The organism is Microbacterium shimangi (assembly GCF_043556445.1).
Taxonomy (GTDB): domain Bacteria; phylum Actinomycetota; class Actinomycetes; order Actinomycetales; family Microbacteriaceae; genus Microbacterium.
Genome location: NZ_JBIGII010000003.1, coordinates 904,087 through 1,015,417, shown reverse-complemented (window position 1 = coordinate 1,015,417; position 111,331 = coordinate 904,087). Strand labels below are relative to the sequence as shown.

The 111,331-nt window shown below is 68.8% G+C and carries 113 protein-coding genes and 1 pseudogene (2 of these 114 running past the window's edge); 46 read left to right on the top strand and 68 right to left on the bottom strand.

Annotated elements, in window-relative coordinates; genetic code table 11:
* The 4 genes in view from cofG to cofC are tightly spaced (at most 56 nt apart) and all read left to right on the top strand, a layout consistent with a single transcriptional unit that may run on beyond the window.
* Positions 1–2,516, top strand: the 3' portion of a protein-coding gene (cofG, locus tag ACFXQA_RS06550; protein WP_394518992.1) for a 7,8-didemethyl-8-hydroxy-5-deazariboflavin synthase CofG. 97 nt of this gene lie to the left of the window's left edge; only the last 2,516 of its 2,613 coding nucleotides appear in the window; the start codon falls outside the window, past its left edge; its stop codon occupies positions 2,514–2,516.
* Positions 2,513–4,006 (top strand): flavin-containing monooxygenase, encoded by a 1,494-nt coding sequence (locus ACFXQA_RS06545; RefSeq protein ID WP_394518991.1) that lies wholly within the window; start codon positions 2,513–2,515, stop codon positions 4,004–4,006. The genes cofG and ACFXQA_RS06545 overlap by 4 nt, the downstream gene beginning before the upstream one ends.
* Positions 4,003–5,022 carry a glucose-6-phosphate dehydrogenase (coenzyme-F420) gene (gene fgd / locus ACFXQA_RS06540; protein ID WP_394518990.1) on the top strand — a complete coding sequence of 340 codons (1,020 nt, stop codon included), beginning with the start codon at positions 4,003–4,005 and terminating at the stop codon, positions 5,020–5,022. The genes ACFXQA_RS06545 and fgd overlap by 4 nt, the downstream gene beginning before the upstream one ends.
* A gap of 56 nt (positions 5,023–5,078) precedes the next feature.
* Complete coding sequence (gene cofC, locus ACFXQA_RS06535; RefSeq protein ID WP_394518989.1) at positions 5,079–5,756, top strand: 2-phospho-L-lactate guanylyltransferase; 678 nt, start codon at positions 5,079–5,081, stop codon at positions 5,754–5,756.
* Positions 5,757–5,889: 133 nt separating this feature from the next.
* Here cofC and cofD read toward each other — a convergent pair whose 3' ends face one another.
* From cofD to hemE, 11 genes are all read right to left on the bottom strand, one after another.
* Positions 5,890–6,843: a 2-phospho-L-lactate transferase gene (gene cofD, locus ACFXQA_RS06530; protein WP_394518988.1), complete on the bottom strand. Its 954-nt coding sequence runs from the start codon at positions 6,841–6,843 to the stop codon at positions 5,890–5,892.
* Positions 6,840–8,177: a glutamate-1-semialdehyde 2,1-aminomutase gene (hemL, locus tag ACFXQA_RS06525; RefSeq protein ID WP_394518987.1), complete on the bottom strand. Its 1,338-nt coding sequence runs from the start codon at positions 8,175–8,177 to the stop codon at positions 6,840–6,842. Before hemL ends, cofD begins: the two co-directional genes overlap by 4 nt.
* A gap of 117 nt (positions 8,178–8,294) precedes the next feature.
* Complete coding sequence (hemB, locus tag ACFXQA_RS06520; RefSeq protein WP_394518986.1) at positions 8,295–9,278, bottom strand: porphobilinogen synthase; 984 nt, start codon at positions 9,276–9,278, stop codon at positions 8,295–8,297.
* On the bottom strand, positions 9,275–10,081 hold the full coding sequence (locus tag ACFXQA_RS06515) for a uroporphyrinogen-III synthase (RefSeq protein WP_394518985.1): 807 nt from the start codon (positions 10,079–10,081) through the stop codon (positions 9,275–9,277). The genes hemB and ACFXQA_RS06515 overlap by 4 nt, the downstream gene beginning before the upstream one ends.
* Positions 10,078–11,076, bottom strand: coding sequence for a hydroxymethylbilane synthase (gene hemC, locus ACFXQA_RS06510; protein ID WP_394518984.1), 999 nt, complete (start codon positions 11,074–11,076; stop codon positions 10,078–10,080). The genes ACFXQA_RS06515 and hemC overlap by 4 nt, the downstream gene beginning before the upstream one ends.
* 10 nt (positions 11,077–11,086) lie before the next feature.
* Positions 11,087–11,761 carry a hydrogen peroxide-dependent heme synthase gene (hemQ, locus tag ACFXQA_RS06505; protein ID WP_394518983.1) on the bottom strand — a complete coding sequence of 225 codons (675 nt, stop codon included), beginning with the start codon at positions 11,759–11,761 and terminating at the stop codon, positions 11,087–11,089.
* A gap of 157 nt (positions 11,762–11,918) precedes the next feature.
* Entirely contained in the window at positions 11,919–12,197 is a 279-nt protein-coding gene (locus tag ACFXQA_RS06500) for a hypothetical protein (protein ID WP_394518982.1), read from the bottom strand.
* Positions 12,187–12,597 (bottom strand): phage holin family protein, encoded by a 411-nt coding sequence (locus ACFXQA_RS06495; protein WP_394518981.1) that lies wholly within the window; start codon positions 12,595–12,597, stop codon positions 12,187–12,189. Before ACFXQA_RS06495 ends, ACFXQA_RS06500 begins: the two co-directional genes overlap by 11 nt.
* A gap of 1 nt (position 12,598) precedes the next feature.
* Positions 12,599–13,000 (bottom strand): hypothetical protein, encoded by a 402-nt coding sequence (locus tag ACFXQA_RS06490; RefSeq protein ID WP_394518980.1) that lies wholly within the window; start codon positions 12,998–13,000, stop codon positions 12,599–12,601.
* Positions 13,001–13,111: 111 nt separating this feature from the next.
* Positions 13,112–14,608: a protoporphyrinogen/coproporphyrinogen oxidase gene (locus ACFXQA_RS06485; protein WP_394518979.1), complete on the bottom strand. Its 1,497-nt coding sequence runs from the start codon at positions 14,606–14,608 to the stop codon at positions 13,112–13,114.
* The gene (hemE, locus tag ACFXQA_RS06480) at positions 14,605–15,639 is read right to left on the bottom strand and encodes a uroporphyrinogen decarboxylase (RefSeq protein WP_394518978.1); all 1,035 of its coding nucleotides are present in this window, start codon (positions 15,637–15,639) and stop codon (positions 14,605–14,607) included. The genes ACFXQA_RS06485 and hemE overlap by 4 nt, the downstream gene beginning before the upstream one ends.
* Positions 15,640–15,755: 116 nt before the next feature.
* Here hemE and ACFXQA_RS06475 point away from each other — a divergent pair, with 116 nt between their 5' ends.
* The 5 genes from ACFXQA_RS06475 (at position 15,756) to ACFXQA_RS06455 (ending at position 20,867) form a co-directional block, all read left to right on the top strand.
* Complete coding sequence (locus tag ACFXQA_RS06475) at positions 15,756–17,084, top strand: glutamyl-tRNA reductase (RefSeq protein ID WP_394518977.1); 1,329 nt, start codon at positions 15,756–15,758, stop codon at positions 17,082–17,084.
* A gap of 639 nt (positions 17,085–17,723) precedes the next feature.
* Positions 17,724–18,527, top strand: a complete 804-nt coding sequence (locus ACFXQA_RS06470; protein ID WP_394518976.1) for a TIGR04255 family protein — start codon at positions 17,724–17,726, stop codon at positions 18,525–18,527.
* Positions 18,528–18,706: 179 nt separating this feature from the next.
* Entirely contained in the window at positions 18,707–19,249 is a 543-nt protein-coding gene (locus tag ACFXQA_RS06465) for a helix-turn-helix domain-containing protein (RefSeq protein ID WP_394518975.1), read from the top strand.
* Positions 19,246–20,034 carry a hypothetical protein gene (locus ACFXQA_RS06460; protein WP_394518974.1) on the top strand — a complete coding sequence of 263 codons (789 nt, stop codon included), beginning with the start codon at positions 19,246–19,248 and terminating at the stop codon, positions 20,032–20,034. Before ACFXQA_RS06465 ends, ACFXQA_RS06460 begins: the two co-directional genes overlap by 4 nt.
* 230 nt (positions 20,035–20,264) lie before the next feature.
* Positions 20,265–20,867 carry a hypothetical protein gene (locus tag ACFXQA_RS06455; protein ID WP_394518973.1) on the top strand — a complete coding sequence of 201 codons (603 nt, stop codon included), beginning with the start codon at positions 20,265–20,267 and terminating at the stop codon, positions 20,865–20,867.
* A gap of 227 nt (positions 20,868–21,094) precedes the next feature.
* On the opposite strand, the gene ACFXQA_RS06450 is transcribed toward ACFXQA_RS06455, so the two are convergent.
* Genes ACFXQA_RS06450 through ACFXQA_RS06440 form a run of 3 tightly spaced genes read right to left on the bottom strand, consistent with a single transcriptional unit; the run spans position 21,095 to position 23,005 of the window.
* On the bottom strand, positions 21,095–21,691 hold the full coding sequence (locus tag ACFXQA_RS06450; protein WP_394518972.1) for a hypothetical protein: 597 nt from the start codon (positions 21,689–21,691) through the stop codon (positions 21,095–21,097).
* 29 nt (positions 21,692–21,720) lie between these two features.
* Entirely contained in the window at positions 21,721–22,488 is a 768-nt protein-coding gene (locus ACFXQA_RS06445; RefSeq protein ID WP_394518971.1) for a hypothetical protein, read from the bottom strand.
* Positions 22,478–23,005, bottom strand: coding sequence for a hypothetical protein (locus tag ACFXQA_RS06440; RefSeq protein ID WP_394518970.1), 528 nt, complete (start codon positions 23,003–23,005; stop codon positions 22,478–22,480). Before ACFXQA_RS06440 ends, ACFXQA_RS06445 begins: the two co-directional genes overlap by 11 nt.
* Positions 23,006–23,597: 592 nt before the next feature.
* Between ACFXQA_RS06440 and ACFXQA_RS06435 the strand changes: the two are divergent.
* Positions 23,598–23,768 (top strand): annotated as a pseudogene (locus ACFXQA_RS06435) (HhH-GPD-type base excision DNA repair protein); the annotation flags it as partial.
* Between the two features lie 95 nt (positions 23,769–23,863).
* Here the strand turns inward: ACFXQA_RS06435 and ACFXQA_RS06430 are convergent.
* Entirely contained in the window at positions 23,864–24,415 is a 552-nt protein-coding gene (locus ACFXQA_RS06430; RefSeq protein WP_394518969.1) for a hypothetical protein, read from the bottom strand.
* 164 nt (positions 24,416–24,579) lie between these two features.
* Between ACFXQA_RS06430 and ACFXQA_RS06425 the strand changes: the two genes are divergently transcribed.
* Together ACFXQA_RS06425 and ACFXQA_RS06420 are read left to right on the top strand one after the other, a co-directional pair.
* Positions 24,580–25,875: a hypothetical protein gene (locus ACFXQA_RS06425; RefSeq protein ID WP_394518968.1), complete on the top strand. Its 1,296-nt coding sequence runs from the start codon at positions 24,580–24,582 to the stop codon at positions 25,873–25,875.
* 40 nt (positions 25,876–25,915) lie between these two features.
* Positions 25,916–26,386 (top strand): hypothetical protein, encoded by a 471-nt coding sequence (locus tag ACFXQA_RS06420; protein ID WP_394518967.1) that lies wholly within the window; start codon positions 25,916–25,918, stop codon positions 26,384–26,386.
* Positions 26,387–26,416: 30 nt separating this feature from the next.
* Here ACFXQA_RS06420 and ACFXQA_RS06415 read toward each other — a convergent pair whose 3' ends face one another.
* The 5 genes from ACFXQA_RS06415 to ACFXQA_RS06395 form a co-directional block, all read right to left on the bottom strand.
* A complete protein-coding gene (locus tag ACFXQA_RS06415) occupies positions 26,417–27,541 on the bottom strand; it encodes a hypothetical protein (protein ID WP_394518966.1) in 1,125 nt (374 codons plus the stop codon).
* On the bottom strand, positions 27,538–28,923 hold the full coding sequence (locus tag ACFXQA_RS06410) for a glycine--tRNA ligase (protein ID WP_394518965.1): 1,386 nt from the start codon (positions 28,921–28,923) through the stop codon (positions 27,538–27,540). The genes ACFXQA_RS06415 and ACFXQA_RS06410 overlap by 4 nt, the downstream gene beginning before the upstream one ends.
* A gap of 84 nt (positions 28,924–29,007) precedes the next feature.
* The gene (locus ACFXQA_RS06405; RefSeq protein ID WP_394518964.1) at positions 29,008–29,907 is read right to left on the bottom strand and encodes a hypothetical protein; all 900 of its coding nucleotides are present in this window, start codon (positions 29,905–29,907) and stop codon (positions 29,008–29,010) included.
* Complete coding sequence (gene menC / locus ACFXQA_RS06400) at positions 29,904–31,037, bottom strand: o-succinylbenzoate synthase (protein WP_394518963.1); 1,134 nt, start codon at positions 31,035–31,037, stop codon at positions 29,904–29,906. The genes ACFXQA_RS06405 and menC overlap by 4 nt, the downstream gene beginning before the upstream one ends.
* Positions 31,038–31,127: 90 nt before the next feature.
* The gene (locus ACFXQA_RS06395) at positions 31,128–31,349 is read right to left on the bottom strand and encodes a hypothetical protein (protein WP_394518962.1); all 222 of its coding nucleotides are present in this window, start codon (positions 31,347–31,349) and stop codon (positions 31,128–31,130) included.
* A gap of 134 nt (positions 31,350–31,483) precedes the next feature.
* On the opposite strand from ACFXQA_RS06395, the gene ACFXQA_RS06390 reads away from it, so the two are divergent.
* Positions 31,484–32,296, top strand: coding sequence for an SDR family oxidoreductase (locus ACFXQA_RS06390; protein WP_394518961.1), 813 nt, complete (start codon positions 31,484–31,486; stop codon positions 32,294–32,296).
* A 25-nt stretch (positions 32,297–32,321) separates the two neighbouring features.
* Positions 32,322–32,543: a multidrug transporter gene (locus ACFXQA_RS06385; protein ID WP_394518960.1), complete on the top strand. Its 222-nt coding sequence runs from the start codon at positions 32,322–32,324 to the stop codon at positions 32,541–32,543.
* Between the two features lie 15 nt (positions 32,544–32,558).
* On the opposite strand, the gene ACFXQA_RS06380 is transcribed toward ACFXQA_RS06385, so the two are convergent.
* On the bottom strand, positions 32,559–33,251 hold the full coding sequence (locus ACFXQA_RS06380; protein WP_394518959.1) for a GNAT family N-acetyltransferase: 693 nt from the start codon (positions 33,249–33,251) through the stop codon (positions 32,559–32,561).
* Between the two features lie 87 nt (positions 33,252–33,338).
* Here ACFXQA_RS06380 and ACFXQA_RS06375 point away from each other — a divergent pair, with 87 nt between their 5' ends.
* Positions 33,339–34,745, top strand: a complete 1,407-nt coding sequence (locus ACFXQA_RS06375) for an MFS transporter (protein ID WP_394518958.1) — start codon at positions 33,339–33,341, stop codon at positions 34,743–34,745.
* Positions 34,746–34,778: 33 nt separating this feature from the next.
* Here ACFXQA_RS06375 and ACFXQA_RS06370 read toward each other — a convergent pair whose 3' ends face one another.
* Positions 34,779–35,570, bottom strand: coding sequence for an alpha/beta fold hydrolase (locus tag ACFXQA_RS06370; RefSeq protein ID WP_394518957.1), 792 nt, complete (start codon positions 35,568–35,570; stop codon positions 34,779–34,781).
* Between the two features lie 75 nt (positions 35,571–35,645).
* Between ACFXQA_RS06370 and ACFXQA_RS06365 the strand changes: the two genes are divergently transcribed.
* Complete coding sequence (locus ACFXQA_RS06365) at positions 35,646–36,905, top strand: condensation domain-containing protein (RefSeq protein ID WP_394518956.1); 1,260 nt, start codon at positions 35,646–35,648, stop codon at positions 36,903–36,905.
* A gap of 178 nt (positions 36,906–37,083) precedes the next feature.
* Here ACFXQA_RS06365 and ACFXQA_RS06360 read toward each other — a convergent pair whose 3' ends face one another.
* The gene (locus tag ACFXQA_RS06360; RefSeq protein ID WP_394518955.1) at positions 37,084–38,394 is read right to left on the bottom strand and encodes an ABC transporter permease; all 1,311 of its coding nucleotides are present in this window, start codon (positions 38,392–38,394) and stop codon (positions 37,084–37,086) included.
* On the bottom strand, positions 38,391–39,086 hold the full coding sequence (locus tag ACFXQA_RS06355; protein WP_394518954.1) for an ABC transporter ATP-binding protein: 696 nt from the start codon (positions 39,084–39,086) through the stop codon (positions 38,391–38,393). Before ACFXQA_RS06355 ends, ACFXQA_RS06360 begins: the two co-directional genes overlap by 4 nt.
* A gap of 169 nt (positions 39,087–39,255) precedes the next feature.
* On the opposite strand from ACFXQA_RS06355, the gene ACFXQA_RS06350 reads away from it, so the two are divergent.
* Together ACFXQA_RS06350 and ACFXQA_RS06345 are read left to right on the top strand one after the other, a co-directional pair.
* Positions 39,256–40,449 (top strand): sensor histidine kinase, encoded by a 1,194-nt coding sequence (locus ACFXQA_RS06350; RefSeq protein ID WP_394518953.1) that lies wholly within the window; start codon positions 39,256–39,258, stop codon positions 40,447–40,449.
* Entirely contained in the window at positions 40,446–41,126 is a 681-nt protein-coding gene (locus tag ACFXQA_RS06345) for a response regulator (RefSeq protein WP_394518952.1), read from the top strand. The genes ACFXQA_RS06350 and ACFXQA_RS06345 overlap by 4 nt, the downstream gene beginning before the upstream one ends.
* 10 nt (positions 41,127–41,136) lie before the next feature.
* Here ACFXQA_RS06345 and ACFXQA_RS06340 read toward each other — a convergent pair whose 3' ends face one another.
* Positions 41,137–43,143, bottom strand: coding sequence for an ABC1 kinase family protein (locus ACFXQA_RS06340; protein WP_394518951.1), 2,007 nt, complete (start codon positions 43,141–43,143; stop codon positions 41,137–41,139).
* Between the two features lie 228 nt (positions 43,144–43,371).
* Here ACFXQA_RS06340 and ACFXQA_RS06335 point away from each other — a divergent pair, with 228 nt between their 5' ends.
* Positions 43,372–43,938 carry a GNAT family N-acetyltransferase gene (locus ACFXQA_RS06335; RefSeq protein WP_394518950.1) on the top strand — a complete coding sequence of 189 codons (567 nt, stop codon included), beginning with the start codon at positions 43,372–43,374 and terminating at the stop codon, positions 43,936–43,938.
* Here ACFXQA_RS06335 and ACFXQA_RS06330 read toward each other — a convergent pair.
* Positions 43,918–44,442 carry a hypothetical protein gene (locus tag ACFXQA_RS06330; RefSeq protein WP_394518949.1) on the bottom strand — a complete coding sequence of 175 codons (525 nt, stop codon included), beginning with the start codon at positions 44,440–44,442 and terminating at the stop codon, positions 43,918–43,920. The genes ACFXQA_RS06335 and ACFXQA_RS06330 overlap by 21 nt on opposite strands.
* Positions 44,443–44,541: 99 nt before the next feature.
* Between ACFXQA_RS06330 and ACFXQA_RS06325 the strand changes: the two genes are divergently transcribed.
* The gene (locus tag ACFXQA_RS06325; RefSeq protein ID WP_394518948.1) at positions 44,542–45,087 is read left to right on the top strand and encodes a dihydrofolate reductase family protein; all 546 of its coding nucleotides are present in this window, start codon (positions 44,542–44,544) and stop codon (positions 45,085–45,087) included.
* A complete protein-coding gene (locus ACFXQA_RS06320; RefSeq protein WP_394518947.1) occupies positions 45,084–45,224 on the top strand; it encodes a hypothetical protein in 141 nt (46 codons plus the stop codon). Before ACFXQA_RS06325 ends, ACFXQA_RS06320 begins: the two co-directional genes overlap by 4 nt.
* A gap of 25 nt (positions 45,225–45,249) precedes the next feature.
* Here the strand turns inward: ACFXQA_RS06320 and ACFXQA_RS06315 are convergent, their stop codons facing one another.
* A complete protein-coding gene (locus ACFXQA_RS06315; RefSeq protein ID WP_394518946.1) occupies positions 45,250–45,654 on the bottom strand; it encodes a winged helix-turn-helix transcriptional regulator in 405 nt (134 codons plus the stop codon).
* A gap of 90 nt (positions 45,655–45,744) precedes the next feature.
* On the opposite strand from ACFXQA_RS06315, the gene ACFXQA_RS06310 reads away from it, so the two are divergent.
* From ACFXQA_RS06310 to ACFXQA_RS06300, 3 genes are all read left to right on the top strand, one after another.
* Positions 45,745–46,395 carry an NAD(P)-dependent oxidoreductase gene (locus ACFXQA_RS06310; RefSeq protein WP_394518945.1) on the top strand — a complete coding sequence of 217 codons (651 nt, stop codon included), beginning with the start codon at positions 45,745–45,747 and terminating at the stop codon, positions 46,393–46,395.
* 253 nt (positions 46,396–46,648) lie between these two features.
* Positions 46,649–47,029 (top strand): hypothetical protein, encoded by a 381-nt coding sequence (locus tag ACFXQA_RS06305; RefSeq protein WP_394518944.1) that lies wholly within the window; start codon positions 46,649–46,651, stop codon positions 47,027–47,029.
* A 145-nt stretch (positions 47,030–47,174) separates the two neighbouring features.
* On the top strand, positions 47,175–48,248 hold the full coding sequence (locus tag ACFXQA_RS06300) for an alkene reductase (protein ID WP_394518943.1): 1,074 nt from the start codon (positions 47,175–47,177) through the stop codon (positions 48,246–48,248).
* Between the two features lie 114 nt (positions 48,249–48,362).
* Here the strand turns inward: ACFXQA_RS06300 and ACFXQA_RS06295 are convergent, their stop codons facing one another.
* From ACFXQA_RS06295 to ACFXQA_RS06240, 12 genes are all read right to left on the bottom strand, one after another.
* Entirely contained in the window at positions 48,363–49,646 is a 1,284-nt protein-coding gene (locus ACFXQA_RS06295) for an MFS transporter (RefSeq protein ID WP_394519086.1), read from the bottom strand.
* Positions 49,647–49,819: 173 nt separating this feature from the next.
* Positions 49,820–50,989, bottom strand: coding sequence for a thiolase family protein (locus ACFXQA_RS06290; protein ID WP_394518942.1), 1,170 nt, complete (start codon positions 50,987–50,989; stop codon positions 49,820–49,822).
* A 2-nt stretch (positions 50,990–50,991) separates the two neighbouring features.
* Positions 50,992–51,642, bottom strand: a complete 651-nt coding sequence (locus ACFXQA_RS06285; protein WP_394518941.1) for a 3-oxoacid CoA-transferase subunit B — start codon at positions 51,640–51,642, stop codon at positions 50,992–50,994.
* On the bottom strand, positions 51,639–52,388 hold the full coding sequence (locus ACFXQA_RS06280) for a 3-oxoacid CoA-transferase subunit A (RefSeq protein WP_394518940.1): 750 nt from the start codon (positions 52,386–52,388) through the stop codon (positions 51,639–51,641). The genes ACFXQA_RS06285 and ACFXQA_RS06280 overlap by 4 nt, the downstream gene beginning before the upstream one ends.
* Positions 52,385–52,786, bottom strand: coding sequence for a 4-carboxymuconolactone decarboxylase (gene pcaC / locus ACFXQA_RS06275; RefSeq protein ID WP_394518939.1), 402 nt, complete (start codon positions 52,784–52,786; stop codon positions 52,385–52,387). The genes ACFXQA_RS06280 and pcaC overlap by 4 nt, the downstream gene beginning before the upstream one ends.
* Complete coding sequence (locus ACFXQA_RS06270; protein ID WP_394518938.1) at positions 52,783–53,568, bottom strand: alpha/beta fold hydrolase; 786 nt, start codon at positions 53,566–53,568, stop codon at positions 52,783–52,785. Before ACFXQA_RS06270 ends, pcaC begins: the two co-directional genes overlap by 4 nt.
* On the bottom strand, positions 53,565–54,875 hold the full coding sequence (locus ACFXQA_RS06265; RefSeq protein WP_394518937.1) for a lyase family protein: 1,311 nt from the start codon (positions 54,873–54,875) through the stop codon (positions 53,565–53,567). Before ACFXQA_RS06265 ends, ACFXQA_RS06270 begins: the two co-directional genes overlap by 4 nt.
* 34 nt (positions 54,876–54,909) lie before the next feature.
* Positions 54,910–55,494: a protocatechuate 3,4-dioxygenase subunit alpha gene (gene pcaG, locus ACFXQA_RS06260; protein ID WP_394518936.1), complete on the bottom strand. Its 585-nt coding sequence runs from the start codon at positions 55,492–55,494 to the stop codon at positions 54,910–54,912.
* The gene (gene pcaH, locus ACFXQA_RS06255; protein WP_394518935.1) at positions 55,494–56,360 is read right to left on the bottom strand and encodes a protocatechuate 3,4-dioxygenase subunit beta; all 867 of its coding nucleotides are present in this window, start codon (positions 56,358–56,360) and stop codon (positions 55,494–55,496) included. The genes pcaG and pcaH overlap by 1 nt, the downstream gene beginning before the upstream one ends.
* 296 nt (positions 56,361–56,656) lie before the next feature.
* Entirely contained in the window at positions 56,657–57,421 is a 765-nt protein-coding gene (locus ACFXQA_RS06250) for an IclR family transcriptional regulator (protein ID WP_394518934.1), read from the bottom strand.
* A gap of 95 nt (positions 57,422–57,516) precedes the next feature.
* Positions 57,517–58,089, bottom strand: coding sequence for a TetR/AcrR family transcriptional regulator (locus ACFXQA_RS06245; protein WP_394518933.1), 573 nt, complete (start codon positions 58,087–58,089; stop codon positions 57,517–57,519).
* Positions 58,082–58,960: an alpha/beta fold hydrolase gene (locus ACFXQA_RS06240; RefSeq protein WP_394518932.1), complete on the bottom strand. Its 879-nt coding sequence runs from the start codon at positions 58,958–58,960 to the stop codon at positions 58,082–58,084. Before ACFXQA_RS06240 ends, ACFXQA_RS06245 begins: the two co-directional genes overlap by 8 nt.
* A gap of 94 nt (positions 58,961–59,054) precedes the next feature.
* Here ACFXQA_RS06240 and ACFXQA_RS06235 point away from each other — a divergent pair, with 94 nt between their 5' ends.
* From ACFXQA_RS06235 to ACFXQA_RS06225, 3 genes are all read left to right on the top strand, one after another.
* A complete protein-coding gene (locus ACFXQA_RS06235; RefSeq protein ID WP_394518931.1) occupies positions 59,055–59,444 on the top strand; it encodes a barstar family protein in 390 nt (129 codons plus the stop codon).
* Between the two features lie 125 nt (positions 59,445–59,569).
* Complete coding sequence (locus tag ACFXQA_RS06230; RefSeq protein WP_394518930.1) at positions 59,570–60,760, top strand: 4-hydroxybenzoate 3-monooxygenase; 1,191 nt, start codon at positions 59,570–59,572, stop codon at positions 60,758–60,760.
* 55 nt (positions 60,761–60,815) lie between these two features.
* Entirely contained in the window at positions 60,816–62,060 is a 1,245-nt protein-coding gene (locus ACFXQA_RS06225; RefSeq protein ID WP_394518929.1) for an MFS transporter, read from the top strand.
* 19 nt (positions 62,061–62,079) lie between these two features.
* Here ACFXQA_RS06225 and ACFXQA_RS06220 read toward each other — a convergent pair whose 3' ends face one another.
* Positions 62,080–62,838, bottom strand: coding sequence for a hypothetical protein (locus ACFXQA_RS06220; protein ID WP_394518928.1), 759 nt, complete (start codon positions 62,836–62,838; stop codon positions 62,080–62,082).
* A gap of 32 nt (positions 62,839–62,870) precedes the next feature.
* Positions 62,871–63,383 (bottom strand): hypothetical protein, encoded by a 513-nt coding sequence (locus tag ACFXQA_RS06215; RefSeq protein ID WP_394518927.1) that lies wholly within the window; start codon positions 63,381–63,383, stop codon positions 62,871–62,873.
* A 144-nt stretch (positions 63,384–63,527) separates the two neighbouring features.
* Here ACFXQA_RS06215 and ACFXQA_RS06210 point away from each other — a divergent pair, with 144 nt between their 5' ends.
* On the top strand, positions 63,528–63,959 hold the full coding sequence (locus ACFXQA_RS06210; RefSeq protein WP_394518926.1) for a hypothetical protein: 432 nt from the start codon (positions 63,528–63,530) through the stop codon (positions 63,957–63,959).
* A 21-nt stretch (positions 63,960–63,980) separates the two neighbouring features.
* Here ACFXQA_RS06210 and ACFXQA_RS06205 read toward each other — a convergent pair whose 3' ends face one another.
* The 9 genes from ACFXQA_RS06205 to ACFXQA_RS06165 form a co-directional block, all read right to left on the bottom strand.
* A complete protein-coding gene (locus tag ACFXQA_RS06205; protein WP_394518925.1) occupies positions 63,981–65,468 on the bottom strand; it encodes an aldehyde dehydrogenase family protein in 1,488 nt (495 codons plus the stop codon).
* 26 nt (positions 65,469–65,494) lie between these two features.
* Positions 65,495–66,415, bottom strand: coding sequence for a sugar phosphate isomerase/epimerase family protein (locus tag ACFXQA_RS06200; RefSeq protein ID WP_394518924.1), 921 nt, complete (start codon positions 66,413–66,415; stop codon positions 65,495–65,497).
* Between the two features lies 1 nt (position 66,416).
* Positions 66,417–67,199: an SDR family NAD(P)-dependent oxidoreductase gene (locus tag ACFXQA_RS06195; RefSeq protein ID WP_394518923.1), complete on the bottom strand. Its 783-nt coding sequence runs from the start codon at positions 67,197–67,199 to the stop codon at positions 66,417–66,419.
* Between the two features lie 65 nt (positions 67,200–67,264).
* The gene (locus ACFXQA_RS06190; protein WP_394518922.1) at positions 67,265–68,245 is read right to left on the bottom strand and encodes a sugar ABC transporter substrate-binding protein; all 981 of its coding nucleotides are present in this window, start codon (positions 68,243–68,245) and stop codon (positions 67,265–67,267) included.
* Positions 68,246–68,331: 86 nt separating this feature from the next.
* Positions 68,332–69,327 carry an ABC transporter permease gene (locus ACFXQA_RS06185; protein ID WP_394518921.1) on the bottom strand — a complete coding sequence of 332 codons (996 nt, stop codon included), beginning with the start codon at positions 69,325–69,327 and terminating at the stop codon, positions 68,332–68,334.
* The gene (locus ACFXQA_RS06180) at positions 69,324–70,853 is read right to left on the bottom strand and encodes a sugar ABC transporter ATP-binding protein (RefSeq protein ID WP_394518920.1); all 1,530 of its coding nucleotides are present in this window, start codon (positions 70,851–70,853) and stop codon (positions 69,324–69,326) included. Before ACFXQA_RS06180 ends, ACFXQA_RS06185 begins: the two co-directional genes overlap by 4 nt.
* A complete protein-coding gene (locus ACFXQA_RS06175; RefSeq protein WP_394518919.1) occupies positions 70,850–71,920 on the bottom strand; it encodes a zinc-dependent alcohol dehydrogenase in 1,071 nt (356 codons plus the stop codon). Before ACFXQA_RS06175 ends, ACFXQA_RS06180 begins: the two co-directional genes overlap by 4 nt.
* Before the next feature lie 34 nt (positions 71,921–71,954).
* Entirely contained in the window at positions 71,955–72,920 is a 966-nt protein-coding gene (locus tag ACFXQA_RS06170; RefSeq protein WP_394518918.1) for a transketolase family protein, read from the bottom strand.
* On the bottom strand, positions 72,920–73,795 hold the full coding sequence (locus tag ACFXQA_RS06165) for a transketolase (protein WP_394518917.1): 876 nt from the start codon (positions 73,793–73,795) through the stop codon (positions 72,920–72,922). Before ACFXQA_RS06165 ends, ACFXQA_RS06170 begins: the two co-directional genes overlap by 1 nt.
* 276 nt (positions 73,796–74,071) lie before the next feature.
* Here ACFXQA_RS06165 and ACFXQA_RS06160 point away from each other — a divergent pair, with 276 nt between their 5' ends.
* From ACFXQA_RS06160 to ACFXQA_RS06150, 3 genes are all read left to right on the top strand, one after another.
* The gene (locus ACFXQA_RS06160) at positions 74,072–75,571 is read left to right on the top strand and encodes an aldehyde dehydrogenase family protein (protein ID WP_394518916.1); all 1,500 of its coding nucleotides are present in this window, start codon (positions 74,072–74,074) and stop codon (positions 75,569–75,571) included.
* Between the two features lie 81 nt (positions 75,572–75,652).
* Positions 75,653–76,195 (top strand): MarR family winged helix-turn-helix transcriptional regulator, encoded by a 543-nt coding sequence (locus ACFXQA_RS06155; protein ID WP_394518915.1) that lies wholly within the window; start codon positions 75,653–75,655, stop codon positions 76,193–76,195.
* Between the two features lie 93 nt (positions 76,196–76,288).
* The gene (locus ACFXQA_RS06150; protein ID WP_394518914.1) at positions 76,289–76,774 is read left to right on the top strand and encodes a hypothetical protein; all 486 of its coding nucleotides are present in this window, start codon (positions 76,289–76,291) and stop codon (positions 76,772–76,774) included.
* A gap of 39 nt (positions 76,775–76,813) precedes the next feature.
* Here the strand turns inward: ACFXQA_RS06150 and ACFXQA_RS06145 are convergent, their stop codons facing one another.
* Positions 76,814–77,860, bottom strand: coding sequence for a sensor histidine kinase (locus ACFXQA_RS06145; RefSeq protein WP_394518913.1), 1,047 nt, complete (start codon positions 77,858–77,860; stop codon positions 76,814–76,816).
* Positions 77,841–78,539, bottom strand: coding sequence for a response regulator transcription factor (locus tag ACFXQA_RS06140; RefSeq protein WP_394518912.1), 699 nt, complete (start codon positions 78,537–78,539; stop codon positions 77,841–77,843). Before ACFXQA_RS06140 ends, ACFXQA_RS06145 begins: the two co-directional genes overlap by 20 nt.
* Positions 78,540–78,773: 234 nt before the next feature.
* Between ACFXQA_RS06140 and ACFXQA_RS06135 the strand changes: the two genes are divergently transcribed.
* The 8 genes from ACFXQA_RS06135 to ACFXQA_RS06100 all read left to right on the top strand — a co-directional run bounded on the left by ACFXQA_RS06135 (position 78,774) and on the right by ACFXQA_RS06100 (position 86,232).
* Positions 78,774–79,898, top strand: coding sequence for an acyltransferase family protein (locus tag ACFXQA_RS06135; protein ID WP_394518911.1), 1,125 nt, complete (start codon positions 78,774–78,776; stop codon positions 79,896–79,898).
* Complete coding sequence (locus ACFXQA_RS06130; protein ID WP_394518910.1) at positions 79,841–80,683, top strand: GDSL-type esterase/lipase family protein; 843 nt, start codon at positions 79,841–79,843, stop codon at positions 80,681–80,683. The genes ACFXQA_RS06135 and ACFXQA_RS06130 overlap by 58 nt, the downstream gene beginning before the upstream one ends.
* Positions 80,684–80,741: 58 nt before the next feature.
* Positions 80,742–81,617 (top strand): methylenetetrahydrofolate reductase, encoded by an 876-nt coding sequence (locus ACFXQA_RS06125; RefSeq protein WP_394518909.1) that lies wholly within the window; start codon positions 80,742–80,744, stop codon positions 81,615–81,617.
* Between the two features lie 37 nt (positions 81,618–81,654).
* The gene (purU, locus tag ACFXQA_RS06120) at positions 81,655–82,530 is read left to right on the top strand and encodes a formyltetrahydrofolate deformylase (RefSeq protein ID WP_394518908.1); all 876 of its coding nucleotides are present in this window, start codon (positions 81,655–81,657) and stop codon (positions 82,528–82,530) included.
* 53 nt (positions 82,531–82,583) lie between these two features.
* Entirely contained in the window at positions 82,584–83,987 is a 1,404-nt protein-coding gene (ligM, locus tag ACFXQA_RS06115; RefSeq protein ID WP_394518907.1) for a vanillate/3-O-methylgallate O-demethylase, read from the top strand.
* 112 nt (positions 83,988–84,099) lie between these two features.
* A complete protein-coding gene (locus tag ACFXQA_RS06110; protein WP_394518906.1) occupies positions 84,100–84,696 on the top strand; it encodes a PadR family transcriptional regulator in 597 nt (198 codons plus the stop codon).
* Positions 84,693–85,280: a GTP cyclohydrolase I gene (gene folE, locus ACFXQA_RS06105; protein WP_394518905.1), complete on the top strand. Its 588-nt coding sequence runs from the start codon at positions 84,693–84,695 to the stop codon at positions 85,278–85,280. Before ACFXQA_RS06110 ends, folE begins: the two co-directional genes overlap by 4 nt.
* 292 nt (positions 85,281–85,572) lie before the next feature.
* Positions 85,573–86,232: a GntR family transcriptional regulator gene (locus ACFXQA_RS06100; protein WP_394518904.1), complete on the top strand. Its 660-nt coding sequence runs from the start codon at positions 85,573–85,575 to the stop codon at positions 86,230–86,232.
* Positions 86,233–86,280: 48 nt separating this feature from the next.
* Here ACFXQA_RS06100 and ACFXQA_RS06095 read toward each other — a convergent pair whose 3' ends face one another.
* From ACFXQA_RS06095 to ACFXQA_RS06080, 4 genes are all read right to left on the bottom strand, one after another.
* Positions 86,281–87,021 carry a VIT1/CCC1 transporter family protein gene (locus ACFXQA_RS06095; RefSeq protein ID WP_394518903.1) on the bottom strand — a complete coding sequence of 247 codons (741 nt, stop codon included), beginning with the start codon at positions 87,019–87,021 and terminating at the stop codon, positions 86,281–86,283.
* Between the two features lie 182 nt (positions 87,022–87,203).
* On the bottom strand, positions 87,204–87,902 hold the full coding sequence (locus ACFXQA_RS06090; RefSeq protein WP_394518902.1) for a hypothetical protein: 699 nt from the start codon (positions 87,900–87,902) through the stop codon (positions 87,204–87,206).
* A 120-nt stretch (positions 87,903–88,022) separates the two neighbouring features.
* Complete coding sequence (locus ACFXQA_RS06085) at positions 88,023–88,418, bottom strand: hypothetical protein (protein WP_394518901.1); 396 nt, start codon at positions 88,416–88,418, stop codon at positions 88,023–88,025.
* Positions 88,419–88,514: 96 nt separating this feature from the next.
* The gene (locus tag ACFXQA_RS06080; protein ID WP_394518900.1) at positions 88,515–88,976 is read right to left on the bottom strand and encodes a hypothetical protein; all 462 of its coding nucleotides are present in this window, start codon (positions 88,974–88,976) and stop codon (positions 88,515–88,517) included.
* Between the two features lie 192 nt (positions 88,977–89,168).
* On the opposite strand from ACFXQA_RS06080, the gene ACFXQA_RS06075 reads away from it, so the two are divergent.
* Positions 89,169–91,070, top strand: a complete 1,902-nt coding sequence (locus ACFXQA_RS06075; RefSeq protein WP_394518899.1) for a heavy metal translocating P-type ATPase — start codon at positions 89,169–89,171, stop codon at positions 91,068–91,070.
* Positions 91,067–91,735, top strand: coding sequence for a hypothetical protein (locus tag ACFXQA_RS06070; RefSeq protein WP_394518898.1), 669 nt, complete (start codon positions 91,067–91,069; stop codon positions 91,733–91,735). The genes ACFXQA_RS06075 and ACFXQA_RS06070 overlap by 4 nt, the downstream gene beginning before the upstream one ends.
* A 15-nt stretch (positions 91,736–91,750) precedes the next feature.
* Here the strand turns inward: ACFXQA_RS06070 and ACFXQA_RS06065 are convergent, their stop codons facing one another.
* The 3 genes from ACFXQA_RS06065 to ACFXQA_RS06055 are packed head-to-tail and all read right to left on the bottom strand — an operon-like array spanning position 91,751 to position 94,861.
* Positions 91,751–93,388, bottom strand: coding sequence for a SulP family inorganic anion transporter (locus ACFXQA_RS06065; RefSeq protein ID WP_394518897.1), 1,638 nt, complete (start codon positions 93,386–93,388; stop codon positions 91,751–91,753).
* Positions 93,385–93,636 (bottom strand): three-helix bundle dimerization domain-containing protein, encoded by a 252-nt coding sequence (locus ACFXQA_RS06060; RefSeq protein ID WP_394518896.1) that lies wholly within the window; start codon positions 93,634–93,636, stop codon positions 93,385–93,387. The genes ACFXQA_RS06065 and ACFXQA_RS06060 overlap by 4 nt, the downstream gene beginning before the upstream one ends.
* Before the next feature lie 7 nt (positions 93,637–93,643).
* A complete protein-coding gene (locus ACFXQA_RS06055; RefSeq protein WP_394518895.1) occupies positions 93,644–94,861 on the bottom strand; it encodes an Acg family FMN-binding oxidoreductase in 1,218 nt (405 codons plus the stop codon).
* 318 nt (positions 94,862–95,179) lie between these two features.
* On the opposite strand from ACFXQA_RS06055, the gene ACFXQA_RS06050 reads away from it, so the two are divergent.
* The 3 genes from ACFXQA_RS06050 (at position 95,180) to ACFXQA_RS06040 (ending at position 100,108) form a co-directional block, all read left to right on the top strand.
* Complete coding sequence (locus ACFXQA_RS06050; protein WP_394518894.1) at positions 95,180–95,707, top strand: pyridoxamine 5'-phosphate oxidase family protein; 528 nt, start codon at positions 95,180–95,182, stop codon at positions 95,705–95,707.
* 121 nt (positions 95,708–95,828) lie between these two features.
* Complete coding sequence (locus tag ACFXQA_RS06045) at positions 95,829–97,670, top strand: universal stress protein (RefSeq protein ID WP_394518893.1); 1,842 nt, start codon at positions 95,829–95,831, stop codon at positions 97,668–97,670.
* Entirely contained in the window at positions 97,667–100,108 is a 2,442-nt protein-coding gene (locus ACFXQA_RS06040; RefSeq protein ID WP_394518892.1) for a phosphoketolase family protein, read from the top strand. The genes ACFXQA_RS06045 and ACFXQA_RS06040 overlap by 4 nt, the downstream gene beginning before the upstream one ends.
* A 9-nt stretch (positions 100,109–100,117) precedes the next feature.
* Here the strand turns inward: ACFXQA_RS06040 and ACFXQA_RS06035 are convergent, their stop codons facing one another.
* Complete coding sequence (locus tag ACFXQA_RS06035; RefSeq protein ID WP_394518891.1) at positions 100,118–100,918, bottom strand: universal stress protein; 801 nt, start codon at positions 100,916–100,918, stop codon at positions 100,118–100,120.
* A gap of 184 nt (positions 100,919–101,102) precedes the next feature.
* Between ACFXQA_RS06035 and ACFXQA_RS06030 the strand changes: the two genes are divergently transcribed.
* Positions 101,103–102,767: a sensor histidine kinase gene (locus ACFXQA_RS06030; RefSeq protein ID WP_394518890.1), complete on the top strand. Its 1,665-nt coding sequence runs from the start codon at positions 101,103–101,105 to the stop codon at positions 102,765–102,767.
* Positions 102,764–103,411, top strand: coding sequence for a response regulator (locus tag ACFXQA_RS06025; RefSeq protein ID WP_394518889.1), 648 nt, complete (start codon positions 102,764–102,766; stop codon positions 103,409–103,411). Before ACFXQA_RS06030 ends, ACFXQA_RS06025 begins: the two co-directional genes overlap by 4 nt.
* A 39-nt stretch (positions 103,412–103,450) precedes the next feature.
* Here ACFXQA_RS06025 and ACFXQA_RS06020 read toward each other — a convergent pair whose 3' ends face one another.
* From ACFXQA_RS06020 to ACFXQA_RS05985, 8 genes are all read right to left on the bottom strand, one after another.
* Positions 103,451–103,870, bottom strand: coding sequence for an Asp23/Gls24 family envelope stress response protein (locus tag ACFXQA_RS06020; protein WP_394518888.1), 420 nt, complete (start codon positions 103,868–103,870; stop codon positions 103,451–103,453).
* An 85-nt stretch (positions 103,871–103,955) separates the two neighbouring features.
* A complete protein-coding gene (locus tag ACFXQA_RS06015) occupies positions 103,956–106,712 on the bottom strand; it encodes a cation-translocating P-type ATPase (RefSeq protein WP_394518887.1) in 2,757 nt (918 codons plus the stop codon).
* Positions 106,712–107,296, bottom strand: coding sequence for a DoxX family protein (locus ACFXQA_RS06010; RefSeq protein ID WP_394518886.1), 585 nt, complete (start codon positions 107,294–107,296; stop codon positions 106,712–106,714). The genes ACFXQA_RS06015 and ACFXQA_RS06010 overlap by 1 nt, the downstream gene beginning before the upstream one ends.
* Before the next feature lie 56 nt (positions 107,297–107,352).
* Positions 107,353–107,718, bottom strand: coding sequence for a cupin domain-containing protein (locus ACFXQA_RS06005; RefSeq protein ID WP_394518885.1), 366 nt, complete (start codon positions 107,716–107,718; stop codon positions 107,353–107,355).
* 235 nt (positions 107,719–107,953) lie between these two features.
* The gene (locus ACFXQA_RS06000) at positions 107,954–109,219 is read right to left on the bottom strand and encodes an ABC transporter substrate-binding protein (RefSeq protein ID WP_394518884.1); all 1,266 of its coding nucleotides are present in this window, start codon (positions 109,217–109,219) and stop codon (positions 107,954–107,956) included.
* Positions 109,216–110,319: a branched-chain amino acid ABC transporter permease gene (locus ACFXQA_RS05995; RefSeq protein WP_394518883.1), complete on the bottom strand. Its 1,104-nt coding sequence runs from the start codon at positions 110,317–110,319 to the stop codon at positions 109,216–109,218. Before ACFXQA_RS05995 ends, ACFXQA_RS06000 begins: the two co-directional genes overlap by 4 nt.
* Positions 110,319–111,200: a branched-chain amino acid ABC transporter permease gene (locus ACFXQA_RS05990; RefSeq protein ID WP_394518882.1), complete on the bottom strand. Its 882-nt coding sequence runs from the start codon at positions 111,198–111,200 to the stop codon at positions 110,319–110,321. The genes ACFXQA_RS05995 and ACFXQA_RS05990 overlap by 1 nt, the downstream gene beginning before the upstream one ends.
* A 3-nt stretch (positions 111,201–111,203) precedes the next feature.
* Positions 111,204–111,331, bottom strand: the final stretch of a protein-coding gene (locus ACFXQA_RS05985) for an ABC transporter ATP-binding protein (protein ID WP_394518881.1). 583 nt of this gene lie beyond the right edge of the window; only the last 128 of its 711 coding nucleotides appear in the window; its start codon lies off the right edge, out of view — the gene reads right to left on this strand; its stop codon occupies positions 111,204–111,206.

Below are 111,331 nucleotides of genomic sequence, written 5' to 3'. Positions count from 1 at the left end.
CCGCGACGGGCTCCGACCTCGACGCGGTGCTCGAGCTCGCCGGCACCACCCGCGACGCCGGACTCGCCGCCGCCGGCCGCCCCGGCGTCATCACGTATTCGCGCAAGGTGTTCGTGCCGCTGACGACCCTCTGTCGCGATCGCTGCCACTACTGCGTCTTCGTCGACACCCCCGGTCAGCTGCTGAAGAAGCGTCAGCCGGCCTACATGTCGCCCGAGCAGGTGCTCGCCGTCGTGCGGCAGGGCCAGGCGATGGGGTGCAAGGAGGTGCTCCTCACCCTCGGCGACCGCCCGGAAGACCGGTGGCCCGAGGCCCGCGCGTGGCTCGACGAACACGGCTACGCCTCGACCCTCGATTACGTCGCCGCCATCGCACGCCTCATCACCGCCGAGACGGGCTTGCTCGCGCACGCGAACCCCGGCGTGATGCACGCCGAAGAGCTGCGGATGCTGCGCCCCACCGCGCCGTCGATGGGCATGATGCTCGAGACGACCTCGCGCCGTCTCTTCGAAGAGCCCGGGCAGGTGCACTTCGGCTCCCCCGACAAAGACCCGAGCCTCCGCCTCCGGGTGATCGCCGAAGCCGGCGAGGCCCGCATCCCGTTCACCACCGGCATCCTCGTCGGGATCGGTGAGACGCTGCGCGACCGGGCGGACTCGCTCATCGCAATGCGCGAGCTGCACGAGCGGCACGGGCACGTGCAAGAGATCATCGTGCAGAACTTCCGCGCGAAGCCCCGGACCGCGATGCAGGACGCCCCCGACGCCGACCTCCTCGAGTACGTCGCCGCGGTCGCGGTCGCCCGCCTCGTCTTCGGCCCGCACATGCGCATCCAGGTTCCCCCGAACCTCTCCGACACCGCAGAGTTCTCGCTCCTCGTGCGCGCCGGCGCAGACGACTGGGGCGGAATCTCGCCGCTCACCGCCGACCACGTCAACCCCGAGCGCCCCTGGCCGCACCTCGACGACCTGGCCGGCATGACGGCCGGGCTCGGATTCGAGTTGCGCGAACGCCTGACCGCGCAGCCCGAGTTCGTGCTCGACGCCGACCGCTGGATCGATCCCGCCCTCCACGGCGCGGTCGCGGCCCTCGCCGACCCCGCCACGGGGCTCGCCGCCCACCCGCACCGCCCGGCGGACGCCCGCCCTGCGGTGGACGCTCCGGGGTCGAGCACCGCCGCGCGCACTAACTCAGGCTCGTTGCCGCAACTCGATCAGCCCACCCCCGGAAAACCGCAGATCTCCGATCCGGCCACCGGAACCAGCCTGAGTACGGTTGGCGCGAGTGCCGGCGGCGCGGGGGCCGGCGGCGCAGGGGCCGGCGGCGCAGGGGCCTGCGGCGCAGGGGCCGGCGGCGCAGGGGCCGGCACGGCAGCACGGGTTGCTGCGGGGGCGGGCACAGGTGGGGCCGCCGTGCGGCGCCTCGCCGAAGCCGCCGCGGCCGACCCGCTCGCGCTCGATGACGCGGAGTGGGTGCGGCTTCTCGAGGCCACCGGCACCGAGCTCGACGCGCTGACCTCGACCGCAGACGACCTGCGGCGCTACACCGTCGGCGAAACCGTGAGCCTCGTCGTGAACCGCAACCTCACTTCGACGGGCTTCCGTGCGGCCGGCCGCGCTGCCCCCGGCACCTTCGACCTCACCGACGTCGCCGCCATCGCGCGCGACGCCGTCGATCTGGGCGCCACCGAGATCTGCGTCCAGGGCCTCATCGACCCGAGCGAAGACCCCACCGCCTACCTCGCGATCGCCCGCGCCGTGAAGGAAGCGGCTCCCGGCGTGCACCTGCACGCCTACCGTCCGCAAGACGTGCGCGACTTCGCCGACCGGGCCGGCCTCGGGCTCGATGAGGCGCTCAGCGCTCTCCGGGACGCCGGGGTCGACAGCGTCCCTGGCACCGGGGTGAAAGTGCTGAGCGAGCGGGTGCGCGCGCTCGTCGCCCCCGGCGACCTCGCGATCGACCGCTGGGTCGAGGGGATCGCCGCTGCCCACCGCGCCGGCTTCCGCTCGACGTCGGTGCTGTTCTACGGCCACGTCGAAACCGCGGCAGAGCGCATCGCGCACCTGCGAGAACTGCGCCGCCTCCAAGACGCCGCAGCGGGCTCGGCGGCTCGCGGCGGTTTCAGCGAGTTCGTGCCGATTCCCCTGCCTCCGGCACCGCTCGGCTCCGGCGCTCTCCCCGGCCACGGCGTGCCCCTCGTCGCCGGCCGGGCGCCGCTCGACGAGCACCGAGCCATGGTGGCGGTTTCGCGGTTGCTGCTGTCGGGGAGCATCCCGCACATCCAGATCCCGTGGACGCGCGTCGGAACGGATGCTGCGGCCGAGCTGCTGCGCTCGGGCGGCGACGACCTGGGGGGAACCCTGCTCGACGGGCGCGTGCTCCCCGACACGGGCGTCGAACTGGGCCTCGAGCTGCCGGTGGCCGATGCGACGAGGATCGCGGCGAAGCTCTTCCGCCCGTTCCGCCTGCGCACCACCGATTACGGAACCCCGTCGCGCGGACCGAGCGCGACGTGACGCGCGTCGATGTCGCGATCGTCGGTGCGGGTTTCGCCGGGCTCGGCATGGCGATGGCGCTCCGACGCGCGGGTCGCGACGATTTCGTCGTGCTCGAACGCGGCGACACCGTCGGTGGCACCTGGCGCGACAACACCTACCCGGGCGTCGCGTGCGACGTGCCCTCGCACCTCTACGGCTTCGCGGCCCACCCGCAGCCCCACTGGTCGGCGACGTTCGCCCGAGGCCCCGAGATCCACTCCTACCTCGAAACCGTGGCACGCCACGAAGAGCTGGGCGACCGGCTTCGGCTTCGCACCCCGGTTCTCGGCGCGCAGTGGGACGACGCCGCCGCGCTCTGGCGTATCGACGCGAACGGCGAACAGATCGAGGCGCGCTCCCTCGTTCTGGCGTGCGGGCGACTGACCGAACCCCACGTTCCGTCGATCCCCGGACTCGAGTCTTTCCCCGGCGCGATCTTCCACTCCGCCCGCTGGGACCACTCCGCAGACCTCGAGGGCGCCCGCGTGGCCGTCGTCGGCACCGGTGCGAGTGCGGTGCAGATCGTGCCCGAGCTCGCAGCGATCGCCGCTGCTGTCACCCTCTTCCAGCGGACGCCCGCGTGGATCGTTCCGCGCGGCGGGCGCGATTACACCCCCGCCGAGCAGGAGCGCTTCGCCGACCACCCTGACGAACTCGCACGCCTGCGCGCAGAGCTCTTCACCGAGGGCGAGGCCCGCTTCGCCTCGAGATCCGGAGATGCCGCGGCCTCCGCCGACGCGACGCGGATCGCCCTCGCCCATCTCGAGGCGCAGGTCGCCGACCCCGCGCTCCGGCGTGCGCTGACCCCCGACTACGCCTTCGGCTGCAAGCGGGTGCTCCTCTCCGACACGTTCTACCCGGCCGTCGCGTCCGACGCCGTGGCGCTCGAGGCGTCCGCGCTCGCCTCGGTCGAGGGGTCGACCCTCACCGCTGCGAGCGGCGAGCGCTACGAGGCCGACGTGATCGTGCTGGCGACCGGGTTCGTCGCGTCGCGGCAGCCCTACGCCGAGCTCGTCCAGGGCGATGACGGCATCACGCTCGCCGAGCACTGGTCGAGCGGAATGACGTCGTTCGCGTCGACGGTGGTCGCGGGCTTTCCGAACCTGTTCGTCCTCAACGGGCCGAACGCGAGTCTCGGGCACAACTCGTCCGTGCTGATGAGCGAGGAGCAGGCGACCTACGTCGTCCGGGCGCTGGTCGAACGCGACCGGCGCGCCGACCGGGTGCTGCGAACGCGGCCCACGGCCGAGGAGGCGTACACCGCCGAGATCGCGTCGGCCGCAGCATCCACCCCCTGGCTCACCGGCGGATGCGGCAATTGGTACGTCGACGATCGCTCGGGGCGGCTCACGCTGTTGTGGCCCGGCACCGTGCAAGCTTTCCGTGAGCGGCTCGCCGCCGCCGACGGCAGTGAATTCGAACCCGCGCACGCGCCCGCGCGCCGCGGGCAGACCGGAGGAGAATCATGACCGTACCCCTGCGTTTCGGCTACAAGGCGTCCAGCGAGCAGTTCGGGCCCTCCGAGCTTCTCGAATTCGCGGTGCTCGCCGAAGAGATGGGGTTCGACTCCGTCTTCTTGTCCGACCATCTGCAACCCTGGATGCACGAGGGCGGCCACGCACCCGCGGCTCTTCCCTGGCTGGGTGCGCTCGGCGCCCGCACCTCGAAGATCGTGATGGGCACGTCGGTGCTCACCCCCACGTTCCGCTACCACCCGGGAGTCGTCGCCCAGGCGTTCGCCACGCTCGGCGTCATGTACCCCGGGCGGGTCATCCTCGGTGTCGGAACGGGTGAGGCCCTGAACGAGGTCACGCTCGGACTCGAGTGGCCCGAGCCGCCGGAGCGTTTCCAGCGTCTCAAAGAGGCGATCATCCTCATCGAGAAGCTGTGGGCCGACGAGCGCGTCACCTACGAGGGCACCTACTACTCGGTCAAGGACGCCACGATCTACGACCGGCCCCCGGCCGACCAGACCGTGCCGATCTACATCGGCGCCTCGGGTCCTGCGGCAACGCGCCTCGCGGGACGCATCGCCGACGGCTACATCACCACGAGCGGCAAAGATCCGGCGCTCTACACCGACACCCTGCTGCCGGCGCTCCGCGAGGGCCTCGACAAGGCCGGCCGCGATGCCGACGCCATCGACACGATGATCGAGGTCAAGGTCTCGTACCACCCCGACCACGACACCGCGATGGAGAAGACCCGGTTCTGGGCGCCCCTCGCCCTGTCTCCCGAAGAGAAGCGCGACGTGCACGACCCCCTCGAGATGCAGCGCCTCGCGTCCGAGCTGCCGCTGGAGCGCGCCGCCTCGCGATTCATCGTGTCGACCGACCCCGAAGAGCACGTCGAGAAGATCGCGCGCTACGTCGAGTTGGGGTTCCGCCACCTCGTGTTCCACGATCCGGGCCACGACCAGGAGGAGTTCCTCCGCACGTACGGCGCCGAGATCCTGCCGCGCCTGCGCGCACGCTTCGCCGACTGAGCGGTTCTCGGCACGGCCCACCCGCCATCGACCCGTACTCGGGCAGAATTGTCGAGATGTCTCTGTCTGACCGCTTCTTGCCGCGCACCTCGCCCGCGCAGCCTGAGTACGGGCCATCCGGGTGGGTCGTCATCGTGCCCGTGAAGCCGACAGCGGTCGGCAAGTCTCGACTGACGGATGCTGCGCCGAACCGCGCGGCCCTCGCTCGCGCCCTCGCGCTCGACACCATCGTGGCAGCGGCGGCAGCCACCGCGGTGCAGCGGGTGATCGTCGTGACCGAAGACGCCGACATCGCGGCGGCGGTGCGGCGCATGCCTTACGTCGACGTCGTCCGCGAAGGCGATCAGCGCGGGCTCGACGCCGCGATCGCCACGGGTGCCGCCGCCGCCGGACCCGACACCCCTCGCGCGGCCCTGCTCGGCGACCTCCCCGCCCTCCGCCCGTTCGATCTCGACACCGCACTCGAAGCGGCGGAAGCCGTCGAGCGCGGTGTCGTGGCCGACGCCGAAGGAGAGGGCTCAACCCTGGTCACCGCGCGGGCGGGCGCCACGTGGATCTCGGCCTTCGGCGAAGATTCGTTCTCGCGCCACAAGCTCCTGGGCTGCACGCCGCTCGACGTACCGCCCGACTCGACCCTCCGGCGCGATGTCGACACCGCCGAGCAGTTGGCCGAAGCATCCCTCCTGGGGCTGGGCGCGCGCACCGCCGCGGTGCTCGGCGCCTCTGCCGCCTGACCCGGGCGCACGGTTTCGCCCCGACCCCGAGCGCACCGGTTCCGCCCCGACCCCGAGCGCACGGGTTCCGCCCGAGCACACGGCTCCGCGCCCTACCCCGGCCGTGCGCTCGTTCCTAAGCCGTGTCGTCGACTCAGGCCGAAAGCGCGGCTTCGACGATGGCCGCAGAGGCCGCGACGTCGCTCATCCACAGTGGCGCGACGACCGCCCGCATGCCGAGCCCCTCGACCGAGACAGCCGCATCCGCGTCTTCTTCGGCGATCAGCCACGCATCGAGCAGACCGCCCGCCGACCGTGCGCCGTAGTGCCCGGCAACGGCCGAGGCCGAGGTCTCGACCCCGATCGCGGCGAGACAAACATCCGCCATCCCCCGCACGACGCGACCACCGATGATCGGTGAGACGCCGATGACGCGGGCGGATGCTGCGGCCAACGCCTCACGGATGCCCGGCACCCGCAGAATGGGGCCGATCGAGACGACAGGGTTCGAGGGGGCGATGAGCACCACGTCGGCGGCGGCGATCGCCTCGGCGATGCCCGGTGCCGGGGCGGCGACCTCGATGCCGGGGTTGTCGAAGCGGACGGGTTCCAGGGTGGCGCGGTAGCGGGTCCACCACTCCTGGAAGTGCATGTCCCGGCCGTCGTCGAGCACCACCCGGGTGTCGACCTCGGTGTCGGTCATCGGCAGCATCCGGATCCCCAGCGGCCACCGCCGAGACAGCCGCTCGAGCACCTCGGTCGGCGAAGCGCCGTCGCGGAGCCAGCCGGTGCGTGCGAGGTGCGTGCCGAGGTCGAGATCGCCGAGGGTGAACCACGGCCAGCCGGCTCCCCATGCCTGCAACTCTTCGTTCACACGCTCGGTGTCGCCGGCGCGACCCCACCCGCGCTGGGTGTCATTGACACCGGCGAGCGCGTAGAGGATCGAGTCGATGTCGGGCTGCAGCCGCACCCCCGACAGCCAGAGATCGTCGCCCGTGTTGACCACGACCGTGGGTTCGGGCGCACCGCGGCGCACGAGCGCGTCGCGGACCCCGAGGGTGAACTTCGCCCCACCGACCCCGCCGGCGAGCACGACGACGCGCGTCACGAGCCGAGCGGGGGCTGGGGAACGGATGCTGCGGCCTTCGCTGCCGGAGCGAGCGCGGCGACGATCTGCTCGATCGCCGCGTCGTCGTGCGCGGCGGTGAGGAACCAGGCTTCGAAGACGCTGGGCGGCAGCGAGACACCGGCGTCGAGCATCGCGTGGAAGAACGGGGCGTAACGCCACGATTCCTGCGTCAGCGCGGTCGCGTAGTCGCGGGGCGCATCGGAAAGGAACGCGACACCGAACAGCGAGCCGGCGCGAGGCACCGCGTGCACGACCCCCTCGGCGGAGAGTGCGGCAGACAGCGCATCGGCGACGACCGCCGCCGCCGCATCGACGCGGGCGTAAATCTCGGGTGTGGCGAGGCGCAGGGTCGCGAGGCCCGCCGCCACCGACAGCGGGTTCCCCGAGAGAGTGCCCGCCTGGTACACCGGGCCGAGGGGGGCGAGGTGATCCATGACGTCGGCGCGGCCACCGAGGGCGGCCAGCGGCATCCCTCCGCCCACGACCTTGCCGAAGGCGAAGATGTCGGGCGTGTAGTTCTCGCCGGCCTCGGCCTGTAGCCCCCAGAACCCGGCCGGATGCACGCGGAAGCCGGTGAGCACCTCGTCGATGATCAACAGCGCGCCGTTCTCATGCGCGATGTCGGCGAGAGCGGCGTTGAAGCCGGGCAGCGGGGCGACAACGCCCATGTTCGCGGCGGCCGCCTCGACGATGATCGCGGCGATACGGTCGCCGTGCACCGCGAACGCTTCGCGAACAGCGTCGAGGTCGTTGTAGGGCAGCACGAGGGTCTGCGCCGCGATCGGGGCGGGGACACCCGCGGAACCCGGAAGCGCGAGCGTCGCGACACCGGAGCCCGCAGCCGCGAGCAGCCCGTCGGAGTGTCCGTGGTAATGCCCGGCGAACTTGATGAGCAGGTCGCGGCCGGTGACCCCCCGTGCGAGACGGATCGCCGTCATCGTGGCCTCGGTGCCGGTGGAGACCAGCCGCACCTTCTCGATCGGTTTCGCATCGCCCACCGCGACGCGGTCGGCGATCAGCGCGGCGAGCTCGACCTCGGCGCCGGTCGGCGCGCCGAACGAGAGGCCGCGGGAGGCGGCGGACTGCACCGCTTCGACGACCTCCGGGTGCGCGTGCCCCAGGAGGGCCGGCCCCCACGATGCGACCAGGTCGACGAAGTCGCGCCCCGCCGCATCCGTCACCACAGCCCCCCGCGCCGATGCCAGGAACCGCGGGGTGCCGCCGACCGATCCGTAGGCCCGCACGGGCGAGTTCACCCCGCCCGGAATCACCTCGCGGGCTCGGGCGAAAAGTTCGTCGTTGCGGTCAGTCATGTGGGTTTCCCGTCACTAACTCAGGCTGGATGCTGCAAAAACCGCCCCGACGGAGCTTCTAGACCCGATTCAGCCTGAGTTAGTGCGGCGAACGGGCGGCGAAGCCGGAACGCGGGGTCAGCGGGTGTCGCGGAGCCAGGTGGCGGCCTCGACGGCCCAGTACGTGAGGATCGCGTCGGCGCCGGCGCGGCGGATGCCGAGCAGGCTCTCTTCGATCGCCCGGCGGCGGTCGATCCACCCGTTCGCCGCTGCCGCCTCGATCATCGCGAACTCGCCCGACACCTGGTACGCCCAGACGGGGATGTCGACCGAAGCGCGCACCTCGGCCAGCACGTCGAGGTAGGGCATGGCGGGCTTGACCATGACGACGTCGGCGCCCTCCTCGGCGTCGAGCAGGGCTTCGCGCACACCCTCACGGCCGTTGGCGGGGTCGAGCTGGTAGGTGCGGCGGTCGCCGACGAGCTGCGAATCGACGGCCTCGCGGAACGGGCCGTAGAACGCCCCGGCGTACTTCGCCGAGTAGGCGAGGATCATCGTGTCGATGAAGCCCTCGGCGTCGAGAGCGGCGCGGACGTGGGCGGTCTGGCCGTCCATCATTCCCGACAGACCGAGCATCACCGAACCGGCCCGTGCCTGTGCGAGTGCCATCGAGGCGTACCGCTCGAGGGTGGCGTCGTTGTCGACCCGGCCTTTCGCGTCGAGGACTCCGCAGTGCCCGTGGTCGGTGAATTCATCGAGGCAGAGGTCGGTCTGCACCACGAGGGAATCGCCCACCTCGGCGACCAACGCCTCGGTGGCGAGATTCAGGATGCCGCGGGGGTCGTCGGCGCCGGAGCCCCGGGCATCGCGCACCTCGGGCACGCCGAAGAGCATCACCCCGCCGACACCGGCGGTCGCCGCCTCGGCCGCCGCGGAGCGGAGGGAATCCAGCGTGTGCTGCACCACGCCCGGCATCGACGAGATGGGCGACGGCTCGGCGATCGCCTCGCGCACGAACATGGGGAGAACGAGCTGCGACGGCGAGAGGTGCGTCTCGCGCACGAGCCGCCTGACCGCGGGCGCCTGCCGCAGGCGCCGGGGACGATGCTGCGGAAAGCTCACGACGAGAACTCGTCGGCCGGGTCGGGGAGCGGGAAGCCCGCCACGGCCGCGATGAGGGAGTCGACGGTCTGCTGGTCGGCGATGACGTCGACGGTGAGACCGGCGCGGCGTGCGTCTTTCGCCGTGCGCGGGCCGATCGCGGCGATGACGGTGGCCTCGGGGATCTCGCGGAACTGCGCGTGCACCTGCTCGGCGACCGAACCGCTCGTGACGAGGATGGCGTTGATGCGCCCGGTCTGCACGTCGTGGGCGATCTTGTCGGTCACCGGAACCCCGACGGTGCGGTAGGCGACGACGCTGCGCACGTCGTGCCCCGCCTCGATCAGCATGCGGGTGAGCACCGGCTTGGCGATCTCGCTCCGCAGAGCGAGCACCCGCCGGCTGGTCGGCTCGATCGCGATCATCTGCTCGGCCATGCCGGCGGCGGAGTTGTCACGCTCGGGAACCAGGTCGACCCGGTACCCCGCGGCTTGGAGCGCCGCAGCGGTCGTCTCACCCACCGCCGCGACCTTCGTCGAGGCGGGGATCACGGCGCGGTAGGCGTAGAGCACGTCGACCGTCGTGGCGCTGGTGACGGTCAACCAGTCGAACGCTCCGCCGGCGAGGTCGGCGAGCGCTGCTTCGAGCGCGGCCTGGTCATTGGTCGGGGCGAAATTGATGAGGGGGGCGATGACGGGCGTGGCGCCCTGGCGCCGCAGCGTCGCCGCGACACCGTCGCCCCACGGGCCGCCCCGCGGCACGAGGACGCGCCAGCCCGCGAGGGGCCGGTCAGGCGTCGGCGTGTGCCGGGGGCTGGAATTCATGGGGTCGACTCTCGTGGGACAAGATCGGCCGCCCCGCGTTCGAGCAGCCGATGTGCAACATCGTCCCCGGTGCGCGCAGCTCGCGCGATCGGGTCCGCGCCATCGGCAGCAATCGCACCATCGCCGCTGCCTGCTGACCGAGCATACCCCGGCTCGAGCCTCACCGTCCGGTCGATTGCGATGCGGTGACCGCCGTCGAGCGCGTACACGACGGCGCGGATGCGCAGATCGCCGTCGGTGACTCCCGCGTGGGTGCCCACCGGTGCGTGGCACCCCGCATCGAGGGTCGCCAGCACCGCCCGCTCGGCGGTGATCTCTATGCGCGTCTGCTGATCGTCGAGCACCGCGAGGGCCTCGAGGAGGTCGGATGCCGCGTCTTCGCGCGTCTCGACGGCGAGCGATCCTTGCCCGGGGGCGGTGGGCCACTCGTCGAGCCCCATGGCCTCGGCGAAGAGCCCGCCGAGGTCACCCCCCAGGCGGGCGAGCCCGGCAGCCGCGAGCACGACGGCGTCGAGGTCGCCGTCGCGCACGCGCGCGAGGCGCGAATCGACGTTGCCCCGGAGGTCGCGCATCTGCACGCGGTGGTTGTGACGCAGCACCTGCGCGACGCGCCGCGGCGATCCGGTGCCCACGACCGAACCCTCCGGCAGCGCCGCGAGAGGCGTGCCGTCTCGGGTGATGACGACATCCCGAGCATCGACGCGGGAGGGGGTGGCCGCGATCACCAGACCGTCGGGCTGCGCCGTCGGAAGATCTTTGAGCGAGTGCACCAGCAGGTCGCATTCGCCCGCGGCGAGGGCCTCGCGCAACCCGTTCGCGAAGACACCTCGTCCTCCGAGCTGCGAGAGGGAGCCGCGGTTGACGTCACCCTCGGAGACGATCGGAACGAGGTCGACCGCACGTCCCGAGACACGTGAGAGCGCATCGGCGATCTGTTGGGACTGCGCGAGGGCGAGAGCGCTGCGGCGGGTTCCGAGACGGAGGGGCGCGCTCATCGCGCGCGACTCACTGCAGTACCTCGGGGATCTCCGCGAGGTCGAGCAGACGGCCGGTGTAGAACGGCACTTCTTCGCGCACGTGACGACGCGCCTCGGTGTAGCGCAGCTCGCGCATCATGTCGACGAGATCGGTGAGTTCGTCGGCCTCCATCGGCAGCAGCCACTCGTAGTCGCCCAGAGCGAACGAGGCCACCGTGTTGGCGACGACGCCGGTGAACGCGGCACCCTTTCGCCCGTGATCGATGAGCATCGCGCGCCGCTCCTCTTCTGGGAGGAGGTACCACTCGTAGCTTCGGACGAACGGGTAGAGGCACAGCCAATCGCGGGCGCGCTCACCCCGGAGGAAGCCGGGCACGTGCGAACGGTTGAACTCCGCGTCGCGGTGAACGCCCATGGCGTTCCACGTCGGCAACAGCGGGCGGAGCAGCTCGGTGCGGCGCAGGCGGCGCAGCGCACGCTGCAGCGTCTCGGCGTCGGGGCCGTACAGCCAGACCATCAGGTCGGCATCGGAGCGCAGACCGCTCACGTCGTAGAACCCGCGAACGGTGACCGAACCACCCTGCTGGATCAGCGCGACGATGTCGGCCAGCTCCGTGCTGTCGACTTCGCCGACGGGGTTCTGGGAGTCGCGGCGGAAGACCGCCCACAGGGTGAAGGCGGTTGCTGCGGAGTCCTCGGGCATGCTTCCAGTCTCTCTCTGCACGGTATTCACGCCAAACGCCGAGCGTTCAGACCTGTCGACACCGAGCTACCGGCCACTATCGCGCCGGCATGTCCCACTTTCCGCAACGATTCCGTCCATTCCTTGCGGAATTCGGGACATGCGAGGCCAGGGCGGCTCAGCGCGCGTACGACCGAACCGCGAGCCAGACGAGACCGCCGATGGTCACCGCGACGCCGGCGACCGCGGCCGCTGCGCCGATCGGGTTCTTCCGGCGGAAATCCCGCGCCTGAGTGGTGACACGGGTGACGCCGTGCTCGACACGTCGGGGCAGATTCGCCTTGATCTCGATCGCGGCGAGCGCGGCTTTCAGTTCTGCGCGCGCACTTTCGACCGGGTCGGTCAGACCCAGAGCAACGGCGGTGCGGGGAACGGGAACGGGACGATCAACGCTCATCGCCAGCCTCCTTGACGATCCGGATGTCTTCGGCCACGGCTTCGCCGGGGTTGTCTCGTTTACTCAGCTTTCGGAAGCGCATGATCCCGAGGAGGGCGAGCACCGCGACGATCAGCAGCATCACACCGAACACGACGAGTGCCGACAGCCAGACGGGCCACCACGACGAGAGCCCCGCGATCACGAAAGCGAAGAAGACCGGCAGCGACCAGAACAGTACGAACAGCGCACCGACGAACCATCCGGCGCCGATTCCGGCGTCTTTGGCGGTCTTGGTCAGCCACGCCTTGGCGGCGTTGATCTCGGCGACGACGAGGTTGCGGACGAGCTCGGGCACGTCGCCGAGCAGGGTGAAAAGACCGTCGTCCGCGCGGTCGCGGAATCCGCGGGGCGTCGTCACGTCAGCTCCCAGAAGAGGAGGACGGGGAGTTGGTCTTCGAGGTCGACGACGTGGTGGGCGATGCCGCCTTCTTGGCGTCGTCGACCGACTCCTCGACGGCGTCCGCGACATCCTTGGCCGACGACTTCGCGGCGGCGCCGGCACGCTTGGCGCGCTCCTGCACCGTGCCCGACTCGGAGGCGGCGCCGGTGACGCGCTTCGCTCCCGAGAACAGCGCGCTCGGCACGGCCTTGAGGGCACTCGCGCCGAAGGCCTGCACCTTGGTGACCTGGGTCTGCACGGGCTCGAGCTCCCACACCTTGGTCGCCTGCGTCTTGATCTGCTCGTAACGCTCGCGCCCCGCGCGGGTGCCGAGTACGTATCCGGCCGAGAGGCCGATGATGAGTCCTACTTTGCCCTTCATACGGGCCTCCTCGCGCTCGGTGGAGCCTGCTGTGTGATCCCAGGCTAGCCAGATATTCCGTCAGAGGCATCCGCCCTTGACATCCCGGGCGATGCGGGGCAGTCCGCACCCTCAGAGAAGGGTGCCGCCTTTCCACAGCACTGCGCTGCGCAATCGGTCGGCCTCGCGCTGCGCATCTGGCACGACCTGAGCCAGCCCCGTGCCCGACAGCCAGGCCCCGGTCGCACCGATGCCGGGCACCGCGCGGATCGTGCTGCGGGCAGCCGTGGTGCGGGCTGCGCGTCCGATCGCCGCGCCGGGCTGCGACTGGGTGTAGCGCTCACGGCGCGCTGCGCGCAGGCGTGCGGGGTCGAGAGCGACCCCGAGAAGAGCGGATGCTTCTGCGAGCGCGAGCGCGGCAGCATCCGCGTCGTCGAGGGTCGAGGTCGCCGGCTCCTCGCCCTGCGTGCCGAACGAGACGCGCAGGACGTGCACTCCGGAATCGGCCTGTTCGGCGAGCCAGCGCCATTTGGCCGTCGAGTGGGTGAGTGCCTTCGCGGCGCGGCTTCCGGGCACGACCAGCACCCCGGCTCCGCGGGGGTGAGCATCGAGCTGGGGCTCGTCGACGACGAGCGTGACCACCTCGACGACGGGCGCGAGCTCGGCGACCGGATCGAGGTCGGGCGCATGCGGCGACAGGAGCGCGAGCGCCGCGGCTTCGGGGAGGGCGACGAGCACCGCGCTCGCATCGCGTTCTTCACCGTCGGCCAGCACGACGGTCCAACCGTCCGAGCCGCCTCCGCTCCGCGCGGGGGTCGTGCTCGGCCGCAGCGCAGCGACCTCCGCACCGGTTTGAAGCTCGACTCCCAGATCGAGGAGCCGCGCGACCAGCGCCTCGACGAGGCGGCCCATGCCCCCGCTGAGGCCTTCGACGGCGCCGCCCGGGGCGACGGTGCGCCCGGCGCGCAGCTCGGCGACCGCGCCCGAGAGCGAGCCGACGCGCGTGAGGGCGGCGTTGAGCCCGGGAACCGCGAGGTCGACGTCGATGTCGTCGGGCCGGGCCGAATAGACCCCACCGGTCACCGGCGCGACGAGGCGGTCGAGCACGCGGGCGCCCATCCGGGAGCGCACCAGCGCTCCGAGGCTTCGCTCGTGACCGATCGTCAGGGGCGGTCGGATGCGGTCGACGAACGCCCGCCAGACACCTCGGTTGCCGATGATGCGGCGTACTTCGGGAGACCACGGGTTGTCGGGTATGCCGAGCACCCCGCCCTGCGGGAGGGGAGCGGCGAGGCCGCCGGGGAGGCCGGCGACCCAGGCGCCGGCGGGGTTCGGCGTGACGACGGCGTCGCCGAGGCCGAGTTCGTCGACGAGCGCACGCACGACACCGCCTCGCGTGGCGTAGCTCTCGGCGCCGACGTCGAGCGTGAGGCCGCCGACCTCGGCCGATCGCAGCACTCCGCCGAAACGCTCGCCCGCCTCGAGCAGGGTGACCCGCAGCCCCACCTTCGCGAACTCGAGCGCGGCCGTGAGACCCGCCATGCCCCCGCCGACGACCACCACTCTCGACTCGGCGGCGATCGCCGCGAGTCGCTCGAGCGGCTCGAGCGATTCGGCGGACTCGCTCACGAATCGAGCCCGTGGACGTGCTCGACGATCCGGCTGAGTACCGCCGGGTCGGCGTCGGGCGGCACACCGTGGCCGAGGTTCAGGACGTGTGCGCGCGCCGCGCGACCGCGCTCGACGATGTCGTCGATGTGGGCCGCGAGCACGGGCCACGGGGCACCGAGGAGAGCGGGGTCGATATTGCCCTGCACCGTGGTGTCGGGGCCGAGAACGGCGGCCGCCTCGTCGAGCGGGGTCCGCCAGTCGACTCCCACCGCGTCGGCGAGGCCGCCGAGGCGCATGTCGTCGAGGAGCGCCCCCGTGCCGACGCCGAAGTGGATGCGCGGCACCGCGATGCCCTCGAGCGCGACGGTGGAATGCGGCGCCACGAAGGCGAGGTAGTCGGGCCGCGAGAGCGAACCCGCCCACGAGTCGAAGAGCTGCACCGCCGAGGCGCCGCCGTCGATCTGCGCCTGAAGGAAGGCGCGCGAGACGAGAGCGAGCCAGCCGGCCAGGCGATGCCACGACTCGGGATCGGCGTGCATCATCCCGCGGGCGCGCAGGTGCTCTTTCGAAGGCCCGCCCTCGACGAGATAAGCCGCCAGCGTGAACGGTGCCCCGGCGAAGCCGATGAGCGGTTTGTCACCCAGTTCGGCGGTGACGATGCGCACGGCCTCGCGCACCGGCTCTGCCGCCGCGGCCACGTCGGCCGGGTCGACGGCGATGATGCGCGCGACGTCGGCGGCGGAGCGCACCGGGTCGGCGAAGACGGGGCCGCGACCGGGTTCGATCTCGACGTCGATCCCCGCGAGGCGCAGCGGCACCACGATGTCGCTGAAGAAGATGCCCGCGTCGACGTCGTGGCGGCGCACCGGCTGGAGGGTGATCTCGGCGGCGAGCTCGGGAGTCAAGCAGGCGTCCAGCATCCGTGTTCCGACGCGCAGTTCGCGGTACTCGGGAAGCGAGCGCCCCGCCTGCCGCATGAACCACACCGGGGGCCGTTCGGGTCGGTCACCGCGGAGGGCGCGGAGCAGAGGTGCATCGGGAGAAGCCATGGCATCCATTCTCCCACCGGCGTCGCGGCGATAAGGGTCCCCTGACCTCTCGCCGTCGAGACACAGTCTTGTCGCTCGACGACGGGGGCCGCGGGGCGTTCGGTAGAATCGTCGGTGTGCTGCTGTGTGTCAGCGCGAGTCACAAGACCGCGCCCTTCGATCTCCTCGAGCGCCTCAGCGTCCCCTCCACACCTATCGCCCCGTTGATCGCGGCGCACTCCGAGTGCGTCCAGGGTGCGGTCGTCGTCGCCACGTGCAACCGCTTCGAGGCCTACGTCGACATGGACGAGCCGGTTACCGCCTCGGGGGCCGTCGGCCTCGAAGCGACACTCGCGGCCATCGAGGCCGCCACCGGCGTCCCCGCGGCAGAACTCGACGGAACGTACCGTCTCCTGGGCGGAGATGAAGTCGCCGAGCATCTCTTCTCGGTCGCCTCGGGCCTCGAGTCCGTCGTCGTCGGCGAAGGCGAGATCGCAGGTCAGGTGCGCCGCGCGCTGACCGATTCGCGTCGGCTCGGAACCACGTCGACCGAACTCGAGCGCCTCTTCCAGCGGGCCTCCGAAGCGCAGCGCGGCGTGAAGAACGCCACCGCGATCGGCCGTGCGGGCCGTTCGCTCGTGCGCCTCGCGCTCGATCTCGCCGACAGCCGCATCACCGACTGGTCGAAGCTGCGCGTGCTGCTGATCGGCACCGGTTCGTACGCCGCCGTCACCCTCGCCGCCCTCCGCGACCACGGAGCCGAAGACATCTCCGTACACTCCCCCTCGGGCCGTGCCGCGGCGTTCGCGGCCAAGCACGGCATCCGCGCGGTGGCTCCCGAGCGATTCCCCTCGGCCGCGATCCACGCCGACCTCGTGATCACCTGCACCACCGCCGAGCACCACGTGCTCAGCGCCGCCACCTTCGCCGCCGGTCGCGGGGCGTACGACGTCGCCGTGGCGGCAGCATCCGGATGCCCCATCGCTGCCCCCGAGCGACGCCTCGTCATCGATCTGGGCCTGCCGCGCAACGTCGACCCCGATGTCGCGACCGTCGCGGGCGTCGATCTGCTCGACCTCGAGACGATCCGCATCCACGCTCCCCTCGAGGAGTTGCAGGCGACGGATGCTGCGCGCGAAGTCGTCCGCGACGCCGCTCGCCGGTTCGCAACCGTGGGCGAGCGCAAGAGCATCACCCCGGCGGTCGTCGCCCTGCGTACCCACGTCTTCGGGCTGATGGAGTCGGAGATCGCACGCGCCAAGGCGCGCGGAGACGACGACGGTCGCACCGAGCAGGCGCTGCGCCACCTCGTCGGCGTGCTGCTGCACACCCCCACGACCCGCGCCCACCAGCTGGCCGAAGACGGCCGCACCGACGACTTCGTCGCCGCGCTCTCGACCCTCTACGGCGTCACCGTCGCCGAGCCCGAGGTCAGTGCCGCGATCGCCGAGCCCGGCGTCGCCTGACCGCGCTCCCCCTCCCTCTCCCCGCGAAACGTCATCGTGCGGACGAGACTGCGGTCGCACGCCGATGTCCCGCCTGCAGGATGCAGTCTCGATGTCGAGTGCGAAAGCTCGGGTGGGGTGGTTCAGGAAATCCCCGATCCCTTACGGGACAGGGGGGTCGCAGAAGGCGGTACGGAACGTTTTCCACGTCAGGCCGCTCGATTTTCCACGGTTGGCCGAAAACCCCTGAGTTTCCCCGGTTCTGCACTTGCCTGCACGCGTCCCTCGACCAGTGGCCCGGGAGCCGCGCTTCCGTCTCCGAGATGCGCCTTCGCCCGCCCCGTTCCGGTGGCTCTCTGCTTCACCCAGGTCTGCCAGCAAGCCCGCGCCGGCGTTCTGTCGGGTCGGCTTCATCCCCCCTCGCAGCGCTGCCAGGTTGGGTGTTTATGCCCTTACGGGCTAAGGCGGCGCGTTGACATACTGTTCATGAGGCCATGCCCCTCCTCCGCAGTGCATCCGCAGCCCAGGCGCAGGAGGACTACCGAGGGACGCCAGCTGTAGGTAGGCCCCTGAGAGTGGAGCTGGCGTGCAACTCACCCTCTTCCTGTCGGCCTGAACTGGGCCTTCCGCGCACTGTAAAGTCATGTGTAAACTTGGTGCATGCCTCGAACCCAAGGGAAGCGGCGGTTGGAGAAACCCCCTCTCCTCATTGCCCTAACGGAAATCCGCTTCGCTCCCATCCTGTCGATGCCGACCCTCATTCCAGAGATCCAAGAAAATCTCCGAAAAAGCGGATTCCCGGCTTTTACCGCCAATGCGGTGCAACAGTTCCAGATGATTCTGGGTGGGGGCGAACCTACGATTCAAACGACGTCCCGATGGGTTTTTTCTTCTGCGGACAATTCGAACGCAATCACCCTAACGACGGAGGGCGCATCGGTTCAGACTACGCAATACACGGATTTTGAGTCGTTTCTCAAGCTTATTCGCGTCGCCGTTACAGTCTTGTCGAAGGTCGCGGAACCAAGTTTCACTGGTCGCATCGGCCTGCGTTATGTCGACGCCATCGAAAACATCGCCGACGACGTGCAAAGGTACTTCAACGAGAGCGCCTTGACGTTCAGTGCGGCAGATCTGGGAGTGAAATCGCTCCAGTTCAATCAACACATCATGGCCGAGACGGATTTCGGAGGCCTTCAAATCCGGTTGACACAAGTCAAGGATTCCGCAATCCTCCCCCCGGATCTGCAAACCCCTGAACTTGAAGACCTTTCACGGGTCATACCTGGCACTCACGCCATTCTCGATATTGACAGTTCCGATGCCCGCCGGACGGAGTTTCGGTGGGAACTCATAGAAGAGAGACTGTGGGCGGTGCATCATTACGCAAGTACTGCCTTCTGGAAGGCAATCACGGATGAGGCTCGCGACATATGGGGCGAGCGCGTGGGAGACGACGAGTGACCAGATTAGGAGCTGTACACCCTGCGCGAAGGCTGGAACCCACGACTGGCTGGACCGACGCCGTCTTCCAGGTTGCGTTTGGCGCGTCCGGAGGGTTCCATAACGTCCTGGCAAACTCCGGTTCCATCTCGTCACGAGGATCATCGATTGATCTTTGGAAACTGGCGGGCACGGGAGGTGTGGTCACCGACTCCGTTCTGAGCTTGTTTCAGTCCTGCCCGACGGGTGGACTCTCGAAGATGGTGGTCGTGGGTCGGTCGGCGGCCGCTCCTGTTGATTGGCGAACGACTTCCGAACTCGTAAACTACGTACGCACCGCATTCGCGATGTCGGTGACTGATCTTGCTTCTGCGCTGGGCGTGGAGCGGCCGACCATCTACTCGTGGCTGAAGGACTCAGCGACACCCAGCCCTGCGAAAGCCCGTCACCTGCAGAGCGTGGTCAGGCTTGCGGACCTGTGGGGGCAGGTAGGCGCTGGCGGGCGCAAACCAGAGATGGCCGCGGAGGTCGCTCCGGGGATCACGCTCCGAGACGCGCTCACTGATGACCCTTTCGCGTGGCAGGCTGAGATTGAGCACTGCCTGAAAATGCAGGCTGGGCAACCCGAGCGGCTCGCAGCGATGAACCGAATCAAACAGGCGACGCGCGATGCGGGCATTCCTAAACGCACCGCCGCCGACTTCGATCTCGCTACGGGACGGCCGCTGTCGTTTGAATCGTGAGTGAAATCGACGCCGACATCCTGACCGTCCGAAGCCTCGGCTGGACGCAGGGCAGCGTTCTCACAGCGTCGGCGACGGATTTGGGTCTCGACGGCGTTGAAACTTCGCAATACATCGTGGCTTCCCATCCGTGCGACGTCGTCTCGCTCAGCTTCGAGAGGGATCCGCACGTCGAGTTGATCCCTATAGACATCCTCGAAAAGACCGACGGCAATCTCACCTTCCGCAAAAATCCGCGGAAGCTGCACATCGAGATCAAGTCGGGTGTCGTGTCAATCGAGGCCGGGAACAAATTCCTCATAGGGCGCAGAATCCTGGCCAGCCTCAAGCCTGATTTCAGCCTATCCGAGTCTGACCGACGCATATTTGCCGCGTGGCTGTCGTTTCGATACCAACGGGCGGTGTTCGCGGATGAATTTAACGAACGACTTCGCCCTGCCCAGAAAAGTATCGAGACGGCTATCAAAAAGCGCGGCTCGAAGCTTTCTGGAATCTATCTCGCGACCCAGATCGACGAGTTACCAAGGGACACGGCGTACAGCGTCTCAATAGTAGGAACCATGCTCGATGAGGATTGGCCATCTAAGACGTCCTGGGCCGACTGCAGCGAGCTCGTAGAAGAACTCAAAGAGGCTTTCGACGGCGTGCCCGGAATTACCGTGGTGAGTGCTGAGCTCGTCGCGGAGAATGATGTGAGCCTCTCGCTTCTCCGAACCCATGCCCGTTGGGATGCCGAAAGCGTGAGCTACCGGGAGGGCGACGATGCCGCTTACCCGCCGGATTAGGGCCCGCACCGAGGGGGTCACGCCGACGGGCTTATTCAACACCTCTGCTGTCCAATCTCCGCGAGTCTGCACCTGCTCCCCTGGCCTGCAACGGCTGGCCCGCCCGCGCCTCTGGCGGCACCGCAGACGTATGGGTGGGCGATATCTCGGTGCCGCGGTTCCCATAACTCCCGGACGAGGCGACGCGGAAGTCTCTGTACGGGGCGGCACAAGCTATATCCAACTCCGACGTGACCAGAGTCGAAACTCTACGCGAGCGAACGCTCTGCGTCGTCGTTGCCCTCGCCACTAGAGCGGCGACGTTTGACCGGCTCCGCCACTTGACCCGCGCCTGGTGCTGGTGCCGTACCTCAAGGCGCCGTGGCGACCTCGTGGGTGGGTACGGCAACGCTGCTCAGTACCCGGCGTACAGGTGCTCCGACGCCACTCACACGGTCGCCGCCAGTGCGGCCCCTGTTGACGAGCTGGTGACCGCTGTGGTCTTGGCGAAGCTCGCGGACGTTGACCTCGCGACCCCCAAGCTGGAGTTCGCAGGCGCGGGTCGGCTTGCCGAGGTCGAGGAGGCCATAGCGCGGCTCATGGCGTCGTTCACGGCGCGGGAGCTGCCAGCCGAGGTCGTGTCCCGGCCGTCGCTCAGCTCGAAGGCGAGCGCGACGAGCTGCGCGTCCAGAGGCGACGAATCGAGGCAGCCGAGGCAGGCCCAGACCTCACGAGCGTGGACCGGCAAGCGTGAGATCAGATGGAGGAAGCCCAACGGAGGGCCGTCATCGAAAGACGTCTCGTGTGCGTCCAAATACTTCAGCAGTGTTATATACGAATGGTCAAACGGCTGACTCCGAGTGTTATTGCACTCACGACAGAGGCTCGGCTCCCACTTGAGGATGTCAGCCTTCGCGCCCCTCACATCGGTTGGCTCACTGCCTGAACTGAAGTGCACGACGGCGTTGTCACCCGACCAGGACCCGCGACCGTGGTTTAGCCGCAACTCGGCGGCGGCGAACTTGTGCTCCCGCGAATCGGCCGGGGCGCCGCACCACCAACAGCTGGGTCCAGCCACGCTCTAGCTCTTGGCCTTTGCGCGGGGCAAGTCGGACTTCACGAGGTTGACGCCGATGGAGCTGAGCTTGAGGTCGTCCGATTTCGCGCTGCTGAGGAACCCAGCCTTGCGGGACTGAGATGCCGCATTGGCTGCATCACTCGGGAGCCTCCAGTCTGCGACCATGAAGCAGCTCATGACCTGCGCTACCGTCGCCACATCGAGCTCTGCAAGCCTCAGGATCCAGTAGACAGCGACGGCGTAGCGCTCGTCGTTAGAGCCCGGCGACTTCTCGGCGGCGAACGCCTTGAATGAGGTTTTGCCATCCGGGAACAGTTCGATGTTTGGATCGTTGGATACCGACTTGCCGGGCTTAGCGCTGTTCTTACGCGCACGCCTGGTCGAGGTCGACCCGCCGTCGCTCGACGCGGGCGGCTGAGCGCCAGACAGCGACCCCTCTTCCTCGACTGTCGGGATGGCAGGGGTCTCGGCGAAAGACAGGGGGGCGCTTCCGATCAGGTAGTAAAACGCATCAGCCTGCAACTTTTCCGGAAGCGAGCTCACCACATCAGATGCACGCCGGACCCGCTCAAGACGGGTGTCGAATTCACTAGCGTTCATGTTCGGGTCCTCCATTGGATGGTTGAGGGTTACGACTTCGAGAGGGTATGGATGAGATGCTCAGCCGCCTGGACACCGGGCGGCAGGAGCCGGACGACTTTCGTCACTTCGTCGAAGTCAATTAAGCGGTCCACATGCATTGGACGCAGGACAGTCCTCCGTAGATCGTTTGGGCGCTTGTGTTCGAGCCACGACACGAGATCCGACTCGGTGCCCTCAGTCACGCCTGCGAGTAGAAGGAGCGCCTGCTGCTTCAGCGTGAGGCCGGTACGCAGCACTCGACGCTTCTCGCCCCATTTCCACACCAGGCTGACCTCGCGTTCCACGAGCGCCTCGACTACCTCTGTGGCGCGGACCGTCGTCAATCGGTGCAGAAGCCGGACAAGTTCTGCCATGAGCCACTTGGACATGTAGAGCACCGCTGTAGCGTCCATCTGGTTTGGATTCACATCACCGCCTGCGTGCCCAACCCCACGGTTGTTTCGAATCTCGTAGAGCGCGATGATCATCCGGGGGATCTGGATGCGTGGAGACCGATCCGCCGTCGTGTACTTCTGCTCAAGAGCGAGACAGGCCGCGGGCATGTTCCTGGGTTTACTTGCCCGCGCAGGATACGTGCCCGACAGATAGCCCTCGATGATCGTGTAGACCGCTTCGCAGAGCTTCCCTCCGTTGAGCTCGGAGGGCTCCCACCGATGCTCGGCGTAATTGGTGACAACTTCCGCGTGGGCATCAAGCAAGTCCTGCGCGAGGGCCGGAGGCAAGACCGCGAAAGCGGTCTTGGGGTCAATCGGCATCGGAATCCGCGAGGATCGCCTCGACTGCTTTCACGCCCGCGGTCGTCAGCTTGTAAGTCTTTCGAGCCTGTCGGCTTTTTCCAGTCTTGCCGGTCTGCATGACCAGTGCGGGCTTCTGAGCCTCTGCCGTTCCGAGCGCATCGGTGATGTTGGGGATGCCTTGGCCCATGTTCTTGAGCGCGGTGTTCAACGTAAAAGACTGGAAAGTGCCGCTGCCCTGCACGACTTGGAACCAGTACGCAGCGAGCAAAGCCTTTTGCGTGTTGGTCTTCGCGACTCCCGTCTCGAAAAGCTCGTCGATCGACGAGTAGCCGGAGCTCGGCGCTTCCGCCGACATCCGTGGCGCAGTATCCTCGAAGTCTGACTTCGATACCGCATCGGTCTTGAGGTCTCGCACGGAGTAGCGGTCAGCAGCCCATCGCAGGATGCGGTTCTGCTGCTCGGGTTCCAGCGGTGAAAGTGCCGATGAGATGGCCCCCATCGCTTTTATTTCTAGATCTTCGTTCTCAGTGCTCATGAGTCTCTCCCAGGTTCGAGTCCAGGCGACCGTATCACATACATCGGCTCATGTCACCGATAAATGCTGCGTTTTACGCGCCCATCTCGCGCTAGAGGCTCCCCGCCCGAGATGCCGCGGCATTGTCATCTGTTTTTCCGGGCTCTCGGGGGGCAACTACCACGCATTACCGACCGCCGTGTCTACGAATGGCTAAAGCATGTTCGTTGACTGTCACGACCTAACGAACACCGATCCGGAAGTATGTGCCGTAAACACGGGCTGCGACGCTTGCCCTCAGGCGCGGACGGGTGTTCGCTAGCGCTCATTGGGCTAGGTGTTTCATGCGGGCGGCTTGATGCCTGGATCCCTCCTGCGGCAAAGTTCCCTGTATTTGCGGCGTTAATCACCCAGGTCGGGCGCGACAGCTGCTATCACGAGACCCGCAAGTGCGAAACTCCGACCCGGACGGCCAGCCACTATGCGACGCGCCTCCAACCACCGAATGAAGCGACCTCGATGCGCTTGCACACCTTCGCTACGGTGTTCGCAGACCACGGCGCACCTGTCGCGGTGGTGAGGCCCTCAGCGTTGAGGTGCGCAGCGGTCCCAGCTCGGCAAGCAGCGCGGCTTCACGGGCGAAGGATGGCGCGAAGCATCCGCCCCTTACGGCGAAGAGGGCTCGTTCCGTTCGGTGGCCGACATCACGAGCCCCGACTCCCTCATCAAGGTGCGTGAGCACAAGCGTGAGATGAAGGCCGCCGCCAAGGAAGCGAAGGCCTGAAGCCCACGAACAGGCGGCGAGGGCGACACGCCGCTTCTCGCAATCGCCTGGCTCGAACGCGCTGCGGTCCGCCCGTCCGGCTCGGGCAGGCTTGGCTACTCGTCACCCTCGATGAAGCTGCAGTCGACTGATCCGGCGCGCTCGTCAGCGACCAGGATGTTGCCGTCGCGGCGGATCTCGCACGAGATCACCGTGGTGGGGGTCGACGTCTGCGCTCCGATCCCGATGACCGTCGCGTTCGAGTCGAGAGTGATCGTGTCTCCCGAGTCCCACTCCACGCTCGTGCGATCGGCGCCGTTCCTGATTACCACGTTGACGGGTTCCGACGAGTCGACCGTGAGCGTGTAGACCGCGGACGGGGCCAGGGCTCCCGCGAGGATCACCGCGACGATGGTCACAGCGGGAACGATCATCGCCAGCGCAGACATCACGAATGCGATGACGCGGCCGGGGCGAGCGGCGGCGAACCCTCGCGCCCTGATCGCGAGCACGAGCGCGACCACACCGAATACCACGGGCAGGATCAGCACGGCCACGCGCGACCAAGACAAGAGCATCCCCACCGCGAAAAATGCGAGAGCGGCAAGAGAGAGCCCCACGCTCGCCATACGCAGCCGCGACACCGCGAGCGATGAACCTTCGGGCATTGGCTTCCCCCGTTCGAGACACGACGAGCATAGGCGAACGACGCACATCGACCCGCGAGGGGTTCTCTTTCTGCACTCGGTATGCGAGGTTGTTGGGACGGTGTCTTCGCTCGTGGACACCACCAGCAGTGGACCGTGCGCAAGGGACGGGTGAGGATACTTCTGTGAGCTACGACGACCTGGACGATGCCATCGGCAAGCTGAAGAAGGCGGCGATCGACGCGTGGATGGCTGACGACGCCTTCTACAAAGACAAGCTCGGTGAGAACAAGTACTACAAGTGGGGCTTCGCGCCGAACGGCTACGAGATGCCGAACGACGCCGGCGAAGGCGGCGGCAAGGTCGACGGCATGCCTTGGGACGATGACATCTCTTTCGACGGCATCCGCTCACGCGTCGATAACGCAGTCGAAATTTGGCGGGATCTGCCCACCGGCACGGCCGCCGGCGTGTACAAGACGTCCACGTCGAGCGCGGCCGCCAGCCTCGGGGCGTCGGGGACCGGCGCGTCTGTTGCCGACGACGGAGCGATTCTCACGTCGACGAACACCATGGGCGATCTGCTCACGCAGCAGCTCGTCGCGTCCTTCATCGGACCGATGCTCGACAAGTACTACACGCAGTTCAAGGGAATCTCGCAGAGCCTCGGAGCCGCTGCCGCGATCCTGCAGATGAACTACACGATGCAGTCGAGCATGTGGCAGGGTGTGCGCGACGACGTGGCCACCATCATCGAGAACGCGGAATCCGCGTGTGCCGAGTATGCGGAGAGCAAGGGAACGGCCGACTTCCAAGTCACGCTGGGAGTCGTGGCGACAGTCGCCGCTGCGGTGGCGACCGTGGCGACGGCCGGCGCCGCAGCACCCCTGGTCGGCGCGATGGTCACCCTCTCGGCTGCGGCCTCGACCGCGGTCGCCGCTATCAGCGCGGATGCTTCGATTACGGGCGGAAGCTACGACGAGCTCATGTCGTCGTTCGAGGAGGCACTGGAGACACTCCGCTCGGCGGTCTCCGATCAGGAATCCGAGGTTCGCACCATGCTCTCCGGCGCCGTCAGCGCGGTCGCCGCGGACCCGGGCGGCTTCGATCTCAACCGCTACAAGATCCACCCGCAGGATGAGGCCTTCTCCGACGAGATCGTGATGGTGCGCCAGCATACGGACACCGTGTCGAGCAATATGCAGCGTGTGATCGAGGGCCTCGACGCCGCGAAGACCGCACTCGGATCCCCGCCCGACTCGGACCCGACGCCTCACCTGCAGATCTCGAGCGGAACGCACTCCTCTGCGCTCAGTCTGTTCGACTACACGGCCGATGCACTCAAGTCGACGTTGGAGGAATACTCTCGCGGCAAGGATCTCTTCGACGCCGAGGTGGAGAACTACTTCAACACCGACGAAGAGAGCCGGCAAACCGTCGAGGACCTTGCTGCATCCGAAGCCCTCACGCCGAGCTCCTGAGCCTCATCAGGAACCCCCGAACAGAACGGATCGCATCGCAATGGAAAGCCGTGTCCTCGGACCCGTGGAGCTCGTCGGCGGTCTCGGCGGCGCCGTGTTCGAAACGTCGACCGAGCTCAGCGGCGCCACCGTGCCGCTCCGCCTCGAAGTGGACTACCCGGCTCGCTTCGACGAGCGGCAGCTCGCGCAACTCGACGCCATCCTCCTCGGCTGGGAGCGGATCGACACGATGGCCCGTGACGCGCTGGTGTCGGCTCTGGACGATCCCGATTCTGCTCCATCGGCACTCCTGCGGGAGTGGGAAGAAGAGTCCGAGTCGCGCGAAGGCGACACCCGCCGCTTTCTCGCCGAACTCAAGCCGAAGAGCGTCACCATCCTGTGGGATGCTGCGGGCGCCTATCAGGATCGCATCGTGATGCCCTACGGCTACTCCCTCGCGGCCGACTCGGTCATCCTGCGTTTTCGTGACCGAGTAGGCGTGGAGATCGATCCGGTCCGGCGCGCGGCCTGACGAGCAGAGCACCGCCGAGGGAAAATCGGCTCAGCGCAGCGGTGGCCACTCCTCGTAGGTGTACGACTCGGCGATCTCCGACGAAGAGCCGGATCGAGCTTCGAGCTCTCGACGGATGTCGTACACGTCTCCCCACCAGTCGGGCGAGAAGAGCTCGATTTCGACACCGGTCGGGGAGTACGAGATGTCGAGGGTGTAGCCGGCGGGGTTCTCTGCGCTGACGTTCATGCTGTCGTGCCAGGTATCCCACCCCTCTGCCCCGAGTCGCTCGGCAAGGAGTTCCGGGGTCGTGTCACCGAGACGCGGATCGAGGCGGAAACCGAGCTCGAAGTCGTAACACTCGGCGGCCAGTTTTTTGCAGTCGCTCCATCCGAAGCCCGCGCTGGTGGCCACCCATCCCGTCGGCCCGAACTCCTCGCGGAGCGGAACGAGCATCGCCTGGGTCTCGTCATGGCGCTGCACCGCCAGGTCGGTCTGTTCCGAGAGAGAACGACTCGCGGCTGCGGTGACGGTGTCGCCCGCGGCGTCGCGCTGGTTCGACGTCGCACCCGCAGCGATCGCGACGGCGCCGACGAGCAGGGCGGGAGCGGCGAAGAGCGCGATCCAGCCGACGACGGTCCGTCCGGGTCCCGGCGGACTCGTGCTCGGTCGTCGAGCGACGGCGAGAATGAGGATCACGAGCCACGTCGCGACGGCGATCACGAGGGCGGCGGAGAAGATGACCGTCTCCGCCGGCCGCGAGATCGGCGCCGACACCACGGAGCGCAGCAGGGAGGGCATCTCGCCCGAATCACCGATGCCCGGGATGGTGATGATCCCGGCGATCCAGCTCCACCAGTGCACGTGGAGCAACGGCACGATCGGCGACGGTGTGGTGCGCACGCCCTTGCGGCGCAGCAAGAACCGGGGCAGCACCCCGAGCAGCCCCGCCCCCGGCACGAGCACGGGCGAGAGCACCAGGAAGATCAGGGCTTCCCACCCGCCGTTGTCGCTGATGAAGCCGCGCACGACGAGGAAGATCGGCAGCCCCCACGCGACGAACGGCCAGGCCATCCAGGTGACCCGCGCGATGCCCGAGGGAGGGCCGGCGGGTTCGGGTGTCGCGTGGTCCGCCGACGGTTCAGGGTCGCGGTCGGCGACCCCGGGCGACGTCACGCCCCGCGCAGACGCTCAGCGAGATAGCCGTGGAGGGCGTCGAGCGGCACACGCTCCTGGGTCATGGTGTCGCGGTCGCGCACCGTCACGGCGCGGTCGTCGAGCGAGTCGAAGTCGATCGTGACGCAGAACGGTGTGCCGATCTCGTCTTGACGACGGTAGCGACGACCGATCGCGCCGGCGTCGTCGAAGTCGACGTTCCACTGCGCGCGCAGATCGTCGGCCACTTCGCGCGCCAGCGGCGACAGCCGCTCGTTGCGCGAGAGCGGCAGCACGGCGACCTTGACGGGCGCGAGGCGAGGATCGAGCTTCAGCACGGTGCGGCTGTCGGTGCCGCCTTTAGCGTTGGGCACCTCTTCTTCGCGGTAGGCGTCGACGAGGAACGCCATCATCGCCCGGGTGAGACCGAACGAGGGTTCGATGACGTACGGCGTGTAGGTGGTGCCACTGGTCTGGTCGAAGAAGTTGAGCTTGGCCCCGGATGCTTCGGAGTGGCTCGTCAGGTCGTAGTCGGTGCGGTTGGCGACACCCATGAGCTCGCCCCACTCCTTGCCGGGGAAGCCGAAGCGGTACTCGACGTCGATCGTGCCGGCCGAGTAGTGCGCACGGTCGTCTTCGGGAACGTCGAACTGGCGCATGTTCGCGGGGTCGACGCCCAGGTCGATGAACCAGTTCCAGCACGCTTCGACCCAGTGCTCGAACCACTGCTGCGCCTCGTCGGGGGCGGTGAAGTACTCGATCTCCATCTGTTCGAACTCGCGCGTGCGGAAGATGAAGTTGCCCGGGGTGATTTCGTTACGGAACGACTTGCCGACCTGGCCGATGCCGAACGGCGGCTTCTTGCGCGACGCGGTCAGCACGTTGGTGAAGTTCACGAAGATGCCCTGCGCCGTCTCGGGACGCAGGTAGAACAGTCCACTCTCGTCGTCGACGACACCGAGGTAGGTCTTCACGAGGCCCGAGAACGAACGCGGCTCGGTGTACTGGCCCTTGGTGCCGCAGTTCGGGCACGGCACGTCGAGCAGGCCGTTCTCGGCGGCACGGCCCTTCCGCGCCTCGAAGTCCTCGATCAGGGTGTCGGCGCGGAACCGCTTGTGGCAGTGCAGACACTCGACCAGCGGATCGGTGAAGGTCGCGACGTGACCGGATGCTTCCCACACCCGCTTCGGCAGGATGACCGACGAGTCGAGGCCGACCATGTCGCCGCGTCCGCGCACGAAGGTCTGCCACCACTGACGGCGGATGTTCTCTTTGAGCTCGGTACCCAACGGTCCGTAGTCCCACGCCGAGCGGGAACCGCCGTAGATCTCGCCCGCTTGGAAGACGAACCCGCGATGGCGGGCGAGGGCGATGACCTTATCAAGGCGGGACTGTTCGGCCACGGTGGCTCCAGGGGTCGAATGCGACGCGGGGTTTTCGCAGCCGAAAGGCTACGTTGTCCATCCTAGTTCCGGGCAGGAATGCGCTCAGCCGGTCGCCGTGTCGGCCCCGGTACCGAAGCCGCACCAGTCGGCGACCCACGTCAGCAAGTCGGCTTTCATTTCGGGCGAGGCGGCGATGTCTGCCTGCCCTTCGATCCTGTCGACCGTGACGTCGAAGGTGAAGACGGTGCCACGCTTGTCCTCCTGCACGACGTGCGGATCGCAGCGTTGCGGGGCGAGCGGGATCTCGATGACCGCGGGGCCCGATTCGGGCGCGATGTCGAGGCGGAGGGCATGGCTCTCGGCGGGTCCGCCGACCCCGTACATGAGGAGCGGCGTCGCGTGCACGGCCGTGAGTCGGGCGGAGCCGGCGCCGGTCGGATCGACGGCGACCGTCAGCGTGCCGGCCTCTCCGGGTGGGGCGGGGGCGAACGACGCGATCGACACCTCCGCCGTCTGCGCGAGAGCACCGGCGAGACATTCGCGGCGGTGCAGGTCGGAGACGAACCCGAGCGCATCGTCGATCTCGAAGCGGGCGATCGAATCGGCCGCACCGACGTCGAACTTGACCTCGAGCATGGACGACCCCTCATCGGGGGCGTCGCAGTTCATCGGGGGCAGCTGCACGCGCACGTTGACGGTGCGCCCGGGCGCGATGTCGGTGTCGTGGGCGACGACCCTGCTCGCGATGCCGTCGAAGCGGTCGTCTTCGACCTCGACCTTGCCGATGCGCAGGGTGTCTTCGGCACCGTTGGTGATCTGCACCTGCGCTTGGCGGGCCGCGACGTCACCGCGAAGCTGCACCAGGCTGGCGGTGATCCCCGACGGCAGCGCTGTCGCCGACGGCGAGGGATGCGGCGCCGCCGTGCAGCCGGCGAGCGCGAGGAGCACGAGGAGACCGGCGGCCAGCGCGCCCGCGCGCACCTTCGGTGTTCTGCGCGTCACCGGGCGATCGTCTCGCGCTGCACCGTGAACGCGTCGAGCGCGGCCTCGTCGATCTCGATACCGAGACCGTGCCCCGTCGGCACGCGAACGTGGCCGTCGTCGAGGACGACCGGCTCGGTGACGATGTCGCGCTCGTAGAAACGCGATGATGCCGAGATGTCGCCGGGGAGCGTGAAACCGGGGAGTGCGGCGAGTGCGGCGTTGGCCGCGCGTCCGATACCCGTCTCGAGCATGCCGCCGCACCAGACCGGAAGCCCGGCGGCCCGACAGAGGTCGTGGATCGCGACGGCCTCGAGGTAGCCGCCGACGCGTCCGGCCTTGATGTTGATGACGGATGCGGCGCGCAACGCGATCGCGTCGGCTGCGGCCTTCGCCGAGACGATGGATTCGTCGAGGCACACGGGGGTGCGGAGCCGTGCGGCGAGGGCAGCGTGGTCGACGATGTCGTCTTCTTGCAGCGGCTGCTCGATGAGGAGCAGGTCGAACCGATCGAGCTCGGCGAGCAGGTCGGCGTCGGCGAGCGTGTACGCCGAATTCGCGTCGACCTGCAACGGAATCATCCCGAACGCGTCGCGCACGGCGGCGGTGTCGGCGAGGTCACGGCCGGGTTTGATCTTGATCTTGATGCGGGCGTAGCCCTCGTCGAGGTAGCCCCCGACCGCCTGCACGAGCGCGGCGGGGTCTCGCTGGATGCCGACCGAGACACCGGCGGGCACGCGGTCGCGCTCGGTACCGAGATAGGCGGCGAACGAGCGCCCCTCGGCGCGCAGGGCGGCGTCGAGCACGGCGGTCTCGAGCCCGGCTTTGGCCATCCGGTGTCCGACGAACGGGGCGAGCACCCCGCCGACCTCCTCGGCCGCGATGGTCGGGCGATCGAGGAGCGCGGGGATCAACCAGCGTCGCAGCGCGTCCCACGCGCCGTGCGTGTATTCGCTCGAGTACAGCGGCGCGTGCTGCGTGACGACCTCGCCCCAGCCGTCGCCGTCGGCCGTGCGGGCACGCACCACGATGACTTCGCGCACGTCTTCCGTACCGAACGAGGTCGTGAACGGCGAGACGAGCGGCAGGTGCAGAACACGCAGCTCGAGGCCCGACAGGCGCACGGGGGCCGAGGATCGCACGGGAGGCATGGGATCAGGGTATCGGCGGCTCGCTGGGCAACCGCCCCGCCCGCTCGGCGCCCGTCGGTCCGAGGTGGGGTCGACGGGGTCGGGCGCGGGTCAGTCCTTCGCGGGGTCGGCGCTATCGCCCGCGGGGGTGCGGAAGACGGTGTGGTCGGCGACGGGCGGTTCGTCGGTCGCGTCCTGGGCGTCGTCCGACGGGCCGGAGAAAATATCGGGTTCGTTCTCGTCCTCCTCGTCGTGGTCTTCGCGTTCGAGGGGCGCGTCGTCGAGGGCGGTGTCTTCGCCGGGCACGGGCAGGAAGGGTTCGGAGGTCGACATGTCGCGAGTTTGTCACTTCTGGGGCGCGAGTCGAGTTAACGATTCCTGGGAGTGCGAGTCCGAGCACGCTAGTGAACCGGTCCCGGGCTGTAAAGGGCCGCGCCGACCGTTGCGCTGCGACCTAACCTCGAACCATGGCTTCTTCTGATTTCTCCCCGCGCCACGCCATCGTGACCGCTTCGGACTCCGGCATCGGTGCGGCGACCGCCGTCGCCCTCGCCGAGGCCGGCCTCGACGTCGGCATCACCTGGCACTCCGATGAGGAGGGGGCGCAGGGCACAGCCAAGCAGGTTCGCGCCCGCGGCGGGCGCGCCGTCGTGGCACGCTTCGACGCGACGGACTTCGACGCGGCCGGTCGCGTGATCGACGACCTCGCCGACGAGCTCGGTGGCGTCGACGTCTTCGTGAACAACGCGGGCGGCGGATCGGGCGGCCCCTTCCTCGATATGGACCTAGACGCCTGGCGGCAAGACATCGCCCTCAACCTCGACGGGGCGTTCATCGGTCTGCAGGCAGCGGCGCGGCGCATGGTCGCCGCCGGACGCGGCGGGCGCCTCATCGCCGTCTCGAGCGTGCACGAGCACCAGCCGCGCGTCGGGAGCGCGGCGTACGTCGCCGCCAAGCACGGCATCGGCGGACTGCTGAAGACCATGGCGCTCGAACTCGGGCGTTACGGCATCACCGCGAACGCGGTGGCCCCGGGTGAGATCGCGACGCCGATCAACGACATGTCGGCCGAAGACGCCCAGACGACGCATCGCGGCGGCATTCCGCTCGGCCGCCCTGGCACGCCCGACGAGATCGCGGCCGTGGTGGCGTTCCTCGCTTCCCCCGCGGCATCGTACGTCTCGGGTGCCAGCTGGGTCGTCGACGGCGGGATGCTGCAGATGGGCCCGCAGGCCGGATCCCACCTCGAGAGCGACGCCTGGCGTGACGCCGGCAAGTGATCGTCCGGACGACGAGGAGACCGACATGACCGAACAGGACAGCACGCACGAGATGAGCGCGCATGAGATGAGCGACGCCGAGAAGCGCCACGATCAACTCACGAGTGCCCCGGACGCGACCGAGGCCGACGCCGCGCCCCGCATCGACGTGACCGAGCACGACGGCATCACGCGGATCGACATCCGCGACGACGCGGCCGTGCGCCCGGGCCCCGGCCAGGGCGACCCCGAGGCCGACGGCGCGTAGCGCCCCGTCGCGACCTCAGCGGGTCAACAGATAGCCGCGCTCGACGTCGAAGCCGCCGACCCGGAGCCCGTCTGCGAGCGCGGCGAGAAGACTTTCACGCACCCGCAGTCGCCATTCGGCGGCGTCTTCGGGTGAGGTGGCGCGGATCGCCCCGATGTCGCGAGGAATCTGCACCGCCGCGACCACCTCGCCGAGGAGTGGCGGCGACCCCGCGACCGCCCACGACACCAGGAGGCGGTCCGAGGCGTCGCCGCGGTTCACGTCATCGCCCATCTGGCCGTACTGGTCGACCAGGTAGTCGGCCACCCCGCCGCCCAGCACGGTCAGGTTGAAGTGGGCGTTCCGCGCGATCAAGGGGTCGAACGTCCAGGTGATGCGGTCGATCTCGCGCTCTCTCGCCCAGGCGCGCTGGTGCAGCTTCACGGCACGGCCGATGCCCCGCCCCTGCGCCTCGGGCAGCACGCCGGTGATGTGGGAGTGCAGGGTGCGCGCGGCGGGGGCGCCGAAGAACGCGGCCGAGGCAGCCAGCATCCGCTCGCCCTCGTAGACCCCGACGACGTAGTTGCCCGCGTGCTCGAGTGCGCGCAGGATGTTCGCCGGCATGGTGCTGCGTTCGCCGGGCCACACCTCGTCGAAGAGGCGGGATGCGGCGTGAACCCCGTCGACCGTGTCGAGCGTGCGGATGGCGAGACCGGCCGATTCGGGCATGGCCCCAGTCTCGCACCGGCGACCCCGGCGCCTCGGGCCGCAGCTAGCCTGGGGACAGTGGCCCGGGATGAGAATGCACGTGAACGCTTGACCCGAACCTCCCCCCAGTGGGCCGTGATCGCGGTGCTGGCGGTCGCCGGACTCTGTTCGTCGTTCATGTTCACCCTGGTCGTACCGATCCAGACGCAACTGCCGCAGCTGCTGAACGCCTCGCGAGACGACACCGCCTGGGTCGTCACGTCGACGCTCCTCGCCGCGGCGGTGACCACCCCGATCGCGGGGCGCCTCGGCGACATGTACGGCAAGCGACGGATCGTCCTGGTGCTGCTCGCGGTGCTCGTGCTGGGGTCGGTCATCGCCGCCCTCTCGACCGGCATCGGCAGCATGATCGTCGGCCGTACCCTGCAGGGCGCGGTCGTCGGCGTCGTCCCCCTCGGCGTCTCGATCCTTCGCGACGTGCTGCACGAGAAGCGCGTCGACAGCGCGATCGCGCTCATCAGCGCCACCCTCGGCGTCGGCGGAGCGCTCGGTCTGCCGATCAGCGCCCTGGTGTCGGAGTACAGCGACTGGCACGTGCTGTTCTGGATCGCCGGCGGGCTCGGGGCGGTCGTCTTCGTGCTGGTGCTGTGGGTCGTGCCGGTGAGTGTGCTGCGCACCCCCGGCCGGTTCGACTTCGTCGGTGCCGCGGGCCTCGCGATCGGCCTCATCGGCGTGCTCCTCGCCGTCTCGCGCGGCAACACCTGGGGGTGGCTCTCGCCGATCACCCTCGCCCTCGGGCTCGGTGGCGTCGTCGTGCTGCTCGTCTGGGGCTGGTACGAGCTGCGCATCGACGATCCGCTGCTCGACCTCCGTGTCGCCGCGCGACGCCCGGTGCTGCTGACGAACCTCGCCTCGGTCGCGATGGGTTTCGCGCTGTTCGCCTCGAACGTCGTCTACCCGCAGATCCTCGAGCTGCCGGTGGAGACGGGCTCGGGATTCGGGCTCTCGCTCCTCGCCGCGAGCCTCGTCGTCATGCCCTCGGGCCTCGTGATGATGGTGCTCTCGCCGATCTCGGGGCGACTGGCCCGCACGATCGGTCCGCGCGTGCTGCTCATCGCCGGTGCCGTGTCGCTGATCGCGGCCTATGGCTTCACCCTGCTGTTCGCGAGCGAGGTGTGGCAGCTCGTCGTGGCGAACATCCTCATCGGCTTCGGCATCGGCTTCGGCTACGCCGCGATGCCGATGCTCATCATGCGCTCGGTGCCGCCGAGCGAGACAGGCGCGTCGAACGGACTGAACGCCCTCGCCCGCTCCCTCGGCACGAGCACCGCCGCAGCGATCGTCGGTGTCGTCCTCGCGTCGATGTCGACCGTCCAGGGCGACACGCAGGTGCCGACTCCCGAGGCGTTCCAAGTCTCGTTCCTGCTCGGCGGCGGGGCCGCTGTCATCGCCCTCGTCATCGCGCTGTTCATTCCGACGCGCTCGGCCGAGAAGCATCCGTCGCTCCCCCACTGAGGCACACGATGGGGCGGTGCGGATGCTGCGGCGTCAGACCTTGCGCCGCGCGACGGCGCTGACGTGCTCGGCGAACCGGCCTGCCCACCCCAGCACTTCGTGGGGTGAGCGCGCCACCGACAGGATGCTGCCCGGAATGATCTCGCGCAGCTTCTCGGCCGTCGAGAGCGGGTGCGCCGGGTCGCCCGCCCAGGCGAGAACGAGCGTGGGCGTGACGATCTTCCGCAGGGTTCCGACAGGTGGGAAATCGGTCGCCGCGGCGCCGCGGAGCACGGTGGGGAGCAGCCCCACATCGACCGCCGGGTAGCTCTCGGGGGCGTCGGCGAGCGCCGGCGGAACCGGAGCGGAGCTGCCGAGCTCGACGAGCGCGTCGACGCCCTCCCGCTCGACGAATCGGGCGTTGCGGAGGTAGGTCTCCGACTGCGCGGCGCGCGTCGTCCACGCCGTCGGCGGTACGACCAGCGTGAGGCTGGCGAACCGGTCGGGGTCGCGGACCGCGGCGTGCAGCAGCGTGCCCGTTCCCATCGACGGCCCGACGCCGTGCACCCGCTCGCCGGGGGCGACGTCGTCGAGCACCCGGAGCAGATCGTCGGCGAGGCGGTCCCACCCGTACGACGCGGGATCGGTGTCGCCGGTGGAGCGCCCGTGGCCTCGGGCGTCGTAGCGCAGCACACGGGCACGGTTCAGGGCACGGCCGAGATCGAGCCCGAGCTGGGCATCGCGGGAACGGCTCGACGTCAGCCCGTGCAGCTGCACGGCCAGCGGTCCCGAGTCGCCGGTGACATCGTAAGAGATCGCTGCTCCACCGAGATCGAGCAACCCCACCGTCATCCTCCGTCACCATCCCGAGATATCGTCCGTTTAGACTACGGCGCCATGCGGTTGACCACAGTCACACGAATGACGCTTCCCCCGGGACGGGTGTCGAGTTTCGTCATTCACACGAGCGAGACCCCCGGTCGGCGCCTCCCCGTCTCGTTCGATCAGCGACGTCACGTCGGTGAGGGGCAGCGCCCCGGGTCGTGGATGGCCGTCGCCTTCCGTCTTCCGCTCGGCGTCGATCGCGATGACCTCGCGGCGGGGTGGCTGCGGGTCATCGCGCGTCACGGCACTTTTCGCACGGCCTTCCGCCCGGGCGACGACGGCGTGCCGACCCTGCACGAGATCGAGGTGATCTCGGGCGAGTGGTTGCAGCATCCGGTCGCCCCCGGTCGCACCGCCCGCGAGGTGGTGCGCGACGTCTTCGACGAAGCCTGCGCGCCGTACCAGTCGCCGTCGTATCGACTCTGCCTGCTCGAGCCGCTCGATGAGACCGAGGGCGGTGTCGTCGTCATCGGCGCCGATCACTCGCACGTCGACATGTGGTCGTGGCACGTCGTGATCCGCGACCTGCTCGCCGCGATCGACGGGGCCGACTCCGAGCCCGCGGCGTCTTTCGCCGAGCACACCGATCTGCTCGAGCAGATGCCCCCGGCTCCCGCGGAGGTCTCGCGGCGCTGGGAGGCGATCCTCGCCGCGGAGGCGGGCGCGATGCCGCTCTTCCCGCTTCCGCTGGGCGACGTGTCGAGCCCGCGGCGGGCGGTCGTCGAGGTGCGCGACGTGCTCGACTCCGCCGAACTGCGCCGGTTCGACGCGGCGGCCGCGGCGCTGTCGGTGCGGGCGATCGCTCTGGCGATGAGCGTGCTCACGCGCGTCACGCGGACGCTGGCCGATGCCCCGCTCCGCGCGGTCTTTCCGGTGCACAGCCGGTACGACCACCGGTGGCACGACGCCGTCGGTTGGTTCATCACCAACGCCGTGATCGAGAGCGACGACGACGACCCGGTCGCGTGCGCCGCCTCGGTCAGAGAAGCGATGGCGCTGGGCTCGTACCCGCTCGCCCCGATCCTCGCCCCCTACGGCGGCATGCCCGTGCGGCCGGGCATGTTCGCCCTCTCGTGGCTCGACGTCCGTCGCATGACGATGCCGACCGACCCCGAGCTCGAGATCCAGCACGTCTCGGCGGCGATCGACGTCGACGGGGTCATGATCTGGTTCACCGCGACGCGCAGCGGACTCCAGCTGCGCTCGCGCTATCCCGACACCCCCGAGGCGCGGGCGAACGTGGGCGCGTGGCTCGACGCGCTCGAAGCCGGACTCGAGGATGCTGCGGCCCGCTGAGCTTCGTCCCGGCGCAGCATCCTCTCGCTCCCCTGCCGCCCGCCGAGGTTCCCCTGTCACGAACAGCGGGTCTCACCGACCATTCGTGACAGGGGAAGGTGGCCCGATGAGGTTGCCCTGTCACGAATAGCGGGTCTCGTCGACCATTCGTGACAGGGGAACACATCGAGCGGCGCGGTCACTCGTAGCGCAGCGACTCCACCGGGTCGGCCTTCGCGGCGCGGGCCGCGGGCAGGGTGCCCGCGAGGAAGGCGATGCCCATCACGATCAGGATCACGACGGCGATCGACAGCGGGTCGAAGGCGATCAGATTCAGCCCCGGCAGATCGGCCAAGAGCGATCCCGACAGGGCGGCGCTGATTCCGGTTCCCGCGATGATCGCGCCGGCGGCTCCGATCGCGCTCCCGAGGAACCCGATGAACGCGGCCTCGAGGCTGAACAGCCCGAACACCTTGCCGCTTCCCATGCCCATGGCCTTCATGAGGCCGATCTCACGGGTGCGTTCCTGCACCGACATCAGCAGCGTGTTCACGATGCCGAAACTCGCGGCGAGCAGGGCGATGACGGCGAAGGCGTTGAGCACGAGCACGATGCCGTCGATCACGGTCTTGATCGTGCCGAGCTGGTCGGCGACGGTCGTTCCCGTGTATCCGGCGTCGCTCAGTTCGGCCTTCAGGTCGGTGATCTGCTGCTCGGTCGCGTCGGGACTGAACCAGACCGTCGCCTGCGCGTAACGCTCCACCTGGTCTGACGGCACCCCGATGTTCTGGGTCGTGAACAGCTCGTCGGTGAGAGCGTCGTTGGGCACGATCGAGGCACCCGCCGGCGATGCGATGCTCTCTTCGGCCACGCCCGTGATGGTCGCTTCGACCACGTGCTGCGTGCGCTGGGCATCGGTGACGGCGATCGTGACCGTCTTGCCGACCGCGTCTTCGTTGCTCGAGAAGCCGAGGGGCTCGACGTACGAAGCGGGCAGCGCGAGCTGCAACTCGTCGGCGTCAGCGTCGGGCTGAGCCCCGGCGAGGAGGTTCACCGTCTGACCGGGGACGAGGCTTCCGACGCCGACGACATACTTGGTGCCGTCGCCCGCCTCGATGTAATCGGCCGAGATCGACTTCGTGGCCTGCACGTCGCGCACACCGTCGACGTCGGCGAGCGCCTCGAGGTCGGAGGGGCCGAGCGCGACGACCGTCGAGCCGGGAACGGCGTTCTGGCCGGCGCTGACCGCGTCGGGGTTGTACTCGGCCGGCCCCGAATCGGCCGCGCCGAACGCGGTGTCGGACTCGGCGGTCTTGGTGACGGTCATGGTGTCCGATGCCCCGACCCCCGAGACCGTGTCGTCGATGTAGGCGTTGATGCCCGTGCCGAGCCCGTTGGTGAGGGTGAGGGTGAACGCACCGACGAAGATCGCGAGGATCGTCAGAATGGTGCGGGTCTTCGAGCGGAAGGTGTTCGCGACGGCCGTGCCGACCAGGTCGATGGTTCTCACGCCGCCACCGCCGCCGTCTCGTCGACCAGCAGGCCGTCGCGGATCAGGATGCGGCGGTCGCAGCGCGCCGCGAGTTCTTCGTCGTGGGTGACGACGATCAGCGTGATGCCGCTCTCGCGGTTGAGCGCGAAGAGGATGTCTTCGACCACGGCGCCCGTCTGCGAGTCGAGGTTTCCGGTGGGCTCGTCGGCGAAGATGATGCGCGGGTCGTTCACGAGGGCCCGCGCGATGACGGTGCGCTGCTTCTGGCCGCCCGACAGGTTCACCGCCTTGTTCTTCGCCTTGTCGTCGAGCTCCAATTGCGCGAGCGCGGCCATCCCCCGCCGTCGACGGTCACCGCGCTTGATGCCCGCGATCTTCATCGGCAGGATGACGTTCTCGAGCACCGAGGCGTTCGCGGTGAGGAAGAACTGCTGGAACACGAAGCCGAAGGTCTTGTTGCGCGTCTTGTTGAGGCGGCGTCCGTGCAGGGTGCGGGTGTCCACCCCTTCCAGCTCGACCGTGCCCGAGCTCGGAGCGTCGAGAAGCGCGAGCACGTGCATGAGCGTCGACTTTCCCGATCCGCTCTTGCCGACGATCGCCACGCTCTCACCCTCGAAGATGTCGAAGCTCACCCCCTTCAGGGCTTCGAAGCGGTTCTGCCCGCGACCGTACGATCTGCGTACGTCCCGGACCGAGATGATCGGCGTCATGGTGCACTCCCCTGGGTGGGCTCCGGCTTTTCCGAAGCTCCTCCAGACTCGCGGCCCTCAGCATCCGGGGCGTCCCCCGTCCGCGGACACCCTGCGTACCGCGAAGGCGGTATGCCGGATGACCCGTGCGGAGGAGTCGCCGGGGGCGGATGACCGGCACACTGGAACGATGGTGGATGCTTTGGGACGTCTCCGGGCACCCGGGCACCGGCGTCCGCCGACCTGGGTCGGCGACGTGGTGGCGGGAGCACTCGTCGTCGGTGCGGCGTTCGCCCCCTTCCCCGAGGCGGAGTTCCGACCCGGCAGCGCGCTCGCGATCGTCCTCGTCATCGCGCCCGCGTTCGTCTTGCCGTTCCGCCGGCGGTGGCCGATCTCCGTTCTCGCCGTGATCATCGGGCTCTACGGCGCGGCTGCCCTCGTCGGCACGCTCTCCGCCGGCAACGCGATCGCCGCCGCGGTCGCGATGTTCCGCGTGGCAACCCGATCCACGAGACGGGTGACGTTCGTCGTCGCGGCGATCGCCGTCGTCGGCTTGGTGCTCCTCAGTCTTCTCGCGACCGTCGGAAGCGTGTTCGACGCCCGCGCCCTGCAGTTCGCCATCACCATCGCCTTCGCCGCGGCAGCAGGAGACGCCACCCGCTCGCGTCGCGAATACATCACCGCCGTCACCGAACGAGCCGAGCGGGCCGAACGGACTCACGAGGCCGAAGCCAGCCGCCGCGTCGCGGAGGAGCGGCTGCGCATCGCCCGCGACCTCCACGATGCGGTGGCCCACCAGATCTCGGTGATCAGCCTGAACGCCGGGGTCGCGACGTCGGCACTGGAGACAAGACCCGAGAAGGCCCGCGAAGCGCTCGGCACCATCCGTCAGGCGTCGCGCACGGTGCTGGGCGAGATCGGCAACCTGCTCGAGGTGCTGCGCGCCGACGACGACGTCGAACGCGCGAAGGTTCCCCAACCGGGGCTCGACCGGTTCGACGACCTCGTGGCCGACTTCGCCCGAGTGGGGCTCGCCGTCCAGACACGGGTCGAGGGCGACCTGCGCAGGGTCGACGGTGCCGCCGGACTGGTGGCCTACCGAGTGATCCAGGAGGGGCTCACCAACGCGCAGAAGCACGGCGCCGAGCATCGAGCCCACGTCCTGGTCGACGTGGGCGAGACCACCGTCACCGTCGTCGTGGTGAATCCCGTTCGAACAGCGCGCGCCGACGCCGCTGGTGACGACGACCGCGCCCGCGGACACGGGCTCCTCGGAATCCGCGAGCGGGTCGCCTCGGTGCGCGGAACGGTCGAAGCCGGTATGACGGTCGGCGGGTGGCGAGTCGCCGCCACGCTGCCCCTCACGCGCAAGGAGACCTCGTGACCACCGTGCTCGTCGTCGACGACCAATCGCTGATCCGGCAGGCCGTGACCGACATCCTGTCGTCCGAACCCGATATCACCGTCGTCGGCGAAGCCGTGAACGGGGCGGTCGCCGTGGCGATGGCCCTCGACCTGCGCCCCGATGTGGTGCTGATGGACATCCGCATGCCCGGCCTCGACGGCATCGGCGCCACCTCGGCGATCTGCGCGGAGCCCGCTCTGGCCGACACGCGCGTTCTCATTCTGACCACCTTCGAAGAGGACGAGTATCTGGTGGCGGCGCTTCGCGCGGGCGCCAGCGGCTTCATCGGCAAGGGATCGGAACCCGAAGACATCTCACGCGCCGTGCGGGCGGTGCACGCGGGCGACGCCTTGCTCTCGCCGACCGCGACGAGAAGCCTCATCACCCGTTACGTGCTGCCGCCAGCTCCCGCTGACACCGGCGCCCCCGCTCCCGTGCCGCCCGCGCTCGCGCACCTCACCGAGCGCGAACGAGAGGTGCTGCTCCTCGTCGGCCGCGGTCGGTCGAACCAGAACATCGCCGACGACCTCGTGATCTCTCCCCACACGGCGAAGACCCATGTGAACCGCATCATGACGAAGCTCTACGCGCACGACCGCGCACAGTTGGTCATCGCGGCATACGAGAGCGGGCTCCTGGCGCCGGGCGAGGCCTGACGCGGGTTCGTCAGCGCGGCGGTCTCACGAACAGCTGCCGCACGGCGCGCAGGAGTCCGAGGAATCCGAAGAGGCCTATCGTCGCCCCGAGCAGATCGAACAGCCCCAGACCCCCGGCGTACTGCGGGCCGACGTCGGTGACGATCAGCACCACGGCGAGTACGACGGCGGTGATCGACACCAGCGCGCCCACGACGTGCGACGCGATACCGCGCAGCATCCCGTCTTCGGCCTCGTCACGGGACGACCGCACGCGCAGGCCCGCGGTGCCGTTCTCGATGCCCGCCATCAGCGACTCGAGGCGCTGCGGCAGGGCCTTCGTCCTCACGGCGGCGAGCGCCCCACTGGCCTGCGCGTCGAGCGCCAGCTTCTCCGGTGACGCCAGCTTCTGCACGAGATGCGGCACCACGGGAAGCGCCCGCCCGATCAGATCGAAATCGGGTACGAGAACCCGCAGGCAGCCCTCCAACGTCGCGAAACTGCGGAACGCCGAGGCCAGGTCGCCGGGAAGAGCGATGCGGTGGTCTCGGATGACATCGACCATGCGCGAAAAGATCGATCCTTCGCCCGCCGGCCGAAAGCGCTCCGACGTCAGCACCGTGCCGATGTCGTGTCGGAACGCATCGAGGTCGGCGTCGGGCGGCACGTCGACGACGAGTAGCAGGGCATCGCTGGCGATCACGTCGTCCTCTGTCAGCGCGCCGAGGAGGAGCGCCGTCATGTGCTCGCGCTGGCTGCGTTCGATGACCCCGATCGCTCCGAAGTCGATGAGTCCGAGGGTTCCGTCGGCGCGCAGGATGACGTTGCCGGGGTGAAGATCGGCGTGGAAGACGCCGTAGAGCAGGATCTGCTCGATCACCGAGGTCATCAGACCGAGCGCGAGCGCGTCGCGTTCTTCGGCCGTCATCCGCTCCAGGCGGGCGCCGGCGCGGCTGAGCGGCTCACCGTCGACGAGATCCATCGTGAGCAGCCGTGTCGATGAGGCGTGCGCATGCACGGCGGGAATCGACAGCACGGCCTCGCCCCCGCCGTCGGTGGCGGCCATCAGCGCGAGAGCGGTGCGGACCATCTCCATGTTCCGCGCCTCAACGCGGTAGTCAAGCTCTTCGAGCAGGGTCGAGGTGAACCCCCGTGCGACCGATTCGAGCCGCAGGTCTTTGCCCGCCCGCGTCTGCCGTTCGGCGCGCTGGGCGAGCCGCAGAATGATGTCGACATCGGCCTCCACCTGCGCGCGCGCCGCGGGGCGCTGCACCTTCACCACCACGGGGGCACCGTCGACGAGGCGCGCGGTGTGAACCTGGGCGACGGATGCTGCGGCGAGGGGCGTGGGGTCGATCGACGCGAACACCTCGGCGATCGGTCGGCCCAGCTCGGCCTGGATCACCGTCTCCACCGTCTCCCAAGGGAGGGTGGTCGCGCTCGACTGCAACGACGCGAGCGCGGAGATGTAGGGCTCGGGGATCATGTCACGCCGGGTCGAGAGCACCTGCCCGAGTTTGATGAAAGTGACGCCCGAATCATTGATGGTCGAGACGAGCGCCTGCGCACGCTGCTCGCTCGTGGTCGACTCGTGCTCTACCCGCGAGGTGCCGTGGATGAGCCACCCGGCGCCGTGCCGCGAGGCGATGGCGAGGATCTGGAAGTACCGGCGCGTGCGTTTGCGCTGGCGGATCGCCCCTCTGACGACCTCGATCGGGTTCGGGAGCGGTCGCGTCGGGAAGATCGCTTCGAGCGCCACGAGAACGGCGAGTCCGAGCGCGAAGATCCACGCGATCGAGAGGGCGACGACCCCGAGCGCGAGAAGGGCGGCCCCGGTGTCACGGGCGCGTTCGTCGACGAGCAGACCGGACTGGTCCAGCGTCCAGTTGGCGAAGGGGAGCCCGATGCTGAAGACGAGGAGACCGACGACCAGGCTGCGCGGCCATCCCACCGGCGTCTCGAGGATGCGCCGCGCGACGAACCCGACGAGAAGGGCTGAAGCGACGGCGAGCAGGGCCGTCAGAATGTCTGTGAGCACGCGTGCGCCTCCTGCCGCAGACCGTCGGGCCGGCTGCTGCACAGACTACTCAGGCCGGGCAGCTCGCCGCACGGGTCAGGTGGCTGCGATCGCGCGCCGCCACTCGCCGATGATCACCGACCCCTCCGCCGGGCGGAGGGCATACGGTGGGCGGAGGGCGCGATTCCCGCAAAAGCCCCTCCCCTCCTCGTATCCCCTCCGCCCACGGGCGGTCCACCGGCGGTGCCCATGCGCTCACATTCCCCACGAGGCGGATCGACGCCGGATGGCGACGAGGCGAGAGCCCCGCTGACCTTCGGCCTCGCGGATCCGGGCTCACCGGACGCGCAGTCGGTCCTGAGCCGGTTCTTCACCGACATCGTCGCCCGCCGGCGGGGCCGGCCGCCGACTCCGGCGGAGCTGGCGCGAGTGATGCTCGACGAGCCCAGCAGCGACCTCCGAGGCGCGACGGGGTTCTTGGTCGTCGTCCGCGATGGAGCGCAGGTGGTCGGGTGCGGCGGCGTTCGCGTCGTCGAGCCCGGCGTCGGGGAACTCACCCGCATCTTCGTCGACCCCGTGGCGCGCGGGAGACGCGGAGGGCACGCCCTGCTCCGCGAGCTCGAGGCAACCGGAGCCCACCGCGGGCTGCACCTGCTGCGGCTGACCGTCCGCGACGACCTCGTGGAGGCCCGCCGCCTCTACGAGAGCGCCGGGTACCGACCGGTCGCCCCCTTCAGCGACTCCCCCTACGCAGACCACTTCCTCGCGAAGGCTCTGGGCAGCCCCCCGCAGGAATCAGAAGCCCACCGGGGGTAGGCAGAAGGCGAAACGGTCATCGGGTGACCAGACGTGCTCGTCATCGCACCGGTACCCGCGAAGCCATGGTCTCCCCTCGACGACGCGAAGGTAGAAACCCTTCGGATAGTCGTCGTCTTCGCTGAGCGGTTCCGCGGCGACCGTGAGGGATGCGGTGGGCGCCCTCCCCGACGACACGACCCGGTCGGCAGACGGCGCCTGGTCTTTCCATGCCATCCGCAGATAGGGTCCCGCGTCCGCCGGGCACAGAATCAGACCCCGCGTCCGCGCACGGTCGAACACCTCACCCAGGGTCGCACCGCCGACAAGCCCCAGGTCGCCGACCGTGCGCTCGGCCACGACGACCTGCCGCACGGGTTGCTCTTCGAAGATCGCGTGGTCGAGCAGCGTCTCGGCGTGCGGGTTCAGAAGGACCCCCTGGCCGGCCAGCCTTCGCAGCAACTCCGGTCGCGCGAGCCCTCCGACAGACAGCGAAAGGCGGTCGATGCGAGATGCGTCTGTCATTGCTCCGGTATGCCTCCGCGACGGATGAGTCGACCATCCTACGGGCGGCGCTCGCCGACCGCTCTTTCGTTCCGGCCTGCGCGCCAGTACCGTTCGAACATGCGGCCGCTGAGGTACTCCATCAACGTGATGCTCGACGGATGCGTGGACCATCGGGCCGGCGTAGCCAGTGAAGAGGGCCACCGGTACGCGGCGGAGAGCATCGGGCGGGCCGATGCCCTGCTGCTCGGACGTAAGACGTACGAGCTGATGGAGAGTGCGTGGCGTCCACCCGCATCCGACGAGATGCCCGAGTGGACTCAGCCGTTCGCCCGAACCATGAACGCCGCGAAGAAGTACGTCGTCTCGAGCACGCGGGAAGACCTCGACTGGAACGCGGAGCTTCTGCGCGGCGACCTCCGAGAAGCCGTGCAACGCCTCAAGGACGCGCCGGGCAACGGACTGTTCGTCGGCGGAGTGCAGCTGCCGACGGCCTTGGCCGAGCTGCGACTGATCGACGAGTACGAGTTCATCGTGCACCCGACGGTGGCCGGCCACGGACCCATGCTGTTGGCGGGGCTATCGAAGCCTCTGGATCTGACGCTCGTGGGCCGCACGGAGTTCGAGTCGGGCGCGGTGGCGATGCGCTACGTGATGGCGACGTGACCGCCCCCGTCGCCGACCCGCGTGTGTGCCCCACCTGCGGCGACGTGCTGCAGTTCGAGATCCTCGACGACGAGCGCTTCCTCGTCGCGTGGTCGTGCATCAACTGCGGGCTGATCCGCACCACCGAGCCCGTCTAGCGGCCCACCGCTCGCTCGCGTCAGATCATTCGCGCGCCCCGTCGTAGCGGTCTCGCGACTCGGCGACCTGCCCGAAGTGCTCGATCGACCAGCGCTCGAGCGCCTTCAACGGCTCCCGCAGCGTCTCACCGGCGGGGGTCAGTTCGTACTCGACGCGCGGGGGAACCTCGGCGTACACCGTGCGCGTGACGAGGCCGTCGCGTTCGAGCCCACGGAGCGTCTGCGTCAACATCTTCTGCGAGATGCCGGCGACGGCGCGGCGAATCTCGGAGAAGCGGCGGGGGCCCTCGCCGAGCGTGCCGATGATCAGCACCGTCCAGCGATCGCCGATGCGGTCGAGCAGCCGACGACTCGGGCAACCCTCCGCGTACGGATCGAGGTCGTCGAGAGTGAACTCGGTCTTTGCCGCGGAATCTCGCGCGCCGGCCATGGTTACCAAGAAGTGCCTACTTCCGAAAAGTGACTATCGGATTTAGCGTAGCGACACACACCGATCCACGCACTATCTCGGAGGAACACCATGACCCGAATCACCGTCCTCGGCGGAACCGGCTTCGCCGGCAGCCACATCGTCCGCGAGGCAGCCTCACGCGGCCACGACGTCGTCTCGTACAGCCGCAACGAGCCCACCTCCGACGCCCGCATCGCCGGCGTCACCTACGAAACGGGCTCCCTGCTCGACGCCGACGTGCGTGCTCGCGCCGTCGCCGGTGCCGACGTCGTCATCTCGACGCTCTCGCCGCGCGGCGAGCTCGACGGCCGCATCGTCGAGGTCGACCGCGAACTCGCCGCCCTCGCCGGCGAGCAGGGCAAGCGCATCGCGGTCGTCGGCGGCTTCAGTTCGCTCCGTCCGGAGGAGGGCGCACCCCGCTTCGCGGAGGGAGACGACATTCCGCCGCAGTTCGCCGCCGAGGCCAAGCAGATGAACACGATCCTCTCCGAGCTGATCTCGGGACCGGAGACGGTCGACTGGGTCTTCTTCTCCCCCGCCCAGCAGTTCGGCTCCTACGTGCCCGGCGAGGCACTCGGCCGCTACCGGGTCGGCGGAGAGGTCGCCTTCTTCGACGAGGCCGGTGTCTCGGCGATCAGCGGGGCCGACTTCGCGCTCGCCATCCTCGACGAGATCGACACCCCCGCCCACCGTCGGGCGCACGTCAGCGTCGCGTACTGAGGCGGCGGGGCGCAGCATCCGCTCCTCGCCCCTCAATGCAGAACGACCCCCGCAGGAATACCCACCGCAGGGGTCGCCGCGCACCAGCAGAGATGTCGGACCCGAATCGCGACCATCTCTTGTACCGCACGCGTTGCAGTAGTGACACTGCCACCGGCCGCCCACAATCATGCGGCCCTTGACAACCTCGCCGGAGCTGTCTTCGGGGGCGCATCCCTCGCGCCCCCGGAGGCAGCGGGATAAGGTCGGGGCCATGACCGCACTGGCGCCGGAACGACTCCCCATCGATCGTCGGCCGCCGAGACGGTTCAACCGTGCCACGATCTTGCTGCTCGGCGTGGTGCTCGCCCCGATCATCGTGGCCTTCGCGGCTTTCCCCGGGGGGCCGTTGACGGAAGAAACCGCCCTGCGCATGGCCTTCGGCGCCGTGGCGGGGAAGACCATCGCGGTTCTCAGCGCGGCGGCGGCGCTCGTCATCACCGTGCGGCGCGACCGGCGAGTGGTGTCAGTGCTGTTCTTCTCGATGCTCTTCCTGCTCGTCTTCTCGTGGTCGATCGCGTCGATGACGAACGACGGGGTACTCCTCCTCGACCGCCTCGATCACATCGCCGAGGTCGAGCTCCTCAACGAGTAGTCGGGGGAAGGGTGTCGACCGCCGTTCGCTCCGCAGGGCGAACGTCTGGGCGAATTGTCAGGCAGGAATAGGCGCGAGGAGCGTGCCGTTGGGCAGGGGGTCGGCCGTGGACCACGCGTCGATAGCTCCCCCCGAAAGGACACCCATGGATCTGTTCTCCCCGCTCTCCGCCGGCGACCTCGACCTGCCCAACCGCGTGGTGATGGCACCGCTGACGCGCACGCGTTCCGGTGCCGACGGCGTTCCCGGCGACATCGTCGCCGAGCACTACGCCCAGCGCGCCGGGCACGGCCTCATCATCACCGAGGGCGTCTACCCGAGCACCGAGTCGCGCGCGTACTGGGGTCAGCCGGGCATCGTCACCGACGAGCAGACCGCGGGATGGCGGGCCGTCGCCGAGGCCGTGCACGCAGAAGGCGGACGCATCGTCATGCAGCTCATGAACGGCGGGCGCGTCTCGCACACCGACATCACCGGAACCGACCGCATCGTCGCGCCCAGCGCCGTGGCGATCGAGGGCGAGGTGCATACGCCAGACGGCAAGAAGGCGTTTCCCGTTCCGCATGCCCTGACGACGGCGGAGCTGGCCGAGGTGCGCGACGAGTTCGTCGCCGCAGCCCGACGCGCCATCGACGCAGGTCTCGACGGGGTCGAGGTGCACGGCGCCAACGGCTACCTGCTGCACCAGTTCCTCTCGCCGGTGTCGAACCAGCGCACCGACGGCTACGGCGGCTCACCCGAGGCACGCGCGAAGTTCGTGATCGAGGTCACGGCGGCGGTGGCGGATGCTGTGGGCGCGGGCCGCGTCGGAATCCGCCTGTCGCCGGCGCACAACATCCAGGATGTCGTCGAGACCGACGAGGCCGACGTGCGCGCCACCTACGAGGCCCTCGTCGACGGCCTCGCGCCCCTCGGCCTCGCGTACCTCAGCGTGCTGCACGCCGAGCCCCACGGTGAGCTCGTGCAAGACCTCCGTGCCCGCTTCGGTGGCGTGCTCATCGCCAACAGCGGCTTCGGTCAGCTCACGACGAAGGACGAAGCGGCCGAGTTCGTGGCTCGCGGAAACGCGGATGCTGTCGCCGTCGGGCGACTTTCGATCGCCAACCCCGACCTCGTCGCACGCTGGCAGGGCGGCCATCCCGAGAACGAGCCGAACCCGGCGACGTTCTACGGCGCCGGAGCCGAGGGCTACACGGACTACCCCCGCCTGGCGGTCTGAGGCCTCCCGAGCAGTATTCGCGAGACCGCTTCTGCGCGGCGACACCCTGGTTCTCTGCCGGGGTCTCGTCGCGCAGAAGCGGTTTCGCGGCTCCGGCGGGGTCCGGGCCGCGGGTCAGCGGCCGCGACGGGGCTGGTCGAGACCGACGTGGATGCGGGTGCGCTTGCGCTCGACGAGGATGAAGATGGTGCCGAGCAGCCAGAGCGGCAGCTGGGTCAGGAATGCGATGCGGAACGCGTCGAGCGAGTAGGTGGCGGGGGTACCCGCGCCCTGAAGATCCATCGCGATGCCGATGAAGAGGATCGCGAGGAGCCCCGCGAGAAATCCGCCGCCGTTCACGATGCCCGTCGCCGTACTGAGGCGATGGCTGGGGTTGTAGGCGCGCGCGTGGTCGAACGCGATCATCGACGCCGGACCACCGGTGCCCATGGCGAACGCCAGAACCAGCAGAAGCCACAGGGGTGCGGGCCCCGGCCAGGCGGCGACCGCGACCCACGCCGCGACCTGCAGCGCGATGGAGGGGAGCACCAGCATCCGTGACCGACGCATCGGGTGCCGACTCGACAGCGCGCCCATCACCGGGCCGATGACGATGCCGAACAGGACGAACGCGGTGAGCACGAGGGAGGCCTGCGCTGGTTGGAGGCCTTCGCCCGCCGTGAGGAACGGGAAGCCCCACAGGATGACGAAGGCGTTGCCCGCCATCGGGGGCGTGAAGTGCGACCAGAATCCGAGGCGCGTCGCGGGGTGACCCCAGGCCTCGCGAAAACCCTGACGCAGATCCGCCGAGGAACGCACGACGGTGATGGCGCCCGTGTCGGTGTCGACCGTGACGTCGGCCGCGCGGCTCGGCGGGCGGTTGCGGATGATCACGAAAATGAGGACGGCGAACAGCATCCCGAGACCGGCGAGACCGCCGAACGCCACGCTCCACGACGTCGCGTGCAGAAGCGCCGCCAGCGGGATGACCGAGACGATCTGCCCCAGCTGGCCGATGATGCCGGTCATCTGCACGAGGAACGGCGCGCGCTGCGCCGGGAACCAGGTGGCGATCACGCGGAGCACCCCGGGGAAGATCGCCGCGTCACCGGCTCCCAGCAGCACGCGGGCGAAGATGCCGATGCCGACGTCGGACGCGAAGGCCATGACGAGTTGCCCGGCCGCCATCAGCACCATCCCGACGGTCATCACGGGGCGCGCGCCGAACCGGTCGAGCAGCAGCCCGACCGGGATCTGCATGCCGCCGTAGACCGCCAGCTGGATCACGGCGAACATCGACAGGGCCGAGGCATCCGCGTTGAAGCGGGTCGCGGCATCCACTCCCACCGCTGACAGCGAGGTGCGGTTGGTCACCGACAGGATGTAGCCGGCGAGGCCCACCGCCCACACCAGCCACATGCGCCATCCCGGGGCGGGGGCGAGCACGGATGGCGACACGGTTCTTCTCCGTCGAGGCGAGCAGGGGGGTGCTTCCAGCGTAGGCCGAGCGGCCGGGCCGGGCTGCGCGCCGAACGCACGGGTTCTCGCCGAGCGCGCACGGCGTGGGGCCGTGCGCTCGGGCGCGATGGGGATCAGCGCTCGAGGACGACCGCCAGGCCCTGTCCGACACCGATGCAGATCGCGACGACCGCCACACCGCCGCCGCGTCGGGCCAGTTCGTGCGCGGCACGCCCGATGACCCGGCCGCCCGAAGCACCGAGCGGGTGACCGATCGCGAGGGCTCCGCCGTGGATGTTGAGCTTTTCGGGGTCGAGCTCGGTCCAGAGCTTCGCGCAGGCCAGCGACTGCGCGGCGAAGGCCTCGTTCAGCTCGACGAAATCGACGTCGGCCCAGGTGCGGCCGGCACGGGCCAGCGCCCGGTTCGCGGCCTCGACCGGCGCGATGCCGAACACGTCGGGGTCGTTGCCGAATGCGCCCCGCCCCGCGATGCGGGCGAGGGGTTCCGCATCCATCGCCCCCTCCGCTCCCAGAAGCACGGCCGAGGCCCCGTCGTTGATCGGCGACGAATTGCCGGCCGTGACCGACCCGTCGGCGGCGAAGAGCGTCTTGAGCCCGGCGAGCTTCTCGAGCGTGGTGTCTTCGCGGATGCTCTCATCGCGATCCAACGGTGCACCCTCGACCTGCACGATCTCGCCGTCGAAGACACCCGCTGACCACGCGTCCGCGGCTCGGCGGTGGCTCGCGAGGGCGAACGCGTCTTGCTGTGCGCGGGTGATGTCGTACAGACCGGCGAGCTTCTCGGCCGACTCGCCGTTCGAGATCGTCCAGTCTTTCCGGAGGCGCGGATTCACCATGCGCCACCCGATCGCGGTGTTCCACATCGTCGGGTTGCCGACGGCGGGGAACGGCTTCGTCGACTTCTCGACCACGAACGGCGCCCGGCTCATCGACTCGACACCGCCCGTCAGCACGATGTCGGCGTCGCCGGTCTCGATCGCGCGCGACCCCTGGATGACGGCCTCCAACGACGAACCGCAGAGGCGGTTCACCGTGACCCCCGGAACGCTCGACGGGAACCCGGCGAGAAGGGCACCGAATCGGGCGACGTCGCGGTTGTCTTCGCCCGCCTGGTTCGCGTCGCCGAAGATGACGTCGTCGATGCGCGCCGGGTCGAGGCCGGTCCGTGCGACGGATGCTGCCATGACCACCGCGGCGAGGTCGTCGGGGCGAACACCGGAGAGTGCTCCGCCCGCACGGCCGAAGGGGGTGCGAACGGCGTCGTAGATCCAGGTGCTCGGCACGGTCAGTCCTTCGGGTCGGGCGTGAGGGAGAGTCCGAGGATCGCTTCGAGCGATACGACGGTGTTGTCGCCGAAGAGCTCGCGCACCGCGAACCCGTCGGGCGTGACGTCGAAGACGGCGTGGTCGGTGTACACGCGCGACACGCACCCGACGCCGGTGAGCGGGTACGAGCACGACGCGACGAGTTTGGGCTCACCCGCCTTCGTCAGCAGATCGGTCATGACGTAGACGTCTTTCGCTCCGATCGCGAGGTCCATCGCGCCGCCGACGGCGGGGATCGCGCCCGGCTCACCGGTCGACCAGTTGGCGAGGTCGCCGTTCTGGGCGACCTGGAATGCGCCGAGCACGCAGACGTCGAGGTGGCCGCCGCGCATCATCGCGAACGAGTCGGCGTGATGGAAGTAGGCCGCGCCCGCGAGGGCGGTGACGGCCTGCTTGCCGGCGTTGATCAAGTCGGGGTCGACCTCACCCGCTCGGGGAGCCGGGCCCATGCCGAGCAGCCCGTTCTCGGTGTGGAGAAGAATCTCGTCGCCCTCCGGGAGGAAGTTCGCCACGAGCGTCGGGGCCCCAATGCCGAGGTTCACGACCGCACCCTCGGGAATGTCCGCGGCGATGCGCGCCGCGAGGTCGTTGCGCGAGATGCGGGTGGTCATGACGCCTCCTCGGCGGTGTCGACGAGCGGGCGACCCTCGAGGTCGACGCCCCCCACGAACTCTCCGCCGCGCAGCCAGCGCCGTTCGCCGACCGCGACGACCCGGTCGACGAAGATGCCCGGGGTCACCACGGTCTCGGGGTCGAGGTCGCCGAGGGGCACGACCTCGTCGACCTGCACGATGGTCGTGGCGGCCGCGGTCGCCATGATGGGGCCGAAGTTGCGCGCGGTCTCGCGATAGACGAGGTTGCCCCACCGGTCGGCCCGGAGCGCCGAGATCAGGGCGAAGTCGGCGCGGATCGGGTACTCGAGCACGTACCGCCGCCCGTCGATCTCGCGCTCTTCTTTGCCCTCCGCGAGCTGCGTACCGACGCCGGTGGGCGAGAAGAAACCGCCGATCCCGGCGCCCGCCGCGCGGATGCGCTCTGCGAGGTTGCCCTGCGGGACGAGCTCGAGTTCGATCTCGCCCGCGCGGTACAGCCGGTCGAACACCCACGAGTCGGACTGCCGCGGAAAGGAACACACGATCTTGCGAACCTGTCCCGCCGCCAGCAGCGCGGCGAGCCCGGTGTCGCCGTTGCCGGCGTTGTTGTTCACGATCGTCAGCCCGCTCGCACCCGACGCGATGAGTGCGTCGATCAGCTCGACGGGCTGCCCGGCGCGACCGAAGCCGCCGATCATGACCGTCGCACCGTCGGTGATGCCGGCGACGGCGTCTGCGGCATCCGCCAGAACCTTGTCGATCATGCGGAGCCCTCGGCGAAGACCTCGGAGGCGATCCGGTACGCCGTATTGGCCGCCGGGACGCCGCAGTAGATGGCCGACTGCAGGATGACCTCGGAGATCTCGGGGGCGGTCAGACCGTTGCGGAGCGCCGCGCGCAGGTGCATCGCGAGCTCTTCGTGGTGGCCCAGCGCGATGAGCGCCGTGAGCACGGCGATCGAACGCGATCGCCGGTCGAGCCCGGGTCGCGACCAGACGTCGCCCCACGCGTAGCGCGTGATGAGGTCTTGGAAGTCGGCGGTGAACGGGGTCGTCCGGTCGACCGCGCGATCGACGTGCTCGTCGGAGAGCACCTCGCGCCGCACGCGCATGCCCTGGGCATGCCGCTCGGCGTCGCTCGAGCCGTGGTTCGGCGTGGTCATGCGGCCCCCTCGATGCGGTGGAAGAACTCGTTCAGCGCCGACACGACCGCGTCGGGCTGCTCTGCCGGTGGCAGGTGCGCGGCGTCGGCGATGCGGATGCTGCGGCCGTGGCGGACGCCCCGTGCGACTTCGTCGGCTTTGGCCTCGGGGGCCACCTGGTCGTGCTCGCCCCACACCGCGAGCACCGGCGCGGCGATCTCGCCGAGGCGCGGGCGCACGTCGTAGGCGGCGAGCGCCTCGCAGCACGCGGCGTAGCTCTCGTCGTCGGCGTCTTGCAGGGCGTGCAGCAGGCGACCGGTCAGCTCGGGGTCGCGCGCGAGGGAGTCGGGCGCGAACCAGCGTCCGGCCGACGACGCGATGACCGACGACGTCGACTGCGCGCGCACCTGGGCCGCTCGCGCATGCCACGACGCGGGGTCGCCGAGCTGCGCGCCCGAAGCGATGACGGCAGTGGCTTCGACGAGGTCGGGGTGACGGAGCGCGAGTTCGAGGCCGGTGGCTCCGCCGAGCGAGACCCCCGCGTAGCGGATCGGCCGGTCAGACATCCCGCGCGCGAGCCCGGCCACCGCGTCGGCGAGTTCGCCGACGGTGAAGGGGCCGGATGCTGCGGGCGAGGAGCCGTGCCCCGGAAGATCCCACGCGACGACCCGATGGGTGGCGGCCAGGGCGTCGACGGCGTGCTCCCACAGGATCGTCGACGTGCCCAGCGAGGGGCCGAGGAGAAGGAGGGGGGCATCCGCGGGCCCGACGGGCACGGTCGACGCGAGTACGGGGACGCTCACGGCCGACCCTCTCCGGCGAGGCGGTCGACCGCGAAGCCTGCGAGTCCGGTGTAGGCGGCCGGGTCGAGCAGATCGTCGATGTCGAGCCCACCGGCTTCGTCGAGCCCGCGCACCAGATCGCCGAGGTCGGCGCCGCCTGCGGCCTCGCGGATCAGCGCGGCGAACCTCTCGCGCCCGATCAGAGGGATGAGCGCGATCCCGAGGCGCTCGCTCACGATCAGGCCACTCGTGAGGGCGAGGTTGCGGGCCACCGCGTCGCGATCGACCCTCAACCCCTCGGCGAGGGTCGCACCGTGGGCAGCTGCCCCGAGGGCGAGACGCAGCGCCTCGCGCAGCGTGGGCCACTCGGCGTGCCACGCCCCGTCGGGCCGTTCGTCGCCCGCGAGCGCGGCGGCGAGATGCAGGGTCGCTCCGAGCTGCGGTGCGCGGAGCGCTGCCGAGCGGATCAGCACCGAGGCGACGGGGTTCGCCTTCTGCGGCATGGCCGACGACCCGCCGCCGCTCGCCTCTGCCAGTTCGCCGATCTCGGTGCGGCCGAGCGTGGCGATGTCGGTGGCGAGAACGCCGAGGGCGTCGATCGCCTGCACGAGCGCATCGCCGAGCTCGGTGACCGGCCAGCGCGTCGTGTGCCACGGGTCGTCCGCCGGCCGGAGCCCCAGCTCGACGGCGTAGGCGGCGGGCAGAGCGGCCGCCCGCGCGGTGCCGAGGTCGGCGACGAAGGCGGCGAGGGTGCCCGCGGCCCCGCCGAGCTGCACCGGGAGTTCGCCCCGCGCGGCCGCGAGCCGGTCGATGGCACGGCGGATGCCGCGGACCCACGCCGCCGCGCGCGCGCCGACCGTCGTCGGCACCGCGTGCTGGGTGAGGGTACGGGCCGCGGCCACGACGTCGCGGTTGGTCTCGGCGAACGCCGTGAGCGCGGCGTCGGCGCGCTCGAGATCGGCGAGCACCCGGCCGGCGGCCCCGAGACAGACCAGCAGCAGCGCGTTGTCGAGGATGTCTTGGCTCGTCGCTCCGCGGTGCACCCACTCCCGTGTGCGCGGGGGGACCCGTTCCTTCAGCAACGCCACGAGCGGGACCACCGGGTTTCCGGCGCCCACGGCCGCCGCGGCGAGGGCAGCCGGCTGGAGGCCGTGCCCGCGGCATCCGCTCCCCCGGTCGATCCATCCGAGCGCCCCCGACACCTCATCGGCGATATCTGCGGGGGCTGCCCCGACCGCGGCGAGCGCGCGTACGAGGCCGACCTCGGCGGCCACGAGCGCGTCGAGCACGGCAGCATCCGACACCGCCTCGTCATGCCCCGCGCTCACCGGAGAGAGGAGGCCGACGTCGAAGGGGGGCGGGTCAGAAGGCAAGGAAGACGGTCTCCTTCTCGCCCTGCAGCCGGATGTCGTGCCGGAGGTGACCCTCGGGCGTGCGGGTCGCGATGAGCGTAGCGCGGTCGCCCTCGTCGAGGGAGGCGAGGAGCGGGTCGGCGTCGAGTTCTGCGGCGTTCTCGGGCAGGTAGATGCGAGTGTGCAGCTTGTCGGGGAGGCCCCGCGCGAAGACGACCACCGCGAAGAACGGCGCCTTACCCGGGGCAGCGCCCGGGTTGCGGGTCCAGAACTCGAAGCGCCCCTCGTCGGTCGTGAACGATCGCCCGAACCCCGTGAACGTGTGGTCGTCGCGGCGCCGCGCACCCCGCTCGCGAGAGACAGAGCCGTCGGTGTCGGCGCCCCAGATCTCGATGCAGGCGTCGGGGATCGGCGCGCCGGCTCCGTCGAGGAGCGTGCCCCCGACCACGATCGCGCCGGGCGAATGGGGGAACGCGACCTCGTGCATCTTCGGGTACTGCAATCCGAAGGCGAAGAACGGGCCGATGGTCTGCCCGGCCGTGGCTTCGAGGGGCGGTGCGCCGCGTCGCGCGCGGGCGTTGCTCGTGTCGGTCATCAGTGCTCTCCCTCGGGCTCGAACCAGGTGGCATCCGGGCCGTCGACGACGATGTCCCAGCGGTAGCCCATCGAGAACTCCGGCACGGTGAGGTCGTGGTCGTACGCCGAGATCAGACGGTCACGGTCGCTCTGGCGGCGGATGGTGTTGTAGATCGGATCGAGCGCGAAGAGCGGGTCTCCGGGGAAGTACATCTGCGTGATGACGCGCTGCGTGAACCCCGAGCCGAACAGCGAGAAGTGGATGTGTGCCGGACGCCACGCGTTGACGTGGTTCTTCCACGGGTAGGGGCCCGGCTTGATCGTGGTGAACGAGTACTCGCCCGCATCGTTCGTGACGGTGCGGCCGGCGCCGGTGAAGTGCGGATCGAGAGGGGCCGGATGCTGATCCCTCTGGTGGATGTAACGACCGGCGGCATTCGCCTGCCACACCTCCACGAGCTGATTCGCCAGGGGGCGGCCCCAGCTGTCGAGGACGCGACCGGTGACGGTGATGCGCTCGCCCTGCGGTTCGCCCCGGTGCTGCAGGGTGAGGTCGGCCTCGATCGCCGCGACGTCGCGCTGGCCGTACGCCGGTGAGAACAGCTCGATCGTCTCGGGGTCGACGAGGCGGGGGTTCTTCGTGGGGTGGCGCAAGACGCTCGAGCGGTAGGGCGCGAAGTCGATCAGCGTCCGCGGGAGCGACTCGCCGGACTGCTCTCGCGCCTCGGCGTCGGCGTGCTGGGCGGCGATCTCGGCCGTGATCTCGCGTTGCGTCGGCATGTCGGGCGAGGCCAGCAGCGACTCCGGCGCGGCGGCCGTCGGCTCGAGGACGACGCTCGAGGCGAATGCCTCGTCGCCGCGCGACTCGGCTTCGGGAGCGGTCATGGTGTCTCCTTCGACGATCCAGACGGGTGGGTTCTGCTCAGGGTCGCACCGGATGCGACCTGCGCAGCATCCGAATTCCCACTCAGCGAGATTGACCGCACCGCCGCCGCTTTCGCTCCCCTGTCACGAATGGCGAGTTGGTCCCACCGATTGCGACAGGGGAAACGCCGCGCGCCTCGTTCCCCTGTCACGAATGGCGAGGTCGTCCCACCGTTTGCGACAGGGGAGGGTGCATGCGGGATCAGGGCAGACAGAGGGTGGGCGGGAGGGCTCAGGGCATCGGGAGCGCGGAGGGCTCAGTGAGATTCAGGGTGCCGGAGAGCGCGGGTGAGGTCTTTCGCGGTCTGCATCACGAGAGGGGCGAGACGGCGCTCGTCGAGGGCCTCGCCCAGATGCGCCACGATGCCGAGCGCCGCCGGGGGCAGCCCCGGCACCGAGCCGAGGGCGGCGGCGACGGAGAAGTTGCCGAGGGTCATCTCCTCGCGGGTGGTCGCGTACCCCCGCGCCCGCGCACGCTCGATATCGGCGCGAAGATGCACGGGGTCGGTGATCGACAGGCGCGTCTCGAGTTCGAGCGGCGCAGCCAGGTAGTCGTCGAGCCAGGGATCGTCGCGGGTGGCGAGCAGCGCTTTGCCCACCCCGGTCGCGTGGAGCGGGTGCCGCCCGCCGCTCCGGCTGATCGTCGGAACCGAGGCGCGTCCCGTGATGCGGCCCACGAAGATGGCGGATGCGGCGGCCGGCGTCGGGTCGTCGAGCACCGCGAGGTGCACGTTCTCGCCGGTGGCCTCGTACAGCCGCACCATGTGCGGCAGCGCCGTCTCGCGCAGCTGCGCCGCGAGCGGCGACAGTTCGCCGATCTCCCACAGGCGGGCGCCGACCGCGTAATGATGCCCGGGGGTGCGCGTCAGCATCCCCTCGTCGAGCATCATCGCGATGAGCCGGTGCACCGTCGAGAGGGCGAGCCCCGAGCGTTCGGCGAGCTGGCTCGCGGTGAGCTGCGGATCGTCTTCGGTGAACGCACCGAGGAGGCCCATCGCCCGTCGCAGCACCCCGTCGGTCATCGCGTCCTCCTCCGGCGAGGCTACCGGGGGAAGCCGCCGAACCTCGAAGCCCGGGCGACGGCCCCGCGCTCCGGTGGCGGTCTGACGGGGAGTGGCTACGCCGCCCTCTTCGCGCGGAGGCCCCGATCGATGAATTCGATGGCCCAGGCGAAGCTGTCGTCGACATCGGTGTTCAGCTGAAAACCGTCGGCCGCCTCGAGAGTGGCGAAGCCGTGCAGGATGCTGCGCAGCATCCGCAGTGCGGGGACGCGGTCGTCGGCGGCGAGCCGGTAGCCGTGCAACGCGGCGGCGAGGGCGGTGAGGGTCTGCTCGACCGCCGGCGCGAACGGATCGTCGGCGTCCCGGGCGCGCGCGCCGGTCGTCGCGGCGTACCGTCCGGGATGCGCGCTCACGTAGGCGCGGAGCGCCTGCGCCGCGGCGGCGAGAGCCTCCCCGCCCGCACGGCCCTGCGTGGCGTCGCGCACCGTGTCGCCCACTTCGGTCGCGCCGAGGACGGCGATGCGGTGGGTGAGGGCGGCCAGACCGTCGACGTGCTTATAGAGCGAGGGGGCCTTCACCCCGAGCCGGTCGGCCACGGCGATCATGCTCAGCCGGTCGAGGCCGATCTCGTCGGCGAGGCAGGCCCCGGCCTCGGTGACGACCGCCGCATCGAGACCGGCCCTAGGCATCGCCGGCCGGCATCGTCGGGGCGAGGGTCTTGGCGAGGAACGGCAGAAGCACCGCGACGAGTCGGTCGGGGGTCTCGGCGTGCGGGTAGTGGCCCGCGCCGTCGATGACGGCGAGCTCGCCGAGTCCGGTCGGGAGGTCGGCGATGATCCGCTCACCCTCGGCCCGCGGGTCGGCCCAGTCGGGATCGGCGCTGCCCTCGACGATGAGCACGGGGCACCGCACGTTCGCCAACTGGGCGCCGGCGTCGGCGGGGGTGGTCTTCGTCATGGCGTGCAGCACCCGCATCCGCTCGGGTCGGGTGAGAGCGGTTTCGATCCGCGCACGCTCGCTGCTCCAGTCGGCGGGCTTCGCGGGGATCGCCAGGTCGAGGTAGGCCAGCCACGCTTTCAGGCTGCCGGTCATCATGACCTTCGCGAGCTCGACGGTGCCCGCCCGGTGCGCTTTGACCCGCAGGAGTCCGGCGAAGTCCATGGACTGCTTGCGCGTGAAGGGGGCGATTTCTGCGAGACCGACGATCAGCTCGGGCGCGGTGGCGGCGGCGATCGTCGCGGCACCGCCGCTGATCGACTGGCCGACGATCACCGCGGGGCCACCGAGATGGCGGACGAGCGCGACCAGGTCACCGGCGATGTCGGTGCGGCTGTACCCCGCCCAGTCGGTGCTCGACTCGCCGCACCCGCGGATGTCGACGTTGGCGACGCGATACCCCGCCGCAACGAGGGCGGGAACGATGAAACGGTAGGAGTTTCGGCTGTCGCCCATGCCGTGGGCGAGCACGACCAGCGGGCCTTCGCCGGTCAGGTCGTAGGCGATGGTGCCGCCGTCGAGGGGGAGGAACTGTGTCGGGCTGGTGGGCTGGCTAAGTGTCATAGCTTTAAGCTAAGGGCATTAGCCGCCCAGGTCAAGAAGTTTTTCGATCGCGGTGCGATTCGGTCGAGCGGCACCCGATGACCAAGCTGGGAGGATGACGACCTTCACCATCGACGGCGGGGCGGTGCGCGACATCGGTGCGCTCTACGACGAGCTGAACCGCGTGTTCATGACGGGCGAAGACTGGCGGCTCGGTGCCAGCCTCGATGCGCTGAACGACCTGCTTCACGGCGGGTTCGGTGCGCTCCACGGCGCCGATGACGTGCGCGTCGTCTGGAACGACCACGAAACCAGCCGCCGCGCGCTCGGGCCCGCCGCCACCATCGAGTACTACCGAGAGAAGCTGCGCCATCCCGAGACGTACTCGGCGCGGCATTTCCGCTCGTTGCTGCAAGACCTGGAGGCGGGTCGGGGCGCGACCTATTTCGACGTCGTGCTCGAGGTGTTCGCCGATCACCCCGAGATCGAGCTCATCCTCGCCTGACACCGCTCGGCCCGCCCGAGCCTCCCATCAGGTGAGAATGACCGCGGCGATGGGCGCCGGTCGCGTCAGAGTGGTCGACAGCATCCGCACCTCGCCGACCGCGAGGAGACGTCGAAGGAGACGCCATGACCCGAGTCGAACGCACCCGCGTCGCGATCGTGGGGGCGGGGCCTGCCGGCCTGCTGCTGTCGCACCTGCTCGCCGCCTCCGGCATCGAATCGGTCGTGGTCGACCGGCGCTCGCGCGAAGAGATCGAGAACACCATCCGCGCGGGAATCCTCGAGCAGGGAACGGTCGATCTGCTCGTCGAAACCGGCGCCTCGACGAGGGTGCTCACCGACGGCAACCGGCACGACGGTATCGAGCTCTGGTTCGACGGCGAAGGGCACCGCATCGACTTCCCCTCGCTGGTGGGCCGGAGCGTCTGGCTCTACCCCCAGCACGAGGTGCTGCGCGACCTGGTCGCCGCGCGCCTGTCAGCGGGCCAAGACCTGCGCCTCGAAGCCACCGTCGAACGCGTCGATGACGCTGCCACGACGCGACCGCGGGTAATTGGAACGGATGCTGAGGGCCGCCCGTTCGAGATCGAGGCGGATTTCGTCGTGGGTGCCGATGGATCTCGGTCGGCCGTGCGGTCGGCGGTCACCGAAGGGACGCGGGGAGATCTGTTCCGCGAGTACCCCTTCGCGTGGTTCGGCATCCTCTGCGAAGCGCCACCGAGCTCGGACGAACTCATCTACAGCAACTCCCCCGACGGTTTCGCGCTCATCAGTCAGCGCAGCGCCACCGTGCAGCGCATGTATTTCCAGTGCGATCCCGAGACCGACCCCGAGGCGCTCTCGGAGGCGCAGATCTGGGACGAACTGCGAATGAGGGTGCCCGGCACCACGCTGACCGAGGGTCCGATCTTCCAGCGCGACGTACTGCGGTTCCGCAGCTTCGTCGCGCCGCACCTGCGCCGCGGGCGGGCAGCCCTCGTGGGCGATGCCGCCCACACCGTTCCGCCGACCGGCGCGAAGGGCATGAACCTCGCGATCGCCGACGTGGTACTGCTGCACCGTGCTCTCGTGGAGCTGCTGCGGGGCGGCGACGAGCGCCCGCTCGACGCCTACGAAGAGACCGCGATCCGCCGCATCTGGAAGGCCCAGCACTTCTCGTGGTGGATGACGACGATGCTGCACTCGACCCCCGACGCCACCGAATTCGACCGACGTCGACAGCTCGGCGAGCTGCGTTCGGTGATCGAATCCGAAGCGGGGCGCACCTACCTCGCCGAGGCCTACACCGGGTGGCCGTTCGAGACCGGGCTCGGATGACGCGCACTCGAACCCGGCGCAGCATCCGCCCCACCCGGGGTAGAGTCCGACGATCGTGACCACTTCTCCGCCGCGTCCTCCGGCCCGCCGCGGTCTCGGCATCGCGCTCCTCATCTGCGCGGTGTGCGTCATCGCGGCGAACATGCGCACCACGATCACCGGCGTGGGGCCGCTCCTCGACCAGATCGCCGACGACCAGGGCACGAGCACCGCCGCTCTCGGCGCGCTGGCCTCTGTACCGCTCATCACCTGGGGCATCGTGTCGCCGGCCACCCACGCGCTCTCGACCCGCTTCGGCATGTCGCGGGTCGTGCTCGTCTCGCTCATCGCGCTGGGGGTCGGAACCGCGTGGCGCTCCTGGCCCGGGTCGGGCGTGAACCTGTGGCTGGGTACGATCTTCATCGGCGCGGCCCTGGCGGTCGCGAACGTGCTCATGCCCGCGGTCATCAAGCGTGACTTCGGCACGCGGGTACCGCTCATGATGGGCCTGTACACCGCGCTCCTCGGAGGGTTCGGCGCCATCGCGTCGGGCGTGGTCGTACCCGTCTCGCTCGCCGCCGGAGGGGGCGCCGACGGGTGGCGTGTCGCCCTCGCCAGCACCGCCGCTCTGCTGCCGATCGCCATCGCGCTGTGGATGTGGGCCATGGCCGACACGCGCCGACGGGCCGGACACCCCCCGACCCCGCGCCCGCCCCAGACGGACGGCGCGACCCGGCGGCGCGGAACCGGCATCTGGCGCGATCCCGTCGCCTGGCTCGTGGCGGCCTACATGGCGCTGCAGTCGGCGTTCTTCTACATGCTCGTGACCTGGCTCGCCCCGTTCGCCGTCTCGCACGGCCGCACGGCCGTCGCCGCCGGGTTCGACACCATGATCTTCCAGATCATGACGGTCGTCGGTTCGCTTCTCGTGCCCCTCCTGCTGCGCGGCCGGGCCCGCCGGTGGGTGCCCGCCGCGCTTCCGCTCGCCACCGTCGTCGGCGTCGTGGGGCTGCTCGTCGCGCCCGATGCGCTCACCGCCTGGGCGTTGTTCGCGGGCTTGGGTGCCGGAGCCTCGCTCAACATGTCGCTGACCCTCATGGCCGAGCGCGCGCGCGATTCGGTGGCGTCATCGGCTCTCTCGGGCATGTCGCAGTCGGTCGGCTACCTCTTCGCCGCCCTCGGGCCACCGGTCTTCGGGGCCCTGCACGGCATCGACGGACAGTGGATGCTGTCGCTCCTCGTTCTGCTCGCCGTTCCGCTCGCGCAGGTCGCCGTGGGTGCCGCCGTCGGCCGTGAGCGGTTCGTTCTCGAGCGGGTCTGAGCGACGGCGCCCGCCGTCGTCAGCCGACGACGCGCGCCCAGGTCTGCACGTCGTCGAGCAGCTCCACCACCCGTTCGACGGCGGTTTCGAGCTCCGGGCCCGAACCGCCCTGCTCGGCGGCGAGGCGGGCAGCGCGCAGGGCGAAGCCCAGCTCGTCGTCGCCGGTCGATCCTGCGGCCACCAAGATCCGGTCGAACGGATGATGGTAGAAACCCGAATCGGCGATGAAGGTCTCGACGCCGCCGACCAGCTGCAGGCTGCGTCGCAGATCGAGGAGCACGACCGCGTTGCGCGCCCAGTCCGGCAGACCGCGAAATTGCGGGCTCGCAGCGAAGTCAGCGGGCTGGGAAGGGCGAACGAACCAGATGAACGACAGCGCATCCGCGCGATCGTCGATTTCTGCGAGCGTCGTCGCCGTCAGTCGCACCCGATCAGCGGCGACACGACGCTCCATGCCGAGCACGTCGTCGCCCGACGCGTGCACCGAGTCGAGCATCACGGCGATGGCGGACTGGGCGGCAGCTGCTCTCGACACGACGGGGGGTTCGTGTTCCGACTCTTCTGCCGATCGCACCCGTGCGCGCACCACCAGGTACGCGACGCCGAGCACCACGGGAACGAGTGCGCTCACCCCGATCGCGAGTGCGACGATCGTGCCGATCGCTGACGACATCCATCCCGGCACGCCCCCGCCCATGATGAACATGACCGCGAGCACACCGATCGCGGTGAACAGCCACCCCAGCGCACTCAGCGCCGCGCGGCGCAGGATCCTCATGCGCGAGGCCCCGCGAGATGAGCCGAGGCCGCTCACTCCGGTGCGGTGAGAGACCAGAGGTGGTCGACGCCGTTCTCCACCGCCACGACGGCGACGTTCTGGCTGAGGTCCGAACGATCGAAGAGCTGCGTGGCGCACGCGCTCACACCGAAACGTTCCTGGAACCACTGCGAGAGCGGACGCGAGCTCATCCCCTGCCAGAGGAAGAAGGCGGCCTGCTTCTTGTCGCGCTCCTTGTACGTCGCCTTCTCGTCCGCGCGGGTCAGGTCGACGGGGAGCGCCGTATCGATCGCGACCGCTATCGCGGCAACGTCGGGAGTCGTCGTCGCGGGGTCCCAGAACACCCGGATGACGAAGCCCGTGCCCGATCCCCCGGGAGCACGAAAGCCGCGATACGAACCGACGTAGCGCTGGTCGGCGCGACTCCACAGATCGAACGCAGCCTTCGCCTGCTTCTTCGCACCGAGGATCTTCGGCTGATCGGTGAGGGCGAGAAGAGCCTCGGGGGAAGTCAGAGAAGAGGCGATCTGAGCGTGGTCCGGCATGAAAGGTCCTTCGGTCGTCGGCGCAATCGTGGCCCCATACTAGGGACTCCGTGTGGTCGCGGATGAAGCGGGGGCCTCCTCCACCGCGGCGCGGAGCCCATCGAGCAGGGGCATCCGGCCGATGACCCCTACCATCGAGGGGTCATGACGTCGCCCGCTGATCTGCCGCCCGCGCCGCTGTGGCGACGCCTGCTCGGCAGCGCCTTCGTCTGGGCGGCGGGGTGCGCGGCCGTCGCCCTGCCCTTCTTCGTCGTCGGTCAGGGGCTCGAGTTCGTCCCCTTCCTGCTTGCTCTGGCGGCGGGGTGGCTCGCCGGCATCGGCTTCACGAACGCGACGTTCCGGATGCAGCCCCCGCGACGAGGCGTCGCCCTGCATGCCGCCGTCGCGGTGGTGACCGCCGTTCTCGCCGCGTGGAGCCTGGGACCGGCGGCAGAGCTGCTGTCGGGTCAGCCCGCCCCCGTGCGCGGGCTGACCCTCTTCCTGCAGCTGTGCGCGGTGACCGGCGTGTGCTGGATCTGGCTCGGCCTCGTCGTCCGCGGGCTCGCCGCCCTGCCGAACAGCACACCGCGAAGGTGAGCGAACGGGGTCCCGCTCCCCTCAGAGCGGGTACTGCCCCGGTTCGCGACGCAGGGTGATCCATCTGGTTTCGGTGAAGGCGTCGATGTTGGCCTCGGCGCCGCCGTGCCGTGACCCCGTGCCCGACGCGCCGACCCCACCGAACGGCGCGTTCGCCTCGTCGTTGACGGTCTGGTCGTTGATGTGCACGATCCCGGTCGGAATGCGCTGCGCAAGCTCGAGCGCGGCCATCGCGTCGCGGCTGACGATGCCGAGCGCGAGTCCGTAATCGGTCTCGGCGGCGAGCTCGACCGCCTCGTCGTCGGTTGCGAAGGGCACGACCGAGGCGACCGGGCCGAAGACCTCGTCGCAATACGCGGCGGCGTCACGGGGCGTGTTCGCCAGAACGGTCGGGCGATAGAACAGCCCGTCGTACGAACCACCCGCGGCGAGCGTCGCGCCCTGCGCGACAGCGTCTTGCACCAGCGTGTGGACGCGATCGCGCTGCACCTCATCGATGAGCGGTCCGAGATGCACCGGACCCGCCGCCGGGTCGCCGACGATCATCGAATCGGCCTTCGCGGCGAGCTTCGCCACGTACTCGTCGAACAGCGATTCGTGCACGATGTGGCGCCCGACCGTCATGCAGATCTGGCCCTGGTGCAGGAACGCACCCCACGTGGCGAGGTTCACCGCCTGATCGACGTCGGCGTCGGCGCGCACGAGAAACGCGGAGTTGCCGCCGAGTTCGAGGTGCGCGCGCTTGAGGTGACGCCCGGCGAGCTCGCCGACGATGCGCCCGGCCCTCGTCGATCCGGTGAACGCGATCACGCGAACGCGCGGGTGCGTGACGAGGGCCTCGCCCACCTCGGCGCCTCCCGGGACGAGCTGCAAGAGGCCCGGCGGGAGCCCCGCCTCTTCGAAGATGCGCACCATCGCGACGCCGCCGGTCATGACCGTTCGCGGATCGGGTTTCAGCAGCACCGCGTTGCCCAGAGCGAGAGCCGGCGCGACCGCGCGGATGCCGAGGATGAGCGGCACGTTGAAGGGCGAGATCACCGCGACGACGCCGACGGGCACACGCTGGGCGAGCGACAGGCGCGGTTCGGCGCTCGAGAGGATCGTGCCCTGCGGTGCCGACGGCAGCGTCGCCGCTTCGTAGCACTCCTCGGCCGTGACGTGCAGTGCGAAACCGGCGAGCGGGGGGATCGCCCCGACCTCGCGGATGTTCCAGCCCATGATCTCGTCGGCGTGCTTCTCCCACAGCGCTCCCGCGCGCCGGAGCACGGCCGCGCGGGCGGGGTGCGGGGTGGCGGCCCACGCCTTCTGCGCGACGGCTGCCGATTCGGCGGCACGCGCCACGTCGTCGACCGACGCGAGACCGACGGTCGCGATGGTCTCACCTGTCGCGGGGGCGACGGATGCTGCGTCACCGCCGCCGCCCGGCACCCACGCGCCGTCGAGGTAGATCTTGCCGGCCGTCGTCTTCTCGTCGATGAGGCGTTCATCGACCTCGGTGATGGTGGACATCTTCGTTCCCTTCATCGGTGGACCTGCTAAACGGTGGCGCCTCGCGCTCGTCGCTGCGCCCGCCGCCCGGCGGTGCTGTCCGACCAACCGCGGCGGATCACACGCAGGGCGTCTTCGGCGAGCCCCCTGCCATCTTCGAACGGCGACCGCCAGATCGCCAACATGTCGGCGACGGGTTCGATGAGCCCGCCGCGCGAGAAGGCCTCGACCCCCCACCGCCCGTCGTAGCCGTCATCGATCGCCCGGCTGACGAGCACCGGCAGGTCGATGGCACCGCCCGAGAGAAAGCCTCGGCCGGACTGCCCGAGTTCGAGATAGGCCAGCCGAGGCAGCGCGGTACGGATCGCGGCGGCGAGGTCGGCCTCCTCCACCGCCATGTGGAAGGTGTCGAGGTGGATGCGCAGGTGTTCCGAGCCGCTCCGCTCGGCCAACTCCATCGCCTGGGCGGCGGTGTTGACCAACGACGTCTCGTACCTGTTCAGCACTTCGAAGGTCATCACGATCCCTCGCTCGTGCGCGTAGTCGGCGACCCTCCCCACGGCGCGCGCCGAGCGGTCGCGTCGCTGTGCGCTCACGGGCGCCGTGGGGTGGGAGAAGAGCCCATACGGGACGCCGTTCATCTGGTCGCCGCCGAGCGCCGCCGTCAGATCCACCGTTGCCCGAAGAGCCGCCTCACCCGCCGCCGCCTCGTCGGGATCCTCCGACGAGACATCGGCACCGGGCCACTGTCCCGCGATCGTGATGGGCGCGATCCCGCTGCCCGCGAAGAGCGCGCGAAGCGCTGCAGCATCCGTCGCCCCGCTGTCGAGGGGAGGAAGCACCGCCCGCCGATACCCCAGACCCGCGAGGGTGCGGAGCGCCTCGCCGAGCGCGCGCGGCTCGACGTCGGCCACGAGCACGTTGACGTGACACGCGAGGTCGAGATCGAGCTCCAGGTCGGGGTTCATGTCAGAAGGTCGGAAGGTCGAGCCGCTGCTTGAAGACCGAGTACCCGTCATCGACGTGGACGACCGTGCCGTTGATGACGTTCGCTTCGTCGGAGGCGAGGAACGCCACCACGTCGGCGATCTCGGACGGAGCGGTCATCTTGTTGCGCAGCTGCTCGCTGGCGAAGGTCTCTTTCAACTCGTCGCTGAACTGATTGATGATCGCGGTGCCGACACGGCCGGGGGTGATCGCCACCGCGCGGATGCCGTACTGCGCGAGCTCATAGGCGGCCGAGCGGGTGAACGAGATCACGGCGGCCTTGGCCGCACTGTAGGTGAACGACAGCTCGGCCGCCTGCTCGCCGTAGATCGAAGAGGTACTGATGATCACGCCGGGGGTGCCCTGGTCGCGGAACCGGCGGCCGGCCGCGAGGATGCCGTAGTAGACGCCGTCCTGGTCGATGCGGATCATCGGGTCATAGTCGACGGCCGGGTCGTGGTCGAGGAGCGGCTTACCGCCGGCGATACCGGCGTTGTTGAAGATGACGTCGAGCTTGCCGAAGACGCGGGCGGCTTCGGCGACCATCGCCTCGACCTCGGCGAACACCGACACGTCGACCTGGAAGGCAGCGGTCGCCCCGTCGAAGCCGGCCGCGGTGATCTCGTCCACCGCCTGCTGCGCCCGGTCGAGGGCGATGTCGGCGATCAACACCTTCGCGCCCTCGCGCACGAACTTCTCGACGGTCGCGCGACCGATCCCGCTGGCGCCGCCGGTGATGACGGCTACTTTGCCTTCCAAACGCATGGTGTTCCTTTCACGAAAGAGGTGCGGGGGCGGGCGATGGCGCGCCCGCCCCCGCGGGGGATCCGTCAGAGCTTGTCGGACGGGGTGATGTCGGCGGCGTTCGCCTTGTCGACGAGGGTCGTGCCGACGGCGTCGAAGTTGCTCGACGGCATCGTTCCGTCCTCCTGGTAGGCGACCATCGCCTCGACCACCGTGTCGAGAATGCTCGGCCACGGCTGCTCGACCGTGGCGAGGAACGTGCCGCCCGATTCGATGGCCGCGATCGCCTCGCTGGTCGCATCGACGCCCGTGACGACAGCATCCGATCCGGCCTCGGTGAGCGCCTGCGACGCACCGAGGGCGGCGTCGTCCCAGCCGACCCATACCGCGTCGAGGCCGCCGGGGTTCGCCTGCAGGTAGTCCTGCACGAGGCTCAGCGCCTCGGTGCGTCCGGTCGCGGGTGACGTCACCTTCTGGATGGACCCGCCGGCGATGTTCGCACCCGCCTCTTCGAAGGCGTCCGCGGCGAGACCGGCCCGCATGCGGATGCCGGGGTGGGGGTCGTGGCCGATGACCATGATGTTCTTGCCCTCGAGGCCGCCCAGCGTCGTGTCGATCTCGTCGACCGTCTGGTCGACGATCCCCTGCTGGTCGGCGGTGATGTTCAGCACGAAGCCGTCGGTCGCCTCGGTGCCGGCGTCCATCGCGAACATCGGGATGTCGGCGTCTTTCGCGGCGGTGATGATCGAGCTGATCGAGGCGTAGTCGGTGTAGCCGTTGAAGATGGCGTCGGCGCCCTGTCCGATGGCACTCTCGACGGCCGGGTTCATCTTCTGGAAGTCGAAGTCGCCCTGGATCATGGTGAGATCCCAACCGAGCTCGTCGGCCTTCTCCTGGACGGCCTTGACCCACCAGGCGCCGACCGGGGTCTGGTTGCCCGACGTGAAAGCGATGACCTTGAACGTGTCGTCGCCGGCGGCGCCGCCGCCTCCGCCGCTCGAGCATCCGGTCAGGGTCAGTGCCGCGACGGCGGCCGCGGCCGCGAGGGCCTTGATACGTGTACGCATTGTCCACTCCTTTGTTGTCATTGCGTGTGGTGCTGATGGTGCTCCGGGCGGGTGGCCCCGCCCGGTTTCGGGGAAAGCAGGTGCCGCTATCGCTCTCGGCTCTTGAACGACGACAGGGTGACGGCGGCGATGATGATGAGACCGGTGACGACCTGCTGCACGTAGGCGTTGACACCGAGGATGTTGAGCCCGTTGCTCATCACGCCGATGATCGCGACGCCCACGACCGTGCCGATGATGTTCGCGGCTCCCGAACGAACGACCGTCATGCCGAGGAAGACCGCGGCCACCGAGAAGAGAAGGTTGTCTTCGCCCTGCACGGCGCTTGCACTGCCGAGGCGGGCTGCCAGCAGAATGCCGCCTACGGCCGAGACGAGACCCGCGAACGCGAAGGCGAGAAGCCTCGCCCGTCGCACGTTCACACCCGACAGTCGCGAGACCTCGACGTTGCCGCCGGTCGCGTACCAGCGACGCCCGAGGGTCGTGTATTTGAGGACGAACCAGAGGATGAGCAGAATCGCGATCGCGAAGAAGACCGGGAGCGGGATCTCGAGGAACCTGCCCTGCCCGAGTGCGTTGAACTCGGGCGGCAGGTTGAAGAGCGTCGTCCCCTCGGTGACGAGGTAGGCGAGGCCCGTCACCGAAGTCAATGTCGCCAGCGTGGCGACGAAGGCCGAGAGGTTCAGATAGGCGACGAGCAGTCCGTTCGCGATACCGATGAGAAGCCCTACGGCGAGCGCGATGAGGATCGCCAGCGTCACCGGCATGCCGTCGAGCATGAGGGATGCGGCGACCGCGCCCGCCAGCGCGGACGTCGCCGCGACAGAGAGGTCGAAGTCTCCGACGACCATGACGAGCGACTGCGCCCCCGCGATGATGGCGAGGATCGCCACCTGGTAGAGGATGTTGCGCACGTTCGTGAACGTGAGGAACACGTCGGGCCGCATGATGAAGAAGAAGACGACCAGCACCACCAGTGCGAGCACGGTTCCGCTGGACAGCAGCGACTGCCCCACGGAGCGGCGGGGGACTGCTCGGGTGCGAGAGGTGTCTTCCAGCCCCGGGTTCTGCGTCGTGGTCATGAGTGGGCCTTTCCGTAGCAGTAGGACAAGAGGACTTCTTCGTCCGCCCCTTCGGCGGGCACGTCGCCGGCGATCCGGCCTTCGTGCATGATCAAGACGCGGTCGCACATCCCGATGAGTTCGGGAAGCTCCGAACTGACCGCGATGACGGTCGTCCCGCCCGCCACGAGTTGACGGATCAGGCGGTAGATCTCGGCCTTCGTGCCGACGTCGATCCCCCGGGTCGGTTCGTCGAGCAGAAGCACCTGGGGGCTCCGCGCGAGCATCTTGGCCAGGACGACCTTCTGCTGGTTGCCGCCCGAGAGCTCACCCACCGGCTGCCGGGAACTGCGCGCCTTGATCTGGAGGTCGGCCATTCCGCGCGTGACGATGTCGGAGATCTTCGCGCCCGACACCATGCCGAAGGAGCTGACCCCGGGGATGTTCGCCACCGCGATGTTGTCGCGGATGGTGCTGCCGAGGATCACACCCTGCGTACGGCGTTCCTCGGGGACGAGCGCGATACCCGCGTCGAGCGCGCGACCGACGCTGGGCGCCGGCCGCAGGGTCTTCGTGCCCACGGTGACGGTGCCGCCCGCGCGCTTCTGCGCTCCGGCGAGAATGCGCAGCAGCTCGCTGCGGCCAGCGCCGGCGAGGCCGCCGATCCCCAGCACCTCACCGCGGTGTGCGACGAACGAGACGTCTTTCACGCGCCGGCCCTGCAGATTCTCCACCCGCAGCGCGACCTCGGTGCCGACCGGTGTCCGCTCGGGATAGAGATCGCCGCTCGGGCGCCCCACCATGTTCGAGATGACTTCTTCGATGTGCGAGTCGACGACGTCCTTCGTCAGGATCGTCTCACCGTTGCGCATGATCGTCAGACGATCGCAGAGCTCGAAGACCTCCTCGAGACGGTGCGAAACGTAGACGATCGCCACCCCTTCGTCGCGGAGTCGACGCAGCACCGAGAACAGCTCGGAGATCTCGGTGTCGGTGAGCGACGCCGTCGGCTCGTCCAGGATCAGCACCTGGGCATCCGTGGCGAGGGCGCGCGCGAACGCGACCATCGTCTGCTGCACGGGAGACAGCTCCCCCGCGAGCTTGCCGAGCGGGATCTTCTGATGAATGCGTTCGAGCTGCTCGCGCGCTTTACGACGCAGCATCCGCCAGCTCACGATTCCGCCGCGCGACGGCGTCTGCTCCCCGAGCAGGATGTTCTCGGCGACGCTGATCGTGGGGATGATCGACAGCTCCTGGTACAGGGCAACGATGCCCGCGCGGTTCGCGACGCGCACATTGGCGAGCTCGATCTCTTCACCGTCGCGCAACAACGTTCCCGAGTCCGGCGCGTACACCCCCGTCAGCACTTTGATCAGCGTGGATTTGCCGGCCCCGTTCTCTCCGAGGAGGGCGTGGATCTCCCCCGGGCGCACCGACAGCCGCGCCCCGTTCAGAGCGTGGACGCCGTCGAAACGCTTGACGATGTCGCGGGCTTCGAGGGCGGGCGTCGTAACGCCGATCCGGGGTGTCTGTTCGGCGGTCGTCATGATGCGGCCCTCTCGTCGTCGATGTCGTTGCAACGCAGCACGACCTTCGCGAAACGGCCGCTCACGTGGACGTCGAACGCCTCGACCGCGTCTTCGAGGTCGAAGACCGCTTCGGTCAGCTCGTCGAGCTGCAGGTACGGCAGGATCTGCAGCGCCCGCGGGAACGCGTAGGGCGAGACGAAGACGCCCGTCAGCGTCAGCTCCTTCAGATACAGGTAGTCGGAGAGGTTGAGCGGAAGCTCGTAGTTCTCGGGGTACATCGCTCCGTAGACCACGGTGGCGCCCTTGCCCGCGATGTCGAGCAGCCCGCGGGTGGCCCGCGGCGATCCCGACGCGTCGATCACGATGTCGTACCCGCGACCGTCGGTGATCTCTGCGGCGATCGAGGCCTGGTCCTCGTTCACGGGGTCGATGACGAAATCCGCACCGTGACGCAGCGCCATCTCCCGCCGCTCGGCGATCGGTTCGATCAGCGTGAGCGACGTCGCACCGTTCATCTTCATCACCTGGAGCGTGAGCTGACCGATCGGCCCGCCGCCGCAGATCGCCACGCGATCCCCCACCCGGGCCCTCGCCTTGTCGGCGATGCGCACGGCGACGGACGTCGGTTCGAGGATGCTGCCGTGCAGCAGGCTCACGTCGTCGGGCAGGCGGTAGACCTGCGACTCGTGCCACGTCACCGTCTCGGCCATGCCCGGGCGGTTGTAGTCCTGGATGTTCTCGCAGAACTGCTGCTTCCCCTCCTGGCAGGGGCGGCACGTTCCGCAGAACCGCAGGAAGTTGCCCGCGACCCGATCGCCCACCCGCAAGCCGTTGCGGTGGGCCCGCTCGCCGAGCGCCTCGACGATGCCCGAGAGCTCGTGACCGAGTCCGATGGGCACGTCCGTGCCGAAGAAGCCCTCGGCGAGGTGCGGGTCAGACCCGCAGATCGCCGAGTACGCCACGCGAATGCGCACGTCTTCGGGTCCGAGCGGCTGCTCGGGGAAGTCCACGACGCCGATGCGTCCTCGCGTGGTCTCGTCGGGATCGCGCAGGCTGCCGATCCGGGTGACCGCTACCGTTCTCATTCGTTTCTCCGTTGAAACCGAGGTGGATGGGTTGTCAGTACTGCGCGGCGATGACGCTGCGGAGGGCGACCACCGTCGCCTCGAGCCCGTAACCGTACTTGTCGCGCAACTGCTCGTCTTCGCCGAAGCCGGCGTAGACCTGCGGAATCCCGAGGCGCTCGAAGGCAGTCAGCCGCACGCCCCGATCGGCGACGACGTCGGCGATGCGCGAGGCCAGCCCGCCGTAGGCGAGGTGATCTTCGAGCACCACGAATCGGCCCCCGGTCTCGTCAGCGCACTGCACGATGAGTTCTTCGTCGATCGGCTTGAGCGTGAACATGTCGACGACGCGGATCGACCGCCCATCCTTCGCGAGTTCTTCCGCGGCCTCCAGCGCCTGGGCGACCGTCGTGCCGTGGGTGAAGATCGTCGCGTCCGTACCCTCGCGCGCGACGATCCCCTTGCCGATGCGCACGTCGTGCTGGCCGGGTTCGTAGAGCACCTTGTCTTTCTTGCCGACGGCGAGACGGATGTAGATCGGCCCCGGCATCGACATGGACTGGCGGAGGATCTCACCCACCATGAGGGGGTCGCCGATCGACGTGACCGTCATGTTCGTCAGCGCGCACATCAGCGCGAGGTCTTCGACCGCGTAGTGCGTCGACCCGCCGTTGCCGACGAGGCCGCCGTGGGTGCCGATGATCTTCACCGGGAGGTTGGGGTAGCAGACGTCGCTGCGCACCTGCTCGAGCGCGCGCATCGAGAGGAACGGCAGCATCCCGGAGACGACGGGGATGTTGCCGTCGTAGGCGAGGCCGGCAGCGATCCCGACGCACGCCTGTTCGGCGAGGCCGACGTCGACGAAGCGCTCGGGGAACTTGTCGCGGAACTCGACCAGGGTGGCGCCGATGTCAGGGGTGAGCACCCAGAGGTTCGGGTGGTCGGCGCCGAGTTCGGCGAGGGTCGACCCGATGACGGAGCGGGCTCCGAGGAATTCGCCGAAGGTGAAGGTGGTGGGCATCAGACGTTCTCCTTCGTGCGCGAGGCCTGCAGGGCGGCGAGAGCCTTCTCGAGATCGGCGGCGCCGAGGGATCCGGCGTGCCAGGCGAGGTTGCGCTCCATGAAATCGACGCCCTTGCCCTTGATGGTCTCGGCGATGATCACCGTCGGCACGTCGCTGTCGGGGGCCGGCAACGCGTCGACCGCCTCGACGAGCTGCCTCATGTCGTGACCGTCGACGACGACGACGTTCCACCCGAAGGCGCGCCACTTGTCGGGGTACGGCTCGAACATGACCCGCTCCTCGGCGTGGCTCGTCATGAGCTGACGATTGCGATCGATGAAGGCGACGAGGTTGCCGAGTTTGTTGCTACGGCCGGCCATCGCGGCCTCCCAGACCGAGCCTTCGCCGGTCTCACCGTCGCCGAGCAGGGTGAAGACGCGGTGGTCGTCGCCGCGGTGCCTGGCACTGAGAGCCATGCCGACCGCCAACGGCAGCCCGTGACCCAGCGAGCCGGTGGAGGCCTCGACGCCGGGCAGCTGCACTTTGCAGGGATGCATGCCGTAGGCGCTGTCGAGCTGCCCGTAGGTGGCGACGATCCCCTCGTACGAGAAGAAGCCGCGCATCGCCATGGTGATGTACATGCAGACCGCGGCGTGCCCTTTGCTGAGGACGAAGCGGTCGCGTTCGGGATTTGCGATATCGGTGGGGTCGACGTGCATTCCGTAGTGGAACAGCACGGTGAAGATATCGGCGGCCGAAAGGTCGCCACCGATGTGCACGGCCCCTTCATACGTTCCGCAGAGTTCCAACAGCTTCGCGCGCAACTCGAACGAGAGCTCCTCGAGCTCCTCGACGTCGGGTCGCGTCCCTGTTTGAAGGGTGTGCGTACTCATCGCATCTCTCCTCATTGATTGACACGCATGCCGAATTACGGCGCCTCATCAGGCATCTTCTTCGACACTCTCGGGCTGTCGGAACCTTCTGCCTCCCGACGGAAGTGACGCTAGCACGAAGCTATTTACATGTAAACAGGAATGCACGTAAACTCGCGGAGAGGTTGTGGGTCCCGCTCGCAGCCCGCAGAATCAGGGGAAACATCGCCGCTCTTCCGAGGTGGCGTATGCCCGATTCACCCGAGAAGTACGACTCACAGAGAGGTGTATGTCGAGATGACTGGAGATGTTCTGACCACCGCGGGAACGCGGACCGGTCTCTATATCGGCGGGGAGGAGCGGTTCACCGAGAACACGCTCTCGATCGTCGATCCGGGCAAGCCCGGTGTCATCGTCGGAGAGGCTGCCGCGGCATCCGCCGACGATGTGGCCGATGCCGTCGCCGCCGCGAAATCCGCCTATCCCGCCTGGTCGGCGCTCGGCGCGAAGGAGAGGGCCCGCCTCATGGCCGAGGCCATCAAGGGCATCGCCGACGAGCGCGACGAGGACGCCGCGATCCTCTCGCAGGAGAACGGCAAGGTGCGGATGGAATCGTGGGTCGATGCCCTCGTGTTCGAGATCCGGTGGAACCTCGCCCTGATGCTCGCCGACGAGGTCGACACGACGAAGACGCTCCCCGTCGTCCCCGGCGCCATCCCCGTCTCGACGGAGGTCGCCTACCAGTCGATCGGGGTCGTGACCGTCATCGTGCCGTTCAACTGGCCGATCGCGATCCTGGGCGCCGCCCTCCCGCACGCGCTGCTCGCGGGCAACACCGCCATCGTGAAACCGCCGCCCTCGGCACCCCTGGCGACCACCCGTGTCGTCCAGCGCGTCGCCGAGAAGCTGCCGCCGGGAGTCCTGAACGTGGTCACCGGGCGCGACGAGAACATGGCCGCTCTCATCCAGAACACCGACGTGGCGAAGGTCTGCTTCACCGGTTCGGTCGGCGGCGGAAAGCGCATGATGGAGATGGCGTCGAAGTCGCTCACGCGCGTCACGCTGGAGCTGGGCGGAAACGACGCCGCGGTGTTCCTCGAGGATGCGGTGATCGACGACACGCACCTCGACCGCCTCTACGGCGCGGTGTTCGACACGACCGGCCAGATCTGCATGAACGCCAAGCGCGTCTTCGTGCACCGGTCTCGGATGGACGAGGTCGTGGCCGGGCTCTCGGCCCGCCTCGACAAGGTCGTGCTCGGATACGGGCTCGATGAGGGCACCACCATGGGGCCGCTCCACCAGCCGGCCCAGAAGGCCTTCGTCGAAGACATCATCGCCGAGGCGAAGGATGCCGGCGCCGACGTGCGCGAGTTCGGCGAACTCCCCGACGGCGAACTCGCCGGCGGCAACTTCCTGCGCCCGGCGATCGTCGTCGACCCGGCGTTGGATCTTCGGGTGGTCACTCAGGAGCAGTTCGGCCCCGTCATCCCCGTCATCCCGTTCGACACCGAAGAAGACGCCATCCGCCTCGCGAACGACTCCTGGGCGGGCCTGGGCGGCTCGGTGTGGACCGCCGACCCGGCGGCGGCGCACCGCGTCGGCAGCCGCCTCGAGGTCGGGTACGTCTGGGTCAACGACCACGGCGCCAACCGCCTCGACCTCCGCGCTCCCTTCGGCGGCGTGAAGCAGTCGGGTTTCGGGCGCGAACAGGGCATCGAGGGCGTCCGCGCGTTCCAGGACACCCGCTCGATCGCCACGATCGACCCGGAGGCGCTCGCGGGCATGGCCCACTGACACCCCCTGAACGCAGATGGGGCTCGGCCGCCCGGCCGGGTCCCATCTGCCGTTCAGCCCACCGATGACGGAAGGATCCGCATGCCGAAGGGCACCACCTCGACGAGAGTTCCCCTCGGGGACAGCGATCTCATCACCGAACCCCTGAGTCAGACGATCGATCCGGAGAATTTCACCCCGCGATTGATGGCGCTCCTCTCGAACGCCCTCGTGTGGCGCGAGTCGCATCAGCTGCGCCGTCGTTTCGGTCTCGGGACGAATGACTGGCGCGTCATCTCGGTGCTCGGAATCAAGCCGGGCGCGTCGGCAACCGAGGTGACGGAGTTCATCGGCGTCAACAAGGCCGTGGTGTCCAAGAGCGTGACCGCCCTGTCCGAACGCGACCTCATCGCGCTCGTCGACGGCCCCCGCGGCTCGCGGCCGCTCTATCTCACGGCCGCCGGAGCGGAGATGCACGCCGCGATGATGCCGATCTCGGTGAGCGGGCAGGATGTGATCCTCGACGGCATGCCCGCCGAGGACGTCGCCGCGCTCAACACCCTGCTCCGCGACATGATCGAGAAGGTCCGCGAGGCGGATGCGGACGAAGCCGACGAACTCGAGACCGCGGGCGCCCGAGCTTGAGGCCCGCGGTTGTGGAGGGATCGGGCGCCGGGGGTGGATGCGCACAGACCGAAGGCCCATGATGGGGGAATGCTGGCCCCCTGCTATGTGATCGTGATCGATCGTTCCCCCTTCGAATACCTGCTCACCGACATCGTTCACGAGGTCGTCGGGGCAGGGGAGGCCGTGGCTCTTCTGGGCGTCGACCGACCCGCCGCCGAGTACTCCCGCGACTTCGGAGCAGAGATGGCTTTCGGCCCCGACGACGCCGCGGCCACCGTCCTCGCCCTGGTCAACAGCCGCACCCTGCTGCGACTGGTCGCGGGCGACACCGACGAAGGCGTCGAGCTGCTCCGCACCGCGCTCCGCGAGAAGACCCCCACCCTCTTCGCGGTGGGCGACGACGTGCCGACGACGCAGCTGAACGAGGCGCAGTGGGCCGAGGTCGCGGCGTTCCTCTCGACAACGGAAGCGAAATGGCTCTCGGTACCCGACGGCACGATCGGGCCGGCCGCCGCCGCATCGCCTCCGCCCCGAGAGGTCGACCTCGGGCCGGGTCTCGACCCACCCCGCTGGGCAGACCCCTGGTCGTGGGGGTAGCCGCGCGCATGCCGCCGGCTGCGCGGTATCGTGTCGCGGTCACCCGTGCGCCGAGGTCGGCGCGGCGAAGGTGACGATGACCCTGAGGCCACTCGGGCGGCCGGCCTCGATGACGACCCTCGCGCGGTGCGCGTCCGCGATCGCCCTGACGAGGGCCAACCCGAGACCGTGTCCCCCGGCCGTGCGCAAGCGAGCCCGGTAGAAGGGCTCGGCCAGGAGCGGTACGACATCGTCGGGCACGACCTCGCCCGAGTTCTCGACGGTGAGGATCACCCGACCGTCGATCGCGGATTCGACCGCCACCCTCACCCACCCTCTCGGGGTGTTGTGCACGACGGCGTTGCGAACGAGGTTCGACACGAGGTTCTGCAGCAGCCGCCGGTCGCCCGCGATCGGGGTGGGCGGCAGATGCAACGTCACGTCGAGGGAGTCCTGGCGCACTTCGTCCTCGACGGCCGCGCGGACCAGCTCGGAGAGATCGACCTCGTCGTCCCCCTCGACCTCCTGGCCCTGGGCGAGATCGAGGAGCGCCCCCGTGGTCGCGCTCATCGACTCGACGGTGAGCAGCAACCTCTCGTGCGTCTCCCGCGTCTGCGGCGAGAGGTCGCCCTTCAATTCGACCTGCAACATCGTCTTCATCGTCGCGAGCGGTGTGCGCAGTTCGTGCGAAGCATTCGCGGCGAAGAGTGCCCGGCTCGCGAAGGCGGCCTCCAGGCGCGCGAACATGACGTCGAAGGTGTCGGAGAGGGATCGGATCTCGTCGACCGGCCCTGTCATGTTCAGCCGGGTCCCCAGAGTCGTCTCGTCCACCGCTCTCGCAACGGTGTTCAGGCGCTGGAGGGGACGCAGCATCCGGCCGGCCACGAACCAGCTCGCAAGCGCTCCCACCGCGGCAACGACGAGAACGGTCACGGCAGCCACCTGGTAGAGCGTGTCGACCAGAGCGCCGTTCATGACGCTGATCGTGATCCTCACGGCGACGATCATCGCCAGACCGGTGCTGAGGATCAGGGCGCTGTAGGTGAGGCTGAGTCGGGCCCGGATGCTGAGGCCCGCCGAGCGACGCTCAGAAGCCGACGGTGGCACCGACACCCCCCTGCGGGTCGCTGTCGGCGATGCGGTACCCCGCGCCGGAGACGGTCTCGATGGGAGTCGGGTCGCCGAGCCGTTTGCGCAGCGTGGAGATCGTGATGCGGACGGCATTGGTGAACGGATCCGCGTTCTCGTCCCAGGCCTTCTCCAGGAGCGTCTCCGCGCTCACGACCCCACCGCGCGCCTCCATCAGCACTGCCAGCACCGCGAACTCCTTCCGACTCAGGCGCACGTACCGTCCACCTCGGAAGACCTCCCTCCGGAAGGGGTCGAGCGAGATGCCCGCTTGTTCGAGGACAGGGGGGCGTGCGACGGTGCCCCGCCGGTGCAGCGCGTGCAGTCGCGCGACGAGCTCCTCGAAGTCGAAGGGTTTGGCGAGATAATCGTCGGCGCCGAGCTCGAGACCGGCGACCTTCTCGGCGAGAGTCGACGCGGCGGTCAGCATGAGGACGGAAGGCGCACCGGGCGTGCGCGCCAGACGCGCACAGATCTCATCGCCGTGCACGATCGGGATGTCGCGGTCGAGAACGATCGCGTCGTAGCTGTTCGCCGCGATCTTCTCCAACGCCTCCGCGCCGTCCCGGGCGATGTCCGCAGCGAACGCCTCCAGCCGGAGTCCCCGCTGCATGGCATCGGCCAGGAAGCCCTCGTCCTCGACGATCAGTACCCGCATGCCTGCTCCGCTCCTGCGTCTGCGTGCAGCGCACTCCGTTGCCGGATGCCGCACGATCATCCGAGTCAACCCGATCGGTTGTTGCACCCTCGTTCGGACAAACCCATACGTTTTGCACAGGTCACCCGCCCGCCGCCACCGCTATGGGAAAGATAAGCGCTTTCCCGAACGACGTCGCAACACGCCCAGGTCTTGTCTGGATGATGCCGCACCGAGCGGCCATCGGAGGTATCCATGCGACCGACCATCGACCGGGCGACATCCACGCCGGTGCTGCCCTCCCTCACTGGGCTGCGCTGGGTTGCGGCGCTCGTCGTCTTCGCCTTCCACGTCCGCAACGCGGGGTACTTCGACGTAGACGGCGGGCGCGTGATGACAGCCCTCTTCGGGGCCGGCGCCACCGGCGTCTCACTGTTCTTCGTGCTCTCGGGGTTCGTGCTCGAGTGGGCCTCTCGATCGGGGCGCGACACCAGCATCCCCTCGTTCTGGCGTCATCGCATCGCGCGCATCTATCCGCTGCACGTCGCGACGCTTGCCCTCGCCCTCGTTCTCGCCGCAACGGTCGTGCCCTCGATCGCCACGACCGACCCCTGGGCGGTGCTCTCGAATCTGACCCTCACAAGCGCGTGGAACCACGAATGGTGGCAGTCGGGTAACCCTGTGAGCTGGTCGTTGGTGTGCGAGGCGTTCTTCTACCTCGTCTTCCCGTTCGCCGCTCCGCTCGTGCGCAGGCTGGAGCGCACGCCACTCGTCCTGTCGCTGATCGCCGCCGTCCTCATGGTGATCGCGGGCCCTCTCGTATCGCAGACGCTGTCGTTGCCGATCTCGGCAGCGACCTCCCCCGTGATGCGGCTTCCGGAGTTCGTCTCCGGCATCCTTCTCGCCCGTCTCTTGCGCAACGGATGGTGGAGCGGACCGGCGCTGCCTCCGGCGATCGCGCTCACCGCGGCGGGGTACGGCGCGGCCCTGACCTGGCCAGATTCTGCGGGGGCGTTCTCGGGATTCACCATCGTCGGCTTCTGCCTGCTCATCGCCGCTCTCGCCCGCACCGACTTCGAGGGTGCACCGACGGCACTCGCTTCGCGCACTCTCGTGCAGCTCGGGACGCTCTCTTTCCCGTTCTACCTCGTGCATCTGCTCGTGATCCAGGCGATCGCGGCCTTCTATCCGCACTCGCGGCCCTCGCTCGAGACTCCGGAGGCGCTGGCCCTCACGGGTCTGGCGCTGGTCGTCGGGTTGGGGAGCGCCTGGGCGCTGCACCGGGTGATCGAGGTTCCGGGCCACCGACTGATCCTCACGAAGTGGACCGAGAACGCACCCGCCCGCACCCCGCGACCGGCGCTCGCGCGGACGGCGTGACGATGCGCTTGACCCCTGCCACGACCTTGGTGCTCCTCCACGTCGTCGTGGTGGCGATGATGGTCGCCCTGGCGGTGGGAGCACCCCCTGCCACGCCCGCAGAACCGCCGACACCGACCCAGGTTCTTCGGTCACCACCGGGCGCCCCCGTGACGGTGGTGATCGGGGCGTCGATCTCGGCCGGTCACCGCGCGACCCCCGGAGGCGCGTGGCCCGACATCGTGCAGAAGCAGCTCACCGCGGTGGGCTCGCGTGTGAGGGTGGTAAACGCCAGCATCGGCGCGACCCGGCTGCTCACCAGCTACCCCGACCTGCCCGGCAGTCTCTCTCGCGAGGTCACCGACGGACTCGCCGTAGACGGGGTGACGGAGCTCATCCTCGCCGACGTGATCAACGACGTGCAGGGGGAGCCTCACGAGTACGACGCCGAGCGCATCGCGTCCGGCATCGCGGAGTTCACGCGCGTGGCCCATGCCGCCGGCGTTCGCGTCACCGTCCTGACCCTCACCCCCTACGAGGGCTCGGAGAACTACGAGCCGGCGGGCGAGACGACCCGCCAACGGGTCAATGCGGCGATCCGTACGGGCCAGCTGGCCGACCAGGTCGTCGATGCCGATCGGACCCTCGCCGATCCTGCGCACCCGAGCCGGCTGCATCCGGACTATGACTCGGGCGACCACCTGCATCCGAACGACGCGGGCCAGCGCGCGCTCGCCAGTGCCGTCGCCGGTTCATCGACGCGGGCGCCAGGAATACCTCTTGCCATTACCTATCAACATAGGTAACGTCCCTCTTGGAGGCGCAACGAAGCACTCCCCCTGAGAGCGGAAAGGACCTCGATCAGTGGCACACACAACTCCCGCGGGCGACAGCGCAGCATCCATTCGCCTCGTTGAAGGCTTCTCACTCGAGATGACCGGCAAAGACATCCCCGGCCTCGAAGAAGCACGGCACAGCATTCCCGCCGGCACTAAGATCAACGTGACGTTCCTCGGCAACGAAGACCTCGAGATGCGCGTCGCCGCATCGAAGGCCGTCGCCGAGATGGGCTTCATCCCCGTGCCCCACATCTCGGCTCGGCGGCTCTCGTCTTCGGCGCAGCTCGAGGAGTACCTCGACCGCCTGCAGCAGGTCGGCGCCAGCGAGCACGTCTTCGCCGTCGGCGGCGACCCGGCCGAGCCCGAGGGCCCCTACCCCGACGCGCTCTCGGTCATCCGCTCGGGCCTCCTGCAGAAGTACGGCACGGTCGACGTCTCGATCGCGGGGTACCCCGAGGGCCACCCCGACATTCCGAACGATGTGCTGTGGCGCCACCTCGAAGACAAGTCGAACGCCCTGAAAGAGCAGGGTCTGGATGCTGTCATCCTCACCCAGTTCGCCTTCGACACCGACCCGGTCACGGCATGGGTCGACAGCGTGCGCGAACGCGGCATCACCTCGGAGATCCGCATCGGCACACCGGGGCCCGCGGGCATCAAGCGGCTCATCGGCTTCGCCCGCCGCTTCGGTGTCGGCGCGAATGCGATGATCGTGAAGAAGTACGGGTTCTCGTTGACCAACCTCATGGGAACGGCGGGGCCCGACAAATTCGTGACCGACCTCGCCGGCGCCCTCGCGCAGAACCCCGCATCGGGGGATGTCAAACTGCATTTCTACACGTTCGGCGGTCTGAAGGCGACGTCCGAGTGGGCCCGCGACTACCTCGCGGCTCGTTCCTGAGACGTCGTCCGACGACCGAGGCCTGAGGAGAAACCGCATGTCACTGCACACCGCCGCCCTTCGCGATCACGCCTGCCTGATCGTCCACGGTCCTGACCAGCCCGGGCTCGTCGCTGCGGTGACGGCGCTGATCACCCGCCACGACGCGAACATCGTCTCGTTGGACCAGTACTCCGACAACCCCCAGGGCGGCGACTTCTTCCAGCGCGTGGTGTTCCACCGGTCGAACCTCTCGGCCGCGATGCCCGAGCTCGAAGCCGACTTCACCGAAACCCTGGCGCCGTACGCCATGACGTGGAAGCTGACCGACCAGTCGGTGCCGAAGCGCATGGCGATCCTCGCCTCGACCAGCGACCACTGTCTGCTCGAGCTGCTGTGGCGCCACCGCCGGGGCGAGCTCAACGTGACGATCCCGATGGTGATCTCCAACCACACCAACACCGCAGAAGACGTGCGGTCGTTCGGCATCCCGTTCTTCCACGTTCCTTCGTCGGGCCCCGACAAGTCGGCCGCCGAGGCCGAGATCCTCAAGCTCCTCGCGGGCAACGTCGACTTCGTCGTCCTCGCCCGGTACATGCAGATCCTCTCCGACGACTTCATCACGGGCGTCGAGGTGCCGGTGATCAACATCCATCACTCGTTCCTTCCCGCCTTCATCGGAGCCGGCCCGTACAAGAAGGCCAAGGAACGCGGCGTGAAGCTCATCGGCGCCACCTCGCACTACGTCACGAAAGACCTCGACGAGGGCCCGATCATCGAGCAGGACGTCGCTCGGGTCGACCACTCCCATTCGGCAGCCGCGCTGCAGGCCCGGGGCGCCTACGTCGAGCGCGCGGTGCTCTCGCGCGCGGTGCAGTGGCACGCCGAAGACCGCGTCATCCGGCACGGCAACCAGACCATCGTCTTCACCTGACCCAGACGCCTCATCCGAGGCATCGCCCGAGAGAACAGAGAGGTTCACACTCCATGGCTGACAACCTGCAAGGACTGCTCGACCAGACAAACCCGGTCGAGATGCTGCGCAATTCGCAGATCGGTTCGTACATCTACCCCGTCGTGCCCGCCGACTTCCAGAACTGGATCAAGGAGCAGCAGGCATGGCGCAACACCGCCGTGCTGTACGACCAGTCGCACCACATGGACAACGTGTTCCTCAAGGGTTCCGACGCGATCAAGCTCATCAGCGACACCGCGATCAACTCGGTGGCGAACTTCGCGGTGAACAAGGCCAAGCAGTACGTGCCCACGACCTCGTCGGGCCACGTCATCGGCGACGGCATCCTCTTCCGTGAGGCAGAGGACGAGTACACCTACGTCGGCCGCGCCCCCGCGTCGAACTGGCTGATGTTCCACGCCGAGACCGGCGGCTACTCGAACCTCGACCTTACGGTCGACCGTCGCTCACCGTCGCGCCCGTACGGCGCCCCCGTCACGCGTCAGTACTACCGCTTCCAGATCCAGGGCCCGAACGCCTGGGCGGTCATCGAGAAGCTCAACGGCGGCCCGCTCGAGAAGCTCGGCTTCTTCAACATGTCGACGATGACGATCGCGGGCAAGCAGGTGCGCACCCTCCGTCACGGCATGGCCGGTGCCCCAGGCCTCGAGATCTGGGGCCCCTACGCCGACCACGGCGCGATCCGCGACGCGATCGTCGAGGCGGGTGCCGAGTTCGGTCTCGTCGCCGTCGGCTCGCGCGCGTACCCCTCGAACACGCTCGAGTCGGGCTGGATCCCGTCGCCCCTCCCCGCCATCTACACCGGCGAGCCCGAGCGGGCGTACCGCGAGTGGCTGGGCACCGACAGTTACGAGGCCACCGGCACGCTCGCCGGTTCGTTCGTCTCCGACGACATCGAGGACTACTACCTCACCCCGTGGGAGCTCGGCTACGGCTCGTTCGTGAAGTTCGACCACGACTTCATCGGTCGCGACGCGCTCGAGAAGATCGACCCCGCGAGCCAGCGCAAGAAGGTCACCCTGGCGTGGAACGCCGAAGACCTCGCCGGCGTCTGGGGATCGCTGCTGAACGTCGACGGTCCGAACTACAAGTTCTTCGACCTGCCGCTGGCGAACTACGGCTCGGCGAACTACGACTCGATCGTCGACGCCGACGGCACGAACGTCGGCTTCTCGATGTTCACCGGCTACAGCGCCAACGAGAAGCGCGGCCTGTCGCTCGGCGTCGTGAACCCCGACGTTCCCGAGGGCACCGAGCTCAAGGTCATCTGGGGCGAGCCCGACGGCGGTACGTCGAAGGCATCGGTCGAGAAGCACGAGCAGACCGAGGTGCGGGTCGTGGTCAGCCCGGTTCCGTACTCCACCGTCGCCCGGTCGACCTACCAGGGCGGCTGGCGCACCGGCTACAACGACTGAGCGCGAGCGTCCGAGGGGCCTGGGCGAACACGCCCGGGCCCCTCGCCGCACCCCGATGTCGTCGGCGGGTAGCGTCGGGACCCGGCGAACGGCCACGAACGGAAGGATGGGGATGAGCCTGCGATACGCGCTTCTCGCACTCGTGCGGGTAGGTCCGCAATCCGGCTACGAGCTGCAGAAGCAGTTCGCCGTCTCGGTCGGCCACGTCTGGCACGCGCCCGACTCGCAGATCTACCCCGAGCTGCGGCGCATGGAGGTCGAGGGATTGCTCTCGAGCGAGGAGCAGACCCGCGGCGAGCGCGGCACGCGCAAGATGTACCACATCACCCCCGCCGGGGAGCAGGCGTTCCTCGACTGGATGGCCTCGCCACCCGACTACCAGCGCGTGCGCGACCCCGCGCACCTTCGCGCGGCCTATCTCGAATCGGCCACCCCCGCGCAGGGTCGCGCCTTCCTCCGCGCGCACGTCGCGCAGTGGGAGGGCGAGCTGGAGCAGTGGGAGGGCGAGCTGCGCCGCATCGACGCCGTCGACAACCCGATGCTCGTGCGCCGGTTGGCGGTCACCGCCGACGAAGACCGCGCGCGCACCATCGCCTACAAGAGATTCGCCTACGAGGGCCTGGTCGAGCGTGCGCTCGGCGAGATCCAGTGGGCACGCAGCGGGCTCGGTCTGATCGACCGGCTCGAAGGTGCCGAGGAGGCCCCATGACCATCACGACCCCCACCCGCGTCGACCGCGCCCGCGCCGTCTCTGCGGTCCGAGAGCTGCTTCTGGCCGTCGGCGAAGACGCCGACCGCCTGGGCTTGCTCCGCACCCCCGAGCGGGTCGCGGACCTCTTCCTCGACCTGTTCTCGGGTCTCGGCGTCGACCCCGCCTCGGCGCTGGGCGCCCCGGTCGCTCTGACCGAGAACGAGCAGCCGGGCGAGCTGGTCGGGCTCACCGGCATTCCGTTCCGCTCGGTGTGCGAACACCACCTGCTGCCCTTCCAGGGAACGGTCGACGTCTACTACGCCCCGAGCCGGCACATCGCCGGCCTCAGCCGCATCGCGACCCTGGTCGAACTCGCCGCCCGCCGCCCGCAGCTGCAGGAGCGCCTCGGCCAGCAGATCGCCGATGCCCTCATGGCGGTGCTGCAGCCGCACGGCGTCGCGGTGCGCATCGAGGCCGCCCACGGCTGCGTCGCGCACCTCGAGCCCAGCGCCGCCTCGGCGCGCGCGGTGACCGTCGCCACGGTCGGGACGATCCCGGATGCGACCTGGCGGCTCGCCGCGAGCACCCATCCCGCGGCCTGACGCCGCAGCATCCGCCCCCTCCCTTCTCCCGCGCCCCCCTGCCCCTCTCCCGCGCCTCCCCTCTGCCCCTCGCCCTCGTCCCGCGCAGCAGCGGAGGAGAATTCCGTTTCGGAGGAAAGGATGCGGCGCGCTCGCCCTCCGAACGCGAATACTCCTCCGAACGTGCAGCCCGTCGCCGCGCGCGGACGGCATCCAGAGGAATGTCGTCGAGAATGGCGCCCGGATCGGTGACAATGGTGCCAACGCCCGCCGCGGTCACCCGCGCGGACCCTCTCACAGAGAGTGTGGACCCATGACCCTCATGCCCGTCGCCGACGACGCCGACGTCGTCAGCCGGTCGGCTATCGACCAGCAGATCCGCGAAGCCATTCTCGGCGGCGAGTTCGCCCCGCACCAGCGCCTCATCGAGGCCGATCTGAGCGCCCGGTTCGACGCGACGCGCGCGGCCGTTCGCACCGCATTGCTCACTCTCGCGAGCGAGGGGCTCGTCGAACGACTACCGAACCGCGGCGCGCGTGTGCGTGCGATCAGCGTCGACGAGGCGGTCGAGATCGTCGAGGTGCGTGTCGGCCTCGAATCGCTCTGCGCCCGCAAGGCCGCCGAGAACGCCGACGCCGACGACATCGCCTGGCTTCGCGACCTGCGCGGCCGCATCGAGACCGCTGTCGCCACCGGCGACCTCGTCGAGTACTCGCGGCTGAATCAAGAGATGGACCGTCGCCTGCGTGAACTCAGCGGGCACGCCACCGCCACCCAGCTGCTCGAACGGCTGCGCGCCCAGTCGGCCCGCCACCAGTTCCGCCTCGCGTTCGCGCCCGGCCGCGCCGCGCGGTCGGCCCCCGAGCACATCGCGATCATCGACGCCGTGATCGCGGGCGATGCGGATGCTGCGGAGGCCGCGACCCGCACCCACCTCGCGGGCATCGTCGACGTGCTCCGCACCCTCGACTGACCCGGCACGGAACCTGACGACCGCGACGCCGGACGGCACCGCGCGGCTTTATACGATGCCCGTCGTGCCGAGGAGCGTCCCGACGCCGAACGTGGCAATCAGGGCCAGCGCTCCTCCGACGACGACGCGAAGGGTCGCGACGATCGCGCCGCTTCCGCCGAGGCGGGCTCCGATCGCCCCGGTGGCGGCGAGAGCCACCAGCACGACCACGAAGGTGACCGGCACTCGGGCGGTGTCAGGGGTCAAGAGGATCGCGAGGAGCGGAAGGATTCCACCGACGAGGAAGGCGAGAGCGGACGCACCCGCCGCGTGCCAGGGACTCGCGACGTCGGCTTCGTCGATGTTCAATTCCATCGAGAGGTGGGCCTTCAGCGAATCCTTCGCCGTGAGCTCGATGGCGACTTGTCGAGCAGTCTGCGACGACAACCCGCGAGCCTCGTAGAGTTCCGCGAGTTCGACGAGTTCGCCGTCCGGATCATCGCGCAGCTCGACCTTCTCCTTCTCGATGAGGGCACGCTGACTGTCGCTCTGACTGCTCACCGAGACGTACTCGCCCAGGGCCATCGAGATCGCTCCCCCGACGAGAGCGGCGGAACCCGCGGCGATGACGGCAGCCGTCGACGAACCGGCGCCAGCGACACCGACGACGATCGCGGCCACGGAGACGATTCCGTCGTTCGCGCCCAGCACCCCGGCACGCAACCAGTTGAGCCGGCCGGCGAGGCTTCCCGAGTGCGGCTCGGGCCGCGACTCGAACGCAGACCCCTCGGGCAAGGACGTGTCAGACATGGTGCTCCTCCCGCGAGGGATATAGAGAGAACGACCGGGGCCGGCCACCCGATGGCGGCGCAACTGATTCCACTCTCTGCGCGCTGCGCGCGCCAGGGGCGTAGGTCCTGATCGAGGGGGGGTATCGTCCTGGTCGTTATGACGTGCACGCAGCGACGCGTTCGCGGTTCGTGAGCGCGCCCTTAGGTCGCGAGCCGGTGCCGAACGAGACGAGCTGCGGTGCCCGACAGAAGAAGCAGCATCCCCAGACCGACGGTAGGGACGAGCATCGCTACCTCCGCGCCGGATTCCGCCAAGACATCTTCTCCCGTGGGGGGCACGATCTCGGCGACACCCTCGTCTTCGACCGGCGGGGTGGACGAGGCAGACGGCGACGGACTCGGAGCGTCCGAGCCGGGGGGCGTCGGTACAGGCTCGGCGACGTCGATCCCTGCGGGGATGACCCGAGTAACCGTCTCACCGGGAAACTGTGCACCGCCCGTCGTCAGAATGCACGTCGCCTCGACGACGACCTCTGCACCACGTTCGGGCTGCTGCGCCACCAGCCACTCCGAGATGAGCTCCAATGAGATCTCTGCGACTCCGGTCGCGGGAATCGGGACGGCGGGCTCCAAGAGGATCGGCGTTTCGGTCGAACCGCCCCCGGTCGCGAATCGCAGGCGAGCGGCGAAACGCACGGATTCGCCCGCGCCACACCCGGAAATAGCGATCGAGAGCGAGCCGTCAACGCCGTCGGCGACGCTGAGCCCGGCGACCGTCAGGCCGTCGGGAATGGTCATCACCGCTGTCGGGCCCGGCAGCGCGCGCTCTGAGGTATTCGCCAGCGACGCGAGGGGGAGACTGACGAAGACGGCGACCGCAACGGCCGCTCCCATTGCCACAACGGCGTGTCTCAACATGCAGGGTCCCCCTGTTTGGCCTCAGTCTTGCACGCTGATCACTTCGGCCTTGACCGCTGCCGGCCGACCCCTCGGACTTCGTTGCCCGTGGGGTGCGTGAACTCACCGATCCTCGGAAGACCCATCCCCTGACGCCGTCGACGCGCCGCTCGTCGTTGAGTCCTCACTCAACTGTGCACGGTCTTCGGCAGAAGATTCGCGGTCGGTCTTCGAATCGGCGCGGTCGCGTGCGGCGGCGCGACGTTCTCCCTGACCGGGGTACGCGCCGTCGGCCTGAGTGAACGCCTCCCGGTCGGCGACTCTTGCGCGCTCGTCCGAGACGGCGTCTCGCGCCGTAGCATCCTCGTCACGCTTGTCCGCATCACTGAGGATCTTCTTCACTCGATGACCGTGACGAGTTCGATCGAGATCATCCGCCTCGTCCTTCGAGAGCCTCCGAACCTCGGACTCCACTTCTTGGTCGGCTCGGTGGTTCGGGGTATCGGCAGACATCTCCATAGCCCCAGTCAACACCGCAGTGCCGCCGCGGTCGACCTACGTTCACCGCGGAGCGCGGAAGTGAGACGCGGCGTTCACGACGGTGCGGGGGGAAGTTCATCGCGGCGCTTTTCCGGGGCTGCGGGCGCCCGGACGGGGGTCTGACCAGGTGCGAGAAGGGTGGAGGATGCCGAGCAGCAACAGCACCAGGGCTATTTCCCCGATACCGAGACCGAGGAAGACGACCTGCAGCCAGGAGTATCCGGTGATGGTCACCTCGACGAAGATCCAGATGGTCATCCCGAACCCGGCCACCGCCGCCGCGAGAAGACCGTATGAACGTCGACGTTGCGTACTGATCGCGGCGAACCCTTGGGTCCCTCCGACGACGACGCCGAGGATCAAGCCCGGGATCACGTAGGAGTCGAACGGGGTCGCCTCGAGATACTCCAGCGGAACACCAGCGCCGTTGACCACTACGCCCAAAGCTCCACCCACGAGAGCAGAGATCGCTCCGAAAGCAAGGAGTCCGAGAAGTGCGCGGGTCAGAAGGGCGTGGCTCTCGTGCACTCTTCGCATATCTCGATGCTCGTCGCGCAGGCAGAAAGCGCGTAGGGCCGAAGGTCCTCGCACCGGTGGCGCCTCACCGATGGGCGCGTGTGAGACCTCGGCGGTTCCGAATCCGCTCACCGAAGGGGACCAACGGCCCTGTCTCCGGCCGCCAGCTGTTGTCACAGTGGATGGAAAGACGAGTACCTCGGAGGCTCCACCATGACATCCCGCGCGATACTCGCCCGCTACCCTCTGGTGACCACGACGGTGGCCGTCGGGGCGAGTGCCGGCGGTTTCCTCGCTGCGGGCCTCCCCGCAGCGGCCGCCGTGCTCGTCGCGAGTTACTCGCTCGTGATAGCCGGGCTCGAACTGGTGAAAATGGTCGCACGGCTCCGGCAGCACGTGATCGGGGTGGACCTGCTGGCGGTGATCGCCATCGTCTCCACGGTGTGGGTCGGCGAATATCTCGCCTCACTGATCATCGTTCTCATGCTGACCGGGGGTGAAGCGCTCGAAGACTTCGCCCAAGCACGCGCCCAGAACGAACTCCGCTCCCTCATCGACCGTGCACCCCGTGCGGCGCACCTGATCACAACCGCGTCCGACGGGTCGCAAACGATCGACGAGGTGCCTGTCGATGGCGTCGCCGTGGGTGACCTTCTGCTGCTCAGGCCCTCTGAAATCGTGCCGGTCGACGGGCTGCTCTCCGCCGCGGTCCCTTCGGCGGAATTCGACGAGTCGACGCTGACCGGCGAGAGCCTTCCGGTGGAACGGCACGGTGGGCAACTCCTGCTGAGTGGATCGATCAACGGCCCCACCGCGGTGACGATGACCGCGACGACGGATGCGGCGCACAGCCAGTACCAAAGCATCGTGCTGCTCGTGAGCGAGGCCTCGTCTCATCCCGCCCCGGTCGTGAGGCTTGCTGACCGGTTCGCACTCCCGTTCACCGCCGCTGCGCTCCTGATCGGCGTGGTGGCGTGGGCGCTCTCGGGCGACCCCGTGCGGTTCGCGCAAGTGCTCGTGCTTGCGACACCCTGCCCGCTCATCATCGCGGCGCCGATCGCCTTCATGGCGGGGATGAGTCGGGCGGCGCGCGCGGGCATCATCGTGAAGGGAGGAGCCATTCTCGAGGCTCTCTCGCGAACTAGGAGCGTGGTGTTCGACAAGACCGGAACGCTCACGGAGGGCAGGCCTTCGATCTCGACCATCCGGGTCGAGGACGGGTTCTCCGAACGCGAGGTGTTGCGGCTCGCGGCGTCGGCTGAGCAGTACTCGAGTCATGTGTTGGCGGAATCGATCATGGCCCACGCTCGTGCCCGAGACCTGGCGCTCGAGTCGACGGACGATGCTCAAGAGGTGGCCACCGCGGGGGTGAGGGCGAGGTTCAGATCAGGCCAGGTTCTGGTGGGAAAGTTGTCGTTCGTGCTCTCCCAGGCGCCGACGGCACACGCTTACCCCCTGGCCGCCGGCGAGTTGGCGATCTACGTCTGCGTCGATGGCCGGTTCGCGGGTGCGATCATCGCGCAGGACCCGCTCCGCGCGAACGCCGTGAGCACCATCGCCGAACTGCGACGGCTCGGCGCCGAGCGCATCGTCATGATGACAGGAGACGCGCGCACGACCGCGAACGCGATAGCGGCTCAGGCCGGGATCACGGATGTACGGTCGGGGTGCCTCCCGGCAGACAAAGTCGCCGCCGTGATCGGTATGACCGAGCGTCCGGTCGTGATGATCGGAGACGGGGTCAATGACGCGCCGGTCCTCGCTGCCGCCGACGTGGGTATCGCGTTGGGAGCCCGCGGCGCGACCGCAGCGAGCGATTCAGCCGACGTCGTGATCCTCGTCGATGATCTTTCCCGCGCAGCCGCCGCGGTGTCGATCGGAAAAGACAGCGTGCGCATCGCGTTGCAGAGCATCTGGATCGGCATCGTCCTGAGCATCGCGCTGATGCTGGTCGCCGCCTTCGGCGTCATCCCGGCTGCCGTCGGCGCCGGCACTCAAGAGGTTGTCGACCTCATCTGCATCCTCAACGCGCTCCGCGCCCTCCGCCCGCCGGCCAGGCGGTTCGCATCCGGGCGCCCGTCCTCGGCACCGGAGAAACTCGAGACGAGTCGATGAAGACGTCATCGAGCGCGTCGACCTACCTGAACCTCGCACTGGCGGCGTTCGCGCTTCTCGGCCTTGAGCTCGTGCTCGTCGTCGTAGAGCCTTACTTGCCGGTTGAACCGGGAACCGTCCACGCCGCGCTGACGCACTGGCTCATCACCACGCTCGTCTGGGCAAGCGGCGCGGTCTCCCTTGTCGCCTGGGCTCGTCGACGCACGGACTTCTTCGTGTCGCCCCCGGTTCGCCTGCCCGTCTCCCCTGCACGGTGGTCAGCGATCGGGGGGCTTGTCGTGCTCACGGTTGCCGGACAGCTCATGCTGCGAGGAGGCGTTCTCGCGCCCGTTGCCGAGCACGGCGCCCTGACGGAACGGTTCGGTGACGCCGGGACGGTGGCCTGGATCGCACAGGTCGTCTACTACGTCGCAGAACTCGGGGTCATGGCGTTGATCGTCGCGTTCGGACAGCGCGCCGGCGAGATCCGATTCGGCCGCACCCGCGTCCCGTGGGGTGGCATGACCCTCGGGGTCACCTGGGGTCTCGTCCACTTCCTCACCCAAGACGCGGCGACCGGCGTGTACGGAATCGTGCTTTCGCTCATCATGGGCACGATCTACGTCCTCGCCGGCCGACGCCTACGCCTCACCCTTCCGATACTGCTCGCGCTCTTCCTCATCTGAACGATCGAACGGTGGTCAAAGCCTTCGGGCACGGCGCACGTGGCTCCGTGCGTGCTCGACTGCCGCCGGGAGATCTTCGAAGAGATGGTTCTGGTGTCGCAGTGCGGAGATGACGCCGACACGGGTCGCCACGCGGAGGTGGCGTGGCTGGATCCCTTTGATGAGGACCGTGATATTCCTCCGCTCCAGAGACTGCACGAGTTCGGTGACGACGCGGGCGCCGGTGGCGTCGAGAACCTGGAGATGAGAAAGACGGAGGATGACGACGGAGACGCCGCTGATGCTGCTGACCACGTCGATCATGCGGTCGGCGGCCCCGAAGAACAGCGCTCCATCCAGTCGGAACACCGCGATCTCCGCATCCTCGTCGCGAGCCGGCGGACTGATCTCTTCGCGGTGCACTCCTCCGGAAGCGGCAAGGGCACGCAGGGCGAAGAACGCGGCGGCGGCTATCCCGATGCCGACGGCGATGATGAGGTCGAACGACACGGTCACGACGGCGGTGGCGACGAAGACGACGGCGTCGGCCTTGCTGGCGGTGACGACGCTCCGGACCGTGGAGGGAGAGACCATCCGGGTTGCGGTCACCATGAGCACACCGGCGAGGGCCGCGAGCGGAATCTGAGACACGGCCGTCGTGGCCAGATAGACGACCGCGACGAGAACGACCGAGTGGGTGACCGCGGCGAGACGGCTCTGCGCCCCCGAGCGAAGGTTCACCGCGGTGCGCGCGATCGCGCCGGTTGCCGGCATCCCGCCGAAAAGGCCCGATGCGATGGACGCGAGGCCCTGCCCCACGAGTTCGCGGTCGGCGTCGTAGGGGCCGGTATCGGACAGCGACGCGGCAACCCGGGCGGAGAGCAGCGACTCGATCGCCGCGAGCACCGCGATCGTCAGGGCCGGACCCGTCAATGTCGCCACCAACGCGAAACTGACCGTGGGGAGGGCGGGCGCGGGTAGCGCGGAGGGGAGTTGTCCGATCCGGTCGATGGGCAGCTTCGCGACCACCGCGACGATCGTGACGACGACGATAGCGATGAGGGAGGCCGGGATGCGGCGGGTGAACCGCGGCAGGACGATCATGATCGCGGCGACCGCCAGCGTGGCGCCGACGGCCCAGGCCGTTTCGGATCCCGTCACGGACGGCAACGCCTCGACAGCGGCCACGACCGTGTTGCTGCTCGGACCGGGCGAGACCCCGAGAGATGCAGGCACCTGCTGCAGGAAGATGATGACGGCTATGCCGAGGGTGAAGCCTTCGATCACCGGCCAGGGGATGAATGACACGATGCGGCCGAGTTTCGCGACGCCGGCGATGAGCACGAAGATCCCCGCGAGGACGCTGAGCAGGGGAACGACCTGCGCGCCCTGGGTCGCCACGATCGGTCCGAGTACGACGACCATCGCGCCCGTCGGACCGGAGACCTGCACGTTCGATCCTCCGAACACCGCGGCAACGACGCCCGCGATGATCGCGGTGATCAACCCGACCTCCGCGCCGACCCCGGAACTCACTCCGAACGCGAGGGCGAGCGGCAGTGCGACGATTCCGACGGTGACTCCGGCGACAAGGTCGCCCCGCCAGGTTCGCGGCACCTGACGGTAGTCCGCCCTGCCGGGGAGCAGCGGCGCGAAGTACTTTCGCGCTGTCACCGTGGCCCGTCTCCCACAGGTCTCGCGATGTCGCCCGCCGCGTCTCGACTCTCGCGCGCGAGACGGGAGCGGGTGTCATGCTCGACCAGATTGGCCACGTACATCTGAATCGGCAGACCGGCGAATGCGGCGTACTGGGTACGCATCATCGCGTCGATACGCGCACGAGCGAGGTGGGGAAAGTGCCGGGCGACGCGGGCCGCCGAGTCCTGGAACACCGACTCGGAAGGGGCGATTTCGCGCCTCACCGGGCCCTCACTCCTGGCCGGCGACGAAGTCATCGGCGTCACGACGCATCGTGGGCGGATACTCGACCGTCGCCGTACCGACCCGGACCAGCATCTGGATCGTCGATCCGCCCGGTGCGTACGCCTCGTGAATTGCCGCCCGCTCCTTTTCCATCGAAGAGTATTCCTCGAGAACCTGACTGACGGGTTGAACGACGAGGCCGAGACTCCGGGCCCGCAACGACAGTTTCGCGTACAGCATCCCGGCGTCGACCTGCTCCGTCCTGCTGTTTCCCGCGGTGTCAACGCCGGCATAGGCGGGCGTGTGCGCGGCGCCGTCGGTGGCGAGGGCGACATCGCGTTGGGCCGATACGGCCGGGCTGTTGGTGGCGGGCAGCAACGTCGCGAGCCCCTGGAGGAGGTACTTCATGAAGCCCGTCGTGCCCTGCCCCTCGACGGCGAAGCCGGAACGCGCCTCGTTCTTGCTGTACTCGTTCGACCGGAAGACATCGGCACTCTCCGCCGCGACGGCACTGTTCTGGGACTCGATGATCGATCCCCTGACGGTGGCGTCACCGATCGCCGCGACATCGTCCGGCTCACGGTAGAGCGCGACACTGCTGCCGCTCGTGGCGAGGCCCGCGAGCTCATCCGCCTGCGCCACGGTGACCTCCGTCGCCGCGTACGGGCTGCGGTTCGTGTCGGAGCGGAACATCGACGCGTAGTCGACGTCGGCAGTAGCGGTGCCCGAAGTCAGCGCGACTTTCGCGACCGGGAGACGGCTCATGCTCTCGGAAAGATCTCCTTCGTCGTACTCGCCCTCGGGGAACAACTCGATCGACACCCCAGTCCCGACCTTCGCCCCCGCAACGCGGAGGTACTCCAAGAAGGTGCCCTGCGAGATCATCGTCTGCCGCGCAAGCGGATCCACCTCGGGGGTGAGACGAGAGGGGTCGGCGTAGACGTACATCACGTTCTCGTCAGCCTCGTCCAACGTCACCGTCCAGGGCTGCTCGTTGTGGCTGCTGGGCGCCAGAATTGCGTGCGCGACGAGGCGCATCCGTGGATCGTCGAGCTTCTCCGCGTAGTCCTCCGCCCACGGCTCGAGGTAATCAGCGGGTGCGAAGATGCCGCCCGCGCCGAGAACGACGACGAGCAGGACACCTGCCGCGGTGGCGATCGAGCCCGAGACGATCCCCACGACTTTGGCCGCCCTGTGGGAGACCCGGGAGGTGCGCGCGTTCATTTTTCTGCTTTCCGATCGGAGCGAGCCGTTCGGGAGCCGGCGGATCGTCGTTGACACACGGGCTCCCACTACGAGGCTGGCAGCGGCACGGCGGGGGCGGCAGAGGCGAAGGTCCTCCCCCGCGGCACGAAGACGGAGGACTTTCGCCCCTATCGTCGCGACCGACGCCGGGATTGGCTGGGCGCAGACGCACGGAAGGCTCTCACCATGACAATCCCCCCCTACACGGCTCCCGACTCGCGGACATCATCGGCGGCTCCCGCTTCCGCGCCCTCTGAGTCCTCCCCACCCCGCTCCCCGGTGGCGTCGTCTTCGGAAGTGGAGAGCCTCACAGTGAGCCGCTGCTGGGATTTCCTCGAGAACGCGGATTTCGGCCGGCTGGCTGTGCTCAGCTTCGACGGCATGCCCGACGTGTTCCCCGTGAACTATCTCGCCGCGGGGGGAGACATCTTCATGCGGTCGGCTCCCGGCGCGAAACTGCGAAGCATCGCCGGTCATCCGAGCGTGGCCTTCGAAGTCGACGGAGAAGACGCCGGGTTCCGGTGGAGCGTCGTCGTGCGCGGCGTCGTGGAACGGCTGAGTCTCGACGCGGACATCGATGCATCGGGGGTCGCGTCTCTGGTCACGGCAAGCCCCACCGTCAAGCAGATCTTCCTCCGGCTAGTGCCGAGAACGGTCAGTGGTCGACGGTTCCGCGACCGCCGGAACCCCCTGACGCGGGGCCTACTCGGCGGGGTGCCGGCGACCGCCCTGGTCAACGCGGCTCGCTCACGCAAACCTCACCCCATCCCGCATTTCGCGCCGCCCGCCGGCAGCGACCAACGTTCAGGGCTCCCGGGTCGCTGAGCCGAGCGTGGCTGCTTTCCGGCCGAAGACGGCGGGGCGGGACGTTCGGCCCTGTTACTGCCGCCCGCGCCGGGTGACGCTGGGAGCAGCCGGTTTTCGGCTGTCGGGAAGGGAACACCTCATGAACGCACAACTCGTCGTCGGATGGGACGGGTCGGCCTCAGCGCAACGCGCGCTCGGGTGGGCACAGCAACAGCGAGGCGCAACGTCGCTCTTGCTCGTGCAGGTCGTGAAGGAGGGCACCCTGGTCGACAGCTTCGATCCGTGGGGCGTACCGCTGTCGGAGCGGGACTCTTCGCTCGAAGCTGCCGCCGCCGGTGTGCGCGAATCGGCCCCTCACCTCGTGGTCGAGACCCGAACGGTCGAGGGCGGTGCCGCCGAAGAACTCGCCCGGTTCACACGCCCCGACGTGCTGCTGATCGTCGGCGACCGGCACCGCTCCGCGCTGCGGTTCCGGGCGGGATGGAGCGTAGGCGCACGGCTGGCGGCGGTGGCGGCCGGACCGGTCGCGATCATCGGAGACGACCTTCCCCTCACCGCTTCCGGCGTCGTGGTGGGTGTCGATGACTCCGACGGAGCCCGCGCCGCCCTCATCTTCGCAGCGCAGCAGGCAGAGCTCGCGGGGGATTCCCTCCACGTCGTGCACGCCTGGCACAGCTCTTCGCTCTGGCGCGACCGTGCCATGCCGCCGGCCCGTTCCCTGACGGAAATCGACGCACAGCACGCTGAGATCCTCACCGAGGCCGTCGACGAAGCGCGTCGCCTCCACCCCGCTCTCGAGGTCGTGGGCACGGTCGCCGACGCCAGCGCCGGGCGCGCCCTCCTCGACGCGTCGATCGGTCGCTCATTGGTCGTCGCCGGTGACGGAAATCACACGCGCATCGAACGGATGCTGCTGGGCTCCGCCAGCCACGAGCTCCTGCTCAATCTGACCGTTCCGACCGTCATCGTGGGGCGGCACGTCGCCGGCCCGCGGGAAGTGTCGTCGGCCCGCGAAGCGGAGGACGAGGTCGCGCTGACGCGACCGTCGACGCAGATCCCCGCGCGAACGGTCGTCGGGTGGGACGGGAGCCGGCCTTCGCGTTCGGCGCTGGAATGGGCGGTCGCTCGGGAGCAAGCCGGCCCGATGCCCGGTCACGTCGACATCGTCATGGTCGCCGACGAGCCGTTGTCCGACAGCGACTCGGAGGTCACCGCGTCGACCATGGCCTTCGACGAGCGCGCTGTGCAGCACCTGATCAACCAAGTCGGTGATTCGTCTCCCGGCGTCGCGCTCCGCGGCAAGGTCGTCTACGGATTCGCTCTGCACGCGCTCTCTGAACTGACGCGAGCAGACACCCTTCTCGTCATCGGCACCGAAGACCGAGAAGGCTCTCGTCTGCGGTTCGGCTTCTCGGTCGGAGCGCACCTTCCGTTGCTCGCCCACGGTCCGATCGCGATCGTCCCCGCAACGGTCGACCCGTCGTTGACAGGCGTAGCCGTCGGTGTGGACGGCTCCGCCTCGTCGGACTCGGCCGTGCTGATCGCCGCCGCCGAGGCCGACCGGCGCCACGAGACTCTTCGTCTCGTCCACACCTGGGTGAAGCCGATGCTGTACTACACCCCGTTCTCGATGAATGACGATTACGTCGCCGACGTCGAGACCGACCACCACAGCATCCTCGACGCCGCGCAGCTTCTGGCTACCGCGACGTACCCGAACCTGACGATCGAGACGCACCTCGTTCTCGGCAACGCGGCGCAGGCCCTCGCCGAACTGACACCGGCCGCCGCCGTCATCGTCATCGGCAACCGCGGTCTCTCGGGATGGCAACGCCTGCGGGTGGGGTCGATCAGCCACCAGCTCGTCATGAACCTCCGCGTTCCACTGATCATCGCCGGTCACCCCGGCGCGGCGCGGCGCGTGACGGAACAGCGGTCACCGGGTGCAGCGAAGGTCTCGACGAAAGAGGCCCTCGTATGAGTGCCGTCGACGTGCCCGTCACGACGACGCAGACGGCGTGGGCTGCGTTGAGCACGGCCGGCGTGAGCGACCGCTCGCTCGATGAGTTGGACGCGTGGTGGCGGGCCGCCAACTACCTCTCGATCGGGCAGATCTACCTCCTCGACAACCCGCTGCTGCGCACACCTCTCGAGCCGGCGCACATCAAACCGCGGTTGCTCGGGCACTGGGGTACCACACCCGGTCTGAACTTCATCTATGCCCACCTCAACCGCGTGATCCGCGAACGCGACCTGAACACGATCTTCGTCACGGGGCCGGGTCACGGTGGCCCGGGGATGGTGGCGAACGCGTATCTCGACGGCACCTACAGCGAGATCTACGACGACATCGACCAGACCACCGACGGGGTGCGCAAGCTCTTCCGTCAGTTCTCCTTTCCCGGCGGCATTCCGAGTCATGTCGCTCCCGAGACGCCCGGCTCGATCCACGAGGGCGGCGAGCTCGGGTACTCGCTCTCCCACGCCTACGGCGCCGCTTTCGACAACCCGGATCTCCTCGTCGCGGCCGTGGTCGGCGACGGGGAGGCCGAGACGGGCCCCTTGGCCACGAGTTGGCACTCGAACAAATTCATCGACCCGTTGCGCGACGGCGTGGTTCTGCCGATCCTGCATCTCAACGGGTACAAGATCGCCAATCCCACCGTGCTCGCCCGCATCCCCGACCACGAACTCGACCAGTTGATGCGCGGCTACGGGCACACTCCCTACCTCGTTTCGGGCGGGTTCGGCGGCGAAGACCCCCGCGCGGTGCACCGTCGCTTCGCCGCGGTGATCGACGAGGCCATGAACCAGATCGCGCGGATCAAGGCTGACGCTCGTTCAGGGCGCCTCCACGGGCGACCCGCGTGGCCGATGATCATCCTCCGCACCCCGAAAGGATGGACCTGTCCGCCCTTCATCGACGGGAAGCCCGCCGAGAACAGCTGGCGCTCGCACCAGGTTCCGCTCGCGAACGCCCGGGACACCCCGGAGCACGTCGCCGTACTGGAGGGGTGGCTGCGCTCGTACCGGCCGGAAGAGCTCTTCGACGACGCCGGGGCTGTCGTCGGCCTTGCGACCGCCTTGGCACCCCGGGGGGAACGGCGGATGAGCGCGAACCCCGTCGCGAACGGCGGGTTGCTGCGCCGACCGCTGCGGCTGCCCGACTTTCGCGACTACGCCGTCGACGTCCCCTCCCCCGGTGCGACAACCGCTTCGGCCACCGCGGTGCTCGGAACATGGCTTCGCGACGTCATCGTCGCCAACCCCGACAACTTCCGCATCTTCGGCCCGGACGAGACGGCCTCCAACCGGCTCCAGGCCGTGTTCGAGGTGACCGACAAGCAGTGGGACGGCGAGGTCTCGGACCAGGACTTCGACAATCATCTGGCTCACTCCGGGCGGGTGGTGGAGATGCTGTCGGAACACCAGTGCGAAGGATGGCTCGAGGGCTATCTCCTCACGGGGCGGCACGGGTTGATCAACTCCTACGAGGCGTTCATCCACATCGTCGACTCGATGTTCAACCAGCACGCGAAGTGGCTGAAATCCTCGCGGGCGATCGCCTGGCGCCAACCGATCTCTTCGTTGAACTACCTGCTCAGTTCGCACGTCTGGCGCCAGGATCACAACGGCGCCTCGCATCAAGACCCCGGCTTCATCGACCACGTGATGAACAAGAAGGCCGACATCGTCCGGGTCTACCTGCCGTTCGACGCCAACACGCTGCTTTCGACGTACGACCACTGTCTGCGTTCGTTTGACTACGTGAACGTCGTCGTCGCGGGAAAGCAACCCGAGGCGAATTGGTTGTCGATGCCCGACGCCATCAGGCACTGCACGCGCGGGTTGGGCATCTTCGACTGGGCGGGGACCGAGAAGCACGGGGAAGAACCCGATGTCGTGCTCGCCTGCGCCGGCGACGTGCCCACGCTCGAGGTCCTCGCAGCGGCCAGCCTGCTCCGCGCGGCCATCCCGACCCTGAAAGTGCGCGTCGTGAACGTCGTGGACCTGATGCGGCTGCAGAGCGAGGGCGAGCACCCCCACGGTCTCAGCGATGCCGAGTACGACGCGATCTTCACAACCGACCGCCCCGTCATCTTCGCCTACCACGGCTACCCGTGGCTGATCCATCGCCTGACCTACCGGCGAAACGGCCACGCGAACCTGCACGTGCGGGGATTCATCGAGGAGGGCACGACGACGACGCCGTTCGACATGGTCATGCTCAACGAACTCGACCGGTACCGCCTCGTCATCGACGTCCTGGATCGGGTTCCGGGACTCGCGGCTCGCGAGGCCGCATTTCGACAGGAGATGCAGGATGCCCGCCTTTCGGCGCGCACCTACACCCGGGAGTTCGGGCAGGACATTCCCGTCGTCGCACAGTGGACGTGGGGCTCAGATCCGCGGGTCTGAGCCCTCCCCTCATCCCCCCGGCACGAACACGGTGGGCCCCGCCAAGTTCATCAAGACGTCGTGGGCGGTTGACCCGAGGGTCGCACCTCCCCCGGTGGACGCCGCCAACACGAGCAGGATGCTGGTCGGGGACGCGTCTGCGAGGGCCTCCGCCGCCGACAACTCGACCGATCGGAGTAGCACGCGCACCTCAGGAGCGACTCCGGTGACCGCGTCCCGGGCTGCGGCGAGCAGCCGGTCTGCGCCCGTCGCGACTTCGACGTCCGCGCCGAGGGGCAGCAGAGGTTCGTCTCCGCGGATCAAGGTCAGGTCTTCTCCGAGCGCGACGGCCTCCTTCGCAGCGAACACGACGGCGCGCCGCCCGGCCTCCGACCCGTCGACGCCGACGGTGACGCCGTGCCGGGCGCGTCCGGATGGTTCGGGAATGACCGCAACGGGGCACGATGCCGTGGCGACCAGACGCAAGCTCCGTGAGCCGAAGACCCGACCGCGGAGAAAGCCGGTCTTGTGGCTGCCGACCACAACAATCGACGCGTCGCCGGACGCGGCGATGAGTTCTGCCATCGGGTCGCCCTCGACGGACAAGCCTTTCACGGCGCCCACTCCGGGGATGCGGCGCGACGACGTCACGGCGTGCTCGAGTGAGAACCGCGGCACCGACTCGCCCCCGACGAGCCCATCCTTCCCGCCGTCGACAGCGTGCAGGAGCGTCAGATCGAGCCCCAACCGAGCAGCACGCTCTGCCGCCCAGGTGGTCGCTGCCTCGCTGGGTCCTGAACCGTCGACACCGACGAGAACTCTGCCTTTCATCGAATTACCTCCACTCCTCAGCCTGGACGCGATCTCGTTCGTCGCCCAGTGCCTAACGTCCCGTCTCTGCGGGGCGGCCTGTCAGCACCGGCGCGTATGTGCAAGGGGGTGGGTGAATGGCGGCGGGTGGAGCGACCATCACCACATAGCCGTGTCACCCGACCGACGGCAGAGCGGAGTTTTCGTGCCGCAACTGGACCCTGCCCCCGCGGGCGACCGAGAGCCGCGGGCCGACGGCATCTCCACGCAGTTGAGGGCGCTCCTCCGGGCGAATCGGGCGATCGTCGAAGACATCGACCTCCCGGCAGTGCTGCGGCGGATCGTCGATGCCGCCGTCGAGCTGGTGGATGCGGAGTACGGGGCCCTCGGTGTGGTCGGGACCGACGGGACGATCGACCAGTTCATCCACGTCGGAATGGACGCCGTCGCCGCCGATGCCATCGGTCATCCGCCCGCGGGCCACGGCCTCCTCGGCGCGCTGATCGCCGACCCGCACCCTGTCCGCCTCGCGGACATCCACGACGACGCACGCGCCAGCGGCTTTCCCCCGGCGCACCCGGCGATGGAGTCCTTCCTCGGGGTCCCGATCCGCGTCCGCGACCGGGTGTTCGGCAACCTCTACCTCACCAACGCCCGAGCCGGTTCCTTCACCTCGAACGACGAACACCTCGTCGTCGCTCTCGCCGCGACCGCCGGGGTCGCGATCGAGAACGCCCGCCTGTTCGCTGAGACGCGGCTGCGGCAGCGCTGGGCGCAGGCCGCTGCCGAGACGACCTCGGCGATCCTGGCCAGCGACAGCGAAGACGTCATCGGTCTCGTCGCCGCGCGTATCCTCGACCTCGCAGAAGCCGATCTGGTCGCGATCGTCTTCCCGACCGACGACGACGACCTGTTGCGGATCGGTGTCGCCCGGGGCGTCGACGCGGAGGCCTTCGAGGGCCAGGTCATCCGTGCGCGGGGCTCCATCTCGGGCAGCGTCCTCGCGGGGAAGCAACCGCGCGTGCTCGACAGCATCCCGCCGGCCCGCGCCGGGGGCCTACCCACCGCCGGCGGTCCGGTTCTCGCCGTACCCCTGGTCGCGGCGTCGAAGACGCTGGGAGTGCTCGCTGTCACCCGCAGAGCCGGTCGTGTCGGGTTCAGCACCGCCGATGTCGACATGGTGTCGGACTTCGCCGACTATGTCAGCGTCGCGATGGAGTTGGCGGCTGCGCGCGAGGCGCAGCAGCGCATGGTGCTGCTCGAAGACCGCGGGCGGATCGCGCGAGACCTCCACGATCACGTCATCCAAGAGCTGTTCGCCACGGGGCTCGGCCTTCATCAGATAGCGGGCAGCCTGCCCCCCGGCTCCACGGGATCGCGGATCGCGCACGCCGTCGACAGCCTCGACGTCAGCATCTCGCACATCCGCACGGTCATCTTCGCTCTCACCGCGAACGCCGAAGACGTCGTCACGGTGCGCCACAGGCTTCTCGATCTCGTTCACGAACTCGCACCCGTCCTCCGGCGAACCCCGAATATCAGCTTCGCGGGAGCCGTCGATCTGCTCGTCACGGGGCAACTCTCCGACGACGTCCTCGCGGTGGCGCGCGAGGCACTCACCAATACCGCTCGGCACGCGAGAGCCACCACGATCACGTTGCACCTGGCCGCCTCCGACGGCCGGATCACGCTCGAGATCGGTGACGACGGCAGAGGTTTCGCCGCGGAGACCCGGCGAAGCGGGCTCGCCAATCTGCAGCAGCGCGCAGAGAACCGGTCGGGAACCTTCACCGTCACCAGTGCACCCGGCGACACGCGAGTGCGCTGGTCGGTCCCCTTCCCCGCAGACCGCGAGAGGACCCACCCATGAGCGCAATCCGAGTGTTCCTCGTCGACGACCACGAGATCGTCCGCCGCGGGCTCGCCGAGTTGCTCGACACCGAGTCCGACATCGAGATCGTCGGTCAGGCGGGGACGGCGGCCGCGGCTCTTCCGCAGATCCTCGCGTCACGACCCGACGTCGCCGTCCTCGATGTGAGGCTTCCTGACGGGAGCGGCATCGACGTCTGCAGAGACGTGCGCTCCCGCGACCCCGAGGTGCGCTGCCTCATCCTCACCGCGTACGACGATGACAAGGCGCTGTACGCGGCTGTCATCGCCGGCGCCTCCGGGTACGTGTTGAAAGACATCAGGGGCGCCGGCCTTGTCGACGCGGTCCGCGCGACGGCCGTCGGAGACACCCTCCTCGAACCCGCGGTCGTCGCCGCCGTTGCCGCGCGCCTCCGGGGTGAACACAGCGTGGACCCGCGGCTCGCGGGCCTCAGTGCCCGCGAGCAGCAGATTCTTTCGTTGATCGCCGACGGTCTAACGAACCGGCAGATCGGCGTCGAGCTCTCGCTCGCCGAGAAGACCATCAAGAACTACGTCTCGAGCGTCCTGAGCAAACTGGGGCTGGAGCGGCGCACCCAGGCCGCCGTCTTGCAGACAGAGCTGCGCCCGCCTCGGATCGATTGATCGTCGGAGGCGGGCGCGAGGCGACCAGACTCGGTCGGGTCAGGCTGCGGGTTCGGTCTCGGGCTGAGCGGCCTCTTCCGGGGTGAAGATGTCGTTCACGGTCACGTTCACGGCGGTGACTTCGAGACCGACGAAGGTTTCGACCGCGTCTATCACGGCGTTTCGCACGTCGGATGCGACCTCCTGCAGGCTCATCGGGAACTCGGCCGAAAGTGTCACATCCGCACTCACCGTCGAATCGGTCACGGTCACGGTGACCCCCTGGCTGTGGTTCGTGTTGTTCAGCGCGCCCCGCACCACGCCGATGACACGACCTGCGACTCCTCCCAGTGCGTGCACTCCGGTGACATCGTGAGCCGCGATGCCGACGACCTTCGCGATCACGTCATGCTCGATCGTCGTGGTGCCCCGCTCCGAGTTGAGGGTGGTGGCTGAGCTGTGCTCGATCGTGGTGGTCATGAGAGTCTCTTTCACCCGTCACCGGGTATTGCGGAGGCGACTCACGATCACGTCTGCGTTCGTGTCGCCGCTCCTGTCTTCGACGCTACGCACCGCCGCGCGCGGGCTGAAGAGTCGAAGGTCCCGACACCGCGCGGTCGTTTCGCAGACGCCTCTCGACGGACTTCCCGACCTCCGCGAGCACGAAGACGAGAGCGGCCAGTCCGACGGTGTAGGCCCATTCGCGAACCCCGATCGGGGCCGAGTGGAACCACGGGTGCATGAAGGGCGCGTAGACGAAGACGAGCTGAAGGACGAGAAGCGTGCCCGCCGAGATGTAGATCGCGCGGTTTCCGTGCAGAACCGCCAGACGCAGGCTCGAGGCGCGGAGGAAACGACAGCTGAAGAGGAAGGCGAGCTGACCCAGGGTCAACATCGTCACCGCGGTGGTCTGTGCTTCGGCACTCGTGGAGCCGATACCGGTCTCGTAGAAGAAGACGCCGATGGTCGCGGCGGTGATCAGCGCCGTCACCCAGATGATCCGTCCGACGAAACTGCGGTCCAGGATTCCTCGGCCCGTCCGAGCGGGGGGCCGTCCCATCACTCCGGGCTCCGCCGGTTCGGTTGCGAGCGCCAGGGACAGGGTGATGGCGGTGATCAGGTTGACCCAGAGGATCTGCGTGGCCTGCAGCGGGAGCGCAAACCCGACGAGAACCGCGAGCAGCACCACGAGCGCCTGCGCGGAGGTCGTGGGCAGAAGGAAGAGGATCGATTTCTGCAGGTTGTCGCGAATTCGACGCCCCTCCTGCACGGCGTGGCCGATCGTCGCGAAGTTGTCGTCCGCGAGAACGATATCGGCGGCCTCCTTCGTCGTCTCCGTGCCCTTGATCCCCATCGCCACTCCGATGTCGGCACGACGCAGCGCGGGAGCGTCGTTGACGCCGTCACCTGTCATCGCCACGATTTCGCCGCGCGACTGGAGCGCTGCCACGATGCGGAGCTTGTGCTCGGGGCTCGTCCGCGCATAGACGTCGACGCCGGACGCCACGTCGGCGAGCTCCTCGTCGGTCATGGCCTCGATGGCATCGCCGGTGAGGGTGGGCGAGTCGACGTCGGCGATACCCATCTCCCGGGCGATCGCGAGTGCGGTGCCCGGGTGGTCACCGGTGATCATCTTGACGCGGATCCCCGCCGAGTGCATCACTCCGATGGCGGCAACGGCCTCCGCGCGAGGAGGGTCGAGAATCCCGGCGACTCCGAGGAACAGCATCCCGGAATCGAAGTCTTCACTGCTCAGGTCGCCCGTCTCCGGGGTCGTGTCCGACCGAGCGGCGGCCAGAACGCGCAGGCCGTGGGCACTGAGCCCGTCGATGATCTCCGCCCACCTGGCCCGATCGATCGGGTGAGGCCGGCCGTCTGCGCCGAGCTCGTGGGTACAGCGGGCGAGCACGACCCCCGGCGCTCCCTTGAGGTAGATCCGCGAGGTGCCGTCTGCCGCCTGGTTCCGCGTCGCCATGTACTTCGTCTCGGCGGAGAAGGGGACCACCGCCAGGCGCGCCTGCCGGCCGGTCTCGAACGACGCCTTCGCTGCGAGGGTCCGCAGGGCACCCTCCGTCGGGTCGCCGACGATCTGCCATTCCCCCTCGACCTCTCGAAGATGCGCGTCGTTGCAGAGGGCGAAGGCCTCGACGACGGCCCGGAGATCCGAGTGGATCGCGCCATCGCCGTCGAGACGCGTGATGGCGCCGACGGGCGAATAGCCTCCGCCCGAGACGGTGTAGCGGGCGGCGCCCGTGACGACCGAGCGGGCGGTCATCTCATTGCGCGTCAGCGTTCCCGTCTTGTCGGTGCAGATCGTGGTGACCGAACCGAGCGTCTCGACGGCGGTCAGCTTTCTGACGATGGCGTTGTGGCCCGCCATCTGACGCACCCCGAGAGCGAGCGTGATCGTGACGAGCGCGGGCAGTCCCTCGGGGATCGCGGCGACCGCGAACCCGATGGTCGCCGGGATCAACTCGCCGAAATCGCGTTCGTGAACCAGTCGTCCGATGATCAACATCACCCCCGCGATGGCGACGATCGTCAGCGAGATCTTCTTGCGGAAAGCATCCAGTTGCCGCGTCAGAGGCGTCGCCGTGTTCTTGGTCCCGGTCACCAGAGCGTGGATGTGACCGATCTCGGTGTCGAGCCCCGTCGCGGTGACGACGGCCATCCCGTCACCGGCAGTGACGTGCGTACCCGAGAACACGACGTTGGATCGGTCGCCCAGGCTGCTGGACACCGGCACCGGGGCGAGGTTCTTCGCGGTGGGAAGAGACTCTCCGGTCAGCGCCGACTCATCGACCCGGAGGACGCTGCTCCGGATCAGACGGGCGTCCCCCGGCACCTTGTCGCCCGGCTCGACGCGGACGATGTCGCCCGCGACGAGCTCGGCGGCGTCGATGTTCGTCCACTGTCCGGCACGTTTGGTCTTCGCGCTCAGCGAGAGCATCGCACGGATGCCCTCCAGCGCCCGCTGCGAACGACCGTCTTGGACGACGCCGACGATCGCGTTGATGATCGTCACCGCGAGGATCACGCTCGCGTCGACCCAGTCGCCCATCACGAAGGTCACCACCGCGGCGCCGAGCAGAACGTAGATGAGGATGTCGTTGAACTGGCGGAGGAACGTCGATATCGGATGCGGGGCGCGAGGCGTGGGCAGAGCATTCGGTCCGTGCACACGCAGCCGGCGAGCCGCTTCATCCGCGCTCAGTCCGGAGTCGTGGGTATCGAGATCTCGGAGGACCTCTTCCACGGTGTGCGCGTGGTGGGCCACCGGCTTCGCCGTCGGCGCGCTGGTGGCTGGCCGGACGGGCGCCATCAGATGAGCCACGGAAGGCGCTGCACGAGCGGCAGCTTCTTCCACCACGCGCCCGCACCCCAGGTGTCACCCGCGTGCAGCACGGCGACGACGATCAGAGCCAGCGCGTAGATGATGTGGTAGTCGACAAGGGGGTTCGTCGAGGCGGCGTTCGCCATGAACGGCCACTCGGCGAGGTACATCAGCACCATCACCAGACTGCCGACGACAGCGCTCACACGCAGCCCGATACCGAGGATGACGGCCACGCCGATACCGAGCATCGCCAGCTGGAAGAGGACGTCGCTGGCGGGGCTGGCAATCGCAGCAAAGACGTCCTTCAACGGGCCGACCACGCTGTCACTCCGAAGGAAGCCCTGGCTGGGTGTGCCGCCTGCGACCCACGCACGCTCGGCGAGCGTCGAAAAACCGAGCCCGAACGTCTTGTCGAAGAACGCCCAGAGAAAGATGAACCCGCTGGCGATCCGCAAGAGGGCGAGAACGCGACGGCCCGCATGGCTGGCGACCGGCTCGGTGCGCACGGGAGTAGTGGCGGCGGCGGACGACGCGGAGACGCGTCGATCGAAGTCGGTGGGAATGGTCATGAAAGCCTCCAGGCTGTCTCGGCCGGGTGGGCCTCATAACCAATCTCGCCTTTCGGCTACGGCACGGGTAGAGCCGAAGGTCCCCTCTCGGCGGCCCGCTTCACAACGGTCAGAAGGATCACCGAGTCCTCGATCGCGTCGAGCGCGTGCCGTTCGTCAGGGATGGTCAGAAGGTCTCCCGGTGAGCCGTTCCAGAACACCTCGCCCGCCGTCAGCGTGACGCGCCCCGTGAGAACGTGCAGGGTCGCCTCCCCGGGGTTCTCGTGTTCTGCGAGCTGTTCGCCGGCCCGCAGGGCGATCAGGGTCTGACGAAGGAGGTGTTCGTGGCCGCCGTACACGGTCTTCGCACTCCGACCGCTGGACGCCGCGCGCGCCAGATCGAGTTCATGTCGCGCGAGCGCGACGAGTGAGGTCTTCTGCATGATCCGCTTTCGGTCTCGTCCCCACCGGCGGTGGAGACGCTCCCCACGCTCGTCCGTTGTCGGCCCCCCGCGCCAGAGTCGAAAGTCCTCCACCCCGACGCGACACGCGACGGGTGCGGTCGGGGCCGCCGTACAGGTCTCGACCCGGGTGTGGTCTCGCAGCATCCGCTCGCCCCGTGCACGAAAACGGTGGCCCGACCCTGGGGGTCGGACCACCGTTTCGCGCGGGACGGGATCAGCCGAAGTCTTCGACCGTCGCGTATCCGGTGCCGTTGTACTTCTGGACGACCACCGACGAGACCGCGGGCTGGCCGTCGACCGTCGTGTCGACGGCGGTGCCGTCGAGCATCAGCGGGGCCTGGAAGTCGGTGATGCCGCGCAGGGCCTCCATGAAGTTCTCACGGGTGGGCTCGGTCATCTCCCCGAACGCCTGCTCGAGGGTCGCTCCGACCATCCAGCTCCACTGGCAGTGGGGGAACGCCGGCATGTCGGGGTAGTCGCCGTACTCCTTCAGCGCCGAGAGGTACTCCACGACATCCGGGTCTTCGGCGAACGCGGGGCTCTGCGGTGCCTTCGCGAACGACACCGAGTAGATGCCGGGGAACGCATCGGCGCCGCCGGGCTGAAGGATCGCGGTGGGGCTCGACGTGTTCGAGGGCAAGAACCAGCTCGGCTTCCAGTCGAGCTGCTGCGCCTTCTGCAGCGACGAGATCACGAGCGGGGTGATCGACATCGCGTTGACGAAGACGTCGGCGTCGGTCGCGGCGAGTTCGGTGAGCTGCGCGTCGACGGCCGTGTCGGTCGCTTCGTAGGTCAGCTCCTTGACGATCTCGATGTTGTCCGAACCCTCGACGGCCGACTTGAAGCCTTCGAGGTACCCCTCGCCGTAGTCGTCGTTCTGGTACAGCACGGCGACCTTGTGGTCTTCGGACGACGACGCCAGCAGCTCGCCGAACGCCTGACCCTCGTTCTGGTAGATCGGCACGAAGCCGAGCTGCCAGGGGCTCTCTTCGGTCTCGCTGAAGATCGGGTCACCGGTCATGACGAGCACCTGGGGCACCTCGTCGGCGACCGCGGCCTCGAGGTAGGCGCGGTTCGTGGGCGTACCCAGACCCGCGGTCATCGCGAAGACGCTGTCTTTCAACTGGTCGAAGTTGGCCTTGGCCTTCTGCGGGTCGTAGGCGTCGTCGAGGGCATTGATCTCGACCTGCCGGGTCTTCCCGTCGCCGAACTCGATGCCGCCGTCGGCGTTCTTCGCGCCGAAGTAGGCCGTGATCCCCGCGACGGTGCACGTGCCGGGACCGGCGGTCGCGCCGCTGAGCGGTGTCGTGATGCCGAGCGTGAGGGTCGTGTCGGTGATGCCGGGGCTCGCTTCTGCCGCGCCCGACTCACCCCCTCCGCCGCCATCGGCACCGCGCGCGCAGCCCGCGAGCGTCAACGCGAGCGCCGATCCGAGGGCGACGATGCCCAGGACGCTCCTGCTCCTCTTGCTCATGTTCATGCCTGATCTTCTTTCTTGGTGTCGGTCCCCGCGGAGCCGCCTGCTGCGGCGTCTCGAGGGGTGGTTCCCTCCGATGCGGAGCGCTGCTGTGCGCCCCGCGTCGAAGCGGGTGGGGCGCCGGTGGGCGCAGAGTGGTGAGGTGTGCGTCGAAGGCGTCGCAGTCGGGCAGGCAGCGAGGCCAGCCCGCCGGGAAGGAGGAAGAGCACGAGCAGCAGCAGAGCGCCCTGCAGCACCGCGGTGAGGTTCGGGTCGATCTCGTTCGTCAGCTGCGGGGCGAGCACGTAGTACGCGCCGCCGAGAAGCGACCCGACGATGCTGCCCGCGCCGCCGATGACCATGGCGGCGAGAAGCTGGATGCTGTGACCGAAGCTCATGGTCTCGGGTGAGGTGTACTGCACCACCACCATGTAGAGGAAGCCGCTCACCCCGCCGATGAGCGAGGCGACGGTGAACGCGAGCACCTTGTAGCGGTAGGGCGAGATGCCCATCGACGATGCGACGGCCTCGTTCTCTTTCACAATGGCGAACGCGCGGCCGTACTTGCCCCGCACCAGGTTCCGGGTGAGGAGGAAGGTGACCCCGGCGACGAGGATCACGATGTAGAGCTGCCACTGGTCATCGGCCAGCCCGGTCCATTCCGGCGCGTCGGTGAAACGCGCCGAGGTGCCCTGCGAACCGCCGGTGAACTCCGACAGCCGCTTGGCCAGCGGCACCCCGACGATCGGGAGCGCGATCGTGACCATGGCGATCGCGAGTCCGCCGAGACGTGCCGCGGCGAGGGCGATGATGAGTCCGACGATGCCCGGCAGCACGATGCTCGCGATGAACACGAGCGTGATGTTCCAGTCGCTCTCGACCCCGTAGGCGGTGATGTACGCACCGAATCCGACGAAGAAGATCTGCCCCAGCGACACCTGCCCGGTGTAGCCCATGACCACGTTGAGGCCGAGGACGGCGACGGCGAAGACGCCGATGCGAGCGAGAGTCTGGCTCTCGAACTCGGGGAGCAGAAGCGGAAGGACGAGCAGGATCACCACGACGGCGACGGCGATCGCGGGCTTGACCCAGCGGCGGGAGAGGAAGGATGCTGCAGCGGACATCAGACGCGCACCACGGCTTTCCGGCCGAACAGGCCCTGCGGTCGCACGATGAGCACGACGAAGATCAGCACGAACGGCACGGCGACCTTGAGGTCGTAGCCGATGAACGGCACGTAGACGGCGGCGAGGTTCTCGAGCACCCCGATGATCCAGGCCGCCAACACCACCCCGAACGGGCTCGACAGGCCGCCGAGGATGACGGCGGCGAGGGCGTACACGAGGGCGTTGTCCATCATTCCGGGGGTCAGCGTGAGCTGCGGGGCGATGAGCGCGCCCGCGACGGCGCCGAGCACGGCCGCGAGGCCCCAGCCGACCATGAGCAGTCGCCCGACGGGGAGCCCCGAGAACGACGCCGACTGCGGGTTCACCGCGACCGCCCGGAGTGCGAGCCCCAGCTTTGTGCCGAGGAAGAGCGCCTGCAACGCGATCATGATCGCGACGATCACCAGGGTCGTGCCGATCGATCGCACGCTCACCGACGCACCGAGCACCGCCACGGTGTCGAGCGAGAAGAGCGAGGCGAACTGCTGGTTGTTGTACGTGAACAGCCAGCCGCAGATTCCGGTGATGAGTGTCAGCAGACCGATCGTGACCACCACTGCGGTGTCGGGGTCGCCCCGCTCGAACCGGCGCATCACCCACCGTTCGATGAAGGCACCCATGGCGAACGACACGAGGATCGAGAGCAGGATCGCGACGATCAGCGGAATGCCGAAGCCGGTGAACCACCAGGCGATGTAGGCCGAGAGCACGGCCATGCCGCCCTGCGCGAAGTTGATCAATCCCGTCGCTTGATTGACGAGGACGATGGCGAGGGCGAGGGCCGCGTACACCGATCCGATCGACAGTCCGTCGACGACGAGTTGGACGAAGGTACCCATCGGTCAGCCTCCCAGGTAGGCGCGTCGGATCTCGTCCATGCCCTTGAGCTCGGACGAGGTGCCGGTCAGCACGTTGCGCCCCGTCTCGAGCACGGTGGCGCTGTCGACGAGGCGGAAGGCGAGGTTGGCGT

Excerpts from the sequence above, each read along its gene's own strand:
- fgd (WP_394518990.1), top strand. The coding sequence starts at position 4,003 with ATGACCGTACCCCTGCGTTTCGGCTACAAGGCGTCCAGCGAGCAGTTC.
- cofC (WP_394518989.1), top strand. The coding sequence starts at position 5,079 with ATGTCTCTGTCTGACCGCTTCTTGCCGCGCACCTCGCCCGCGCAGCCT.
- hemL (WP_394518987.1), bottom strand. The coding sequence starts at position 8,177 with ATGACTGACCGCAACGACGAACTTTTCGCCCGAGCCCGCGAGGTGATT.
- ACFXQA_RS06515 (WP_394518985.1), bottom strand. The coding sequence starts at position 10,081 with ATGAATTCCAGCCCCCGGCACACGCCGACGCCTGACCGGCCCCTCGCG.
- hemC (WP_394518984.1), bottom strand. The coding sequence starts at position 11,076 with ATGAGCGCGCCCCTCCGTCTCGGAACCCGCCGCAGCGCTCTCGCCCTC.
- hemQ (WP_394518983.1), bottom strand. The coding sequence starts at position 11,761 with ATGCCCGAGGACTCCGCAGCAACCGCCTTCACCCTGTGGGCGGTCTTC.
- ACFXQA_RS06500 (WP_394518982.1), bottom strand. The coding sequence starts at position 12,197 with ATGAGCGTTGATCGTCCCGTTCCCGTTCCCCGCACCGCCGTTGCTCTG.
- ACFXQA_RS06490 (WP_394518980.1), bottom strand. The coding sequence starts at position 13,000 with ATGAAGGGCAAAGTAGGACTCATCATCGGCCTCTCGGCCGGATACGTA.
- hemE (WP_394518978.1), bottom strand. The coding sequence starts at position 15,639 with ATGGCTTCTCCCGATGCACCTCTGCTCCGCGCCCTCCGCGGTGACCGA.
- ACFXQA_RS06470 (WP_394518976.1), top strand. The coding sequence starts at position 17,724 with ATGCCTCGAACCCAAGGGAAGCGGCGGTTGGAGAAACCCCCTCTCCTC.
- ACFXQA_RS06450 (WP_394518972.1), bottom strand. The coding sequence starts at position 21,691 with ATGAACGCTAGTGAATTCGACACCCGTCTTGAGCGGGTCCGGCGTGCA.
- ACFXQA_RS06445 (WP_394518971.1), bottom strand. The coding sequence starts at position 22,488 with ATGCCGATTGACCCCAAGACCGCTTTCGCGGTCTTGCCTCCGGCCCTC.
- ACFXQA_RS06440 (WP_394518970.1), bottom strand. The coding sequence starts at position 23,005 with ATGAGCACTGAGAACGAAGATCTAGAAATAAAAGCGATGGGGGCCATC.
- ACFXQA_RS06430 (WP_394518969.1), bottom strand. The coding sequence starts at position 24,415 with ATGCCCGAAGGTTCATCGCTCGCGGTGTCGCGGCTGCGTATGGCGAGC.
- ACFXQA_RS06420 (WP_394518967.1), top strand. The coding sequence starts at position 25,916 with ATGGAAAGCCGTGTCCTCGGACCCGTGGAGCTCGTCGGCGGTCTCGGC.
- menC (WP_394518963.1), bottom strand. The coding sequence starts at position 31,037 with ATGCCTCCCGTGCGATCCTCGGCCCCCGTGCGCCTGTCGGGCCTCGAG.
- ACFXQA_RS06395 (WP_394518962.1), bottom strand. The coding sequence starts at position 31,349 with ATGTCGACCTCCGAACCCTTCCTGCCCGTGCCCGGCGAAGACACCGCC.
- ACFXQA_RS06390 (WP_394518961.1), top strand. The coding sequence starts at position 31,484 with ATGGCTTCTTCTGATTTCTCCCCGCGCCACGCCATCGTGACCGCTTCG.
- ACFXQA_RS06385 (WP_394518960.1), top strand. The coding sequence starts at position 32,322 with ATGACCGAACAGGACAGCACGCACGAGATGAGCGCGCATGAGATGAGC.
- ACFXQA_RS06380 (WP_394518959.1), bottom strand. The coding sequence starts at position 33,251 with ATGCCCGAATCGGCCGGTCTCGCCATCCGCACGCTCGACACGGTCGAC.
- ACFXQA_RS06365 (WP_394518956.1), top strand. The coding sequence starts at position 35,646 with ATGACGCTTCCCCCGGGACGGGTGTCGAGTTTCGTCATTCACACGAGC.
- ACFXQA_RS06355 (WP_394518954.1), bottom strand. The coding sequence starts at position 39,086 with ATGACGCCGATCATCTCGGTCCGGGACGTACGCAGATCGTACGGTCGC.
- ACFXQA_RS06350 (WP_394518953.1), top strand. The coding sequence starts at position 39,256 with ATGGTGGATGCTTTGGGACGTCTCCGGGCACCCGGGCACCGGCGTCCG.
- ACFXQA_RS06335 (WP_394518950.1), top strand. The coding sequence starts at position 43,372 with ATGCGCTCACATTCCCCACGAGGCGGATCGACGCCGGATGGCGACGAG.
- ACFXQA_RS06330 (WP_394518949.1), bottom strand. The coding sequence starts at position 44,442 with ATGACAGACGCATCTCGCATCGACCGCCTTTCGCTGTCTGTCGGAGGG.
- ACFXQA_RS06325 (WP_394518948.1), top strand. The coding sequence starts at position 44,542 with ATGCGGCCGCTGAGGTACTCCATCAACGTGATGCTCGACGGATGCGTG.
- ACFXQA_RS06315 (WP_394518946.1), bottom strand. The coding sequence starts at position 45,654 with ATGGCCGGCGCGCGAGATTCCGCGGCAAAGACCGAGTTCACTCTCGAC.
- ACFXQA_RS06310 (WP_394518945.1), top strand. The coding sequence starts at position 45,745 with ATGACCCGAATCACCGTCCTCGGCGGAACCGGCTTCGCCGGCAGCCAC.
- ACFXQA_RS06305 (WP_394518944.1), top strand. The coding sequence starts at position 46,649 with ATGACCGCACTGGCGCCGGAACGACTCCCCATCGATCGTCGGCCGCCG.
- ACFXQA_RS06300 (WP_394518943.1), top strand. The coding sequence starts at position 47,175 with ATGGATCTGTTCTCCCCGCTCTCCGCCGGCGACCTCGACCTGCCCAAC.
- ACFXQA_RS06295 (WP_394519086.1), bottom strand. The coding sequence starts at position 49,646 with ATGTGGCTGGTGTGGGCGGTGGGCCTCGCCGGCTACATCCTGTCGGTG.
- ACFXQA_RS06285 (WP_394518941.1), bottom strand. The coding sequence starts at position 51,642 with ATGACCACCCGCATCTCGCGCAACGACCTCGCGGCGCGCATCGCCGCG.
- ACFXQA_RS06280 (WP_394518940.1), bottom strand. The coding sequence starts at position 52,388 with ATGATCGACAAGGTTCTGGCGGATGCCGCAGACGCCGTCGCCGGCATC.
- pcaC (WP_394518939.1), bottom strand. The coding sequence starts at position 52,786 with ATGACCACGCCGAACCACGGCTCGAGCGACGCCGAGCGGCATGCCCAG.
- pcaG (WP_394518936.1), bottom strand. The coding sequence starts at position 55,494 with ATGACCGACACGAGCAACGCCCGCGCGCGACGCGGCGCACCGCCCCTC.
- pcaH (WP_394518935.1), bottom strand. The coding sequence starts at position 56,360 with ATGACCGCTCCCGAAGCCGAGTCGCGCGGCGACGAGGCATTCGCCTCG.
- ACFXQA_RS06250 (WP_394518934.1), bottom strand. The coding sequence starts at position 57,421 with ATGACCGACGGGGTGCTGCGACGGGCGATGGGCCTCCTCGGTGCGTTC.
- ACFXQA_RS06245 (WP_394518933.1), bottom strand. The coding sequence starts at position 58,089 with ATGCCTAGGGCCGGTCTCGATGCGGCGGTCGTCACCGAGGCCGGGGCC.
- ACFXQA_RS06240 (WP_394518932.1), bottom strand. The coding sequence starts at position 58,960 with ATGACACTTAGCCAGCCCACCAGCCCGACACAGTTCCTCCCCCTCGAC.
- ACFXQA_RS06235 (WP_394518931.1), top strand. The coding sequence starts at position 59,055 with ATGACGACCTTCACCATCGACGGCGGGGCGGTGCGCGACATCGGTGCG.
- ACFXQA_RS06230 (WP_394518930.1), top strand. The coding sequence starts at position 59,570 with ATGACCCGAGTCGAACGCACCCGCGTCGCGATCGTGGGGGCGGGGCCT.
- ACFXQA_RS06220 (WP_394518928.1), bottom strand. The coding sequence starts at position 62,838 with ATGAGGATCCTGCGCCGCGCGGCGCTGAGTGCGCTGGGGTGGCTGTTC.
- ACFXQA_RS06215 (WP_394518927.1), bottom strand. The coding sequence starts at position 63,383 with ATGCCGGACCACGCTCAGATCGCCTCTTCTCTGACTTCCCCCGAGGCT.
- ACFXQA_RS06210 (WP_394518926.1), top strand. The coding sequence starts at position 63,528 with ATGACGTCGCCCGCTGATCTGCCGCCCGCGCCGCTGTGGCGACGCCTG.
- ACFXQA_RS06205 (WP_394518925.1), bottom strand. The coding sequence starts at position 65,468 with ATGTCCACCATCACCGAGGTCGATGAACGCCTCATCGACGAGAAGACG.
- ACFXQA_RS06200 (WP_394518924.1), bottom strand. The coding sequence starts at position 66,415 with ATGAACCCCGACCTGGAGCTCGATCTCGACCTCGCGTGTCACGTCAAC.
- ACFXQA_RS06195 (WP_394518923.1), bottom strand. The coding sequence starts at position 67,199 with ATGCGTTTGGAAGGCAAAGTAGCCGTCATCACCGGCGGCGCCAGCGGG.
- ACFXQA_RS06190 (WP_394518922.1), bottom strand. The coding sequence starts at position 68,245 with ATGCGTACACGTATCAAGGCCCTCGCGGCCGCGGCCGCCGTCGCGGCA.
- ACFXQA_RS06185 (WP_394518921.1), bottom strand. The coding sequence starts at position 69,327 with ATGACCACGACGCAGAACCCGGGGCTGGAAGACACCTCTCGCACCCGA.
- ACFXQA_RS06180 (WP_394518920.1), bottom strand. The coding sequence starts at position 70,853 with ATGACGACCGCCGAACAGACACCCCGGATCGGCGTTACGACGCCCGCC.
- ACFXQA_RS06175 (WP_394518919.1), bottom strand. The coding sequence starts at position 71,920 with ATGAGAACGGTAGCGGTCACCCGGATCGGCAGCCTGCGCGATCCCGAC.
- ACFXQA_RS06170 (WP_394518918.1), bottom strand. The coding sequence starts at position 72,920 with ATGCCCACCACCTTCACCTTCGGCGAATTCCTCGGAGCCCGCTCCGTC.
- ACFXQA_RS06165 (WP_394518917.1), bottom strand. The coding sequence starts at position 73,795 with ATGAGTACGCACACCCTTCAAACAGGGACGCGACCCGACGTCGAGGAG.
- ACFXQA_RS06160 (WP_394518916.1), top strand. The coding sequence starts at position 74,072 with ATGACTGGAGATGTTCTGACCACCGCGGGAACGCGGACCGGTCTCTAT.
- ACFXQA_RS06155 (WP_394518915.1), top strand. The coding sequence starts at position 75,653 with ATGCCGAAGGGCACCACCTCGACGAGAGTTCCCCTCGGGGACAGCGAT.
- ACFXQA_RS06140 (WP_394518912.1), bottom strand. The coding sequence starts at position 78,539 with ATGCGGGTACTGATCGTCGAGGACGAGGGCTTCCTGGCCGATGCCATG.
- ACFXQA_RS06135 (WP_394518911.1), top strand. The coding sequence starts at position 78,774 with ATGCGACCGACCATCGACCGGGCGACATCCACGCCGGTGCTGCCCTCC.
- purU (WP_394518908.1), top strand. The coding sequence starts at position 81,655 with ATGTCACTGCACACCGCCGCCCTTCGCGATCACGCCTGCCTGATCGTC.
- ligM (WP_394518907.1), top strand. The coding sequence starts at position 82,584 with ATGGCTGACAACCTGCAAGGACTGCTCGACCAGACAAACCCGGTCGAG.
- ACFXQA_RS06110 (WP_394518906.1), top strand. The coding sequence starts at position 84,100 with ATGAGCCTGCGATACGCGCTTCTCGCACTCGTGCGGGTAGGTCCGCAA.
- folE (WP_394518905.1), top strand. The coding sequence starts at position 84,693 with ATGACCATCACGACCCCCACCCGCGTCGACCGCGCCCGCGCCGTCTCT.
- ACFXQA_RS06100 (WP_394518904.1), top strand. The coding sequence starts at position 85,573 with ATGACCCTCATGCCCGTCGCCGACGACGCCGACGTCGTCAGCCGGTCG.
- ACFXQA_RS06095 (WP_394518903.1), bottom strand. The coding sequence starts at position 87,021 with ATGTCTGACACGTCCTTGCCCGAGGGGTCTGCGTTCGAGTCGCGGCCC.
- ACFXQA_RS06085 (WP_394518901.1), bottom strand. The coding sequence starts at position 88,418 with ATGGAGATGTCTGCCGATACCCCGAACCACCGAGCCGACCAAGAAGTG.
- ACFXQA_RS06080 (WP_394518900.1), bottom strand. The coding sequence starts at position 88,976 with ATGCGAAGAGTGCACGAGAGCCACGCCCTTCTGACCCGCGCACTTCTC.
- ACFXQA_RS06075 (WP_394518899.1), top strand. The coding sequence starts at position 89,169 with ATGACATCCCGCGCGATACTCGCCCGCTACCCTCTGGTGACCACGACG.
- ACFXQA_RS06070 (WP_394518898.1), top strand. The coding sequence starts at position 91,067 with ATGAAGACGTCATCGAGCGCGTCGACCTACCTGAACCTCGCACTGGCG.
- ACFXQA_RS06055 (WP_394518895.1), bottom strand. The coding sequence starts at position 94,861 with ATGAACGCGCGCACCTCCCGGGTCTCCCACAGGGCGGCCAAAGTCGTG.
- ACFXQA_RS06045 (WP_394518893.1), top strand. The coding sequence starts at position 95,829 with ATGAACGCACAACTCGTCGTCGGATGGGACGGGTCGGCCTCAGCGCAA.
- ACFXQA_RS06040 (WP_394518892.1), top strand. The coding sequence starts at position 97,667 with ATGAGTGCCGTCGACGTGCCCGTCACGACGACGCAGACGGCGTGGGCT.
- ACFXQA_RS06035 (WP_394518891.1), bottom strand. The coding sequence starts at position 100,918 with ATGAAAGGCAGAGTTCTCGTCGGTGTCGACGGTTCAGGACCCAGCGAG.
- ACFXQA_RS06025 (WP_394518889.1), top strand. The coding sequence starts at position 102,764 with ATGAGCGCAATCCGAGTGTTCCTCGTCGACGACCACGAGATCGTCCGC.
- ACFXQA_RS06020 (WP_394518888.1), bottom strand. The coding sequence starts at position 103,870 with ATGACCACCACGATCGAGCACAGCTCAGCCACCACCCTCAACTCGGAG.
- ACFXQA_RS06015 (WP_394518887.1), bottom strand. The coding sequence starts at position 106,712 with ATGGCGCCCGTCCGGCCAGCCACCAGCGCGCCGACGGCGAAGCCGGTG.
- ACFXQA_RS06010 (WP_394518886.1), bottom strand. The coding sequence starts at position 107,296 with ATGACCATTCCCACCGACTTCGATCGACGCGTCTCCGCGTCGTCCGCC.
- ACFXQA_RS06005 (WP_394518885.1), bottom strand. The coding sequence starts at position 107,718 with ATGCAGAAGACCTCACTCGTCGCGCTCGCGCGACATGAACTCGATCTG.
- ACFXQA_RS06000 (WP_394518884.1), bottom strand. The coding sequence starts at position 109,219 with ATGAACATGAGCAAGAGGAGCAGGAGCGTCCTGGGCATCGTCGCCCTC.
- ACFXQA_RS05995 (WP_394518883.1), bottom strand. The coding sequence starts at position 110,319 with ATGTCCGCTGCAGCATCCTTCCTCTCCCGCCGCTGGGTCAAGCCCGCG.
- ACFXQA_RS05990 (WP_394518882.1), bottom strand. The coding sequence starts at position 111,200 with ATGGGTACCTTCGTCCAACTCGTCGTCGACGGACTGTCGATCGGATCG.